The organism is Aureibaculum luteum, from assembly GCF_003449015.1.
Classification (GTDB): domain Bacteria; phylum Bacteroidota; class Bacteroidia; order Flavobacteriales; family Flavobacteriaceae; genus Aureibaculum; species Aureibaculum luteum.
Map to the genome: position 1 here is coordinate 1 of NZ_QRGD01000010.1, position 115,343 is coordinate 115,343.

Genomic DNA, 115,343 nt, shown 5'->3' on the forward strand with positions numbered 1-115,343 from the left:
ATGACCTTACTCCACTCTTTTGTTCTTTCTGTTTCTATACTTAAATTTATAACTATATTTATAAATGCTAACTTAAGATATACGTATTCCAAGATCAAATCCTAATAAAAAAACACTTATTTTCTTAAGCTGCATGTTGCTGAAGAACCACATAAGGTGTTCCTCTTTTTACAACTGCAAAAGCTCTAGCTATTAGTTTATTTCTAACATTATTTATGGCTAACATTTTATCTTTTCCTTCTGCCAATTTTCTTTTATAATACAGTCTTAATTCGGTGTCATGTTGTATTGCTGATACACTTGCCATACTCAGCAAACTTTTCATTTTTCTATCTCCTAAATAATGACATTGTTTTCTGCGATGTATACTAGTACCTGAGCGATGCTCAAATGGTGCTGTACCACAATAGCTAGAAAAGGCTCGCCAACTAGCAAATCGAGTGAAATTTCCTGTGTGATAAATTAGTTGACATGCAACTACTAAACCAACACCTTTAAGACTGGATAGTAATTCGTAATTCTTGTTCATAGAATCATCTGCTGTGATTATCTCTTTAATTCTATCTTCTATACCTTTTACTTGCTTAGATAAGTAATCTATACTGCGTTTTAAGCTAATACATCCAAAATCTGTTGTTGGACTTGACAATAGTACTTTCATCTCTTTTAAAGTGCCTTTAAGTCCTGCATTGTTTCTTACTAATTGATCTCTTAAAGCTAGTAATCTGCCTAACTCTAAATGAGACATACTCTTTACTGTACTTGGCTGTAACTCTTCTCTGTAAAGCCATGCGTATCTTGCTATAAGTTTGGCGTCTAACTTATCTGTTTTCTCTTTTACAACTCCGCTGGAGCGTTTTATTTTTAATGGACTTTCTTCTACATAAACAATATCTTGACTATGTAAATAAAGTGCTAACTTTAAGGAGTAATAACCTGTATTCTCAAAACAGTAAAAAACCTTGCTTGTTTTTGTCTGTTTCAAAACCCATTTTAATAGTCTGTTATATCCTATTAAATCATTAACAAACTCTTTGTGGACTTGTGCTTGATAACAATAAGCATCAATTGTTTTTTTTGATACATCAATTCCTACTACTTCTTCGTAATTTTTCATATTTTTACAATTAGTGTGAATAAATATGTTGCGTTAACTACTTCCTTTATCGGGAGAATTGTCTCCTGGTATTCCAAATGGTTCTTGGCAACTTGATAGAAAGAGAGGACTCGTACGTGTAAGGGAGCGTTATTCTAAAACACGTTATAGTTCTCCTCTTTTTCTATCTAAAGATATTTATTACAAACTAAAGAAACACGTTGTAACCAATTTGAGAAACCAAATGAAACTGGATAAAAATCGGAAATTATTATTAATTCTAATAGTCGGAATTTTATGTTTCTATGGTTTTAAAAATTACGCTGAAAAAGTAAAAGACGAACATAGTATTGCTACCAGTATTTCTTCCAAATTTTTTGACTTTAATACGTTTGAATTGAAAGTGGACTCAAATCTGAACCTATCTGATTTTAAAGTTGTGAATCAAAATAGCGGAACGACAATTTTTGCGAATGGAAAAAACCGAAAAGGAATTGATAATGATTATGGACATCGATTATTTGAATTGTATTATAAAGACCGAAAACTATATGAATTTGGACACTTTTCAACAAATAATTGGTACACATTTGACTATACTCTGAATTTAAATAACCGAATCGAACCTGAATTGAAAATAATGAGAGGAAATAATGAATCTTATAATGACTTTTTTTACAAAAGGTTTGAATATAATGAAAGTTGAAAACTCGACAGAATTAGTTATTTAACTTTAGGAAAAGAAGTTTATAACGTTAAAGAAATTAGCGAATAAAAACTGGTTACAACAAAGTACTGTGGTAATAAAAAAGTAAAAATATAATAATCCCTCACTAAATTGCTACTATAGGCATCATCGCATATTAGTCCTGATTTTACTATTCCAAAAACTTATTTAATAGTTTATTACAAACTGCTTTTACTGCTAATTTTTGTTCTTTCCTATTACTACAATTCGCTCGTAAAAATCTCGGCAAGCTTTATTATATTTACAGGCATAAAACCGCACATAAATCATAAATCACAAAACTTTTGATTGCCGTATTCATTCCAAAATAAAAAACATTTAAAAAGCTAAATTTTCTTTTCTAGATATTGCTAGATTATTTAAAAAACAAGAAGTCATAATTGAATAAAGCCCGTCGTTAACAATGTCTATGAAATTATTGTCCAATTTTAAGACAAGACATAGATAATAACAAGAACAAAACAAACTATGGAGATTTTTTTTCCAAATCAAAGATATACAAGTAAAGGTGAACCTGATTTAGGGGTTGGTATTTTAAAAGAAGCCAGCAAAGAAAAAGTACAGATCTATTTTCCGTTGTCTAATGAAACACGATTATACGCAGTTGAAAGTGCCCCTTTACAACGCGTTGTTTTTAAAATTGGTGATACAATAATGGATGCAAAAGGGCAACCATTACTTATAGAAAATGTTGAAATAGTCAACAATCTATACATCTATTATGGCAAAGACAAAAAAATAACTGAGGCAGCACTTGGTGATGTGTCAGCAAATCACAGTGTCGATGACCGTCTTTTTTTGGGAGATGTAGACACGCCTCAAGCCTTTGCTTTACGCAGAGAAACATTAGAACACGAATATAAACGGAGATTATCGCCTGTACATGGATTTGTAGGCGGAAGAATTGATCTTATTCCACATCAATTGTATATTGCACATGAAGTGAGTTCAAGATATGCTCCTCGTGTCTTACTATCTGACCAAGTTGGGCTTGGTAAAACTATTGAAGCTTGCTTAATCCTTCATCGTTTATTATTAAGCGGACGCATTTCTAGAGTGCTCATACTTGTTCCTGAATCGTTAATACATCAATGGTTTGTTGAAGTTTTACGTCGATTTAATATGTGGTTTAATATTTTTGATGAAGAACGTTGTGCAGCACTTGATGACAATGCACCTGATGGTAATCCTTTTTTAGACAATCAACTTATTATTTGTAGTACTGAATTTTTAGCCGGTTCTGCCAAGCGAACGAAGCAAGCAATTTCTGCTAACTGGGATATGCTTGTGGTTGATGAAGCTCATAATCTGGAATGGTCTGTTAACAACATAAGCCCAGAGTATCGAATTGTAGAACTTTTGAGTAAAGTTGCAAAAGGGTTATTACTGCTTACGGCTACGCCAGAACAATTAGGCGTAGAAAGTCATTTTGCACGACTCCGATTACTTGATCCTAACAGATATGAAAACTATGATGATTTTATAAATGAATCTTCAAATCATAAAATCATTGCCTCTATTGTTGAAAAATTACATCTAGGAAAACCCCTTGAATCTAAGGATACTAAAATTTTAGAATCTCTTTTCTCAAAAGAAAGCATACAATTAGTACTTGATGGAAAAAATGAAGCCAAGGATAATCTTATTGAAAATCTACTAGATCAACATGGTCCAGGCAGAGTATTATTCCGAAATACTAGATCTGGAATGAGTGGCTTTCCAAAACGAAAGGCACATTTAATTCCCATAAAAGTAGTAAAAGACAAGGAGCTGTGGTTAGAACGTTTAAGCAATGAATTTGCTTATGAAATGACTCCAGATGAAACTGCAAATAATCAACAATTTTGGTTTGCCAAAGATCCACGTGTACAGTGGCTGTTAACCATTATAAAAGAGCTTTATCCTGCAAAAGTACTACTCATTTGTAAGCAGAAAGAAAAGGTGCTGGCTTTAGAAGAAATCTTAACAAAACGTGGAAATTTTAAAGTTGGTGTATTTCATGAAGATCTTACTATAGTGCAACGCGATAGAAATGCGGCATGGTTCTCAGAACCCGATGGTGCTCAAATACTGCTTTGTTCAGAAATAGGAAGTGAAGGACGAAATTTTCAATTTGCTCATCACCTCATCTTATTTAATTTGCCCTTGAATCCTGAATTGTTAGAACAGCGAATAGGACGCCTAGACAGGATTGGTCAAAAAAAAGATATTCATATTCATATTCCCTACCTTACCAATAGTCCACAACATATACTTGTACGATGGTTTCATGAAGGCCTGAATGCCTTTGAAAACAACATTGAAGGTGGAAATAAAATTTCTAAATTATTTAGTAAACGGCTACTTGAACTATCAAAACTAAACACTAAAACTGAACATAATTCAGCATTAGAAGCTTTGATTACGGAAACGTCAACTTTCCAAAAAGAGCTACAAAAAAGCTTAGCCGATGGCAGAGATAAATTACTAGAAATGAATTCTTTTCGCCCAAAAATAGCCACAAAACTAATCAAACAAATTCAAGCGGAAGACAACGATAAAAGTCTTGAAAATTATATGACAAAAGTCTTTAATCATTTCGATATTGAAATGGAAGACCTCGTTTCTCGAAGCTATTATTTAAAACCTACGTCTCTAATCACTGAAATTTTTCCGTCGATACCCATGGAAGGTATTGGCGTTACATTTGACAGAAAACATGCTCTTAGCAGAGAGGAAATCAGTTTTCTAAGTTGGGATCATCCCATGACCACCGATGTCATAGATATGGTGTTAAGTTCAGGTACAGGTAGTGCTAGCTATGGAGTTCTAAAGGGAAGCAAAAGCCCTGGTCTTCTACTTGAAATCATTTTTATTCTTGAAACACCAACACGACAAAACATAGCTGTAGACCGTTTTCTACCCAACACACCACTAAGAGTTGTTGTAGACCATGCGGGTAATGAGGTTACAGAGGAGTATCTTGTTGACGTATTAAACAAAAAATTAATACCTGGTCAAATAGACGCTTTACTGGATAATGAAGCCATCGTTGAAACACTATTGCCCAATATGATAGCAGTGGCTACAAAACTAGCTAAAGAGATGAGCAGCACAGCAATAGCAAATGGTTTAGATAGTATGAACTTAACGTTGAATCATGAAATTGACAGACTGAAACTATTACAAGAGAAAAACAATACTATAAGACCAGAAGAAATTCAAATAGCTTGCAATGACCAAATAGCTCTAACAACAATCATTAAAAACGCACGTGTAAGGATGGATGCTATTCAATTGATCAGAAAGGAGTAAAAACTACTACCGTTAATTTTTATGAAGTGATTCAAAATAAAATACCTGAAAGTTTAATTCAGAAATCATTTTTTTCTTTTATTTAAAACAATCGCAAAAGTTGCTGTGAATTTTCTAGTACGTGTTTTATTTGTTAATTTAGTAGCTTACACACAAATCATAACACAAACATTACTTCAACTAATAAATATTCCATATCACACTCATTATTAACTTTTTATGAAACACAATTTAAAATATTTTTTGTTTGTTCTTTTTCTAATTACAACACTTGTTTATCAAGGTTGTGAAAAAGCAACTCCAGATAATTGGAAATGGGAAACGATAACAACAAATGGAGAACCCACCGCGAGACATGAAGCTGGGTTTGTAGCTTACAAATCCAAATTATACTTAATGGGCGGTCGTAGAATCAATCCTACTTCAGAATTTGACCCGAGCACTAATACATGGACTGAAAAGTCACCTTCTCCAATTGAATTGCATCATTTTCAACCTGTAGTATATGGTGATGCTATTTATATTATTGGGGCAATGACCGGACAATGGCCAAATGAAAAGCCTGTGGACCGAATTATTATTTACTATCCTGAGCGTAATGAATATGTTTATGGTGATTCTATTCCAAAACATCGAAAACGAGGTGGTGCAGGTGCTGTTGTCTATAAAGACAAAATTTATCTTGTTGGTGGTATTATTAATGGACATATGAACGGTTTTAAACCTTGGTTTGATGAATACAATCCTAAAACTAAAGAATGGAAAACGTTGACAGACGCTCCTAATGCACGCGACCACTTTCAAACGGTAGTAACCAATGACAAACTGTATGCTTTTGCTGGCCGTACTACCTCAAGAATAACTAAAGAAGATTTTTCACTAACAGTGAACCATGGCAATACCTATAACTTTTTGACTCAAAAATGGGAACCCGTAACAAACGACACCGCAATACCCACTATGCGAGCAGGTAATTCTGCCCTTGCTTGGAATGGATCTATTGTTATTGCTGGTGGTGAAAGTATGGTACAAGAAGCAGCTCACAACCAAGTCGAAGCCTATAATACAAAAACAAAACTATGGAGTAAATGGCCGTCTTTAAATCAAGGACGACATGGCTCTGGACTTGCCGTTATTGGTGATTATGTATATACTGCTTCAGGATGTGGTAAACGTGGTGGAGAACCAGAACTGACAACCATTGAACGTTTACAATTACCTAACGGAAACGCTACACCATTAACTGAAATTGCAGATACCACACCTGTTTATCAACAATACAATACACTGACCATCCCTTTTGAAGGTCCTGAAACATCCGAAACCGATGCTATAAATCCCTTTCTAAATTATCGTTTAAGTGTTGAATTTCAACATGAAGATACCAAGCAAACGATACGCGGGTTTTACGCTGCAGATGGAGATGCTGCTGAAACGAGTGCTAATACTGGAAAAATATGGAAAGTTCGGTTTACGCCAAATAAAATTGGAAAATGGACGTACACTGCGAAACTTCATAAAGGAGATAGTATTGCGTTAACTGACGACTTAACCATTGGAGATCTTATACCAATGACGAATGCAAAAGGCGACTTTATAATTGTTACTTCTGATAAAGAAGGAGATGACTTTAGAGGAAAAGGAAGACTAGAAGCTCATAAAGGTTATTTTAAATTTCGTAACACAAATGATTATTGGTTAAAATTGGGTACTAATAGTCCTGAAAACTTATTGGGCTATGTAGATTTTGATGATACGTATCGCATGAAATCAGAAGCTAGAGAAGGAGAGGCCGCAGCAACTGAAAACATTCATAGATACGCTCCACATTTAAAAGACTGGAAAACAGGTGACCCTTCCTGGAAAAAGGGTAAAGGAAAATCTCTTGTTGGAGCAATTAACTATCTGTCATCAAAAGGAATGAATTCTGCTTATTTTTTAACATTAAACATTTTAGGCGATGGTAAAGATGTATGGCCTTATGTTACCCCAGATAATTTTACCCGTTTTGACGTTAGTAAACTAGAGCAATGGGAAATCATATTTCAACATATGCAATCTAATGGTATATTACTGCATATGGTTTTACAAGAAACCGAGAATGAAACCATGCTTGATCATGGAAATACCGGTCCATTACGCCAACTCTATTTTAGAGAACTCATTGCCCGTTATGGACATCATCTCGCTTTAGTTTGGAATTTAGGAGAAGAGAACGGTCCCGCATCTTGGTCACCTATTGGTCAAAATGATAAGCAACGAAAAGCAATGGCTACATTTTTAAAAGAAACAGACCCTTACCAACACCCCGTACTACTGCACACACATTCTGAAGATCCGTTAAGAGATGACATTCTCAATGACATACTTGGTTTTAAAGACTTAGATGGCCTATCCTTACAACAAGCAAAACGCGAAGAGGCAAGTACTGTTGTTGAAACATGGAGAAAAAAATCAAAAGCTGCCGGGCAAGATTGGCTTATTACGATGGATGAAATTGGTATGTGGCATACGGGTGCTCTAACAGATACTCAAGACGCTAATCATTTTTCATTGCGACATTATGCCCTTTGGGGAACACTGATGTCGGGTGCTGCTGGTGTTGAATGGTATTTTGGTGCAAAACAACCACAAAATGATTTAACTTCTGAAGATTGGAGACAAAGAAATCATCTTTGGGAAATAACCAACCATACAAAAGTATTTTTCAATACCTATTTACCTTATTGGGAAATGCAACCCAAGCATAATTTAATTAATTCAAAAGAGGCATATTGTTTAAGAAAAGTGAATGAAATATATGCGGTATACCTACCAAAATTAGGCAGATATACTATTGACATGAGTGAAGCCTCGGGTGATTTTCAAATACAATGGTATAATCCATTTACAGGCGGGCAATTACAAACAGGTTCTGTTAAAACAATTTCTGGAGGAGGAATACGCACTTTGGCAATACCTATAGAATTTTCTAATACTGAAAAAAATACTGATTGGGTAGTGCTTCTTAGAAAAAATATTGACATTAATCAAACATCTAAATAATTATGAATAGTCGTAGAAAATTCATTTATGATATCTCAAAAGGAATGGCTTTTGTAGCCTTAGCACAATCTGGAATTTCTTGTAAAACGAAAGAGGAACCGGCCTTTAGTGACCGCATGCTACCGGCACCCGTTGGTGGTGGTTTTGAAATGGAAAACTATTGGGTATGGGGTTCTTCCGTGATAAAAGGTGAAGATGGAAAATATCATATGTTTGCTTCTCGTTGGCCAAAAGATATTGGCTTTGGTAAATGGGTTACTAATTCTGAAATTGTTAGAGCTGTATCTGATACTCCAGTAGGTCCATATACCTTTCAAGAAGTTGTTTTACCAATACGAGGTAAAGATTATTTTGATGGTTTGGTTACACATAATCCTAGAATAATAAAATATGGTGACTATTACCTACTTTATTATTTTGGTACTACATACGATTTTGACATACCAGAAACCAATGTAAATATTTGGGGAGATGACAGAGCTCGTAAAGCATGGATGAACAAAAGAATTGGTATGGCTTATTCTAAATCAGTTTTAGGTCCATGGAGACGTATGGATCAACCGGTATTAGAACCGCGACCAGGAAAATGGGATGCCACGATAACATCAAATCCCGCTCCTGTAGTTAATGAAAAAACAGGTGAAATTCTTTTGATTTACAAATCATCCACAAATGGCCCAGAACCACCACTGCTATTGGGTGTTAGTAAAGCCGCTGGGATGCAAGGTCCTTATCTTAGAATTAAAGACGAACCTATATTTAATTTAGACACGAGTAAAACCAATGAAAATGATGTAGAAGATCCTTTTGTATGGTGGGCAGGTGATCATTATGAACTTATAATGAAAGATCGCTTTGGCCATATTTGTGGTGAAAAAGGTGGTGGAATACATGCCTTATCAAAGGATGGTATTCATTGGGAATTTGCTCCTAATCCATTAGCCTATAGTAAAACCATTTTATGGGATAATGGGAAGACTGTTTATCAAAACCATTTTGAAAGACCTTCATTATTAATTGAAGACGGTAAGCCAACGCACCTCTTTGCAGCAACGGGTATTGGCTCAAAAGAATGGACATTTGAAAAAACTTGGAATATGGTAATTCCCTTAAAATCATAAAAGTTAATCTTATTAGGTTATAATGCCATTTTACCCTAATACCGAACTCTATTTAAGCCGTAACAATTTTATGGCTCATACCAATAATTAAAAAACAATGACCACATTACCTGTTATAGCCTCTACCCTTTCCGCAAAAGCATTAGGCGAATTCACCATAGAACAATATGGATTACATAAAAATTTTAATTGTAAGTTATTTAGAACAGGGATGAATCACACGTATTTTCTTTCAGATAATGAGAGTAAATATGTTCTAAGAGTTTACAGCCATAATTGGAGATCAGAATCTGAAATCAATGAAGAACTAACGCTATTAAACGTATTAAATAAAAGTAATTTAAGTGTTTCAATTCCTATCCCCGATAAAAACGGTAGCCTTATTCAAGAAATTAAAGCTCCGGAAGGTATGCGGTATGCGGTTCTTTTTTCTTTTGCTAAAGGTGATAAAATTAGATTTATGAACGAGGAGACCTGCTACGCAATAGGTTCTCTAATGGCTAACATTCATAAAACCACTTTAAACAACACTATTGACCGTATTACCTATAACAAAAAGTCGCTTATAGAATTGCCTTATCACTACTTGAAGCAGTACTTTTCAGAGCGTTTACCTGAAATGGAATACATCAAAAAAATTGGAGCATCTTTTAAAAATAAAGATTTTGAAAATTCAAAAAAGGGAATTGTCCATTTGGATATATGGTATGATAATATGGCCATTACCAAAACTAAAGAAATTACAATCTTCGACTTTGATTTTTGCGGAAATGGATGGCAAATTTTGGATATTGCTTATTTCTGTAATCAGTTATTTAATATAGAATCTGACAAAAAAGTGTACGAAATAAAAATGCAACATTTTTTAGAAGGTTACCATAAAATAAATCCCTTATCAACTAATGAGCTTACATTAATTCCAAAAGCAGGGTTGGCTATATTCGTGTTTTATTTGGGTGTTCAAAGTCAAAGGTTTGATTGGTCAAATATTTTTCTCTCTGAAAATTACCTAAAAATGTATACAAACAGAATGAAATCATGGACGGAATATAACGACTCCAATAAAATAGTTTTAAATAATTCTTCGATTTAATTACAGGAAGTAATCTTTAAGGTATTGCGAAAGCACAACTATCCGCTTCATTTTCAGTTCTAATACTGCAATCAAAACTATCACAAATTAAAATTATGTAATTCTTAATCATAAAAAAAAACCACTTCAACTGAAGTGGCTTCTTATTGTAATTATTTACTATTGTATGTTACTGACAACAAATTAATTATCAATAGACCCCATAACACGTTTCATAAATGAATTTAGTGCTTCTTTTTTGGGAGTACCTTCTTTAATCATTTTATTTACTTCTAAAGCACCGTACATATTAGAGATAATTTCTCCTATAACATCAAGTTCTTCATCTTTTAATGAAGGTACCTCTGTTAAGTGCTCTAAAGTTTCAATAGTTTCGACTAAAAAGTCTTCATCATTGTCTTCAATGAATTGGGACAAATGTTTAATTACTGGTAACTTCATCTACTAATTCTTTTAACACATCTAACTTATTCGTTTGTGTTTGATTAACAAAAATGCCATTTTTAAAAGTAGCAAATGTTGGTAGATTATCTACCGTTGCTAATTTTCTAGATTCCGGAAATTTTTCAGCATCAGCTATTACAAAAGTAATATTTTCTAATTCAGAGGCCAATTTCTTAACCTTTGGTTTCATAATTCTGCAATTACCACACCATGTGGCAGAATACTGAACAACAACGGTTTCATTGTTGTTCACTATTTCTTGTAAGTTATCTTCACTTAACTCTTGAACCATAATTATATATTTTAAATTACAAACTCTAAATTTTAATAAATTTAAAATTTAGAGTTTGATATATTACTAATTAGTGAGAAGCTAAATATTCAGCAGTTCCTTTTGCATTTGCTTGCATAGCTTCTTTACCTTCTTCCCAGTTTGCAGGACAAACTTCACCTTTTTCTTGAACATGAGTTAAAGCGTCAACAATACGTAAGTATTCATTCACGTTTCTACCAATTGGCATATTGTTTATACTCTCGTGTTGTACAACACCATCTTCATCAATAACATATGTTGCTCTATAGGTTACGTTATCACCTTCAACCTGTACAGTACCTGTAGCTTCATCATACGTTTCATTGGTAATATCTAAAACACCTAAGATACTAGATAAATTACGGTTACTATCCGCTAATATTGGATAAGTAACACCTTCTATACCTCCATTATCTTTTGGTGTATTTAACCATGCAAAATGCACTTCTGGTGTATCACAAGATGCTCCAATTACAATTGTATTTCTCTTTTCAAATTCAGCCATAGCTCCTTGAAAAGCATGCAATTCAGTTGGACATACAAATGTGAAATCTTTAGGGTACCAAAACAACAACACTTTTTTGTTATTATTTTTTGCTTCTTCGAATACATTTACTTTAAATGTATCGCCCATTTCATTCATTGCGTCTACATTTAAATCTGGAAATTTTTTACCTACTAATGTCATTTTGTTTTATTGTTTTAAGCGTTATTTTCTAAGTACAAATATAACATGCAAAAAACTCAAATCATAGAGATGATTATGCAATTTTTTTATACGATTATAAGGATTATTTATGATGATGAGTGAATAGTCTTATTTAACTAAGAAGTATTGTTTAAGCGACTCAATCAGCAAATATAAATCGCGTAGAAAATCTGCTAGTCCCGAAGCTTCGGGATTCGTTAGTAGGCTAGATCTGGCAATATATTATATACGGATTACAACAGTTTTTTTTCAATATTCATAAGTAATTTGTTCATTCCATCCATAAATATTTAATTGTAATTCACTTTGCCCATCAATTTGAATTGGTGTTATGTCAAAGGAAACTGTTTTTTGAAAAACAGTTAGACATAACTCTTCATTGATTAATTTCATTTTGAGAGCTCGTTGTAATGGAAAAACAGTATAAAAAGCATCTACACTATATAAATTCTCTTCCCACAAATCCGGTCCACATCCGCTAGAACCGAACGTTATTTCTAAGCAATCATTTTTTAATTCGACATCAGTTATTTTATAATTTGAAGTATTAATCCCATTAAAATCGTCCTCCAAAATAATTTCAGATATGAAATTACAATTATCGTCAATCGTTGACTTATCATCTGAATTACAACTGAAAATTAATATACAAAATAAACCAATAAGAACAGTTTTATTCCTTACGTGTGGTTTGTTTTCTATCAGATGTAAAAAGGTTGAAAAGGTTGTGTCCAATGTCTTACAATACTTGTATAAATCCTACTTACTAGCAAACAACTTTACATCATCTTCAGACACCTCGGTATTACCCAAAATGATTAAACGTTCTACCACATTTCGCAATTCACGAATATTTCCGGTCCAATCGTATTCTTGTAGTTTTTTTATGGCCTTATCAGAAAATGATTTTTTAGCAGTTCCTTGTTCATTTGCAATTTTTTCAGCGAAGAAATTTATCAATAAAGGGATGTCTTCACGTCTGTCGTTTAAGGCAGGTACTTTAATTAATATCACAGCCAATCTATGATATAAATCTTCCCTGAAATTACCTTCAGATATTTCTTTTTTCAAATTTTTGTTAGTCGCTGCCACAACACGTACGTTGACTTTAATATCTCTATCACTACCTACTCTGCTAATTTTATTTTCTTGTAAAGCTCGCAACACTTTAGCTTGAGCTGACAGGCTCATATCACCAATTTCATCTAAGAAAATAGTACCACCATTTGCAGCTTCAAACTTACCTGCTCTGTCTTTATTTGCCCCAGTAAATGATCCTTTTACATGCCCAAACAATTCACTTTCTATCAACTCTGATGGAATTGCAGCACAGTTCACCTCTACCATAGGCGATTTAGAGCGTTCACTTTTTTCGTGCAACCAATGTGCAACCAACTCTTTTCCCGTACCGTTTGGCCCAGTAATTAGCACTCTAGCATCAGTAACGGCAACTTTTTCTATAATATCTTTTATATGTGAAATAGCATCGCTATTACCCACCATTTCATAATTTTTACTGACCTTTTTCTTTAGTTTTTTATTTTCTACAACTAAACTCTTCTTATCTAAGGCATTACGTACCGCATTCAACAATCTATTTAAATCAGGTGGTTTAGAAATATAATCAAATGCTCCCAAACGCATCGTTTGTACTGCGGTATCTAAATCACCGTGCCCAGAAATCATCAACATTGGTATTTCTGGTTTTATTTTTTGTGTTTTTTCCAAAACTTCTACCCCATCCATTTTTGGCATTTTAATATCACATAACACCAAATCATAATCATTATTTTTGATCATTTCCATACCTACAAGACCATCTTCAGCCTCTTCAACTTCGTAGGTCGCGTTTTCTTCAGAAATAATCTTTTTTAATACTCTGCGGATCGCCGCTTCATCTTCAATAACTAATATTTTTGGCATTTTATTTAGGATTTTTGGTCGGAAGACCAACGTTTATTATTTTATTATTTAAATGCAATTATTGTTCCATCTTTTATTTTACAGCATCTGTATTGTAAATATGCACATCTCTTTGTGGAAATGGAATGGTAATATTATTTTCCCTGAACAACCTATCAATTTCAAATCTGATATCACTTTTTGGAATACGCACATTAAAACTGTCATTAATTGAAAAAGCAACTCTAAAATCTAAAGAACTATCTCCAAAATTCATAAATAAAACTTTTGGTTCTGGCTCATTTAATACTGCAGGGTTGGTTTTTACTGCTTTTAGAAGTAAAGACTCAACCAATTTAACATCACTACCGTAAGCAACACCAACATCTACTACTTCTCTTGTTTCGATACCATTTGCAGTCCAATTATACAAACTATTGGTCAGATATAAATGATTTGGGATCACTAATACTTTATTATCCACAGTAACCGCTCTCGTGGTTCTTAGTTTAATTTCTTCTACTCTACCCACTTTTCCGTCCAATTCAATAATATCACCCACATGCACAGATTGATCTACCAATATAAATACTCCAGAAATTATATCTTGAAATAAGGTTTGTAATGCCAACCCAATACCAATTAATAAAGCCGCCGAAGCCGTAAAAAGTGCGGTTACATTTACACCAATATTATCGAACGTTATGATTAAAATGATTAAATAAATAAACCAGCGTCCAAAAGAAAATAACGAAACAAATTTTACTTGATCTTGTTTCGGTAGTTTTCGAGTCACTAATTTCCGTATCCATTTTAAAACAAATGATGTAGCAATAAGAGCAATTATTACAATTAACAACCCCTTATAGGTAATAGCTATTGAGTCAGAAAATCTAATTGGTCTATTTAGAAGGTTAATTAAATCGTACATAAATTAAATTGATGCTGTTAATATTTAAGCCATTTATACAACTCCTTATATGTAGGTTTCTTACCATACATTAAAATACCCACTCTATAAATTTTAGCTGCAAATAGTACAGTAATATAAAATGTTCCAAACAATATTAAAACCGACAATAATTGTTGCCAAATAGGTACCCCAAAAGGAATACGCATTAACATAACTACAGGCGATGTGAACGGAATGTAAGAAAAAACTTGTGATACCATACCATGTGGATTTTCAATTACCGTAAAAAAACCGACATAAATAGCCAACATTAACGGCATAATTATGGGCATCATAAATTGTTGAGTATCCGTTTCATTATCTACAGCGGCACCAATGGCAGCATATAGCGAAGCATATAATAAATAACCTCCAATAAAAAATAAAATAAACATTATAATAAGGTTAGCCAACGGCATATTATTTATCTCTTGAAATATAGTTGTAAACATTTGTTGAGCCTCATCATTTTGCGATGCCTGTTTTATCAGCTCTTCCTGTTGTTGTGCCATTGGGCCTTGAGACGTTTCCACTCCGAAAAATGCAGAAACTCCAATCATTAATGCCGAACCAATTATTATCCAAACTGTAAATTGAGTTAGACCCGCCAAAGTAGTTCCGAATATTTTACCTAATAATAATTTTATTGGTTTTACAGAGGAAATAATAATTTCTATAATTCTACTCGTTTTTTCTTCAATAACACTCCTCATAATCATGTTTCCATAAATAATGATAAACATAAATAATAAATAACCTGCAGCCCCTCCAAAAATCAACTTCATGTAGTTACCTACTTTGGATGTTTTTTGGCCATCAAAGGTTTCTAAGTTAGCTCTTACTTTAATTTTTAATTTACTTACAAGAACTGGGTCTAAGCCTGATTCTTTTAGTTTTATAGCTCGAGCTTCCTCTTCAATTTTATCTTCAATAGTATTCATTACACCTACCGAAGGCGATTCTTCTGAATAAAATTTAATTTTATCGGCAATAGCATCTACATTTTCAGCCGGTGGAATATATAACAACCCATAATTTTCAGCTTTTCTTACTAATTGCTTGGCATCTTCTAAATTTAAGCCTGTTAAAATATCATATTTTGTATGCTCAGAATTTTCAAACTTATTGGCAAATAAATTACTTTCATCTAATACTGAAATGGTTTTTACTCCGTCATTATTCAATTGCGTTAAAAAGCCAATTAAAGCAAAAATACCCACCATAATTAGCGGACTTAAAAATGTCATGATGATAAATGACTTATTTTTGACTTTATTAAGATATTCTCTTTTTGTAATTAGAGATAAATGATTCATATTAATAATTTTGAACAGTTTGAATAAAAATATCGTTTACACTTGGAATTACCTCAACAAAATGAGTAAGTTCACCTTTAGAAGTCAAATGCTGTATGAGTTGATTTGCAGGTAATTTATCGTCAATTTTAATATTGAATTGCAACTCATCGTTTAAGCTTTTAAAAGTAGCGTCAGTCAATTCGAAGTTTTCTTTTAAATTTTGAATTGCTTCAGCTTTGTTATCCGCAATTAGGCCTACTTGATAAATATTCTTTTTAAATTGACGTTTTATATCTGTTAATTTTCCTTCTAAAACTTTATTAGACTTATGAATTAAAGCAATATCATCACATAGTTCTTCAACAGATTCCATTCTATGTGTAGAAAAAATTACTGTAGCTCCTTCTTCTCTTAACTTTAAAATTTCATCTTTAATAAGGTTCGCATTAATAGGATCAAAACCACTAAAAGGTTCATCAAATATTAATAATTTTGGCTGATGAAGTACAGTTACTATAAACTGTATTTTTTGAGCCATCCCTTTAGATAGTTCTTGAATTTTCTTATTCCACCAATCGCCAATTTCAAATTTATCAAACCAATATTTTAATCTTGCCTTGGCTTCTGATTCTGACAATCCTTTTAATTGTGCCAAATAAAGGGCCTGCTCCCCTACTTTCATCGATTTATATAATCCGCGTTCTTCTGGCAGATAACCAATATCCTTAATATGATCTGGTTTTAAAGGTTCACCATCCAAAGTTATCAACCCTTCATCAGGCATGGTAATTTGATTGATAATTCTAATTAATGTTGTTTTACCGGCTCCGTTTGGACCTAAAAGTCCAAAAATGCTTCCCTTAGAAACATTTATTGAAACATTGTTTAAAGCCTTGTAATCGCCGTAATTTTTAACTACATTTTCAGCAACGAGAATATCACTCATATTTTAATTTTATTTTTCAAAGATATTGATTTGACGTTGTTAACTGCCAATTGTTACTTAGTAATTTAAATATATTACTAAGATTAAAGATACTAATTCTCTGTGGTAAGTTGTTTATCTATAATCCTATCGAAATAATCCTTCATAAAAGCCTTACAAGCTTCTTCAATTTCGTCCATTTCTGGTGTTCTATTTTCAATAAGATTATCAACTAATCCCTTATCATTTTTACTAAAAAAACCAGTTGCTTTCTCTCCATCAAAAGTACAGATTAAATTACCTCGTTGCAATTGATATTGCGTACCGTTATAATTCATTGCGTAAGGTTCAATTTGAGGTTCGCTTATTAAACTTCTTCCCCAACTTCTGAATGGTTTATCATAACCTATAGCATCTAACACTGTAGGATAAATATCTATTTGCTGAGCCAATTTTGTATCTACACCAACAAAAGTGCTGTCTGGTTTATAGATTAAAATAGGCACAGCACCTCTATTGATAATTTTGTAATATTCATCCTTGTAAAAGGATTGATTGGTATGATCTGCCGTTAGGATAAAAATAGTATTTTTAAACCAAGGTTCTTTTTTAGCAGCTTCGAAAAACTTTTTAAATGCATAATCGGTATACCCTACAACTTGATGCATGGGTATATCTCCTTTAGGAAATTTGTCTTTATATTTTACTGGTGGTAGAAATGGTTCATGTGAAGTAAGCGTAAAAAGTGAAGCAAAAAACGGCTCCTTTTTAGTGTCTAAAACGTCTTTGGTGAACTGCATAAACTCCTCATCCCAAATACCCCAAAAGCCATCATCGTCTTCATCATTTGCATATTCTGTCATCCCATAATAATGGTCAAAACCTAAAATATTACCAAAACCTAAAAACCCCATAGACCCATTAGGTGCCCCATGAAAAAAAGAAGTATCATAATTACGTTCTTTCAATGTTGACACTAACGATTCAATTTTCTGATTGGCGTATGGTGAAGAGGTAAACGCGTGTTCAAAAGATGGAATACCTGCTATTACTGATGACATACCATGAATGGATTTTCTTCCATTTGCAAAAGCATTTGTAAAAATAAGACTGTGGTCCGCTAAAGAATCTAAAAAAGGGGTATAACTTTTAAAATTTGCAATCTTCGTATCCTTATTAAAGGCTTGCCAATATTCACGTCCATAACTTTCTACAATAAACACAACAATGTTAGGTGAAGTTTTCGGATTGTTTTTATACTGTTTTACGGGTTTAAAATACTTATCAACAGCGTTAGGATCTACCTGATATTTCACTTTCTTTATGTTAATTGTATTAAACGTTCTTATAAAAGCAAATGGAGAATTTAATACAAAATCGGCTTGTTGTAGTTTAGTTACATGCCTACTCGCATCTACTAAATTTATTGGTCGAGTACTTTTCTTAAAATCGCCACCACGAATGGCTCCTATCATCAATATCACCAAAAAAACAAATACTATTGTTGAGAATAAAAAATAACTCAGGTTATTTTTCTGATACGTTTTTTTATTTAATTTCACTTTATTATAAAGGAAAATCCACAGGGCCGCAGCTATAAAAAACAACAGGTATACATGCCAATAATTAGCTAAAAATCGAAAAAACATACTCGATTTATTCGATTCATTTTCCAACGTTTCAAAAACAGCCTTCGTTGTTCTACTGAAGGTAAACCTATAATATATAAAGTCTATAAAGTTAATAGCATATGCTACTAGATTAAAGGTGAAATAAATAAAAAATAATAATTTTTGATACCATTTTTTAGTGTTTACTTTTAACGGTAACAACGATAGCACTATAAACAATGCATTTACATATAATATGGCTGCGGTATCAAATGCAAGACCATAATATGACAATCTAAAAAAATCAAAAACGGTATCAATTCCTAATAAATCACTATTGTAAAAATAGAATAAAACCCTAGCAATGAAATAAAAAAAATAGGCGAGTAATAACCTATAAAACATTATTTTATATTCATTCTTTCTTAAATAACTAATCATATATAAATAAGGTGTAGACTTCAAAAATACAACTTATTGCATAAATTACTATTATTTTTAAATTTACAATTTTATTATGCGTGCATAGTATTTTTTTGTTATATTTGTAATATGCAAAAAGAAACGACGATCGATCACGCCTTAAGAGCAACCTGGCAAGCAGTTGCAAAAATGTACAATGAGCAGGCGGCAAAACACGGTAGTACAATGTCTACAGCATTTGTATTGTTAAATATAGATTATGAAAATGGAACACCTTCTACGGCACTCGGTCCTTTAATGGGCATGGAACCTACTAGTTTGTCTAGAATATTAAAAACAATGGAAGACAAAGGTGCCATTTTTAGAGAAAAACATCCTGAAGACGGCAGGAGTGTACTTATAAAATTGACTGACTACGGTAAGGAAATGCGGAAAGTTTCTAGAGCGTCAGTCATCGCTTTTAACGAAAAGGTTAAAGAGGAATTAGATGAAGAAAAGTTAAATAACTTTTTTGAAGTAACTGAAAAAATAAATCAATTAATAGCAGAGCGTGTAATTTTCAATGAAAATAAACGTAAAGCGATTTAAAATAGTTAACAAATGAACAAAAGGCATATTAAAAAAGTAGCTGTTATTGGTTCTGGTATAATGGGATCTGGTATTGCATGTCATTTTGCCAATATTGGCGTAGATGTATTATTGTTAGACATTGTTCCTAGAGAACTAAACGACAAAGAAAAAGCTAAAGGGTTGACTTTAGAAGATAAAGTCGTTAGAAACAGATTGGTTAATGATGCTTTAACTGCATCCTTAAAATCTAAACCTTCTCCTATTTATAGTCAATCTTTTGCAAGTCGAATTACTACTGGTAATTTAGAAGACGACATTGCTAAAGTTGCAGATGTAGATTGGATTATGGAAGTTGTCGTTGAAAGACTAGATATCAAGAAAATGGTATTCGAAAACTTAGAAAAATATAGAACTCCAGGAACATTAATTACATCTAACACTTCTGGTATTCCTATTAAATTTATGAGTGATGGACGTAGTGAAGATTTCCAGAAGCATTTCTGTGGAACCCACTTCTTTAATCCCGCTCGTTACTTAAAATTATTCGAAATAATTCCTGGGCCAAAAACAGAAGCTTCTGTTTTAGAGTTTTTAAATGAATATGGCGAAAAATTCCTAGGAAAGACATCTGTAGTTGCAAAAGACACGCCTGCTTTTATTGGAAACAGAGTTGGTATATTCAGTATCCAAAGTTTATTTCACGCGGTTAAAGAGTTAGATTTAACCATAGAAGAAGTAGATAAATTATCAGGACCAGTAATTGGTCGCCCTAAGTCTGCAACTTTTAGAACTGTTGATGTTGTTGGATTAGATACTTTAGTTCACGTGGCAAACGGAATTAGAGAAAACTGTCCTAAAGACGAACGTTTAGAGCTTTTTAAATTACCTGATTTCATTAACAAAATGATGGAAAAAAAATGGTTAGGAAGCAAAACAGGACAAGGGTTTTATAAAAAAACGGTTTCAGCTGAAGGACAAAAAGAAATTTTGTCACTCGACTTAAACACCTTAGAATATCGTTCTGCAAAACGAGCAAAATTTGCAACTTTAGAATTAACGAAAACGATTGATAAAGTAGTAGACCGTTTTAAAGTATTAGTAAAAGGTAAAGATAAGGCCGGTGAGTTTTACAGAAAAAGCTTTACTGCATTATTTGCCTATGTATCTAATAGAATTCCAGAAATTTCAGATGAGCTATATAAGATTGATGATGCTATGAAAGCTGGTTTTGGATGGGAACATGGTCCTTTCCAAATTTGGGATGCTATTGGCGTAGAAAAAGGAATCGAATTAATGAAAGCTGAAGGTTTAGCCCCAGCTGCATGGGTTAATGAGATGATTACTTCTGGTAACACGTCTTTTTATACAATAAAAGAAGGTTCTTCATATTTTTATGATATTCCAACAAAAACACAAACTAAAATCCCTGGTCAAGATAGTTTCATTATCCTAGACAATATTAGAAAAACAAACGAAGTGTTTAAAAACTCAGGTGTTGTTGTTGAAGATTTAGGAGATGGAATTCTTAACGTAGAATTCCAATCTAAAATGAACACTATTGGTGGAGATGTACTTGCAGGATTAAATAAAGCTATTGACTTAGCTGAAAAAGATTTTGCTGGATTAGTGGTTGGTAACCAAGCAGCAAACTTCTCAGTTGGTGCAAATATTGGAATGATTTTCATGATGGCTGCAGAGCAAGAATATGATGAGCTTAATATGGCTATCAAATATTTCCAAGATACCATGATGCGTATGCGTTATTCTTCAATACCAACTATTTCTGCTCCACATGGAATGGCTTTAGGTGGTGGTTGTGAATTGTCATTACATGCTGATAAAGTAGTAGCAGCAGCAGAAACGTATATGGGACTTGTAGAGTTTGGTGTAGGTGTTATTCCCGGCGGTGGTGGTTCAAAAGAAATGGCATTAAGAGCATCAGACCTATTTCATAAAGGAGATGTACAGTTAAACGTTCTTCAAGAACATTTCTTAACTATTGGTATGGCAAAAGTATCTACTTCTGCTTATGAAGCTTTTGACACTAACCTTTTACAAAAAGGTAAAGATATTGTTGTTGTAAATAAAGACCGTCAAATAGCTGTAGCAAAACAACACGCAAAATTAATGGCAGATATGGGCTACACACAACCTGTTCGAAGAACAGATGTTAAAGTACTCGGTAAACAAGCCTTAGGTATGTTCCTTGTAGGTACAGATGCTATGGAAGATAGCAACTACATTAGTGAGCATGATCATAAAATTGCAAACAAGTTAGCTTACGTAATGGCAGGTGGAGATCTATCTGAGCCAACTCTAGTGAGTGAGCAGTATTTATTAGATTTAGAACGTGAAGCTTTCTTAAGTTTATGTACAGAACGTAAAACTTTAGAACGTATTCAACACATGTTAACCAAAGGAAAACCTTTAAGAAACTAAGAACTATGGAAACAGCATATATAGTAAAAGCATATAGAACAGCAGTTGGTAAAGCACCAAAAGGCGTGTTCCGTTTTAAAAGAACTGATGAATTGGCTGCAGAAACCATCAAATACATGATGAAAGAACTGCCTAATTTAGACAAGAAACGCATTGACGACGTTATTGTTGGTAATGCAATGCCAGAAGGTGCACAAGGATTAAATATGGCACGATTTATTTCTTTAATTGGATTGGATAGTGTAGATGTGCCGGGTGTAACCGTAAATCGTTTTTGTGCTTCTGGTGTTGAAACAATAGGCATTGCCACAGCAAAAATTCAAGCTGGTATGGCAGATTGTATTATCGCTGGTGGAGCTGAAAGTATGAGTTCAGTGCCTATGACAGGCTTTAAACCAGAATTAAACTACGATACAGTAAAAGCAGGTCACGAAGATTATTATTGGGGAATGGGAAATACTGCAGAAGCGGTGGCCAAACAATTTAAAGTTTCTCGTGAAGACCAAGATGAATTTGCTTATAATTCACATATGAAAGCATTACGAGCTCAAGCTGAAAATCGTTTTCAAGATCAAATTGTTCCTATCGAAGTAGAGCAAACCTATATTGATGCAAACGGAAAAAAAGCAACGAAATCCTATACAGTCACTAAAGATGAAGGACCTCGTGCTGGAACAAGTAAGGAAGTTTTAGCTAAACTTAGACCCGTATTTGCTGCCGGTGGAAGTGTTACAGCTGGTAACTCATCACAAATGAGTGATGGAGCTGCTTTTGTAATGATTATGAGTGAAGACATGGTTAAAGAACTCGGTTTAGAACCTATTGCTAGAATGGTAAACTATGCAGCAGCAGGTGTTGAGCCTCGTATTATGGGAATTGGCCCAGTAAAAGCAATTCCAAAAGCATTAAAACAAGCAGGTTTAAAACAATCAGATTTAGAGTTAATTGAATTGAACGAAGCATTTGCTTCGCAATCAATAGCGGTAATTAGAGAGTTAAGTCTTAATCCAGATATTATTAATGTAAATGGTGGTGCAATTGCACTCGGACACCCATTAGGGTGTACAGGAGCAAAATTATCTGTGCAATTGTTTGATGAGATGCGTAAACGCGATATGAAAGGTAAATATGGTGCAGTAACCATGTGTGTTGGTACAGGTCAAGGTGCTTGTGGAATTTTTGAATTTTTAAACTAATCAAAGAACTTAATAAAATACTATAAAATGGCAGATTTAGAAAAAGACATCCTTCGTGGAGGTCAATTCTTAGTAAAAGAAACAAAATGTGAAGACGTTTTTACTCCTGAAGATTTTTCAGAAGAGCAAACAATGATGAAAGAATCAGTAATGGAATTTAATGATCGTGAAATCATTCCTCATAAACCTCGTTTTGAAGCCAAAGATTTTGCTTTAACGGAAGAAGTAATGCGTAAAGCTGGAGATATGGGATTTTTAAGCGTATCGGTACCCGAAGCTTATGGTGGAATGGGAATGGGATTTGTTTCTACTGTATTAACGTGTGATTATATCTCAAGTGGTACAGGTTCATTTAGTACTGCTTTTGGTGCCCATACAGGTATTGGAACACTGCCAATTACACTTTACGGTACAGAAGAGCAAAAACAAAAATACGTACCAAAATTAGCAACTGGAGAATGGTTTGGAGCGTATTGTTTAACAGAACCAGGAGCGGGATCTGATGCTAACTCTGGTAAAACAACTGCTACACTTTCTGCCGATGGTAAAACATACAAAATTAACGGTCAAAAAATGTGGATTTCAAATGCAGGTTTCTGTAGTTTGATGATTGTTTTTGCTCGTATTGAAGACGATAAAAATATTACAGGCTTCATTGTTGAATTCGATAGAAACAACCCGAATGGAATTACCATGGGTGAAGAGGAGCATAAACTTGGTATTAGAGCTTCCTCAACACGTCAAGTATTTTTTAACGATACTGTTGTTCCTGCGGATAACATGTTAGCTGGTCGTGGAGAAGGTTTTAAAATTGCCATGAACGCTTTAAATGTTGGACGTATTAAATTGGCTGCAGCTTGTTTAGATTCTCAAAGACGAATTTTAAGCATTGCCGTAAATTATGCTAATGAGCGTAAACAATTTAAAACCCCTATTGCTGATTTTGGAGCTATTAAAACAAAATTAGCAGAAATGGCAGCTAGTACTTATGCTGGTGAATCTGCGACCTATAGAGCTGCAAAAAATATTGAAGACAGAATTACGCTACGTGAAGCTTCAGGGAATACACATCAAGAAGCAGAACTTAAAGGTGTTGAAGAATATGCAATTGAATGTTCCATCCTAAAGGTGGCCGTATCAGAAGATGTTCAAAATGCTGCAGATGAGGGTATTCAAATTTTTGGCGGAATGGGATTCTCTGAAGAAACTCCGATGGAGTCGGCTTGGAGAGACGCTCGTATTGCAAGAATTTACGAAGGAACCAATGAGATTAATAGAATGCTTTGTGTTGGTATGTTAGTTAAAAAGGCAATGAAAGGTCATGTAGATTTATTAGGACCTGCTCAAAAAGTTCAAGAAGAATTAATGGGTATTCCTTCTTTTGAAACTCCTGATTATTCTGAATTATTTTCAGAGGAAAAAGAAATGATCAAAAAGCTTAAAAAGACGTTTTTAATGGTGGCTGGTGGTGCTGTTCAAAAGTATGGACAAAACCTTGAAGATCATCAACAATTATTAATTGCAGCAGCCGATATTTTGATTGAAATCTATATGGCCGAATCTGCTATTTTAAGAACTGAAAAAAATGTTAAACGTACTAGCGAAAAAGAGCAATCTGCACAAATCGCTATGGCAAAATTATATTTATATCACGCTGTAGATATCGTAGAAGAAAAAGGTAAAGAAAGTATTATTTCTTTTGCTGAAGGCGATGAACAACGTATGATGTTGATGGGACTTAAACGTTTCACGAAATACGCTAACTATCCAGATATTGTTGATTTACGTATTGAAATAGCTGAGAAAGTTAAAGCAGAAAACAAGTATTGTTTTTAAAAGTACTATACTCAAATAATTTTTTATTATAGTGGATGAAACCGTTTTCTAAATACCTTTTTTATTTTTGGTATTGAAAACGGTTTTTATTTGAAGGGAATTAATAATCATTTACTAATAATTCACCCAAGTGTCATCTTGAACGTCCCGACTGACAAGGTAATATTTAATATTTAATTTTATGGATATTACTCAAAACTGGAAGGCAATAAGAACTCATTTTAACGATAGTTTCAAATCGAATTTACATGTATCAATAGCCTCCGTAAATTCCAATAATCTTCCTACAGTTACTCCTGTTGGGACTCTATTTTTAAATGGTGATCAAACCGGATTTTATTTTGAAAAATACATATCAAAACTACCAGAAAACGCTAAATTCAACAATAATATTTGCGTATTGGCTGTAAATAGTAATAAATGGTTTTGGATAAAATCATTATACAAGTTAAAATTTAATAACTATCCTGCACTTAAATTATATGGCAAGCTTGGCACAAAAAGAAAAGCCTCTGAAATTGAAATCAGCAGATTAAAAAAAAGAATGAAATCTACAAATAGTCTTAAAGGCAATAAATACCTTTGGGGAGATATGGTACATGTTAGAGAAATTAACTTTACCAACGTTGAAAAAATTAATATTGGCAAAATGACTGCCCATTTTTAAACTCCAAATTGAGTTAAGTGATGGTCTAAATGTTTATAATATAAATTATTCCACTCATTTTTGGTTAATTTTCCAAAAGAGAGATTTTCTTTACCATCAAAATGAAGTTCACCCAACTTCTGTGTTTTTTTTATATAATCGATCAAGCGTCCTTTTTCTTTTTCAAAATCTTTATCCACTTTCATTATAAACATAGGTGCTGTTCTAGAATTTCGTTTGTAGGGAGCATCTCCAGTTACAATTTTCTTGGCAAATAACTTGATCATAAATCTTGAAAAAGCATTTGGTTTTGGATGCGTATTTTCATAAACCAATTCATAGGCTACGTTGCAATGAGCAAACATTTGAGCTACCGTCATTGATCCCCATTCTGCTTTGGATTCTGGTGTTAAATTAGTAATGCGATCAATAACTCGATCTGAAACCTCTTGGGTAAAAATATTTGGAAACGTCATCTTTTAAGATCTTTATTTGTTAACTACAATCCAAATGTAGTCATTTTGCTCAGTAACCGACCATATAGAAATGTCATTTTTTAAATGTAGATATAATAATTATATTCGCATAACTAATCCAAACTCAATATAATGTCTAAAATCAACTTGCTCTACCTTATCGCTATTCTTTTATCATTTGGAATACATGCCCAAGATGAAAAGTCTAAAAAATGGGATGTTTCAAATCCCGAAGGCGATTGGAATTTCAAAGAGGTCAAATTAAATACAGATGAAGGCACTTGGATGAATGTAGATGTGAGTCCTGACGGAAAAACGATTGTCTTTGACCTTTTAGGTGATATTTATAAGATGCCTGTTACCGGAGGAAAAGCAACACTATTAAGACAAGGTTTGGCTTTTGAAATACAACCACAGTTCAGTCCTGATGGTAAAAAGATTCTATTTACAAGTGATGCTGGTGGTGGTGATAATATTTGGACAATGAACACAGATGGTTCGGATGCCAAACAAATCACAAAAGAAAGCTTTAGATTGTTGAATAATGCTACTTGGATGCCTGATGGTGATTTTATTATCGCTAGAAAACATTTTACGTCTGGCAGATCTTTAGGTGCAGGAGAAATGTGGATGTATCATATAACTGGAGGTTCTGGAACTCAATTAACAAAAAGAAAAAATGACCAACAAGATGTAAACGAGCCCACAGTATCACCTGATGGTAAGTATTTATATTATAGCGAAGATGTATATCCCGGCGGAGCTTTTAATTATAACAAAGATCCTAACAGTCAGATTTATGTCATAAAAAGATACAGTTTTGAAGATGCCAGTATAGAAACAATAACGGGTGGACCGGGTGGAGCTGCACGTCCTCAAATATCACCAGATGGTAAAAAATTAGCGTTTGTAAAACGCGTTAGAACGAAAACAGTACTCTATATTCATAATTTAGAAACGGGTGAAGAATTTCCTGTGTACGACAACTTAAACAAAGACCAGCAGGAGGCTTGGGCAGTATTTGGAGTGTACACTCGCTTTAGTTGGATGCCTAACAATATTGAATTGGTATTTTGGTCAGGTGGTAAAATCAATAAACTAAACATTGAAACTTTAGCAGTAAGCAACATTCCTTTTGAAGCAGAAGCCACTATCAAAATTGCGAAAGCAGTGGAGTTTGATAATCCTGCGTTTACAGATAGTTTTACAGCAAAAGCAATTAGAAACACAGTGACTTCTCCTGATGGGAAATCAATAGCTTTTAATGCTCTGGGACATATCTACACTAAAAAATTACCAAATGGCACACCAAAGCGATTAACTAAAGGAAATGACATTGAAGCAGAACCTCAATTTTCTCCAAACGGAAAAGAAATTGTGTATGTAACTTGGAACGATGAAAATTACGGTGCCATTTATACAGTATCATCCAAAGGAGGTAAATCAACTAAAATAACTAGTGAAAAAGGTATTTTCAGAATGCCTTCTTTCAGTAATGACGGCAACAAAATTGTCTATGTAAAAGAAGGAGGTAATAATGAGCAAGGCAGAACATATTCGAAAAAATCAGGTATTTACACCGTAAACGAAGATGGTTCCGACAATAAATGGCTAAAAGTAAGTGGTGAATATCCAAAATTTTCGGTATCAAATCAACATATTATCTATCAAACAGGTGGAACCTATTTTGGAAATTTAACCAAATCCTTAAAAAGTATTGATTTAAATGGACAACAAGAAAAAACATTAATCACCTCTAAATATGCAAACAGACTAGTACCAAGCCCAGATAACAAATGGCTTGCTTTCAGCAATTTACACAACGTATACTTGGCACCAATGCCAACAACAGGCCAAACATTAGATTTAGATAATAAAACGAAAGCGGTTCCTGTTTCGCAAATTTCAAAAGATGCAGGCACTAATTTACATTGGTCTGGTGATAGTAAAACGGTACACTTTACGTTGGGTGAAGAATATTATAGCAATAAAATTAATGAGCGATTTACATTTCTTAAAAATTCTCCTGATAGCATTGCTCCACCCAACGATAAGGGACTCAAAATAAACCTAGTTACTAAAATGGATAAACCTAAGGGTAAAATAGCATTTACAAATGCTAGAATTATTACTATGGAAGGTAAAGAGGTTATTGAGAATGGAACCATCGTTATTGAAGAAAATAAAATTATCGCTATTGGCAAAACGTCAGACATAACTATAGATTCGAACACTAGAGTTTATGATGTTGCCGGTAAAACAATTATGCCGGGAATGGTTGATGCCCATGCACACATCGGTGGATTCAGGTATGGTCTAAATGCTCAAAAACATTGGCAATTCTATGCCAATTTAGCTTATGGTGTAACTACCTCTCATGATCCTTCGGCAAACACAGAGACTGTATTTACATTGGCCGAAATGATTAAAAGCGGTGAAATGGTTGGGCCTCGCCTCTACTCTACCGGATTTATTTTATATGGTGCTGATGGTGATTTTAAAGCCGTTGTTAATAGCTTAGATGATGCTCGATCTTCAATCAGAAGAACCAAAGCTTTTGGAGCTCTATCTGTGAAGAGTTATAACCAACCAAGACGTGAACAACGTCAACAAATTTTACAAGCGGCTCGTGAAGAGGGCATTTTTGTGGTTCCAGAAGGTGGCTCTACTTTTTATCATAATATGACCATGATTATGGATGGACATACGGGTATTGAACACAACATTCCGATTGCCCCAGTTTATAAAGATGTCATAACACTTTGGAGTAATAGTAACACAGGGTATACCCCAACACTTATTGTAAATTACGCTGGTATGAGTGGTGAATATTATTGGTATCAAACTACCAATGTATGGGAGAATGAAAAATTATTAAAATATACCCCTAGAAGTATTGTTGATGCCAGATCTAGACATAGAACAATGGTGCCTATGGAAGAATATGAAAATGGACATATATTAACCTCAAAAACTGCGAAAGCACTTTCTGACGTTGGAGTAAAAGTAAATTTAGGTGCTCACGGACAGTTACAAGGCTTAGGTGCTCATTGGGAATTATGGATGTTACAACAGGGTGGTATGACCAACCATGAAGCCTTACAAGCTGCAACTATTAATGGAGCTGAATATTTAGGAATAGGCAATGATGTTGGCTCTCTAAAAGTAGGTAAACTCGCAGATTTAATTGTACTAGATAATAATCCTCTAGAAGATATTCAAAATTCAAATAGTGTAAAATACACTATGGTAAATGGTAGATTATATGATACCGAAACCATGAACGAAATTGGAAATACAATAAAAAATAGGACTAAATTCTATTGGGAAAACAACAATTACAACCAAGCTTTTCCTTGGCATGAAGAAGCTCAAAGTTTTACGCAACCAGGTTGTGGATGTGTAGTGGGGCATAATTAAAAAAGATAGACTTTTGTATATAAATTTCAATTTACTCGTTACTTCGATTGTTTTCTTTGAAATGATAGCGTAAAACACTCCGGAATCGGTGGAAGTATAGAGAAGCAGTTCTCGATACAACGCTCTAAATATATACTAAAAAAATAATTACAAAAGCGTCACTCGAACGGACGGAAATTACGTTGTTAAAATTCGCATCACTTCGAGTGTTTTCTTTGTAGTCCCGAGACTTCGGGAGCGTAAAGAAATTGTATCGAGAAGCATAGGTACATAAGCTTCAGAAGTATTCAGAAATGAAAATTCTTACTTATTCCTCACATAAATCAACTTAAACCTTTTATTACCTTGATCACGTTGTTCAATTTCAAATTGCGTAAGCGACTTGAATAATGGTGTTAACTTATCAAAACCAAAATTACGAGCATCAAAGTTAGGTTGCTTTTTGATAATTAGTGAGCCTACATCACCTAAAAATGCCCAACCATCATCATCTGCAGCATCTGAAACAGACTGTCTTAATAAGCGAATTGTTTTGGATGTTATTTTATCTAAACTTGGTTTCTTTACTTCTGGCTTACCATCTTGCTGCTCCGTAAACGTTTCTAAAATTTCTAAATAAATAAATTTATCACAAGCTACAATAAACGGATCTGGCGTTTTCTTTTCGCCAATACCAATAACTTGCATACCAGATTCTCTTAATCGTGTTGCCAACTTCGTAAAATCACTATCCGAGGAGACCAAACAAAATCCATCAATGTTTTTGGAATATAAAATATCCATCGCATCAATAATCATGGCTGAATCTGTGGCATTTTTACCGGTAGTATATCCGTATTGTTGTATTGGATTAATGGCATTTTCTAATAGGACATTTTTCCATTTGTTCAAATGTGGTTTCGTCCAATCTCCATAAATACGTTTAATTGTAGGAGTTCCGTATTTGGTAATCTCTTCCATCATCTCCTTTATGTACTTCGACGGAATATTATCACCGTCTATAAGTACTGCTAATTTTATATCTTTAATCATACCTGTAAATATACTAAAATAACTTAGGTTAATAAAGCATATAAAGCTTGAATATCAACAGTATAATTCATTTTTTGTTAAATTATAAATGTTAAATTTTGTAGATTGCAGTAAATCAAATAATTATTACTTTTAACTAAATCAAACGTTTTATTCATGATAAATTCTAAATCGACAGTTTTAACCACTTTATTATTTCTAATACTAACAACCTTTTTAGTAGCTCAAGATAAACATCATTATCAAACAGACTTTTCACCTGAAGATTTTAATAAAAGAAGAACTCAAATATTTGCCACAATTGGAAACAATGCTTTTGCTTTAATACAAGGTTCTGCTGGTGTTCCTGGATTTAGCGTTTACAGACAATCTAATACGTTTTATTATTTAAGCGGATTAGAAACTGCTCATGCCTATTTATTGCTTAATGGAAAGCATAAAACATCAACCCTTTATTTACCACATAGAGATGAAGGTAGAGAAAAAGGGGAAGGAAAAGTACTATCTGCTGAAGATGCAGAATTGGTCAAAGAATTAACTGGTGTAGATAAGGTTCGTGGACTCGAATTTTTATCAAGTGATATTGTTAGTACCGGATTAATTAAACCACCCGGATTGGTATTATACACACCCTTAAGTCCTGCTGAAACAGGTAATGATAGTCGTGATGAGATTTTATATGCCCAAGCTAGAACCGCTTCTGATCCTTGGGATGAACAACCATCGCGAGAAGCTAGATTTACGCAAAAAATAAAAGAACGTTTTCCACAAGTTGAAATACAAGACCTTTCTCCAATTTTAGATGCTATGCGACTCATAAAAAGTCCTAAAGAAATTGACCTTATTAGAAAAGCAACCCAAATAGCTGGACTTGGTATTATTGAAGCCATGAAATCGACAAAACCAGGTATTTACGAATACCAACTAGATGCCGCCGCAAAATATATTTATTACTTAAATGGAGCCAGAGGTGATGGTTATGCATCCATAATTGGAGGTGGAACCAATGCTTATTTTGGTCACTACTTTCACAAGAAAGATGTACTTAATGATGGTGATTTAGTACTTATGGATTATGCCCCTGACTATCGGTATTACACCAGTGATGTAACCAGAATTTGGCCTGTAAATGGTAAATTCAACAAAGCTCAAACAGCTTTATACGAATTTATTGTAGCTTACCGTGACGCTCTTTTCAAATACATAAAACCAGGAATAACTTCAAATGAAGTACTTACAAAGGCCGCTGAAGATATGAAGAAATACATTGTGGGTAAAAAATTCGTAAAGCCTTCTCATTTAAAAGCTGTACAAGAAGGACTTGTATTTCGTGGTCATTTCCAACACCCTGTTGGTATGGCTGTTCATGATGTTAGCAGAGTAAGAGGCGTTGAACTTAAACCTGGTATGGTTTTTACTATAGACCCTATGATTTGGTTACGAGACGAACAATTGTATATACGAATTGAAGATGTTGCCGTGGTTACTGAAAAAGGTGTTGAAAACATGAGTGGTTTTGTTCCTTCAAGCATAAGCGATGTTGAAAAAACTATTAAAGGAAAAGGGCTGACTGAATTTAGACCAGCAACAGTATTGCCATTAAAAGAATAGACTTAACATCAACAACCTATAGAAGACCTTTAAATATGAAAAAATCTATACTAAGAAATGTAGTTGTACTTTGTGTATTTGCAATAACAATTATAAATTCATCAGCTTATGCATTTATTGACAACTATCCTAAAAACCCAAAAATTGATGTTACCAATTATGCATTTAACATTAAACTGTCGGATACTACTGACGAAATAATTTGCGTAGTTACTATTGATGTAAACTACCTCGCGGATGGTATAGCATATCTTCGGCTCGACTTAATAAATGCCTCAACCAAATTAGATAATAAAGGTATGACAGTGAGCAGCATTATTTCGGATGGAAACGAAATTACATACACTCATAAAAATGACGAAATTTTAATTGAGTTTCCTGAAAAATCGTACAAAAATCAAACCAGTCAGTATACTGTTTCTTATAAAGGTATACCTGCCACAGGACTTAAAATAGCCGATAACAAGTACGGAGATCGTACATTTTTTAGTGATAATTGGCCAAATAAAGGTCGTAACTGGCTTGCTATGGTAGATCATCCCTATGACAAGGCCAAGTGTGAATTTATAGTCACAGCTCCTAATCATTATCAGGTAGTTTCTAACGGCTTAAAAGTTGAAGAAACAGATTTACAAAACGGAATGCGTCTTACCCATTGGAAACAATCAGTGCCCATTGCTTCTTGGTTGTATGTTCTTGGAGTAGCCAAATTTGCCATCCAATATGTTGATAAATTTGATGGGAAATCTATTGAAACATGGGTGTATCCCCAAGACCGTGATGCTGGATTTTATGATTTTGCCCAACCCACAAAAAAAGTGTTAGAATTTTATAGCTCCTATATTGGTCCTTTTTCTTACGAAAGATTGGCTAATATTCAATCAAACAGCGTAAGTGGCGGTATGGAAGCCGCATCTGCAATCTTATATAGTGAAAAATCCGTTAAAGGAGATCGAAATGAACGATGGCGAAATGTAGTTATACATGAAATTGCACATCAGTGGTTTGGTAATGCTGTTACTGAATATGACTGGGATGAAGTTTGGCTTAGCGAAGGTTTTGCCACTTATTTCACGTTACTCTTTATAGAGCATGAATACGGTAGAGATGCCTTTACAAATGGTCTAATTGACAGTAAAAAACGGGTAGACACCTTCTATGAGAAGAATCCTGAATACACTATTATACATGATAACCTCAAGGATATGAAAGAGGTAACCAGCTCTCAAACCTATCAAAAAGGGAGTTGGATTTTACACATGCTACGTGGTAAAGTAGGTACCGATGTTTTTTGGAAAGGTATACGTGCGTACTATAAAAAATATAAGGACCTAAATACTACCACCGCTGATTTTCAGAAAGAAATGGAAATTGTTTCTGGACAAGACTTATCTCAATTTTTTGAGCAATGGTTATACAAACCAGGTACGTTAAAATATGAAGGTGATTGGAAATATGATACAAAGAAAAAAAAGCTTAGAATCCGTCTTAATCAAGTACAAAAAGATGGTAGTCTTTTTAAAATGCCTCTTGAAATAAGTATTTATTATCGTGATAAGCAAAAACCTAGTATAGAAACACTACAGGTAAATGAGAAAACAAATACTTTTTTTATTGATACAGACATTGAGCCTGAAAACATAATGCTAGACCCCAATATGTGGGTACTGATGGATTCTGAATTTAAAAAAGCTAAATGAGTTAATGATTATAGCATTCGTGTTACTTTATAGCGATATAGTAGTTTAAATTTGTTACTAACAGAAAACTAGAATTATGCAAACTAAAATAATAACACTAATGGTCTTGGTCTTTTTTATAACCATTTCATGTAAAAATGAGAAAAAAACAAACCAGACAAATGATTCAATAGATTCGTTAACAGAAACTACTACATCAGTTGAAGAGATAACCCCAGATGCTTTAACGGTTACGCTATATGCTAAAAGTAATAGCAATGTAACAGGAGAAATTGTATTCATTCAAGAGAACGACAAGGTAACAATGACAGCTAGTTTACTAGGATTAACTCCTGGTGAACATGCCATTCATCTCCATGAAAAAGCAGATTGTAGTTCAGATGATGCTACCTCAACAGGTGGTCATTGGAACCCTGAAAACAAAGAGCATGGTAAGTGGGACGATGAAAGCGGATATCACCGAGGTGACATAGGTAATTTAACCGCAGATGCAGACGGAAATGCTACGCTCACCTTTGAAACTGACCAATGGGCCATTGGAGGTTCTGATGAAAACAAAAATATTATCGGTAGAGGTATTATAGTGCATGCAAAAGCTGATGATTTTGCAACACAACCTACTGGTGCGGCTGGCGGAAGAGTAGCCTGTGGAGAAATTAAATAATAGTATCTCAATTTATAAATCTTTAAAACCGTTTTTAAACGGTTTTTTTAGTATTTTTCAACTTTAAAACACCTAAATGACCTTCGAGGAATCTATAATTCTATTTCAAAAAAAAGACGTAAAGGCTTTTGAGTACCTCTATAATAATTATAAAAAGAGTTTGTTGGGCGTTATTTTCACCATTGTAAAAAACGATACCATCGCTGAAGAAATACTACAAGACGTTTTTATAAAAGCATGGAATAGTGCAGATTCTTACAATTCAAGTAAAGGCAGATTTTTTACTTGGATGTTGAATATTTCTAGAAATGCTGCCATTGACAAAACCCGATCTAAAAACTTTAAAAACAGTAAAAAAAACCAAAGTGTCGATAAATTCGTAGATGTTATAGAGACCTATGATAATCTTGACACTACTACAAATAGTATTGGCATAAAAAAGTTTGTTGATAAACTGGCAGAAAAATGTAAAGAGGTAATTAACCTTCTCTATTTTAAAGGATATACGCAGAAAGAAGTGTCAGAAACTCTAAAAATGCCAATTGGCACAGTTAAAACTAGGAATAGGAATTGTATTAATGAATTAAGAAACATCGTGTTAAATTAGTAATGGAAGAAAAAGAATACATAGCATCAGGAATTTTAGAGCTTTACGTGGCTGGTGTACTTTCTGAACAAGAAAATCAGGAGGTTTTTGCTATGGTTCAAAAACATGCTGAAATTGCTAAAGAAGTTTCTGAGATTGAAGCCGCCATTTTAAAATTAACAGCAGCAACTGCACCCGTTTCCAATTCATCATTTACATCTATTAAAGAAAAAATAAGTTCTTCAAATACTGCGAAACCCAACGTTATTCCATTGGCTAGAAAAGCTACTAATTGGGCAACGTATACGGGTTGGGCAGCTGCCGTAATATTAACAGGTGGTTTAATGTGGACTATGGTACAAAATAACAACCTAAATACACAATTACAATCTGCTGAGCTTGAAAGACAACAGTTAGAAGAACAAATTTTTAAAGCGAACACGAGTCTTGCAGAAACAAAAAAATTAAATACTACACTTAGAGATAAAGATATATTAGCCGTTCCATTGAGCGGACAAGCAGTATCACCTGATTCTTATGCAAAAGTGTATTGGGATAAAAACGAAAACCAAGTATATGTTGATGTTCAAGGTTTACCTAAACCACCAGCAGGTAAAGTATATCAAGTTTGGTCATTAAAATTAGACCCACTTACACCAACAAGTATTGGTATATTAGATCAGTTTAATGATGACGAAAATAAAGTATTTACACTGGCTAATAGTAACGACTCTGAAGCTTTTGGTATTACTTTAGAACCTGAAGGCGGTAGTGAAAGCCCTACTTTAGAACAATTGTATACATTAGGTGCAGTTAGTGCCCCATAAAACAATTAATTCACTTACTTTTTAACCTTATTATAATTCTACGAAATTTGTATATTGCATACATAACGTAACTAAATGCAATACGTTTGTTCAACTTAAGTTTGTCTTTTAATAGAGGTTAATATTGCTAAATGGAAACATATATAATTGAAAAAAATAGCCTCTTAAAAACAAAAGCCTTTAATTATTGGTTGATTACATTTATTATGGCTTTGATAATAATTATTCCAAGAATTGTATTTTCAAATAGAAAACCGATTCAATTTGACAAAAGTTTCACTTATATTGTTGGATTTTATTTTATTTCTGGAATGATAATTTTATTAATTAATATATTTAAAATTAAGAAAGTTGGATTTTTTAAATTTGATAAACAAAATATATCTATTAAAAAAAATGAACTAAAACGAGTGATTAAATTAGAAACAATAAAGAAATTATCTATTTATAGAATTCAGGGAAACATTTACCATCTTAAAATTGAAAATATAAGGCTAAATATCGTTTTAGGAAAAACAGAATTGATCGAACTAAAAAATACTTGCAAGGAGTTGAATATCAACTTACAGTTTGAAAGATTCCTAGATAGATTACTAGGCTTATTAAAGACATAACATTGCACAACAACAGTAATCGTTGCACAAGCTCAAAAAAGAACATTTTAGAGGAATAGTTGACTTCATTTCCGCTGTTTTAAGAAAGACTATATTTTGAGTACTGACTTTATTTGATTATTTTTTGTGAGGTTATACCTGCTTACTTTGTTCCTCAGATAGTCGATATAATGAGCTAAAACAGTAGCTAGTGATTTAGCATCACTTTTTACAATTTTACTAGTGAATTTTAGATATTTCTTTAAGTTATAAGCAATTGCAGACAGGTGCATGACCTTGTTAACTTGTTTTATACCGATGGTATTTATTTTTCTGAGTCCCATAAATTGTGTTAGCGTTCCAAATACAGGCTCGACCGTACTCTGTCTTTTGCTTTTCATATAACGACCCCGTTTACTATTAACCCTTTTTTTGTTACGCTCATACTCTTCTCTAAAATAGGTTACTGAAAACTTCTTCTCTTGTGCTGTTTTACCTACGCATTGCTCTTTTATAGGACAGTATCTACAGATTTTTGAGGATATTCTATATTCCTTTTTCTTGGTGTGGGTTCTGTAATCATTAAATACTTTTTTAAAGGGGACAATTTCGCCTTGTGGACATAGATAATGGTCTTGCTCTTTATTATAGCTAAAACCATCTGGACCGCCTTTATAGGTGCCATGAGGAGGTATGTAACTTGTTAAACCTGTCTCTTCTAAAAAAGCATAATTTTCTCCATCACTATAGCCTGTGTCCGCTACACAATTTCGCCACAGTAAACCTTGTTTGTGCAATCGTTTTTTTAGTCTTTGCACAATGTCCTGTAGGTATTGATTGTCTTTCTTGTCTGCCATATAGGCTCTAATATCTGTGATTACATGATGAGCCGTATCTACACTTAGTTGGCTCATGTAGTTCAGCTTTCTTGCCTTACCTGGCTTTACGCTTATTTTTGCATCTGGATCCGTTGGACTGTAATGGGTTTTGTTAGAGGTATATTTACTGCCTTTATTACTAGCCCCTGGTCGTTGGTCTTGATCTTTTGACCATTTTTTGTTCCGTCCCTTTATGGCTGTCAATTCTTGTTTATTGGCAGTTATGGTCTTTTGTGATTTGGTCGCTTTATTTACTTTAGCCTTCCGTATGGGTTTCTCCCTATCCATCGAACTGATATGACGAATGTTTCGTAGATAATCTTCCAATTCTGATTCGGGTACTTTCAATTCTAAACTGTCCATAGAAGCATTTGCCTTAACTGGTGCGGAATCTATCGCTTGAGTATGACCACTTACCATCCCCTTTTCCACACACATGGATAAAACCTTTGTAAAGACCTGTTCAAAAACTTCTTCCGGATATAATTGACGCGTCCGACTTATTGTACTGTGCCATGGTAATTCTTCATCAATATCATAACCTAAAAAATATAAAATATCCAAACGTAAACTACAATGGGAAATCAATTTACGGTCACTAATAATATTCTCTAAATAACCAACCAAACACAACTTGAAAAATACGGTAGGATCGATACTCTTTTGCCCACTATCACCATAGTAAGGTCGCGTCAAAACATATAGAAAATGTAAGTCCAATACTTGTTTTAATCTCCTGTAAAAATTCTCCTTCGGAATCCGATCACTCATTCGAAATTCAGTGAACAATTTTTCTTGATATTCTTTTTTACCTTGCATAATACAAGATACAAAATATTACTATCTTGTGCAACAGGCACAACATATAAAATCAATACGAATTTTGGTGCTTAACCGAAAGTTTAGAGCTCAAAACCAAGTCTGCCAAATAGAATATTACGCGACTGCGAAATGATCTGTGTTCGCTTTAATGCCCCTTCTTGTTTTGGTCATGCATTGTTTCACTTAGAGAAGAATCAAAATACCTCCCCTTTTTGCAATAATAATACAAGTTATCACTTAACATTTCATAAATACTTCTAGATTTTGCAAAAATAGTACATGCACTAAAAAAGCTAATGTCGTAATCTTGTAGTGTATTTTTATTCAACCATTTAAATACACAAACTATTTTGTATTAATCAATTAATTATATTCATTATGAAAACAACAATTAAAAAAACAACCAAATTATTCTTAATGCTAATTATTGCACTTACTTTTTCATGTTCAGCAGAAGATGGAGCCATTGGTCCAGCAGGAGCAAATGGTGCTGATGGTATTGATGGAATTGATGGAAATGCCAATGTTACATCTGTCCTTTTTGAAAGCTTCGTTCTTGTTATTGGTGATAATAATTTTGCCGTTCCAGAATTAACACAAGAAATATATGATACAGGGTTTGTGTATTCTTACGCACGTAATCCTGCAGCTAGTGTTTGGGAAGAAATACCAATTTCAAATAATGGAAGTATTCAGTTAGAGACAGTAATTTCTGTAGGTAATGTCAAATTAAAATCGACATTTAATCAAACTGCGGATATTCGATTTGTACTTGTAGCCAGTAATTAATTAGAAAGTTATTGTAAATAGGAATACGATGACTCACATCAATGTATTCCTATTGAAATTTTCTTGCAAAAAAAATTGAAAACTTTGTACTATAGGTAATTATTTGGCGTAATTAATGGTATTCCAAATGGTCCTAAAGCAACCTAAGAAAGACAAGAGGACTGATACGTATAATGGAACTATAATTCAAAATAACGTGGTACAACAAAGTACTGTGGTAAAAAACAAGTAAAACTTCATTAATTTTTCAATAAAGTACTTCTGTAATTCTGGTCGTTAGCCACTCTTGATTTAGTAATGATATAAGCCTGTTTTAAAAGTTTATTGCAAACCGCTATTAAAATTAACTTTTCAAACTACATTTTCACCGCATTTACTACCCAAATTTTCCATTTGCTTTATTGCCATTTTATTTATACATTTGAAAGGATGTCGCTAAATAACCCCCCTACTCCATCACATTTGAAGTGCTGTTTGCTTTAGCTTCATAATTCAAGAAAAACATAGTTGTAACTAAATTCAATATAACTATAATATGGTTATACATATGTTCTACGCAAGCTGAAATCACTTATATGGAAACACAAACTCTCGAAAATAAACTGACGGAAATTCGGGATACTTTAATTGAGCTTGAAAGACTAAAAACCGACATTAGATTTATATCAAATAAGGAAACCGAATATTTTAACAAAATAGTAGAAAAATCAGCTTTTTTCTATCGAATTTATAGAAATTCAATTAAGCTATTTGTGATTGATATTTGTAAATTAATGAACCCAAATGAAGATTTTAGTTTATTAAAAACCTTAAATTTTATCCAATCAAATCGAAAAAGAATAGAATGGAAAAGAGAATTAAAATCGGATAGGATAAATGAACTTATTTTTAAAATTGAGATTCTGAACTCTGAACATTTAGAAAGTTTTAAAAATTTGAGAGATAAACATTACGCTCATAATGACTAGTTTAGCCCCTTATAAGTTCGGAGTGTTCTTTTAAATTTCATAATACTACATTTGAGATATGAAATATAAGAAATGGACTTTGAATCAGAAGTTAGAAATATTAACAAGATCTGAAGAAATACTTATGACTGAATTAAAAAAAGGACCGGATTTAGGAAAATTACAAATGGTCAGAGATATAACTTTAGGAAAAAAGCCTGCGTAGAACACCGTGTATAATTAATTACTTGTTCACTGCCTATTTACGAATCCCGAAGCGTCGGGACTCGCGGATTTTCTATCTGGTTTGTATTTGCTAAATTAGTTACTTATCCACGCAACTAACCAAGAACTGAGTTGAAAAACAAACTTTTTATTCATTAAATATATACACTATCTTACTAGGCTCAAAATATGATTATTTCGTACTTTAATACACGAAAGTCCACACACAAATACATTGGCATTAATAAAACAAGATGAAACTATTTTATTTAGCACTCTTATTAATTCTATTTTTTTCCTGCATTGAAAAGAAGACCATCCCTGATAAAAAAGAAGTTAAAGTAACAGACCAAGAAATTGTAGTTAAAGAATTTCAAACCATTATTGATTCTGCCAATGTCAAAGGAGCAATTTTAATTTATGATTTTGAAAAAAACAAGTACTATTCAAATGATTTCCAATGGGCTCAAAAAGGAAACTTACCAGCTTCTACCTTCAAAATAACCAATTCAATTATAGCACTTGAAATAGGGATAGTTGAAAACGATAGTACACTTTTTAAATGGAACGGAGAAAATAGAAGGCTTAAGGCTTGGGAACAGGATTTGACCTTTACAAATGCTTTTCGTTTATCGTGTGTTCCTTGCTATCAAGAGATAGCACGAAAAATTGGAGTAAAAAAAATGAAGGAATATCTAGACAAACTTGAATACAGAAATATGATAGTTGACGCTACCAACATTGACCTATTCTGGTTAGAAGGAGCATCTCGAATTAATCAATTTCAGCAAATAGACTTTTTAAAGCGGTTTTATAAATCTGAATTACCAATTTCTGAACGTACTGAACAGATCATGAAAAGAATGATGGTAATTGAAAAAAAGGATGCGTACAAACTTAGTGGAAAAACAGGTTGGTCAATCAGTAATGGAAACAATAATGGCTGGTTTGTGGGGTATATCGAATCTCAAAATAAAACTTATTTTTTCGCCACAAATGTTGAACCGAAAGAACAATTTGATATGAATAGGTTTCCAATGATTAGAAAAAATGTGACCTATAAAGCATTTGAACAATTGAGAATAATTAAATAAATGCTCTGGTACGATAAATAATTTATCGCTAGTTCTAGACTATTCATAAAAATTATTTCCAATTTTCTATTTCATTTTTATTTCCTAAATTGGAAGCTTAATGGGTAATTAACCAACTAGGCTTTAAAACAATCGTAATGACGAATAAACGTGAGAATTCAATTGAAATTAGCAAAACCGAATTTCGTAAAATAGGTTATGAACTCATTGATACAATTTCTGACTTTTTTGATGATATTTCAGAAAAACCCATCACAACAAGTAAGTCTCCAAAAGAATTACAAAAAAAATTAGGTATTTTATCATTACCAGAAAATGGATTGCCAGCAGAAGAATTACTATCGAAAGCTTCTAAATTACTCTTTGAAAATTCATTATTTAATGGTCATCCAAAATTTTTTGGATTTATAACCTCATCGGCAGCACCTATTGGAGCCTTGGCCGATTTGTTAGCCTCTTCAGTTAATGCAAATGTTGGCGGACAAATACTGAGTCCGATGGCGACAGAAATAGAAAAACAGACCATAAAATGGTTGGCAGAGTTTATAGGAGTCTCACCTAATTATGGAGGCATATTAGTCAGTGGAGGAAACATGGCAAATTTCACTGCCTTTTTAGCTGCAAGAACGGCTAAATCACCTAAAACCATAAAAGAAAATGGACTTTCTAGCAGTTCTAAAATGTTAATTTCCTATTGTTCAAAAGCTACGCATACTTGGATTGACAAAGCTGCTATTTTATTTGGACATGGCTCAAATTCTATCCGATGGATTCCAACGGATACCGCTAATAAAATGAATATAGAAATCTTAGAGCAAACTATAAAAGAAGATGTAAAACAAGGACATCAACCATTTATGGTTGTAGGTACTGCTGGAGACGTAAGTACTGGTGTTGTAGATAACCTCGAAGCCATTGCTTCAACATGTAAAACGCACAATTTATGGTTTCATATAGATGGTGCCTATGGTATTCCAGCTGCTGTTATTCCTGAATTAAAAGATTTATTTGTAGGGATTAAAGAAGCCGATTCTATCGCATTAGACCCTCACAAATGGCTTTATAGTGCTTTAGAAGCGGGTTGTACTTTGGTAAAAAACCCACAGCATCTTATAGACACCTATAGCTCGCATCCTGAATATTATAATTTCAGCTTAACGGAAGAAGGTGGTTCTTTAAACTACTTTGAATATGGACTGCAGAACTCTCGTGGTTTTAGGGCTTTAAAAGTATGGCTGGCGTTACAACAAATTGGAAGTAATGGTTATGTAAAATTGATCAAAGAAGATATAGCATTGTCCAAATACTTCTATGAACTGGCAAATAAACATACAGAATTAGAACCCGTAACTCAAAATTTAAGTATTGCAACGTTTAGGTATGTACCTAAAAACTATCAAGAACAAGGTGAAAAAAGAGAGGCCTATTTAAACACTTTAAATGAAGAATTAGTGAACAGTGTGCAAAACGGAGGTGAACTATTTTTATCAAACGCAATTGTAGAAAACAAATACTGCTTACGTACCTGTATCGTAAACTTTAGAACTACAAAAAAGGATATAGAAGATAGTATAGAAATAATAGTAAAAGAAGGAAGAAAATTAAACAATTTAATGCAGGATATGTAAATATAATTTCTTCTTTATTTATAGAAAATAATTATGTCAATGAATTACTTTCTAACCTTACCACTAAAGACACTTACCTTAGAGTTAAAAGGGTTTCCAGAAGCCCTTCTCAATAGGGAAACTTGACCTGAATGCCAGATAGCATCTTCAATGGGACCACTAATGTTAATCCAAAAAGAGTGTTCAGAAGTACCATAATCATTTTCAAAAATAATCTTAAAATCATCTAATGATTCCGCTTCTAATAAAATAGTACTCGCTTTTTTAAAGTTTAATAAGGTTGCACTTCTAAGTTCATCAAAACTTAAAGAATCTTTTTCTTTTTTACCATTGGGTGTTTTGGTAGTTGCATTTACAATCATTTTGGACAATTCATAAATATGACGAACCGTTTCTGCACTTGTCCGCCCTTCTTCACTTGCTTTATAATCTAAATCTTTAGGACGTAAACCTTCTGTTGCCCAATAATATCTAAACCCTAAACCATCAATCATTCTTGCTGCGACAGTTGTAGCCGTATATTTTTCAGGATGGGGAGGAACTACAGCATAAGGTATGTCTGTTTTCATATTCTGAGCATTAATAGATGAAATTGTTAAAAGGAGTACGATATATAAAAATGATTTCATGCGTTTTTATTTATTGTTTTATAATTGTCATCCCATAGCGTCGAGACTGTTCGCTATTAATAATTTCATTATGACTTAACGTTTTATACATACTCGTTTCATTATTAAATTATTAATTTTGTTGTTTTTAAAAGTAATATAAATATTGAAAATGGAAGCCCATTTTGGGTAGTTAATAAAAAATGATTCACACCAACCTTTTCAAACAACTATAAACGAGTGTGTTGGTAACAAAATAATATTGATGAATACTACTTTAGATGTTTTAATTATTGGTGCAGGACCAATTGGGATTGCCTGTGCGTTAGAAGCGAAGAAAAAGAATTTAACCTACCTTATCGTTGAAAAAGGGGTTTTGGTCAACTCGTTATACAACTACCCTACCAATATGACTTTTTTTTCTACGTCTGAAAAGTTAGAAATTGACGATATTCCTTTTATAAGCAGTAATGCTAAACCAAATAAAAAAGAGGCGTTAGAATACTATCGTCGCATTGTTTCTTCCAATAAGCTTAATGTAAATTTATTTGAAAAAGTTGAAATGGTAGAAACAAAAATTAATTTATATAATGTAACTACTGATAAAAATAAATACCAAGCGAAACAAATTATTATTTCAACTGGCTTTTATGACATTCCTAATTATTTAAATGTTCCTGGAGAGGATTTACCAAAGGTTTTTCATTATTATGACGATCCTCATTATTTTTCAGAACAAGATGTTGTCATTGTCGGAGCTAGTAATTCTGCTGTAGATGCCGCTCTAGAAATTTATAGAAAAGGCGGTAGAGTTACCATGATAATTCGAGGGGAAAATATTGGAGACCGGGTAAAATATTGGGTAAAACCAGATATTGTAAATAGAATTGAAGAAGGAAGTATTAAAGCATACTACCATTCAGAAATTAAAGAAATTTTAAAGGATAAAGTAGTTATATCAACGAAAGAAGGTAAAGAAATATCCTTAAAAAATGATTTTGTAGTTGCTTTAACCGGCTACCAACCTAATTTTGATTTTTTAAAGAATATAGGAATTCAACTATCCACTGATGGATTGAAAAAGCCAGCTTACAATCCAGAGACAATGGAGAGTAATTTAAAAGGAATCTATTTAGCTGGAGTTATATGTGGTGGAAAAGAAACCCATAAATGGTTTATTGAAAACTCTCGCATACATGCAAAAATGATTATAAAAGATATAATTGCTAAACAGTCTTAATTTTGTAAAGACTTTATGTACACTAAAAATGGCTAAACTACCAGAAATTTATTTTAAGAAGGATATTGAATGGAGAGCATGGTTGGAAGAAAACCATACTACTGTTGGCGGTGTGTATCTTATTTTTTATAAAGTGGAAAGTGACATGCCTAGTATGCGTTGGGAAGAGGCCGTTAAAGTTGCCCTATGTTTTGGTTGGATAGACTCTACTGTTAAAAAAATAGATAATGAACGTAGAAGGCAATATTTCTGTCCAAGAAATGCTAAAAGTGTTTGGAGTAAACTCAACAAAAATCACATTATAGAGCTTATTGAAAATGACTTAATGCATCAGAGTGGCTTAACAAAAATAGATGTAGCCAAGAAAAATGGCTCATGGATAGCATTGGATGATGTTGAAAATTTAATTGTACCAGAAGAATTACAAAATGCCTTTGATAAAAATAATTTAGCTTTTGAAAATTACACCAATTTTGCACCCAGTTACAAAAAGAGCTATTTGTATTGGTTAAATCAAGCAAAACGACCTCAAACAAGAATGAATCGGATTGAGCAAATTATTCAATTTTGTGAGAAAAATATAAAATCTAGAGCTACTTGGTGACCCTATAAAAACACATTGCTTGAATTAGCATAAGACTTGTCAAACTCTTGTTGATTTAGATTTAATGCTATCTTATGCTCTTTAAAATAAGAAACTAATTTCTCGGTAGGCATATTACCCGTTAACTCGTCTTTTGCCATAGGACAACCTCCATATCCTTTTATAGCACTATCAAAACGATTACAACCAGAAGAAAATGCAGCATGTACTTTTTCTTTCCATGTGCTAGGCGTTGTATGTAAATGAGCACCAAATTCTATATTAGAATGCATCGGAATCAGATTAGTAAAAAGATACTCTATGATATCTGGTGTTGAACTTCCAATAGTATCTGACAAGGAAATTATTTTAACTCCCATAGCGGCCATTTTTTGTGTCCAATCGGCTACGATATCAACATTCCAAGGATCTCCATAAGGATTACCAAACCCCATGGATAAATAAGCTACCACTTCTTTGTTCGATTTATCTGCAATATTTAAGATTTCCTTTAAAATAACAATAGATTCTGCTATAGTTTTACCGGTATTACGCATTTGGAAGTTTTCCGAAATAGAAAAAGGATAGCCTAGATAATCTATTTCCTCAAATTGAGAAGCATCATTTGCCCCTCGTATATTGGCAACAATTGATAATAATTTACTTTTTGTAGTATTTAAGTCAAGCATAGAAAGTACCTCAGCAGTATCTCGCATTTGCGGAATTGCCTTAGGTGAAACAAAGCTACCAAAATCAATAGTATCAAAGCCAACCTTTAATAGTTGATTGATATACGCCGCCTTTGTTTCTGTGGGTATAAACAACTTTATACCTTGCATGGCGTCTCTTGGACATTCTATGATTTTTAATAGACTCATTGAAAATCAAAGATACAATTTGATATAACTATTTTAAGAAAATAAAATAAAAATTGCTATTCCAACAAAAACAATGATTTGCAACCATTTTAAAAACCTACCCATATTTTTATTTTGATTGAGGCCTTTAGCTATTTGTCCTGAAAGTATTGCAATTACGGAAAAAACAATCAGAGAAACTGCCATAAAAATAAAGCCTAAAATAAAAAACTGTATTACGGTACTCAGCTCTTTACTGAATAAGAATGAAGGAAAAAAAGCCAAAAAGAAAATAGAAACTTTCGGATTCAGTACATTCATAATAAACCCTCGTTTAAATAATTGGAACATGCTTTTTTCGACTTTAACGTCTGTAGTCAAATTAATATTTGATGAACTTTTGTAAACTTTATAGGCCAAAAACATCAAGTAACTTGCACCAAATATCTTAAGTGCTAAAAATAAATTTTCATTGTCTTTGATGATGGTAGATACACCTAATGCCACTAATGTAGTATGAATAATGCAGCCAGAGATTAAACCAAAAACAGTTGCTAAACCATATTTTACACCATCGGCAATACTTGTAATTAATACATAAATATTATCAGGACCCGGGGCAATTGCTAATAATGCTGTTGCTGCTATAAATGAAAGTATGATGTCCAATTGATGTACTAAATTGTTGGTTAATAGTTATTGTTATTTCAGGTACTTGCTAAATTAAGCAAAAAAAAATCCTGCCGAAGCAGGATTTTAATATTCTTATAGTGCTGTATCAACTATAAAGTTGCAGCGTATTCAATAAGGTCAACAATTTTAGTTGAATACCCCATTTCGTTATCATACCAAGAAACAACTTTTACGAAGTTATCATTTAAAGCAATACCTGCTTTAGCATCAAAGATTGAAGTACGAGTATCTCCAACAAAATCTTGAGAAACAACCATATCTTCAGTATATCCTAAAACACCTTTCATTGGTCCACTTTCTGAAGCAGCTTTCATAGCAGCACAAATTTGTGCATATGTAGCTGGCTTCTCTAACTTCACAGTTAAATCTACAACAGAAACATCCATAGTAGGAATTCTAAAAGCCATACCAGTTAATTTACCATCCATTGCAGGAATTACTTTACCTACAGCTTTTGCAGCTCCTGTAGAAGAAGGAATTACGTTACCAATAGCAGAACGTCCACCTCTCCAGTCTTTCATAGAAGGACCATCAACAGTTTTTTGAGTTGCAGTTGCAGCATGTACAGTTGTCATTAAACCTTCAACAATACCGAAGTTATCATTTAAAACTTTAGTTATTGGAGCTAAACAGTTAGTTGTACAAGATGCGTTAGAAAATATTTTTTGATCTGCTTTTAATTCTGTATTGTTTACACCCATTACAAACATTGGTGTATGATCTTTAGATGGAGCAGACAATACTACTTTTTTAGCACCAGCTTCTAAGTGTTTTCCTGCAGTTTCTTCAGTTAAGAAAAATCCTGTAGATTCAATTACATATTCTGCACCAACTTCATCCCATTTTAAATCTGCTGGGTTTCTTTCTGCTGTAATTCTAATTTCGTTTCCGTTTACAATTAATTTACCGTTTTTTACATCAACAGTTCCATCAAAAGCTCCATGAACAGAATCGTATTTTAACATGTAAGCTAAATAATCTACATCTAATAAATCATTTATTGCTACTACTTGTACACCTTTTCTATTTACTGCAGATCTAAATGCTAATCTACCTATTCTTCCAAATCCGTTAATTCCTATTTTAATCATAATTCTTGTTTTTTTATACTGATAGTATATCAGATATTCTTAATAATTCTCTATTTATATCATGAGAGCTAATTATAGCTTCCTCAATGTCTGTTGTTACAATTTTATTGTTTAAAAATCCTACCATTGCATTAGACTGTCCGTCTAATAAACTTTCTACAGCTTTAACTCCTAATTTACTAGCTAAAACTCTATCAAAACATGTTGGACTTCCACCACGTTGCATGTGACCTAAAACAGAAACTCTCGCTTCATATTCTGGTAAGTTTTTAGTAACATATTCTGCCAATTCAAATACATTTTTGCCTGTTTTATCTCCTTCAGAAACTACTACAATGCTCGAAGATTTTCCTCTGCTTTTACTTTTCTTTAACGATTCTAATAATCTATCTAATCCTAAATCTTCTTCTGGCAACAAAATTTCTTCAGCTCCTGCTCCAACACCAGCATTTAAAGCAATAAAACCAGCATCACGCCCCATAACTTCAACAAAAAACAGTCTGTTATGTGAACTTGCAGTATCTCTAATCTTATCAATACACTCTACGACTGTATTTAATGCCGTATCATATCCTATTGTTGATGAAGTACCTGCGATATCATTGTCGATAGTTCCAGGAATACCAATAAATGGAATACCATATTCTTTTCCAAACACAATACCTCCATTAAATGTACCATCACCACCTATGAGTATCAAAGCATCTACTTTTGCTTTTTTTACTTGTTCGTACGCCTTTGCTCTTCCTTCTTTTGTTCTAAACTCTGCAGAACGAGCCGATTTCAGTATTGTACCGCCTTTACTAATAATATTTTTTACACTTCTTGCTGTGAGTTCTACGAAATCACCTTCAATCATTCCTTGATATCCTCTATAGAAACCAACACATTCAATATTATAATAAGAACAGGCTCTCGCTACAGCTCTAATGGCCGCATTCATTCCTGGGGCATCGCCTCCAGACGTCATTACACCTATTTTTTTTATATTTCCCTTCATTTTTACACTTATTTTAAAGCAGTGTAAAACTAAGAATAATTAAGGTAATTTATAGACTTTTTAGAACATTTATACGAAATCGTTATCGTTAGAAGTTGTAACACCTACGGCCTCACATTTTATTTAAATCACTAAATACGTGTATTTTATGACATTAACAGAAAAGTCATTTAATTTTTAACTTTGCTGGGAATAGAATCTTTTTTTCTTGCCCCTATATTGATTAATTTCTTTTCGGCTTTTAAACTATCTTTAACTTTTTTCTTTTGCTTACCTCTATCACTTCTTTGAAGTAACTTATCAACCAATTCTTTTGTATTGTCATAATCCACTCGCCATGATAAACCAATACCATGTGTATAACCTTCTACATCAGTAACATCATATTCAATGTCATTTTGTCGAGTATATGCTTTTGCTCTTAATGTACCTTCCTCATTTAATGGTAGTTCAACCTCAACTTCTCCTACAATATTATTCTGTTGTGTATTCGTACTAACCGGAACTCCAACTTTACCATTAACAATAAGCCTATCTGCAATTGTACTTGAAAAAGAAACCCCTAATTGATCACTTAAATCGTATGACCTTACATCATTTTTACTTGCAATATCATAGGTTACACCCAATTCAAATTTATCACCTTTTGACTTTAATATACCTGAAAGCACCTTCGCTATTTTCTCTGACAAATTACCAGTTAAAGCTGCATTTCCATCAAAATTTAAATTACCATCACTTAAAGGCATAAAAGAATTAGCCATTAATAAAGAGAAAAATTGAGTCATTTTTGCATCTTCGTTACTTAGTTTAAAATCTAATTCTGAATTTATACTTGAATTTTGGTTGACTAATTCTAGGTCAAAATCAATTTCAGAATTTAACAATTGCCCTGTAATTTTCGCTATCAGATTCACATCTATTTTCCTATTGGAACTTTGGTCTATATTATCTAATAAAACAGAAGGGTTGGCTTTTGTTTTATATATCGCTGTTATGTCTATAAAAGCATCAAACGGATTGCCATTCCAAATTACCTTTCCATTGGGTTGTACTATAAAGTCTTTATTCACAATATTTCTAAATTCATAAATTCCTTCAGAAATAATATAAGTTCCACTCATCTCAAATTTACCATTGGTATTTATTTCTATGCCTAAATATCCATTACCACTACCCCTTAAAATACTACCTGTATTTTTATCAATAACAATCTCTGCAATAGCATTATCTCTAACTTCTAAATCAAAATTTAGATTTAATCCTTTTAGTTTGTCAAAAATTACTTCTTCGCGTTTGTTTTTATCGACCCCATTTTCCGCTAAGGTTACAAAATTAATTAGACCAGAATCTCCAATAGTTGAAACATCGCTTAACGGAACAATAAACTCTGTACCAGGCATTGTTGCTCCTTCTACATTAATAGTTAACTGATCTGTGTATCCTTTAATACTGGCAGTTCCATCCATAAAGGCAGTTCCGTAATATTGTACATCTTCGTCTTCAACTGTATTTAAAACCAATAAATTATCAGTATCAATATTTAAATTTAAATACCATTTTTTGAACTTATAATGAATGATACTACCATATAAACTACCGGTAGTATTCTTATCTATATCAGTAATTGTTGTTGGTAAAAATTTAAAGGTTCTGTTACTTAATTCTACTTTAGAATTATTGGCAATATCAAAATCAACATTTAAATAGGGTATTTTAAGTCCTGCATTATCCAACGTTAATAGGCCATTAAAATCAGGGTTTTCAAGCAAACCAGAAACGGTTCCGTTACCTTTAACCTTACCTCTTATATTGGTTAATACGTCTTTCCCTAAATCGCTAAAAGAATTTATGTTAAACTCGTAAAAATTATAATTGGCAAGAATTGTAGGCTGCTCTACTGAAAAATCAATTTCACCATCAGCAACAAAAACATCAAATCGGTCATTGGTTAATCTTGCTGCAACATGATATTGATCAATGGAGTTGTCTCCTTGTGCGGTAATAAAAAGATTACCTTGTTTTATATCATTTATATAAAAGTCATTAATGGAAACATTGGCCAACGGAAAAGACTCTCCGTTCATTTGTTTGTAATTAACCTTCCCGTTTACCAAACCTTTCATAATAAAGCCATCTATATATGGCGTTATGCCATTTAGATCAACATTTTTTAAATTCAACGTTAGGTCTTTATTGCTTTTACCATTAATAATACCGGCCATATCAATAATTTGATCTTCATGAGAAACCGTAAACTTATCGAAAGCAAAGGTGTTAAACCCCTTGTCAAATACAATTTTATTTTGATTGTTGTTCGTTGGGTTTATGGCCCAGTTGTTTTCTTTAAAAACAATATTAGATTTTTTTAAACCTACAACCGATTTATTATTTTCATTTATAGTATGATAGAAACTTAAATCGTACTTTTCCTTTAAATCTTTACCTCCAACAAAATCTGTTCTAAAAAACAGCGTGTCATTCAACGTTACATTTACCAAGTTAACATCTGCAACATTATAATATTTGGTTTTTATTTCATCGACACTTAATAGCGTGTTATAAATTGGGTTTTTATTATCAATTTGTAATCTAATGTTTTCAATAAGATTGTCATAGGCGTCAATGTGTGGCGATTTTACAGTCAATTCGAACTGGTCTGAATCAGAACTAATTACCCCTTTAATAGTTGAATTAGCCCCTATTTTCACCTCAGGAAAGAATACATCAACAATTTTATTGTAAATTTTAAAATTGAAGTCGACAAATTGCCCTTTCGTTACAACGGCAGGTGTATAATTAGCATAAATACCAGCAAATGAATTTGTTGCTAGTTTTCCTATTTCATTATATTTAAAGATCCCTTTTATTTTACCTTCTATTATATCAGTGGAGTTAATAGTTACAACCCTTATACTATCCTGAAATTCTGACGCAACTTTAAAATCAGTAAAAAAGTAATTATCATTTTGATTGGTATAGGAAGCATTAGAAAAATTTATTTCACCTGCAATATTATCTAACGAATTTCCTCGTAATTTTATATCTATTTTTCCTTTAAGGATTGCCATGGAGTCTCTTTTAAATAGATTGAGTTTATTAAAATCTGAATACACCACATCTGCAACGAAATCAAAATCATATACTTTTTTTGACAAATCTGCCAAACCTGTAAAACTCATTTGTAGGTTTTCATCTTTAGAGACTAAACTTCCATTAAAATGTTTGTTTTTGAAGACACCGTTAATATCAATATCATTATAGGTATACCCCTTGTATTGATGTTTAAAAATATTACCATTTATGGAAGTATTAATATGATCTAATGTAAAGCCTTTACCTTTTATATCTGCAATAAGTGATAATTTACCTACAAGGCTATCTTGTATTATTTTTCCAAATTCTAAGTCTACAAATTCAATTTCACCAATATATTTAGCATTATTTATGTCATTGATATCCGTCATTTTTAAATTGGTAATAATTTTACCCAAATCTGTTTTAACGATAACATCGGCATTCATTAAAGTAGTAGTTATGAATGATTGACCAGTAACACTAAACCTTCCCAATTTACCAACTGCTGGTGGTAAATTTTGACCTAAAAGATTAGGTAATATTATCTTTAAATTTTCGTAGTTCGATGTAAGCTCATTAATATTAGCGGTTAATGAAAAACCATTTTCTTTATTTATCGCATTTTCAAAATGAAAATGCCCATTTATAATAGAATTTCTATTTGATACCAACTCAAAATTAGTAAGCTTAAAATCGTTTAAAGTTCCTTTTAAATTGGTAGTAAAATTAACCTTATCATTTAATCCAATTTCACTATAAAACTTATTCAAATCAATTAGTGACACTTCCCCTTTAGTAACTGCAGCATCGATTTGTACTTTATTATTAAAATCTGCCAAATCTTCTCGCTTATAATTAAAAGTAAAATCAGCATTGACAGTAGAGTTCTCCGTTTCCAAATACGTGGAATCAAAGGTCATTTTTGTTTTGGTATAAACAAAATTTGACGTCAACTGTTTCACTTCAATTCCATGATTTTCCACCAAAGAAATCCTTCTCACGTTTGCATAAACTTTAGGTCCTTCAATTTTAAAATCATCTACAATCCCTATAATATTCTTATAATACACAATAGCATCCTCTTGTTTATTTTTATCAAATAAATAAAAATTAGCATTGTCAATATTTAACTTGGAAGAAGTCAATAAAAAGGGTGTTGATGAAGGTTCTGAATCCTTACTATCAAACTTATCAATAAAAACGGATAAGTTATCTTGTTCTTCACCACTATAGGTCTTCATATGCATATAAAGGCCTGAAACATCAACTTCACCAAACTCAAGTTTATTATCTAAAATATTTTTATAACTAAAAACTGATGTAGAAATTTCATTTACATAAATTAACGTATCATTATGATGATCGTCAATTTGAACCCCTTTTAATTTAACATTGCCCAAATAAGATAAATCTACTTTTTGAACAACGATATTGGTGTTATACGTTTTATTTAAACTGTTTGTAACAATTTTGGCAAGTTTAGTTTGTACTATAGGCAGTGAGAGTAGAACAACAGATACGACCACTAATAATAATAAAATTAATAGTGTTCTTACAATTATTTTTTTTGCTCTTTTGATAGTTTTAATTGTTATAAATTTGCCGTGCTAAAATTACACAATTTACAGGTACAAATTTTATGCCTTAAATACATAAATTTGTCTTAATTATTCATATTATGTATTTAGTTTCAAAACTCATAAGGTTCAGACGCAAAATAGCATGCTCTCTTACTCTAATTAAGGAGTATAAATAAAAATAATAAGGTTAACTTGAAAACAAATAATTCAACATATATTTTAGCGATAGAATCATCTTGCGATGACACAGGGGTGGCTATCTTACACAACGACAAAGTATTGTGTAATGTTGTGGCTAATCAAGAAATTCATTCACAATATGGTGGCGTGGTTCCTGAATTGGCCTCAAGAGCACATCAGCAAAATATTGTACCTGTTGTTGCTCAGGCCCTGAAGCAAGCTGGAATTGATAAAAAACAATTGAATGCTATCGCGTTTACAAAAGGCCCAGGTTTAATGGGCTCTTTATTAGTGGGTAGTTCTTTTGCCAAGTCCATGGCTTTAGCTTTAAACATACCACTAATAGGGGTCAACCATATGCAAGCTCATATTTTGGCTCATTTTATAAATGATGATAGTCAACAAAAACCGCCTTTTCCATTTTTATGTTTAACGATAAGTGGTGGACATACGCAAATTGTTAAAATAACAGATCATTTTACGATGGAAGTTATTGGAGAAACCATTGATGATGCTGTTGGTGAAGCTTTCGATAAATCTGCTAAAATTTTAGGCTTGCCTTATCCAGGTGGACCATTGGTAGACAAACATGCTCAATTAGGAAATCCGAATGCTTATATTTTCACAAAACCAAAAACTAAAAATTCACTCGATTTTAGTTTTAGTGGATTAAAAACTGCTATTCTTTATTTTATTCAAAAACAAGTCAAAGAAAACCCTAATTTCATCGAAGAAAACCTAAATGATATCTGTGCTTCTATACAATTTACTATTACGACTATATTAATGGATAAATTGAAAAAAGCCGTGAAACAGACAGGCATTAAACATATTGCTATTGCCGGAGGAGTTTCTGCAAATTCTGAAATACGAAAAGTCTTAAAGAAAGCTGAAAACAAATATAATTGGACCACCTATATACCTAAATTTGAATACACCATGGATAATGCGGCTATGATTGGAATAGTGGGGTATTATAAATATTTAGATGAGCAGTTTGATGATTTGGGAATTACCGCAAGTGCGAGAATGAAGTTTTAGTATTTAAAGTTATGGTATCTTAAATACTATTCCGTCATTTTATTAAAATCCAAAGCTTTATCAATCCAATATTCTAAATCGGATTCTAGATCAAAACCACTTGGAGTTATAAAAATATAGCCTTTCATGGGTCTTCCTGTAAAGTCCATGGGTAGACAAACGTCTTTTTTTATTTCTTCTTCATAAGCTGGCATTCCTATTTTTACCATTAACAAACTGTCGCCATATTTTTTATCGATATGGATTCCACATGTCATTTTTTCATTGACCATAAAAATCAGTCCACCCATCATTTTTTTACTGTAAAATGGAACTTTTTTTGATTTAATGATTTCATTAATTCGCTCCCCTAATTGTATATCGTATGGCATTTATTAATTGTTTTCGCTTTACAAATTACAATTATTATTGGATTATACTATGAATAAAAAAATCCCAAATTCTAACAATTAGAATTTGGGATTTTATATTTTTTAAAATGTTTATTACTATCCAAGCATTGCTTCGGCAATTTTCTTGTAAACACCTTGTTTTAGTTTATCTCTAATCTCAGAAAAGGCTATTATTGTCGCTTTTACATCTTCTAATGTATGAGCTGCAGTTGGAATCATTCTTAATAAAATCATTCCTTTAGGAATTACAGGGTACACCACAATAGAACAGAAAATACCATGATTTTCTCTTAAATCATTTACCATAGCCATAGCTTCTGGTATATCACCTTCTAAAAATACGGGTGTTACACACGTATTTGTGTTACCAATATCAAATCCATTTTCTTTTAAACCTGATTGTAACGCATTTACATTTTCCCAAAGTTTTTCTTTCAACTCTGGCATAGTACGTAACATATCCAAACGTTTTAATGCACCTTTAACCATAACCATAGGTAATGATTTTGCAAACATTTGCGAACGCATATTGTATTTTAAGTACTGAATAATATCTTTATCAGCAGCGAAAAAGGCTCCAATACCAGCCATAGATTTTGCGAAAGTCGCAAAATAGACATCAATACCATCTTGAACACCTTGCTCAACTCCTGCTCCTCTTCCTCCTTCACCTAAGGTTCCGAATCCGTGAGCATCATCGACTAAAAATCTGAAATTATATTTTTCCTTTAGAGCAACAATTTCTTTCAATTTACCTTGTTCGCCTCGCATACCAAAAACACCTTCTGATATGACTAAAATTCCACCACCGTTTTCAGTAGCCATTTTAGTTGCTCTTTTTAAGTTTTTTTCTAAACTCTCTACATCATTATGTTTGTAAACAAAACGTTTACCAGCATGTAAACGCACACCATCAATAATACAGGCATGTGTATCCATGTCATAAACAATAACATCATGTTTTGTAACTAAAGCATCTATCGCAGATACCATTCCTTGGTAACCGAAATTAACTAAATATGCAGCTTCCTTATGAACAAACTCCGCACATTCTTGTTCTAATTGCTCATGAAAGTGGGTATGTCCAGACATCATTCTGGCACCCATTGGGTATGCCATACCATGTTCAGCAGCAGCAGCAGCATCAGCTTTTATCACCTCTGGATGATTAGCTAAACCTAAGTAATCATTTATACTCCAAGTGATCACTTTTTTACCGTTAAAACCCATTCTGTTTGAAATAGGTCCTTCTAACTTTGGAAACACATAATATCCTTCCGCTTGCTCGGCCCATTTACCTAAAGGCCCTTTATCGTTAATTATTCTTTCAAATAAATCTTTCATCTCGAATCTCTAATTTAATTTTGCAAAGTAACGTATTTTTTAACGTATTTTGAACTACCTCGCAACTCTTTTTTAACAAGTTACTAATTTTAAATGAATTATATAAAAAAAGGCTTCAATATTGAAGCCTTTTTGAAACTTTAAATCACCTATTTTATAAATTCAATTTCTGAATGTGCAAATTTTTCTGTATCAAAAAACCCTTGTTCTTGCATCCAATCATCACTATAAATTTTACTCATATATCTTGAACCGTGATCGGGAAAGATAACAACGACCTTGCTATTTTCATCAAATTCACCTTTTTTCGCTAATTGAAATACAGCTTGCATCGCGGCTCCACTTGTATAACCAGCAAAAACACCTTCTGATAATGCAATTTCTCTAGCTCTATGGGCACTATCTTCATCACTTACTTTTTCAAATTTGTCAATGATATCAAAATCTGTTGCAGTAGGTATCAAATTCTTACCTAAACCTTCAATACGATATGGATAACTCTCTTTCGTATCTAATTCTCCCGTTTCATGGAATTTTTTCAATACAGAACCATAAGCATCTACACCAATAATTTTAATATTAGGGTTTTGCTCTTTTAAATATCTTGAAGTTCCAGAAATTGTACCACCTGTGCCACTAGCGGCGACTAAATGAGTTATTTTACCATCAGTTTGTTCCCATATTTCAGGTCCAGTAGAATTATAATGTGCATCAGTATTTAACTGATTAAAATATTGGTTGATATAAACTGAATCTGCTATTTCTGAATGCAATTTTTTTGCAACATTATAATAAGAACGAGGATCATCAGCACTAACATGAGCTGGGCAAACATATACCTTTGCTCCCATGGCCTTTAACATGTCAATTTTATCGCTTGATGACTTTGATGTTACTGCTAAAATACAATCGTAGCCTTTTATTCTACTTACCATTGCAATACTAAAACCAGTATTACCTGATGTAGTCTCAATTATTGTTGTGCCTTTTTTAATTAAACCTTCTTTTTCAGCTTGTTCAATAATATGATGGGCAATTCTATCTTTTGTTGAATGACCTGGGTTATAACCTTCAAACTTTGTATAGAACTCACCTTCTAATTCGTCGGTAATTTTATTTAATTTAATCATTGGTGTATTACCAATAAGCTCTAAAATGTTCTGGTTAATACCTAATTTATGACTCATAAAAAATCAATTCTAATTACTATTAACTAACGGGCAAATTTAGTCCTTTTTTTTAAATCACTTTTAAAATATGGTTAAAAAACGCCATTTTAACAGATAAAAAGCTGATAATTAATTTTTTACATTATCATTTTTACAATTAAATTATGCAATTACAACGGATTTATTTCAATAGTAAACTCTAAATTTAACATCAACCTAATTGGATATGTTACATAAATTACCCTCTGTTTAATATAATAAGTAGTGGTACAAGGTTACTTTGGACGTTGGTAATCCAATCGCTTTTTTAATTGAGGTATTGCATAGCCATCTAAACCGTTTATTGCTGCCACTTTACCTAAAGTTAGGTTAATAAAACCATCATTTTCCAACATTTCATCTTGTATATGCAAATCAATTATTTCACCGATAACTAAAATAATACCATTACACTTTATTTCATATTCTTCAACAAACTTCATGGCTAATTTTACTGGAGCACTTTCAACAAAAGGAGCCGAAAAATCATTTAAGTATTCTGGTTTTAAATCTGTCTTTTCAAACTCTGATATGAGCTTATCATATTTTGCAGAAGTATGGTGAGCATCTTCTATAACCTCTTCATTAATATGATTGATGGTATACACTCCCGTCGACTTAATATTTTCATAAGTGTTTCTTGCAACTGTTGCTGGTCTAAAAAACACACCTAACAATGGTGGATGAGACCCCATGTGGGTTACCGAACTAAACACAGCTAGGTTTTCTAAATTATCTACCGATTTTGTACCAATTAAATTAGCCGATTTATAACCTGTACAGCTATTTATGAGATTAATTCTATACAAATGATGCAAACTATCAAGATCAGTTTTACTGAAATAGGCCATTACAACTTCTTAAAATTATTTATTTTCACTCCCTGTGATTTTAAATCGAACATTAAGTTATACAAACCAAAAAAAGTTCTGTTTATATAGATAAAATGTTTAGATCCTCTATTTCCATTCATTTTTCTCAATTCAGTACTCTTAGAATAACGTTCTCCTAATTGTCCTATCTTTTCGAAAAAATCAGGATTTGAAAAATCAAAAACTTCTTGATGCAGTGGCTGCGTAAATAAGCTTAACATTTCATGAAACATTTTCGTAAAAAATTCAACTTCCTCTTTAGAATCATCTTCTCGTAAGATTTCTAATTCATATAGCTTATCCTTAAAAAGGGCAGGATTATTAATATTATCTTCTTCAGCCAGTTCAAAATAAGGAATATAAAATTCTTCTGGAATTTCTTTTATACATCCAAAATCAATGACAATTAGCTTTCCTTCTTTATTAATTAAAAAGTTACCTGGATGTGGATCTGCATGTACTTTTTTCAATTTATGAATTTGGAACATGTAAAAATCCCAAAGAGCTTGTCCTAATTGATTTGCCATTTCTTGATTGGTATTATGAGCTACAAATTCAGACAAATGTTCTCCGTGCATCCAATCCATTGTAATAATTCTCTCCGAAGAAAGTTCTTTGTAATATCTAGGAAAAAGTAAATTAGGAATGTGCTTTGCTGCATTTACCATGGCTATACTTTGTTCTACCTCTAAAATATAATCGGTTTCTTCAATCAACTTATCTTCTACTTCCTTAAAATATTTACCAGAATCTTTACCTTTTATATTAAACATGCTCATAGCGATAGGTTTAACCATAGCTAAATCTGAACTAATACTCTGAGCAACACCAGGATACTGTATTTTTACCGCCAACTCCTTTTTGTCTTTTTCTGCCTTATGCACTTGACCAATACTTGCCGCATTAACTGAAGTTGAATTAAAAACATCAAAGATTTCATTAGGATGTTTACCAAAATACTGCTTAAATGTTTTTATGACTAAAGGAGGTGATAAGGGCGGTACCGAAAATTGAGCTAGGGAGAATTTTTCCACATACGCATTGGGCAAAATATTCTTTTCCATACTCAACATTTGAGCCACCTTTAAAGCACTTCCTTTTAACTGTTTTAGTCCATCATATATATCGTTCGCATTATTTTTATTTAATCTTTCTTTGGCTTCTACTTCTGTATTAATAATTTTATCTCCATAATACTTAAGGTAATTAACACCAACCTTAGCTCCAGTCTTTACTAGTTTTGAGGCACGTTGTATTTTTGAAGTTGGAATACTGTCTATCGTTTTCATCTGTTAACTTTAAGTTTTTATTAAATCCTTGAGAGCATAAATTACCATAGTTGATATTGAACAATTATAGTTTCATCTTTTCTTTGTACAAAAATTTACCTAAATCGATAATACTTTTAATTGGTTGTGTATCTATTAAATCAAAGCTTGTATTAACCGCTTTTTCTATAAATACATCCGTTTTTTCAAAGTTTTTAGAAGTGTCATCTATCCAAAACTTTATGGTAACTATTAATTGTAACCAAGCAGATTCTTTTAACGTTTTTTGCTGAAATTTCATCAACCTCTCTTCTTTCATATCGACCATTTCAATTTTTAAACTATCAATATAATCTGTAAATGCTTTTTTTAATTCTGAAAGTTTAGAAATGCTTTTCAATTTGTTTCCATCAACTTTCAAAGCTTGTAAAACATAGCTTCGGTTTGCCGTAAGGTTTTCGAAGAATGTGAAATAAAAACTCAATAGCTTATCTCTTGATTCATATGAGGCATACTCTTCGCTTTTATGCAATGCAATAAGCGTATTCTCAAAAAACGCTTTAAAAATACTTTTCTCTAGGGCTTCAAAAGTACCGTAGAAATTATAAAAAAGAGCTTCATCAAAATTGTTATGTTTTGCAAAAGCATAAACGGTCTTTGGTTGTTCGTTATGCTCTAATACATAGTCCATATAAAAAGACATCAGATCATTTTCGGTAATATTTTTCTTTTTTGCCATGACTTTTAATTTAGATTGTAAAGATACTGATTGTTTAACTTTAATAGCAATTAATTAAACAAAATATTTTGTTAAATAAAAAAAGTGCTCAATTAAGGCACTTTTTTTTATGTATACTTTCAAAGTGATTATTCGTTAATCCCCTCCATTTCAAGAATAAATCCATAATCTCTTGCGGTGTCTTTTAATGCATTAAATCGCCCTGAAGCTCCTCCATGACCAGATTCCATATCGGTATGCATCACTAATAAATTATCATCTGTTTTATTGGCTCTTAATTTAGCCAACCATTTTGCAGGTTCGTAATACTGAACTTGACTATCATGTAAACCCGTAGTGATTAACATATTTGGATATTCTTTTTTCTCAACATTATCATAAGGCGAATAAGACAACATATAATTGTAATACTCTTTTTCATTCGGGTTCCCCCATTCGTCATACTCAAATGTAGTAAGTGGAATAGTTTCATCTAACATGGTAGTAACAACATCCACAAAAGGCACTGCGGCAACTATTCCATTGTATAATTCTGGATTCATATTAATAATACCTCCCATTAACAGCCCTCCTGCTGATCCACCCATGGCATATAAATGATCTGCTGACGTATAATTCTCTTCAATTAAATATTTAGAGCAATCTATAAAATCAGTAAACGTATTCATCTTATTAAATAGCTTACCATCTTCATACCATTGTCTTCCTAAATATTGGCTTCCACGAATATGAGCCAATGCAAAAACAAATCCTCTATCTAGTAAACTTAAACGTGTCGTGCTAAATCCATCTGGAATCGTTGCTCCATAAGAACCATAAGCATACAAAAGTAACGGCGTATCTTTGTTAAGCTCGGTATCTTTTCTATACACCATTGAAACGGCTACTTTCTTACCATCTCTGGCGGTAACCCAAACTCTTTTGCTTGTATAGTTATTCTTATCAAACTTACCTCCCAATACCTCTTGTTCTTTCTTAATTTCTTTCGTCTTATCTTTCATGTTATAATCTATAACAGAAGCCGGAGTTGTAAAAGAATTATAACTATAACGGAGAGTATCTGTATCAAATTCTGGATTACTACTAACATTTACCGAATACGTTTCTTCATTAAATGGTAAATATTCATCAGCTGTTCCATCCCATCGTTTGATACGAATCTTATTCAATCCATTAGAACGCTCTTCCAAAACTAGATAATCTTTAAAAATTGAAATGTCTTCTAACAAAACATCATCTCTATGTGGAATAACATCTACCCAATTATCAGAACTCGTCTTTTCAATTGGTGTTTTCATTAATTTAAAATTTGATGCCTTGTCCTTATTCGTATAGATGTAAAAATAATTTTGATAATGAGAAATATGATATTCCAACCCTTTTACTCTTGGCTGTACCATTTTGAATTTATCATTAGGCTTATCTGCAGACAAAACCTGATATTCAGTGGTTAATGTACTACTTGACCCAATAGCTATAAATTGATTTGATTTGCTTTTAAAAACATAAGTACTGTATGTATCATCAGCTTCGAAAAATATTTCAATATCAGTTGATGCATCTGTACCTAATACATGCTTAAAAATTCGTTCTGCTCTTAAAGTAGTTGGGTTTTTCTTCGTATAAAAAACAGTTTTATTATCGTTGGCCCAAACTGAAGAGCCAGATGTACTTTCTATTTTTTCAGGATAAATTTCACCAGTCTCTAAATTTTTAAACTGTAAAACATATTGACGACGACTAATGGTGTCAACAGCAAAAGCTGCTAATTTATTATTTGGACTCACATTTAATCCGCCCAAACTATAATATTCATGACCTTCTGCAAGTTTATTAACATCAAACAACAACTCTTCTTCAGCATCTAATGTTGCCTTTTTACGAGCATATATTGGGTATTGACCATCTTTAATATAACGGGTAATGTAGAAATAACCATTATCTTTATAAGGTACTGATTCGTCATCCTCTTTAATTCTAGATTTCATCTCTTGAAATAAATCATCTGTAAATTTCTCAGTATGACCCATTTTTTTATCAAAATAGTCATTTTCAGCATTTAGATAATCTAAAACCTTCTGCGTATGCTCATCAGAAGTTTTTGAATTTTTCTGCTCATCAGATAATCGCATCCAATAATAATTATCTATTCTAGTATCACCATGAGTCTCCATTTCTTTCGGAACAACATCTGCAATAGGTGGTTTTATATCTTCTGTTTGCATCTTATCTTTTTTGCATGAAGTGGCAAAAGTAAGTGAAAGTATCGTTAAAAGAAAGGCTATTTTTTTCATTTTATGTCTTTTATTATTTTGGTCTAAATTAGTAAATTTGCAATTAACCAGTTAAACAAAGAATATGTTTGGAGATTTACAAGGAATGATGGGCAAACTAAAAGAAACCCAACAAAAAATTGAGGATACAAAAAAACGATTAGATACTGTTTTTGTTGAGGGCTCAGCGAAGCAAGGAAAAATTAAAATAACAGTGTCAGCCAATAGAGTGGTGAAAAATATTGCTATTGATAGTGGTCTTTTAGAGGACAAAGAAGAATTGGAAGATTATTTGATCATTGCCATGAATGATGCCTTAAAAAAAGCAAATACCATTAATGATGCAGAATTAGCTGCAGCTGCAAAAGACGGGATGCCTAATATTCCTGGTTTAGACATGTTCAAATAGTCCAGAATTAGGAAATTGAGTATGGTCAATACTATTTTAGTTTCATTTTAAGTACATGATTATTTTGTAAACGAAGCAGTAAATGCAACTTTTCAAATTGGAATCTACTCAATTATTTAGATTTGATTGTTAAGCATAGGCTCTTCATGTTATATTGTTTTTTATTTTAATTCGGATAAATTTGTCCGAATTAAAAATCTGCCGTACATTTGCTTCAAATAAAATAACAATATGTTTTCTAAAGCCTGTGAATACGGAATTAAAGCATCAATCTACATTGCCTTACAATCGTTGCAAGACAAGCGTGTGAGCCTTAAAGAAATTGCAGAAGAAATTAATTCCCCTGTTGCCTTTACAGCTAAAATACTGCATCAATTGGCGAAAAACGATATTTTAGATTCCGTTAAAGGTCCCGCTGGTGGTTTTCAAATTGAAAAAGATAATGTTGAGAAATTGAAATTAAGTCATGTTGTTTTTGCAATAGACGGAGATTCCATCTATTCGGGTTGTGGTTTAGGTTTGGAAAAATGTAATGAAAAGCAACCCTGCCCTTTACACGACAAATTCGTAATAATACGTAACGAACTTAAACAAATGCTAGAAGAAACTAGTCTGCTTGACTTAACTTCAGGTTTAGATTTAGGCATTACATTTTTAAAACGATAAAAAAAATTACATTTAATTAAGATAAAAAGGTAATAATATCATATTAAACAATAATTATGGAAAAAACAATTGGTCAAATAGTAGCAGAAGATTATAGAATTGCACAAGTATTCAAAAATCATGGTATTGACTTTTGTTGTAAAGGAGATAGAAGTGTTGAAGAAGTTGCACAAAAAAATAATGTAGATGCTTCCTTACTTTATAAAGAAATAGATGCGATTCAAAATCAAAATACAAATGAAAGTATTGATTTTAAATCATGGTCTTTAGACTTATTGGCTGATTATATTGAGAAAAAACATCACCGTTATGTAGAAGAAAAAATACCTGTTTTAAAACAGTACTTAACCAAATTATGTAAAGTACATGGCGGTCGCCATCCTGAGTTGTTTGAAATTACTGAACATTTTAATGCATCAGCAGGTGAATTAACCGCACATATGAAAAAGGAGGAGTTGATTCTTTTCCCTATCATCCGGAAAATGATAGACGCTAAACATAAAGGCACAGAAATGTCTAAACCTCATTTCGGAACAGTCGAAAACCCAATAGAAATGATGATGAATGAACATGAAAATGAAGGAGACCGATTTAGAGAAATTGACCGTTTAAGCAACAGTTATACTCCGCCTGCTGATGCATGTAATACCTATCAGGTAACATTTTCCTTATTAAAAGAATTTCAAGATGATTTACATCAACATATTCATCTTGAAAATAACATACTTTTCCCAAAAGCTATCGTATTAGAAAAAGAAATAGCCTTTCAAAACTAGTTGAACTCTAGTTTCATTAGACTCTGTTTTATAACTATTAGAATGGAAGAATCGAGATGAATGAACTCATACATCTCGATTCTTTATCTTTAATCCCATAAATATGACATCGAAAAAACCATTGAAAAGAGTAAAAGAACTACAATTTTTAAGTAGAGAGCATCATCATACGCTTTTACTATCATGGAAAATTAGAACTGGATTCCAAAAAGGTGTCAATATTTCGATAATAAAACAATATGTAGATTGGTTTTACAATCATCATATAAAACAACATTTCAACATGGAAGAACTCCATATTTTTCCCATTCTTGGTGATCAACATGAATTAGTTAAAAAAGCAATTTCAGAACACAAAAGATTAAAAATATTATTTACCACACAAGTAGATATTGAAAAGTCGCTAAGTCTGCTTGAGGAAGAACTAGAGCAGCATGTTCGATTTGAAGAACGCATTTTATTCAAACAAATACAAGAAATAGCAACAGATCAACAACTAAAAATGATTGATGCCATCCATACCGAAGAAGTTTTTATTGATAATACCTCAAACGAATTTTGGAAATAATTAGATATATTACCAACCATTTTAAGCATACCCAACATTCCGCGATTAGATTTTTTCAATTCGACTTACTAATGATATGAAGGCAAAACGCAGGCTATATTAATTTTTAAAAGCATAGTGTCTAAACCTTTTATTAAAGCTTGTTGCATAACTTTTGAATCCTCAGCATGACATTGCAAACATGCACCTACGAGTAAAATATTTCGTTGTTCTTTTAAATTAAAAGGTCTAAAATCTGTTCGGGTAGAAACTATTTTAGCTTTAGGTTCTTTCAAAAAAGGAATCCAAGCATCTTCTGGTAAATTATCATTTTCATTTAAGGCATATTCAGGAGTAAATTGCCAGTTTCCTGAACTATTATCGGTATTATAAACTAGCGTTCCTTTTCCATAACCAATAGCCTCAGAATTTGCATGACAAGATTTACAATCGCGGACTTTCTTTGCAATGGTATGTGGTGCATTTGGGGCATATAGCCTATGGAAAGTGTTTAAGTCATTGGTGTCTTTACTATAACTTTGGTTATCTATGGTTAACACCATTCCAGGTATAGCAGGTTCTATTTTCAAGTCATCTCCATCAAATCTCACCCCCATGGATGGTTGGCTAGTACCAAATTCAAAAACATGTTCCACCCACTGACCTATAACTTCTTTTTTTGCTAATAAATCATATCCCATTTTATCATTTTCATCAAAACTACTATGACATCCAATGCATTTAGGTGCCCATTGCGAATGACAAGTAGAGCAATTTACATTTTTGTGAGCTGCATCTCTTGAACATATTTCAGATTGCTTTTTTATTTCATGTAGTTCTCCATCCTTTTTACTTATTAAATAGGCATTATTACCTTCCATATACGTATTCACCAAAGGATTATTATCCTTCGCAGTTACTAAAATTTGCTTATCTGTATGTTTATAATCTCGATGCATCCACACCAATTTAGATTCTCTATCTAAATCTTTATAACTTGTTGTATTCGGTTTAGAATCAAAATGACAATCAGAACATTGTATTTTTACAGCTTTTTCTTGATGCAAATATGTTTTTCCATCTCCCATAACCTCGTGACTACTGTGACAATCTATGCATAAAAGTCCTTTAGTGTGATGTACGTCTTCACTTTTTCGGGTATAAATTCTACCGTCTTCAAAAGTTTTATACTCATCTTTGTCCGTAATATCTTTCTGTTCTAAAAGAGTTTCGTGCCAGCCTTGAAAGTTGGTAGAAATTCTACTACTTCTGCTATGGCAACCAAAACAATGCTCGTTAGTCATAAAAATATCCGTAGAAGGATGCATTTTTGGTAAGTTCTCCTTATTTGAATTTAAATAGGTTTCTAAACTTGTTGTAGCCTCTTTAGAGTAGTTCAAATGGCAAGCATTACAACCTCCTCCTCTACTCAATTGTGTAATTTTTCCGAATTCCTTTTTAGCTGCACCTAAATGACAATTAGCACATAAATCTCTTAAATGTTTATCTGCCGCAGAGTATTCAATCTCTTTAATATGATATAAACTATCAAGCGAATCAGATTCACCAAAAATAAATTTATCTACGGCGATTAGTCCGCTATTGGTAGTCATCAAAGAGTGATTTATTTTGTACAATTCATCTGTATGACATTTACCACATGTAGCATCTGCATCTGCTAAATTTCCGGGAATTAGCACCATATTCTGATGTGATTCATCTTTAGTGTTAACATTAGGATTTCCTAAATGACAACTAACACAACCTATTGATTCGGGATTATGAAATTTAGAAAATCCTTTTACTTGAATATGACAGTTCAAGCAACTTTCCTTTGACACATTAATTGAAAAATATTCTTGATTTGAAAAATTTGTTAAATATTCAAAATCATTTACTTTTAGCAATACAAAACCAATTACCAAAAATGATAAGAGAATAATGACTGTGTATTTTTTATGAAAAGGTTTCATTATAAAACAAAACTACAACTATTTACCTTCAAATTATTAAAAATTAAATAAACATACATTTACCATTATGTAACTTATGTTACACAATTTAAACACTTTAGATGATAAAAGTCATCTATTCTATAACTTCAGTCACTTAACTTTACCACTAATATATATAACACTAATATATTTTAAACTTAATATGAATACTTCAAGAAGAAAATTTATAAAAGTAGGTGCCCTTGGAATAGGAAGTGCAATGGTAGCAACTTCAGCCATAAATGTCTTTGGATCTAATAAAAATGCAAATAAATTTATCGCTAAAAGTATTCCAGTAAATTTAAAAAGAACTGCTACCTATTGTGAGGTCTGTTTTTGGAAATGTGCAGCTTGGGTCCATTCTGATGGTGATAGTCATATCCAAAAAATAATTGGGAATGATGATGACCCACATTGTAACGGACGATTATGTCCTAGAGGTACAGGTGGCGTTGGTATGTATAATGATGAAGACCGGCTTAAAACTCCTTTAATTAGAACTACTATTAATGGAGAAGAAACCTTTAGAGAAGCCTCTTGGGATGAAGCCTTAGACTTAATCGCAAACAAATTTAAAGGCATAAAAGAAAAATACGGAGCTGAAGCTTTAGGGTTACTTAAACATGGTTGTCCAGGTTGGCATTTTGAACATTTGTTTAAATCTTATGGATCCGATACCATTGCTGAACCTGCTTTTGCACAGTGTAGAGGTCCAAGAGAAACAGCTTTTTCGTTAACCTTTGGTTCTTGGGTAGGTTCACCTGAACCAACGGATATCAGAGACACCAAATGCTTAGTGCTAATTGGTTCACATATAGGTGAAAATATGCACAACACTCAAGTTCAAGAAATGTCTGAAGCTATAGATAATGGAGCTACAATTATCACTGTTGACCCACGTTTTTCAACTGCTGCAAGTAAATCAAAACATTGGTTAGCTATTAAGCCAGCAACTGATATTGCTTTATTACTTGCTTGGATGAATGTATTAATAGAAGAAGGACTATATGACAAAGCTTATGTGGAAAAATACGCTTTAGGATTTGATGAGTTAAAAGAACACGTTCATCAATTTACACCCGAATGGGCATACGGTATTACCACTATAAAACCAGAAGTAATTAGAAAAACAGCTAGGGAGATGGCACATGCTGCACCTGCTGTTATTATACACCCAGGAAGACACGTAGTTTGGTATGGAGATGACACGCAACGTGAAAGAGCCATTGCTATTTTAAATGGTTTACTCGGTTCTTGGGGGCGTAGAGGTGGATTCTATTTCAAAGAAAAAATTTCAATTCCTAATTTCCCACATCCCGCATATCCACATCCAAAATGGGATTGGAAAGACATTGGAGAGAATTATCCATTAGCTCAAATGGGGCTTACAAATGAAATCATTAGATCTTCAATACCTAGTGAAAATCCAAAATACCCAGTTAAAGCATGGATGGTAGCTGGAACAAATTTAATTAAATCTATTCCTGACACTAAACAATTAGAAGCAGCAATAGATGCATTAGAATTTATGGTAGTAATAGATACTATGCCAATGGATATTACAGGATACGCTGATGTAATACTACCTGAATGCACCTATTTAGAACGTGCTGATATTGTACGCTCAGCAACCAATAGAGAACCTTCAATTGCGGTTAGATTTCCTGCAGTAAAACCTAAATACAAAACGAAGCCTGGAGCTTGGATTGCAAGAGAAATCGGAATACGCTTAGGATTAAAAGACTATTATCAATACGATGATTTCAATGAGGTTATTGATTGGCAACTGAAAGAGTTAGGAACTTCAAGAGAAGAAATGGAAAAGATTGGCGTAAAAAAATACCCTCGTAAATCGGGGCCAATGTATTTAAATGAAGATGAAGTTCATGAATTTGGTACGGCAAGTGGTAAAATTGAATTCTATTCTCAAGAATTAAAAGATTTAGGATTTGACCCATTACCAAAATATACTCCACATCCTGAACCACCACAAGGTTTTTATCGTTTAAATTATGGAAGATCTCCAATGCATACTTTTAGTAGAACTTCTAACAATCCTAATTTAACCGATTTAAAAGATGAAAATAACCTTTGGGTAAACCCAAAAGTTGCTAGAATTGTAGGACTAAAAACCGGACAACGCGTTTGGTTAAGTAATCAAGATGATATTATTTCAACTTTTTCCATAAAAGTAAGAATAACTGAAAGAGTACGTTGGGATTCAGTGTATTTGGTACACGGTTTTGGTAACGATAATAAAAAATTAAGTAGATCATATGGTAAAGGTATAGATGATACCCAAATGATATCAAAAATATTTGTCGATCCGATTATGGGAGGAACAGGTATGAGAGGAAATTTTGTGAAAATACTTATTGAAAATCCACATAAAGCTATAGAAGTATGAGATATGCAATGGTAATTGACACTTTAAAGTGTGTAGGTTGCAGTGATTGTGTTGTTGCTTGTCAAACTGAAAATGATGTACCCATTGGGTATTGCAGAGATTGGATAACTGAAACAGTAAATGGCACCTACCCAAATGTTGATTTAGAATTTAAATCCGAACGCTGTAATCACTGTGACAATCCACCTTGTGTTAGATGCTGCCCAACAGGTGCTAGTCATGTTGTTGAAGGCGGTATTGTTTTGGTAACCTCAAACGAATGCATTGGCTGTGGAGCTTGTATAGAATCTTGCCCCTATGACGCTAGGTACCAACACCCTGATGGCTATGTTGATAAATGTACTTTTTGTCATCATAGGTTAGAAAAAGGCCAACTTCCCGCCTGTGTTGAAGTATGCCCCACAAAGTGCATGTATTTTGGCGATTTAGACAATCCGAATAGTGAAGTTTCAAAATTACTAAAAAACAGGAAACATAAAACACTTGCCCCTGAGGCAGGTACTAAACCTCATATTTTTTATTTGATCTAACAGCCACAACTATGGAAGAAGAATTATTTTCGAGCGGAAGAAACATACCTCATATAGATCCAACTCTAGAAGTTTGGCATTGGCCAATATCCATTTACCTATTTTTAGGTGGATTGGCGGCAGGCTTATTGTTCTTTGCTGGAGCTGTCACTATTTTGGACAAAGAAAAAGAGTATCCTACTGCCGTAAAATATGCCTCTATTATATCCCCTGTGGCATTAAGTTTGGGTTTACTAGCACTTGTTTATGATTTAACACATCCTCTTTACACTTGGCAACTATATACTACTATACGGTTAGAATCGCCAATGTCTTGGGGGGCATGGGTTTTGTTAATAGTTACGCCACTTTCATTTTTATGGGTAATAAGTTACTTCTCTGAAATTTTCCCTAAATGGAAATTAAGACTAGGAATTCTTAAAAAACTGGAGTCTTTTACCAAAAAAAACAGAAAAAAAATGGCATATGCCTTGATTCCGTTATCTATAATTTTAGGCGTGTACACCGGTATATTACTTTCTGCATTTAATGCAAGACCGTTATGGAACAATGCTATTTTAGGACCACTTTTTTTAACTTCAGGATTATCTACTGGAGCGGCAACCATACTATTATTAGCCAAAACGCATAAAGAAAAAAACTTATTTAGCAGAATTGATTTAGTGTTGATTGTTATCGAACTTGGACTAATTGTTCATATGCTTATGGGAATGTATGCCGGCTCAGAAGTACAACTTGAAGCAATGCAATTATTGGTTGGCGGTGAATTCACTTTAATGTTTTTCGGCTTTGTAATTATACTCGGATTATTAGTTCCCGCAATTTTAGAATTAACTGAAATTCTCGGTTATAAAGTACCTGTTAGTATACCTGCCATATTAATTTTAATTGGTGGATTGGTACTCAGATTTGTAATGGTTGAAGCTGGACAAATAACTCGATATTTATATTAAAAATCACAAATATGAAAATTCAAAATAAACATACGTATTGGAACCCTTACTTCGGAGGTTTTTTACTAGGTCTATTAATACTTTTTACTTTTTACATTACAGGGAGAGGCCTTGGAGCAAGTGGAGCTATGAAAAGTAGTGTTGTAAGCATTGTAGATACTGTTTCACCTGAACATGCCAAAAATAATGCTTACTACAGTAAGTTTATTGAAGAAGATAAATCTTCGCTAAACAATTGGTTAGTGCTAGAAACTTTGGGCATCTTAATAGGTGCATTTGTATCTGGTGGTTTAGCTGGAAGAATTAGCTTAAAAGTACAACACTCACCTAAAATTACAAGTAAAAGACGTTTAATTTTCGCCTTAATTGGTGGTGTGCTATTTGGGCTAGGAGCTCAAATTGCACGAGGTTGTACAAGTGGAGCTGCCCTTAGCGGTATGGCCGTATTATCAACTGGAGGTTTCGTAACCATGTTAGCCATATTCGGTACTGGTTATTTAGTTGCTTATTTTTTTAGAAAAAATTGGATTTAAAATATAAAACAAAAAACTATGGGACCATTAATTCCTAACGATCTTATTCCTTTTGAATGGAATCTTGTAATTGCAATTATTATTGGTATTGCATTTGGCTACATTTTAGAATCCTCCGGATTTTCTTCTTCACGAAAACTAGCAGGTGTATTTTATGGTTATGATTTTGCAGTGCTAAAAGTGTTCTTTACTGCAGCATTAGTTTCTGTAATCGGTATTTTTTATATGGATTATTTAGGCTATGTTGATTTTTCAATGCTTTATGTTCACCCGTTCTACCTATGGGGAGCCTTAATTGGCGGTGCCATAATGGGTGTAGGATTTGTAGCAGGAGGCTTTTGCCCAGGAACAAGTCTATGTGCCGTTGCAATTGGTAAAATAGACGCTATGATTTATGTAATTGGTATTATGATTGGTGTGTTTATCTTTTCTGAATTTTATTCTTTTTTTGAACCCATTTACGATGGTTATTTTTACGGTAACATTACCTTAACGGAATCTTTAAACATATCACCATATTGGTTTATCTTATTTTTTACAATTTTTGGAATAATTGCTTTTGCACTCTCAGATATGGTTAGAAAAAAAGTAAAAAAAGTATTTTATTGATTAAAATTATTAATTATGATTAATAGAAATTTAGTAAAGGCATTACGCTATAGATACGTTTTACTTGCCGTAGGATTAATTCTACTAGCTGGAGGTCTAGTATTGTTGCCTAAACAAGAAAAACATAAAGGAATTACATCTGCCGAATTACTCAGTAATGCTATATCTCCTGAAAGATATATGTCTACTGATGAGATTGCACATAAAATTGTAAATCAAGATCCTTCTATTTTACTGATAGATGTTAGAGATTCTTTAAATTACCAAAAATATAGTTTACCCAATGCACTTAACATCCCTCTTCCTAAATTATTGGATGATAACTCAATGACATTTTTAAATCAAGATCAATATGAAGTTGTCTTCTTCTCAAATGATAATTTTGATGCAGACAAAGCATGGATAATTTCCAACCGCCTTGGTTTCAAAAACATACATGTTTTAAAAGGTGGATTAAACAGTTGGTTTAAAACAATTATAAATCCAACCATGCCTGAAGAAAACATGCCTGCAAATGCCTTTGAACAATACCGTTTTAGAAAAGCTGCAAGTATGTATTTTGGAGTAGTTTATCCTGAATCCGTGATACAACAATCTACAGAACAAAAAAAGGTTCCAAAGAAAGTAATAACAGTTAAAAAAAAGAAAAAAAGCACACCCGAAGGTGGTTGTTAAAACATTGATAAAATGCTATAAGTATGAAAGAATTAGAAAAAACCAAACGAATATCTATTGCGGCAGTATTTAGTATTTTATTAGTAATAATAGCCTTATTATCGTATAAAAAACCAAAAAATCTCTACACAATCACAACTAAGACTGCCTTAGAAATGCTATTGGACAAAAATATAGCAGTCAACGTAGATATTTTAAATGATACTACTATTGTACCCATTGACATTAGAAGCCAATATGATTATGAAAAAGGATATATTCAAAATGCTATTCACATGGAGGCAGCAGAAGTATTAAGCAATGAGAACATTGAAATTTTAGAAAAAATTAAAGCGAATAATAAAATGGCCGTTCTTTACGGAAACAACCCTGAAGGGGTTATTGCACCTTACGCTGTATTAATACAAATGGGATATAATAATTTAAAAATTTTAAAGGTAGAAAATAGTTATCATCAGAATCAATTAATTACCAAAAATGTTGACCTAGAAAAGTCTATAATCGATATTCCTAAATTTATAAAAGGGTCTGCTAAAAATGCAAATATAAAACCAAAATCTAATACGCACAAAGCACCAAAAAAAGTAATAACTATTAAAAAATCTAAAAAAAACAAACCCGAAGGTGGTTGTTAAAAAGTTACAATAATGGCATTACTTTGGTCTAAAAATTATTAATCAGAAAGCTATTCAGCTCTGTTATTTATAACCTCAACAATATCTATATTTTTATATTTAGGTACGAGTGCAAGATAGTCAATAGCCAACCGAGCCTTCTGCCTATCTAACCTACCTTTTAAAAAAGAACGCTGTAAAATATCTTCAATTAAAAAATCTATTGCTTTACTTTCCGGATGATATTCGTTTTTTAATGATAATTTAAATAAGCTCGCCGTTGTATTATACCAAAAAGCTTTCCAACCACTTCTGTATTCTTTTATCAATTCAAAAGTAGTTAAACCTGTCTGCCTATGAATTAATTTTATAAGTATTCGGCCCTCTGTACGGGTCATTTTTTTTAGTTTATCCGTAAACTCTTCTTCCATAAACTTCTGCATCTTTTTAATATGCTTTCTACGTTTCGAGTTCGATTTTATTTTTTTCAATTGTTCATTGAGCTGAAGTAATCTTTCCGCTGCTAATTTTGCAAATGGATACGCATTATTTACTTTTTTCCAATACCAATAATAATAGCGTTGTTCTTTTGTTGAATTAAATTTTAATTTACTTAACACCATCACATCATCTAAAGTAAACATGATAGAGTCTCCTTCAATCAATATTTTATCATCAATTATAGTATCTCTACTTACATTTTGAGCCGATGCTAAAAAAGTGGAACTTAAAAACAATAGGATACAAATATGTTTCATCTAAATAAAATTTAACTAACCAATTTTAAACCAGTTAGTATCAGTCTGTTTTAAATAAATACCCATCAAAGGCATTCATTGTGAAAATTGCAATAAAATCCTTGCAAAATTACTAGTTTCAAACGATAGGATTTAAAATATAAACGTTAATTTTGAGATAAATTATTTAAAAAGTATAAACAAAATAACGATTATGGCGAAAAAGAGTATCCTCACAAAAAACTCAATGACTTTTTTAGAAAAGTATTTAAATAATGCAGCTCCAACAGGTTATGAATGGGATGGACAAAAAATATGGATGGAATATTTAAAGCCTTATGTTGATGAATTTATTACTGATACTTATGGTACGGCCGTTGGTGTTATCAATCCAAAAGCGAAATATAAAGTAGTTATTGAAGGACATGCCGATGAAATTTCATGGTATGTAAATTACATCTCAGACAATGGTTTAATATATGTTGTAAGAAATGGCGGATCTGACCATCAGATTGCACCGAGTAAAATTGTAAACATTCATACAAAAAAAGGTATCGTAAAAGGTGTTTTTGGATGGCCTGCAATTCATACACGAAGCAAGGCTAAAGAAGAAGCTCCTAAACCTAGTAATATTTTTATTGATTGTGGTTGTAAAACCAAAGAAGAAGTTGAAAAGCTAGGCGTACATATTGGTTGTGTAATAACATATCCTGACCAATTTCACATTCTAAATAAAGACAATTTCGTTTGTAGAGCTTTAGACAACAGAATGGGTGGATTTATGATTGCAGAAGTTGCAAGATTATTAAAAGAACATAAGAAGGAATTACCTTTTGGATTGTACATCGTAAACTCGGTTCAAGAAGAAATTGGCTTACGTGGTGCTCAAATGATTGCCGAAAGAATTCAACCGAATGCAGCAATTGTAACTGACGTTACACATGATACTACAACACCAATGATTGAGCAAAAAGTACAAGGTCATTGCGAAACTGGTAAAGGACCTGTAATTGCCTACGCACCTGCAGTACAGCAAAAATTACGCGATTTAATTACAGAAACGGCTGAAAAGAACAAGATACCTTTTCAACGTGCTGCCTTATCTCGTGCTACAGGAACAGATACCGATGCTTTTGCATATAGCAATAGTGGCGTAGCTAGTGCTCTTATTTCACTACCTTTACGTTACATGCATACAACTGTTGAAATGGTTCATAGAGATGATGTTGAAAATGTCATCAAATTAATATACGAATCGTTATTACAAATTAAAGATGGGGAAACCTTCAGTTATTTTGACTAGATAAATCAAGCATTTAATTAACATATAACAAAGGCTACATCATTATTTTTTTGATGTAGCCTTTATAGATAACACAAATAAGTAAATGAAAAATTCCATTGCAGAAAGAGTTTTCGATTTTATAAAAGTATTTCCACCGTTTAGTTTACTGAGTAATGAAAAGTTAAAAATTATTTCGGAAGAAGTTAAAATCATATACCTCGAAAAAGGGAAAACTGTTTTTAAGGAAAATGATATGTTTCACGATTGTTTTTATATCGTGAGAAATGGTGCAGTTGGGTTATTTAGAACCAAACAAAACCAAAAAGAAATGATTGATATTTGTGATGGTGGAGATATATTTGGATTAAGAGCTCTTTTAGCTCAAGAAAATTACACCCTTGAAGCTTCCGCCAATGAAGAAGCAATTATTTATGGAATTCCAATTGATGTATTTCAAAGTGCGTCTGAAAACAGTAAAAAAATAAATAAGTATTTAATTACAACATTTGCCTCAAACGCTTTTGCCCCTTATACTAGAGAACAGAGTGATGAAATTTTCGATGATTATATACCTAAAGACAACTATGATATCGAAAACTTACAAGCCGCTAAATACACAAAAAAAACAATTTCATGTTCTCCAGAAACCTCAGTAAAAAATGCTGCAATCAAAATGAGCAAACATGGAATTGGATGTATTGTGATTGTAAATAAAGAAAACTTTCCTATTGGAATAATTACAAATAGTGATTTAAAAAATAACATAGCGACTGGAAAATTTTCCATTGATATTCCGGTTAAAGAGATTATGTCTAGTCCAGTAAAATCATGTAAAAAAAACATTACGGTTACAGAGGCACAACTTCAATTTATAAAGTTTAATATAGAACATTTGTGTGTTACCAAAGACGGTACGAATCATTCTCCTTTAATAGGTATTTTAACACATCATGATATCGTGTTATCTATTGGTAATAATCCATCAGTGTTATTAAAAGAAATAAAAAGGGCTAAAAGAACAAAAAGTTTAAGAAGTGTTAGAGGAAAAGCTCATAAGTTATTACAGTCTTATCTGGATCAAAACATACCGTTAAGACATATCGTAAAAATTATTTCTGAAATAAATGACGCAATTACATATCGCGTCATAGAAAACGCTATCATTAAAATGCACACTGCTCCACCGGTTGGATTTGCATATATGGCATTGGGTAGTCAAGGAAGAAAGGAACAATTGCTATACTCAGACCAGGATAGTGCTTTAATTTTTGAAGATGTGCCTGAAAACCTTTCTGAAGAAACTAAAGCGTATTTTTTAAAATTATCGGGACATATTACCAAAGCATTACATAAGATTGGTTACGAATATTGTCCTGCAGAAATGATGGCTAGTAATCCGGAATGGTGCTTATCTCGTTCGGAGTGGAAAGAACAATTTAGAAGTTGGATATTACATCCAGATGAAAAAGCCATTCTTTTGTCTTCTATATTTTTCGATTTTACTAGAATTTATGGTGATCAATCCATGATTGATGATTTATCTAATAGCATTTTCGAATCTTTAGACCAATCATCAATGTTACTATCGTTATTAGCCAAAGACATATTGTTAAGTCCACCTCCTCTTGGTTTTTTCAAACAATTGGTTTTAGAAAAAAACGGTGAATATGAAGATTTTTTCAATGTAAAAAGAAGGGCATTAATGCCTCTAATAGATGCCGCCCGTTTATTAATATTAACGCATAATGTGAAAGAAATTAATAATACCGCTTTACGTTTTGAAAAGCTCAGTGAATTAGAACCTGAAAACAAAGAACTTTATGATTCGTGTTCTTACGCCTTTAAAGCCTTATTAAAATTTAAAACTAAACAAGGATTGATTAATAATGATTCTGGTAAGTTCATTAATTTAGAAACATTAAGTAAAGATGAAAAATTAAAACTTAAACGTTGTTTTAAACCTATTAGAGAAATTCAAGAGTTGTTAAAGTTTCGTTTTAAGGTAATCAGCTGATTTAAATGTTTTTTTTTCTCTAGAAAAAGGTACTATTTCATTCATTTTATCATTTTAAATCTGTCCTATGCAATTTAAAAAAGTTCAGAACTGAGCATAAAATGATTAATTTGTACTTAAATTAAAAAAGTTCAATTCTATTCAGTTAATTTGATACAATGTTTAACAATATATTTAAAAGTAAAAAAAATTATCCTGAGTTTTTTAGAACCTATTTAGATAGTTTTAAAAAAAGTAAAAATCTACCCCTATCTGAAACTAGATTTATTGTTTTTGACACGGAAACTACAGGGTTTGATAAAAATGAGGATAGAATTCTATCTATTGGAGCTGTTTCAGTGGTAAACAATATGATAAATGTTGTTGATAATTTTGAATTGTATATCCATCAAGAGATTTTCAAATCAGAATCTGTAAAAATCCATGGTTTATTAAAAAAAGGGAATATAGAAAAAGTTACTGAAGCAGAAGCTATAGAACTTTTTATAGAATTTATAAAAAATGATGTCTTAGTAGGGCATCATGTTGGTTTTGATATAAACATGGTTGACCAAATGCTTCTCAGAAATAACTTAGGAAAACTAAAAAATGAATGTTTAGACACAGGGCTACTTTTTAAACAATCAAAACATATTGTCTATCAACAAAATTTAAAAAATTATACATTAGATGATTTGTGTGAAGAATTAAAAATTGAAAAGGTTGATAGGCATACAGCCACAGGAGATGCCCTAATTACCGCAATCGCTTTCCAAAAAATAGTAGCGAGACTCGATAAAAAAAACAATTTAAAATTAAAAGATTTACTTTAGTTGTTCAATTTATTGTAATTCATATCACGTAACATTTCTTAAATGAATACTAATTATAAAGTTAACGTCAATAAAACCTTTGAGTTTGACATTACAAAAGCAGCTGTATTATCACTAGATGCCGTTGAAGTTGGTGAAGGTAAATACCATTTATTGCAAAACCACCAACCCTATCATATAGAAATTTTAAATTCTGATTTCAACAAGAAAAAGTATATCATAAAAGTAAATAATAACACGTTTGAATTAGATATTAATGATGATTTAGACAAGCTAATCAACGAAATGGGCTTTGCAACCAGCTCAAAAAAAACTGTAGATTCTATTAAGGCACCAATGCCAGGTTTAATTTTAGAAATAAATGTTAAAGAAGGTCAAAACGTGAAAGAAAATGATCCTTTATTAATACTCGAGGCCATGAAAATGGAAAATGTGATCACATCACCTCACGATGGAATAATTAAAACAATTACCGCTATTAAAGGTAATACAGTTGAAAAAGGAAGTGTTTTAATTGAGTTTGCTCCATAAAATATCTTTAACAAAGACATAATTCAAAAGCTTGTTTTCAAATCAACAAAAACTATAAAATACACAAAGGGCGATTAAAATTTATATCAATGAAAAAAATACTAATAGCCAATAGAGGAGAAATTGCCATCAGAATAATGCGTACAGCAAAAAAAATGGGTATTAAAACGGTTGCCATCTATTCAACTGCTGATAGAAACGCACCTCATGTTAAGTTTGCTGATGAAGCCATTTGTGTTGGCGAGCCACCATCCAACGAATCATATCTTCGAGGTGACAGAATTATTGAAGTTGCCAAAACAGTTAATGTAGATGCGATTCATCCCGGTTATGGTTTTTTAAGTGAAAATGCTGACTTTGCAGAATTGTGCGAAAAAAATAATATCATTTTTATCGGTCCAAAATCTAAATCAATTAAAATGATGGGCGATAAATTAGCGGCTAAAGCTGCGGTAAAAAATTACAATATTCCGATGGTTCCAGGAATAGAAAAAGCGGTGTCTGACCTTAAAGAAGCTATTGAAATTGCCAAAAAAATTGGATTCCCAATTCTAATAAAAGCCTCTGCAGGTGGCGGTGGAAAAGGTATGCGAGTAGTTGAACACGAAGAAGAATTAGAGTCTCAAATGCATCGTGCCATTAGCGAAGCTACCTCTGCTTTTGGAAATGGTGCAGTTTTTATTGAAAAATACATCAGTTCTCCTAAACACATAGAGATTCAAATATTAGCAGACAGTCATGGGAATATTGCCCAGATGTTTGAACGTGAATGTAGCATACAACGCCGTCATCAAAAAGTGATCGAAGAGGCTCCATCACCTGCTTTAACCCCTGAACTTCGCGAAAAAATGGGACAAGCAGCTATCAATGTCGCCAAGGCTTGTGATTATTTAGGTGCAGGTACGGTAGAATTTTTGTTAGATACCGATCATAATTTCTACTTTTTGGAAATGAATACCAGATTGCAAGTAGAGCATCCGGTAACGGAATTCATAACTGATTTAGACTTGGTCGAATTGCAAATACGTATTGCACAAGGTGAGGAATTACCTTTTAAACAAAAAGACCTTAAAATTAAGGGACATGCTATAGAATTAAGAATTTATGCAGAAGATCCTTTAACTAATTTTTTACCTAGTGTAGGTAAATTAGAGATTTACAACGAACCTGTAGGTAAAAATATTAGGGTGGATAGTGGTTTTGAGCAAGGAATGGACATCCCCATTTATTATGATCCCATGTTGGCAAAATTAATTACGTACGGAAGTACCAGAGAAGAAGCCATTGATTTAATGTTAGAAGCTATTGAAGATTATCACATTGAAGGCGTGCAAACCACACTTTCTTTCGGAAAATTTGCCTGTAAAAATGAAGCTTTCCGTACTGGAAATTATGACACACATTTTGTAGAGAAATACTATTCACCTGAGTCTCTAATGAAAAGTTTAGAAGTGGATGCTAATATTGCTGCAATAATAGCCGTTAAAAAATATTTAGAAGATCAAAAAACATTGAGATTACCAAACTAACAATTATGGATCCGAAAGCAAAAAAGTTAGAAGAAAAAATCGCAAAAGCCCATTTAGGTGGTGGTCAACAAAGAATTGACAAACAGCATCACAAGAATAAATTAACAGCCAGAGAACGCATAACCTATCTGTTAGACGAAGGCTCATTTGAAGAAATGGGTTTGCTTGTAACTCATAGAACGACCGATTTCGACATGGAAAAACAGCAGTTTTTAGGTGATGGTGTAATAACTGGCTATGGCACAATTGAAGGACGATTAATTTACATTTTCGCTCAAGACTTTACTGTTTTTGGAGGTTCTTTATCTGAAACACACGCCGAAAAAATATGTAAAATAATGGATGCTGCTATAAAAGTTGGCGTGCCTTGTATTGGTTTAAATGATTCTGGTGGTGCCAGAATTCAAGAAGGAGTTCGTTCATTAGGTGGTTATGCAGATATATTTTATAGAAATGTACAAGCCTCTGGTGTCATTCCTCAAATTTCTGCTATTATGGGACCATGTGCAGGGGGAGCAGTTTATTCACCCGCAATGACAGACTTCACCTTAATGGTGGAAAACACAAGTTATATGTTTGTTACCGGACCTAACGTGGTAAAAACGGTAACTAATGAAGAAGTTACGGCTGAAGAATTAGGTGGAGCAACAACTCATTCTACAAAATCTGGCGTAACGCACATTACCTCAGCAAATGATATTACTTGTCTTGATGATATTAAAAAACTATTGAGCTATCTACCTCAAAACAATACGAAAACCACTAAAAGATTACCTTTTACTTTAAAAGATGAAACTAGAGAAATACTAGAAGCAATAGTGCCTGATAACGCCAATAAACCCTATGACATGCATCACGTCATTTCTGGTATAATTGATAATGATTCCTTTTATGAAATTCATAAAGACTATGCAGAAAACATCATCGTTGGCTTTGCTCGTTTAGGCGGAAGAAGTATTGGTATTATTGCAAATCAACCTTTATTTTTAGCAGGTGTATTAGATGTAAATAGCTCTAAAAAAGCAGCACGTTTTACTCGTTTTTGCGATTGTTTTAACATTCCTTTATTGGTGCTCGTAGACGTTCCTGGGTTTTTACCGGGTACAGACCAAGAATGGAATGGTATTATTACCAATGGTGCAAAATTATTATATGCATTAAGTGAAGCTACCGTACCTAGAGTTACGTTAATCACAAGAAAAGCTTATGGAGGAGCTTACGATGTGATGAATTCGAAACACATTGGTGCAGATATGAATTTTGCCTGGCCAAGTGCTGAAATTGCAGTTATGGGAGCTAAAGGTGCTAGTGAAATTATTTTTAAGAAAGAAATTCACGCAGCAGAAAACCCAGCAGAAAAATTAGCTGAGAAAGAATCTGAATATGCAGAAAAGTTTGCCAATCCTTACCGAGCTGCTGAACGCGGTTTTATCGATGAAGTGATTCAACCAAAAACAACGCGTAGAAAATTACTTAAAGCATTTAGTATGCTCGAAGATAAAGAGGTTATTAAACCAAATAGAAAGCACGGAAATATACCTTTGTAAATAAGTTTAAGGAGATCTGAAATGACTCTAATATATTCTTTTGTCAGTTCACATGATGCTCCGTAAAAGTTTTTTTTATGAATTGAAACGTTGTGCATCGTATCGAGAAACTGTTCTCGATACACCACGCCCAAAAGCGTGGCACTCGAACTGACATAGATCTTCAGATCAAACACTACCCTTCCAACACTTCATGCAAATTTTCCCAATCTTGCATTAAGGTATTTATTTTATCTTTTTTAGCTTGATATTTTTTAAAGAAATCAGGTTGACCAGTAACTTTTTCATATTGTGCTTCATCAGCTAATTTTTTATCTATTTGAGCCACCTCTCTTTCTAAATCTGCAATTTCAGTCTCAATTTTAGATAGTTTATTTAAAGTTCTTTTTACCTCTTTCTCTTTTTCATAATCATCTTTAGAGTCATTGGCTGAAGTTTTAGCAACTTTTGCAACCTTAGTTCTCTTTTCAACTTCACGTAAATTCTCTAGGTTATGTTCCTCTAAATAATAATCAATATCACCTAAGTATTCTCTAATTTTACTGTCTTTAAACTCAAAAACTGTTTTGGTTAACCCTTGTAAGAAATCTCTATCGTGAGATACAATTATCAAGGTACCTTCAAAATTAAAAAGAGCTTGCTTCAATACATTTTTTGAAGCAATATCTAAGTGATTGGTAGGCTCATCCATCACCAATACATTAAATGGAGAAAGTAACATTTTACATAAAGCCAAACGGTTACGCTCACCCCCCGAAAGTACTTTCACTTTCTTTTCTACATCATCACCTCCAAACAAAAAACCTCCTAACATATCTCGCACTTTCACACGATTACCATCATTAGAAGCATCTTCCATGGTTTGCAAAACTGTTTTTTCACCATCAAGATATTCCGCTTGGTTTTGAGCAAAATACCCAATCTGTACGTTATGCCCTAATTTCAAATCGCCTTCATAAGGAATCTCACCAACAATCATCTTAGCCAAAGTAGATTTCCCTTGACCGTTTTGACCTACAAAAGCAATCTTACTATTCCGTTCTATTAATAAATTTACATTGTTCAACACTTGGTTATCCCCATAGTTCTTAGCTACATTTTTAGCTTCAACAACTATTTTCCCTGGCTGAACAGACATTGGAAAACGTACTTTCATTACCGAATTATCATCAGCATCAACTTCAATTCGTTCAACTTTATTCAGTTTTTTAATTAAAGATTGAGCCATAGTCGCTTTACTGGCTTTTGCTCTAAACTTTTCAATGAGTTGTTCTGTACGTTGTATTTCTTTTTCTTGATTCTTTTGTGTCTGTAATTGCTTTTCTTTTAACTCTTTACGCTGCACCAAATATTTAGAATACGGATATTTATAATCATAAATCTTACCCATTGAAATTTCAATGGTACGATTGGTCACATTGTCCAAAAACATCTTATCATGCGATACTAACATAATAGCACCTGGATAACTACTTAAAAACTCTTCTAACCAAATAATAGATTCAATATCTAAGTGATTGGTAGGCTCATCCAGTAATAAGATATCATTATTTTGTAATAATAACTTCGCCAATTCAATCCGCATACGCCATCCACCAGAAAAAGTATCGGTTAACTTATTAAAATCTTCACGTTTAAAACCTAGACCTTGTAAAATTTTCTCGGTTTCTCCTTGATAATTATATCCGCCAATCAATTCAAAACGATGTGTTAAATCACTTAAATCGACCATTATTTGATGATAACCCTCACTTTCATAATCGGTTCTTTCTACCAAAGCTACATTTACTTCTTCAAGTTTTTTTTCAACTTCTTTAATTTCAGTAAATGCCTGATATGCTTCCTCTAAGACTGATCTACCTTGTATAAAGTCAATATCCTGCTTTAGAAAACCAATCCGTAGATTCTTTTCCAACGCCAATGTGCCTTTATCAAATTCTTGTTCTTTAGAAATAATCTTCAACAGCGTAGATTTCCCTGCTCCGTTTTTACCAACTAGTCCTACTCTATCTCCACCTACTAACTTAAAAGTTATACCTGAAAACAAATCTTCTCCTGCAAAGGAAACAGTAATATTATGTGCGTTAAGCATCTTTTGTTACAATTATGAATTTATATTATTTTACATTTGCAAAAGTATCATTTATTTTCACAATACATATGTTTAAAAAAGGAACAAAAATTTATAGCATTTTTAATAATAAATGTCCCAAATGTAATGAAGGTGCATTTTTTGAAGATAATAACCCTTTACATTTAAAAAAGGTACTAAAAATGAATGAGCATTGCCCAAATTGTAATTTTAAATACGAAATTGAGCCCTCTTTTTTCTTTGGTGCAATGTATGTCTCTTATGGACTTACCGTAGCGTGTGCTATCATTACTTTTATTATTCTGCACCTTACGGGTCTAGATTTAATGACTATTTTTATAACAATTTTCGTACTACTCGTACTTTTCACGCCTTTTACCTTACGATTCGCAAGATTAATTTATGCTAATATTTTTATCCATTATGATAAAAATTATAAAACAATAAAAAAGCCTAAGTAAATGAATACTTAGACTTTTAAAGACTGTTAATATATTTTTATAGAATTAAACTGCTGTTTATAGTTCTCTAAATTTTCGAAAGAGTTGAGAACGTCGAGTGATTCATTATTTACGACCCAATTTCTTAATTTATCAGATCCATTAATAATATCTATCGGCTTACGTGTATAGTCGTACTCGTAAGGTGGCTGTTTCCATTCAAAATCATCCCCTAAATAATGATATAGTTCTCGCATTAAGAATTGTCCAACACGCCAAGGTTGAAAGGTGTTTTTGTCAGTAATATGAATTTGAAACCCACCACAAACTTTATCCGCTTGCTTTTGAAAAGTTGGTAAAAAAGTAATAGGTCTTAAGGCAACTCCTTTTAATTTTGATTCTTTTAAACTATTTGACAAGTGATTTTTATAAAAAGAATACGGTTCAATTTTTGGATGCCCAACAATCTCCAAAGACTGCGTCGTTCCACGACCTTCACTAAGCATTGTTCCTTCAAAAAGAACTGTTGCTGGAAAAGTAAATGCACTTGTTGCACGCGGTAAATTAGGAGACGGTAAAAGCCATGGCAATTGTGTATCTTCAAAAAACATTTCTCTTTCCCAGTTATTCATTTTTATAACAGAAACATTGGCTTTCTTTTTCACCCAAAATTCCTGATGCATTAGAGCTACTTCACCAATCGTCATTCCGTGTCTTACAGGAATTGGATGTCTACCAATGAAAGATTCATATTCCATATCTAGTATATTTCCTTCAAGATCAACCCCATTAATAGGATTGGGTCTATCTAGAATAATAATTTCGATATCTTTATCTGCACATTTTTCCAAAAGATAGGTTAAGGTATAAATGTAGGTGTACATTCTACAACCAACATCTTGTAAATCAACAAACAAATGATCAATCCCTTCTAACATTTCATCAGAAGGTATTCTCGTTTCTGAATACAATGAGTATACAGGAATATTGAAATAAGAATGAATAAAGTGATCGGTTTCAATCATATTATCTTGAACATCTGTAGAAAAACCATGCTGTGGACCAAATAATTTTATAAACCTTGAATCAAAAATTTCTTTAAAAGCAACTGCGGCTGGTGTATATTCTGAATCTATTGAAGCATTATGGCATAATAGAGCCACATTACCTTTATATTTTTGTTGAAGGGTTTTATCCTTGATTAAAACATCAAGACCTGTTTGTACTTTCATTATAATTTGGGGTTAAATTTTATTTACAATTAAAAATATGCGTATTTAAAGTCATCTAAGATAATCTTTAAATACGCATAAAATTTATTTAATTATTAATTTTAAATAGCCGGATCAGCTGGCGTATTTGGGTTATTTTCTCTTTCCGTAGTTGGATAAGGGTAAAAATTCCTATTCCTTTCGTTAGTCGTATTTGCTGCCGTAGGAACAGCAAAATCTGGATGAAACCTTCTACTATCTTCGAATCGCATACCACTTAAAAACATCTCAATACTTCTATTTTTATAAATTTCTTCTAAAATATCCGACTGACTTGCTGTATTACCAGACCATGCTGCAAGATTTGCATTAACCCCTAAAGGATCATTGCTTTTTTGCCGTACCAAATTTAACTGGGTAACTGCATCTGTTAATAGGTTTTGACGTGCATAAGCTTCTGCCTTATTTAACATCATTTCACCTGGAAGATAAATTGGAATAGGTGATGTACTAGACCCAAAAAACCCAAGCATCTCACTTAGTGGTTGTCCACCTGCATCAGCGTTTGCATTACCAGCATCAGCCCCCAAATAAAAACTGGTACGACCATCATTGGCTTCTGGAATATATGCTCCTAGTAAACCGAAATTTGATTGTGGATTTAAATCAGCAGAATTTACCGTTCTATTCCAGATTGGATTTTGATTATTAGCGTCATAAACCCATATAGAACTAATAGAACTGCTTGAATTTATTACCGCATCAGCTGCAGCTATTGCTTCGGTATAGTTTCCCGCAATTAATTGATATCTTGACAAAAATGCATTCACCGTTTTTTCTAAATCCAAATCAGCCCAAAGTACAGTAGATTTAAAATCGTCTGATATTGGTGAATCTGACATGCCATCACGTGCTTCTTTTAATAAAGAAATACATTCCGCTAAAACAGAAGTTCTATCACTAAACGGAGCAGCTCCATCTGCTTGGTTGTCTATTGGAGCCTGTTCAAACATTTGAATCATATTACCTAAACACATTGCCTTAAATAAATTTCCATAAGCAATTAATCCACTTCGTGTTCCATCAGTTAACTCAACACTACTAGTACCTTCTATTAATGATTCTGCCATACCTTTAGCCCTTAGAAGGTTCACCCACGGATTTGTAATACCTCCACTTTCTCCCGGCAACTCTGCACCACCTTTTGCTAATTCATTAATATTTAAAAAAGTGTTCGTTACACCTAGTTCTCTGGTTGTAATTCCAGGAGCTTCAATGACCTGTCTCAATGCGGTTGTAGAATAATATTGTCTTATCCCAATACCTAAAGCAAAAAGCCCTTCTTTAGTTCCTAATACAACCTCTTCCGTTGGATTATTTGGATTTTCAAATTCAGTTTCGCATCCAGTAAATAAGCAACTGGTTATAAGCAAAACAACTATAAATTTATATGTATTTAAATTTTTCATTTTTTTTTATTTTTAAACTTAAAATGTTGCTGTTAAACCTAATTTAATTACTCTCGGAATTGGTGTTAATCCCATAATTCCTCCTCTAGAGCCGTTACTTTGAGCATCCATATTTACCTCAGGGTCATACCCTGAATAATTATCAAAAGACAACAAATTACGTCCAGTTAACGTAAATTTCACATTATTAACACCTTTTAAAGGATTCTTCAATGAATATGCTACCGACAATTCTCTTAATTTTATATAAGAACCATCTTCAATATAAGACTCTGCAATGCCAAATTTAGCAGCACCGGTTCCTCGTACTAATTCACCTGTCAATTCTTTACCTGTCTCAGCACCTCCACCAAAACGATAATTCATCCTAGTATCCCAACTTAATACATCTACACCTTGAACCGCATCAAACTGCATTCTAAAAGAAAAGTTTTTGTATGTAAATTCATTAATTAAAGAGGCTATAAAATCAGGATTGGGATCTCCAATAACCTTACTTAAATTCGCCCCACTTGGTTGGCCTGACGCATCTCTTTCCGCTATAGGATTTCCATTTGCATCCGTAGAACCTTTTTCTCTTTGTGGAATTCCGGCAGCTGTTAACAACAAACTTCCATCGTCATTTCTTGCATAGTAACCTTGATAAAACACACCCAATGGTTGGCCATTCTTAGCGACTGAAAATCCAAAATTTCCAATAGCAAATTGTTCTCCTTCAATATTATTTACTTCATTTTTATTCGTAGAAAAGGTTCCAGTAACCGACCAAGTAAAATCAGATTTTTGTACTGGAGTAGCAGTAACTAAAGCTTCAAAACCCTTATTTTTCATTGTTCCAATATTTTCAATTCTAGAACCTGCTCCTGTAGATGGAGATAATGTTCTCGCTAACAAAAGGTCTTCTATATCTTGTGAATAATAAGTAAGTTCTATACCCAATCTGTTTTTAAACAAACTCACATCAACTCCAAATTCCAATTCTGTTTGTCTTTCAGGTTTTAAATCTGGATTTCCAAGTTGAGTCGGAGCAATTAAACCAGAGCTACCATCAATACTTGTAGCAGCATAATTTGATAATCGATCAAAAGGCCCAATAGCCGTTAGATTACCAGCTTGTCCCCAAGCTGCTCTTACTTTAAAGTTGTTGACAGTACTTCCTAAGCTATTTTTCCAAAAATCTTCTTCAGATAGTAAATAGGACATACTCGCTTTTGGATACAGTTGATTTTTTTCATCAGCACCAAATACGGAAGACCCATCTAATCTTATAGCCCCAGTAACAAATAATTTATTATCAAAACCAAAAGTTTGCTGTACAAAACCACCCCAAAATGACCTTTCACTCCTACTTTCATTAGTTGAAATAGTAGCAGCTCCGTTAGTAGTTTTCACACCTAATGCCAAACCAGTAGCTGATATTGCCCTTACATCAGTATTATCAGCTTGCCAAGAAAAACCAGCTGTTGTTGTCGACTCAAAAAGATCACTAACATCTGTTATAAAGCTTGCATTTAAATCACTATTTATTTGCTTAGTACTTATAGTTGAAGTACTCGCTCTACCTAAAGTTACGGTATTTGTTCCGATAGGCACATAAGTTGTACCTGTTGATTCTGCATTGTCATACCCCAGCGTGTAATTAATATTTAACCCATCTACTGGTTTTAAATTAATTTGCAAATCACTAATTATCCTATTATTTTTTTGTTTAAAATCAAAAGTATCTATATACTCGAAAATATTAGGGTAAAAAGTCATGTTTGGATAATTACCATCTGCGTCTTTATTAGGATCTATTTTGTTATCCGTAAACAAAATAGTAGACAATACTCCAGCTCCATAACCCCCATTTGGCATGTCATTGCTGTTACTAGTAGAAAAGTAAGTCCCTATAGAAGCTGAAGCCCAATCATTAATTTCTTGATTAATTCTTATTCTTCCTCCTATTCTTTCATAGTCGGTACTTTTCATGATCCCCTCATTATTTAAGTAAGAAAATGAAGTGAAATAGTTTGTTTTTTCATTTCCACCTGAAACGGATACATAATTATCAGTTCCCATTGAATTTTGAAAAACCATATCTTGGTAATCGTATCTTGTTACTGGAACGGTAGTTAAATCCGTAATATCACTAGATGCCCAATCTAAAGGCACTTCGTTAAAATCACGTTTCTTTCTTAAAGAATTGCTATTTACACTTGTTGACAATGTAATTACGGGTTCACCACTTTTACCTTTTTTAGTAAAAATCTGTACAACACCATTACTTGCTCTTGAACCATAAATTGCTGCTGCAGCCGCTCCTTTTATAACTTCTATTCTATCAATATCTTGAGGACTAATATCTGACAACCTATTTTGAACAATACTCGTTACATTTAAAACATTAGTAGAATTGTTGTTAACAATAACACCATCGATAATATAAAGAGGATCAGAACTTCCGTTTACAGTACTAGCACTTCTCAGACGTACACTGATACCTGCTGCAGGATCTCCAGAATTCTGAGATACTTGAATACCTGCTAGTTTTCCAGAAAGTGCTCCAGTAACATCTAATGAGGCCGATTCTGCTATTTCTAAACCACTTACACTAGAAATTACGTTACCAATTTGCTTTTTAGCCGTTAACGCACCAACACCAGTTATTACAACCTCGTCCAAACCGAGAATATCTGCCCCCAAAACAGCATCAATTGTAATTTCTGTCTGTGATTCATACGTAAATGACATTTCTTTGGTTGAAAAACCAATGGATCTAAAGACAAGTATATTGTTACCTGTCTTTACATTAGCTTCTAGGGTATAATTACCTGAGAAATCGGTAACAGCTCCTTTGCTAGTGTTTTTAATTTGAACAGTGACTCCTGGAATTGTTTCACCAAAATCATCTGTTACTGTACCTGTAATAGTTACTGATTGTGCAACTATAAATTGCACAAAAAACAACATCAGGAATGTTGAAAATAAATACGTTTTTTTTTTCATTTTGAGTTAGTATTTAATATTAGTTACATCAAATATATAAAACAATACTCGAACACCATTTATATTAACATAAAAAAAACCTGAGTATATTTACTCAGGTTTTTAACGTATTAAAACTCTAAATTAATTCTTTTATAGGCCAATAACTAATGTGGCAGTTACCTTTCCATTATCAATATCTAATTCAGCTGGATTTGAAAATTGTGTAAACCCATACACACCTGTATTGGTAGATTTTTGATATGCTAAATCTAATTTAACATTACCTCTAAAATTAAACCCAGTACCTAAAGAGAAACCTCTAACATTATCTGTATCTATAGCATCGGAATAAGGGCTTTGTTTATAAAAATAACCACCTCTTAAACTCATTATTTTACCAACACGCCACTCTCCACCTATTCTTAACTCTGAAGTATTTTGTAAATCATTTCTAAAACTCTCATTTACATCTACAAATTCATTGTTTGGTTTCAATTTCGTTTTTGAATAATTTTTAAAGGTATAATCTAAACTTATCAATCCTTCTTTTCCAAAAAGGTAAGCAATACTACCCGTTACTTTCGCTGGAGTCACTAAATCATATTCAAAAACATTTACATCAGAATACTCCCTATACAGTCTTGAATCGTTACTTACCAGAATTTCTAAATCATCACTATACTCTTCAGTTAAATTATACCAAGTTGGAGTTTGAAAGGCAAAACCTAATCTTAACTCTTGAGTGGGTTTTGCAATAAAACCAATATTTAAACCAATACCTTGACCGTAGGTATATAACTCTTGTAACAGTGAAGCGTCCAATAAATTACCATTACCGTCATTATTTGACTCCTCAAATAGTCCATTTTGAAAATGTTCCAATTTATGAGAAACTAGCGATAGACCTATACTAAATTTATCATTGAACTCAGCTGCCATAGAAAGGGTAAACTTTTCATTTTGCCCTGAATTACTATTTCCAAAAAATTGACCATCTACATTTTCATAATAAATATCGTTAGCTGGATTGGCATCATCATTCAAATAAGGATCTCCGTTATATTCTGAAATAGAACTAGCTCCATTTATGTTATAACCATTTTCAAAATCTTTGACTAAGGAATAATTAAATCCAATAGCAAATTTTGACCAATTGGAGCGTCCTGATGTATCAAAAACCAATACTGCACCTGCTTGAGTCATATTAAAATAACTATCAGAATTATCAGTAGAAGTACCATAATAACTACTTAATACATCTGTATTTCTTAATCCTAAGGTAATTGATCCTTGAGACCTTGTAAAAACAGTTAAACCTGCCGGGTTAATATCTCCGGCTGACATATCACCACCTAAACTTCCAAACGCTCCACTCATCCCATTAAACCTCGCTGTACCATTAACATCCTCATCAGAAAACATAACAGCTCCATCAAAATTACTAATTACTTGAGCGTTGATTACTAAGGAGGATAGTAATCCTCCTATTAAAAATAGAATTTTTTTCATAATAATTTTATTGATTTTTTATTGACGCCTTGAGCTACTTCTTGATGATGAAGATGAAGATCTAGAAGTTGAACTACTTCTGGATGCACTGCTACTTCTTGAAGGTGAACTACTTCTCGAAACACTACTACTTCGTGAAGGTGAACTACTTCTTGAAACATTAGAACTTCTTGACGGACTACTACTTCTTGTTACTCTACTCGGAGAAGAGGTTCTTGACCTTGTAACTGTTCTTGGGCTACTTGCAGCCGTTCTATTTGTTGTACTACGACTAACCGTTCTTACCCGTCTAGGTGCTGTTACACTTCTATTAGTAGGACTTACAGTTCTTCTGTTTACTTGAGATGAACTTCTTCTAATCGTTGAACTTTGACTTCTTACTGCCGAAGATCTTGGTGTGTTTCCACGTCTAACTGTGCTAGAACGATTTGTACTTCCTGAACTTCTTTGAACACCTGAATTGTTTCTTGGTGTAGTTGTTCTTCTAATTGTAGAGCTATTGCTTCTAGGCGAAGTAGATGTATTACGTCTTACACTAGAGTTTGTTCTAGGATTAGTAGATGTGTTTCTTCTAACCGTTGAATTACTTCTAGAATTTACTGAACTTCTTCTGCTTACCCCCTCGGTACTTCTTGTTGCCACTGTTCTTCTTGTGGTTGCTCCATTAATACGTCTGGTTGCGTCACTAGCTACAGAAGACCTTCTACTATAAGAACTTCTATTACTTAACCTACTGGTGTTATTAGCATATCTTCTTCCGTAAGTGTAGTTATTTCCGTAATAACGGTTTCCATAATAGGAGTTATAATACCCATTACCATAGCCATATCCATAATAAGGTCTGTACCTGTAAGGATTATAAAAAGGTGAATAAATTCCACCATAGCCATAATAAGAATTATAGTAACCTCCATAGCCACCATTACCATAGTATAAATTGTTGTAACCTCCATAATATCCTTCATTACCGAAACCATATCCGTAACCACCATAGTACCCATATCTATAAGGATTATAAAAACCATTCCATCCAAAACCAGTATTAATGGTTACTGATACATTATCTGAATATTCCCAAGGCGAACCCCCTTCATTATAATCTCCATCCTCATAATATTCAATATCATCTTCATATCCATAATCATCAATATCAGTAATAATGTCATCTTGCGATATTTCATCATACCTTTCTGCTTCTCTTCTAAAGTAGTCTTGATATTTATTACTTTCAGGACGAGCCTCCTCAACTACAACACGAGTTTCAGTATTACCAGTCGCATATATTCCGTCTTCATCATAAGTAGTACCTTGATAAGTACCACACGATGTTAAGCCCATTAATATCAATCCTGTTAAAGAAAAATACGTAACTTTTCTGCTGATGTTATTTTTTATTTTCATATTGAGTAAATTTAATGGTATTAAATTACAAAATATATTTAGTTTTGTACTAATTAATTTTGTGTTAACTATATCACAATATTTATGCCAAAACACAATACATGAGTAAAAACTTAACGAAACGTAGCGAAGATTATTCTAAATGGTACAACGAATTAGTTGTTAAAGCTGATTTAGCGGAAATGTCTGGAGTTAGAGGATGTATGGTAATAAAACCATATGGCTATGCTATTTGGGAAAAAATGCAAGCCGAATTAGATAGAATGTTTAAAGAAACAGGCCATGAAAATGCTTATTTCCCCCTTTTTATACCTAAATCTTATTTTAGCAAAGAAGCCAGCCATGTTGATGGTTTTGCAAAAGAATGTGCCGTTGTAACACATTATAGATTAAAAAATGCAGAAGATGGCAGTGGTATTGTAGTTGACGAGGATGCTAAACTAGAAGAGGAATTAATTGTAAGGCCTACTTCTGAAACTATTATTTGGGATACCTATAGAAAATGGGTGCAATCGTACAGAGATTTACCAATTTTAGTTAATCAATGGGCTAATGTTGTCCGTTGGGAAATGAGAACACGTCTATTTTTACGTACATCTGAATTTTTATGGCAAGAAGGTCATACTGCACATGCTACAAAACAAGAAGCTCTCGCCGAAGCAAAACAAATGCAAGGTGTTTATGCTGATTTTGCAGAAAACTTTATGGCAATGCCTGTTATAAAAGGCACAAAAACCGAAAGCGAACGTTTTGCTGGGGCCCTAGAAACCTATACTATAGAAGCTTTAATGCAAGATGGCAAGGCATTACAAGCTGGAACGTCTCATTTTTTAGGTCAGAATTTTGCAAAGGCATTTGATGTTAAATTTACTTCTAAAGAAGGGAAGTTAGAATATGTGTGGGCAACTTCTTGGGGGGTATCTACTCGTTTGATGGGGGCTTTAGTAATGACACACTCTGACGATAAAGGATTGGTATTACCACCTAACTTAGCTCCAATACAAGTTGTTATAGTACCTATATACAAAGGAGAAGAACAACTTGAGATGATTTCAGTTAAAGCTAAACAAATTATGGCTGAACTCAAGTCAAAAGGTATTTCTGTTAAATTCGATGATAGAGACACCTATAAACCAGGATGGAAATTTGCACAGTATGAATTGAAAGGAGTTCCTCTTAGAATTGCAATGGGACCAAGAGACATGGAAAATGGTACTGTGGAATTGGCCAGAAGAGATACACTAACCAAAGAAACTGTAAATCAAGATGTTTTGGTTGCCACTATTGAAGAGTTATTGGTTAAAATTCAAGAAAGTTTATTTGATAAAGCTAAAGATTACAGAAATAGTCATATCACTGAAGTTGATAATTTTGAAGATTTTAAAACAGTATTAAATGGTAAAGGAGGTTTTATATCTGCTCATTGGGATGGGACTTCTGAGACTGAAAATAAAATAAAGGACTTAACAAAAGCTACAATTCGTTGTATTCCAAATGAATCTATCGAAGAAGAGGGAGTTTGTGTATTTAGCGGTAAGCCCTCAACAAAAAGAGTTCTTTTTGCTAAAGCCTATTAATTTAAGAACTAATAAACAGAATTTATAAAACAACACTGAATTTGTTAAAGTTTACTATTTGAACCCCAAATTCAGTGTGTTTTTAATTTTTTTTCAAAAAAAATACTACTTTTTTCAAAAAGGACTTGCAGAGTTCAAAAATTGTATTATTTTTGCACTCGCTTTGCAAGATAACAAAGCACAATGGTCCGTTCGTCTAGGGGTTAGGACGCCAGGTTTTCATCCTGGTAACAGGGGTTCGATTCCCCTACGGACTACAAAATGTTTAATCATGGATAAAATGATTGATTAGACAACTTATCAAGTATTGATGAGATAACAATTAAAAAAAAGTCAAATGGCAAATCACAAGTCAGCGTTAAAGAGAATTAGAAATAGTGAGACTAAACGCTTAAGAAATAAGTTTCAGCATAAAACCACAAGAAATGCTATAAAAGCTTTACGTGAGATTGAAAAGAAAGCTGATGCCCAAAAGCAATTGAATTCAGTTCTTGCTATGGTAGACAAATTAGCTAAAAAGAGCATTATTCATAATAATAAAGCTGCTAATTTAAAATCTAAACTTACTAAGCACGTTGCTGCTTTATAATTTTCTTACAAATTAAAACACATAAAGACTGTCTTACTAGACGGTCTTTTTTGTTTAAAAAGGGTTTATCTTTTTGAGATGAAGAAAATTTTTATACTCTTAATTTACATGATAACCCAACTTTCATATTAAGTATTACAAGTCACTAAATTATTTCAGAGGTCATATCGTACTTCATTCATCAATGACTTTTCTTCTTCTAATAAATTACATCTTTAGTTCGTAACACTTCTTACAATAACCTAGTTTATAATATTAAGTTCTAAAAACAGTAAAGATGTAACTGTTTTGATAATAAATAGTACATAAAAAAATAGGAGTTTTTAATTCTTAGTTGTTCTATACTAAAAGGAACAAAAATGGAAAAGAACAACGAAGAAGAATTAACTTATGTATTATTTGGAGCAGAAGCAATTCAAATCTATAACATATCTTTGAGCATGCTACTATCGTCTGTGCATTTAGTATACAAAGTATGTGCATATAGCGATGTAAAGAGTTTTGTCAATGAGAGTAAAAAATGGGATGACTTTACGGAAATAACAAAAAGCGATTATATAACTCTAAAAAAAAAATTAGTAGACAAACCTTTAAGCGATGATAATCATAGAAAGACCAAAAAAAAAGGTAAGGCTTCTTTTTTTAATTTTTTCAAATAAATAAACACTTACCATTCATAGGTTCTATCGGCATCAAGTCGAATAAAAATAAAGAGTAAAATAGTAAATCCCCATAAAGAAGAACCTCCATAACTAAAAAACGGCAACGGAATACCAATTGTAGGAACTAGCCCTATAACCATTCCTACATTTATCATAAAGTGAAAAAAGAATATGGTTGCTATAGAATAACCAAATACCCTACTAAACTTTAGTTTTTGCCTTTCAGCTACACGTATTATTCGTAATATAAAGGCTATAAATATAATTATTACAGCACTCGTGCCAATAAACCCCCATTCCTCACCAACTGTACTAAAAATATAATCTGTATGTTGCTCAGGCACAAAATTACCTTGAGTTCTATCTCCTTCTAAAAAACCCTTACCTGTTAAGCCCCCAGAACCAATTGTAATCATTGATTGATTCGTATTGTACCCTATCCCTCTTGGATCAACTTCTTTACCTAAAACTATACTAAATCGATCTCTATGGCGTTGTCCAAATACATTATTAAAAATGTAATCAACACTGAACATAAATAGCCCTACAATTAGAAATAGAACAATAACCTTAGGCCACTCTCTATTTAACTGAAATTTATTTATGTTAATCAAGTATAAAATCATCAAAGTTAGCAATGAAATAATAATTATAAGGGCAGTTATAAATCCAAAGTATAGTGTAGATAAAAACAAAATCATTAACATAAAACCAATTCCTAAATAAACACCAGGAAGTCCTTCTCTGTACATTACAAAAAACAAAGTAAAATATATTATACCTGATCCTGGGTCTGGCTGTAACGCAATTAATACCGCTGGTATGGATAGAATTAAAAAGGCTCTAATTTGAGTTTTAAAATTACTAAGATCTCTATTCGGCTCATTTAAAAAATTAGCCAAAGCTAGTATGGTAGCCACCTTTGCAAACTCAGATGGTTGCAAACTAACCCCTCCAAAATTATACCAGGAAGTAGCTCCATTAATAGTATTCCCAAATAGGAATAAACCCGCCAAGCTCAGCATTGAAATAACATAAAAAACACCGGCAAAACGTTCGTAAAATTTGGCATCTATGGATATTATTATAACAATTAGCACGCCGCTTAAGCCAATCCACCGCAATTGTTTTCCATATAACGTAGTAACGTCAAAAACACTTTGACTAGTATCTGTAACAGAGGCCGCATAAATATTTATCCAACCCAAAAATACGAGCACTATAAAAAATAATACTAATACCCAGTCTACACCAGCAAATATGTTATTCTGCCTTTTCCTCAAGTTCTTTTTTTAATTTTTCTTTAATTTCTTTTTCTAATTGTTCTGTTAAAAGTTGCTTATCATATTCTTCTCTAAGACTACCTTCAAACATCTTTTTTTCATATGCTTTAAGGCTAACTTCTCCTTTAAGATATTTTTCAATCATCAATGATGCCATAGGCCCTGCCCACCTTGACCCCCAATAACCGTTTTCAACAAAAACGGCAATGGCTATTTTAGGATTGTCTTTTGGAGCAAAAGCTATAAAAATGGAATGATCTTGACCATGTGGGTTTTCCGCTGTACCTGTTTTTCCGCAAATTTCAATACCATCTACCTTAGAATACCTAGCCGTGCCTTTCTCAACTACGTCATACATACCCTCTACTACAGGTATAAAATACTTTGGATCAATAGTGGTCTTTTTAGGGTTAATAAACTTATCGATTTGTATCGGTTTATTATCAATTTTTTTTATGATATGAGGAGTAAAATAATAACCTCTATTTGCGACTGCGGCAGTCATATTAGCCAATTGAATTGGGGTAGTTAAAATTTCACCTTGCCCAATGGCGTTAGAAATGGTAGTTGAAGCTCCCCAATTAAAAGTAGGATAATATTTATCGTACAGTTTTTCATCAGGTACAACACCTCTACGCCCAGTAAACAAATCATTATGTAAAAAATCACCCAATCCAAAACTCTTCACATGCTCACTCCACCTTTTCATGCCTTCTGAAGATGTAGGGTATTTTTCAATAATTTTTTTATACGTACTCGCAAAATAGGCATTACAAGACTGATGAATCCCACTGTTTAGATCATTTACAGTTCCAGAAGAACAGTGACATTTCATAAAACCTCTTCGTCCATAACGGTATCCATGATAACAAGTAACACGTGACTCAGGTGTAATAACCTCTTCTTGAAGTCCTATTAAAGCAGTTAATATTTTAAAAGGAGAACCTGGAGGGTATTCAGCTAACAATGCTCTGTCAAACATAGGTTTTTCATGACTGTCACTATCTAATTTATTGTAATTCTTAGATCGTTCTCTACCTACTAAAAGATTAGGGTCATAGGTAGGTGCCGAAACTAAAGCCAAAATTTCTCCTGTTGAAGGTTCAATTGCAACAATACCACCTCTTTTATTTGCCATAAGGTCTTCGGCATACTTTTGAAGTTTAATGTCAATGGTAATATTAACATCTTTACCTACTATTGCTAACGTATCATACTCGCCTCCTTTGTAAGGGCCAATTACTTTATTAAAACGATCTTTTTGAATAAATTTCACCCCTTTAACACCTCTTAACGCTTCCTCGTATTCTTTCTCAACACCATTCTTACCTATTAGCTCTCCTTGTTGATAGTTTTTGTTATTTAAATCAGCAGTTGTCACTTCAGATATATAACCCAACACATTAGCTGCGGACTGTATAGGATATTGTCTTAAGGATCGTTTTTGAATGTAAAAACCCTTGTATTTGTACATTTTTTCTTGTAAGTAGGCGTAATCGCCTTTTGAAAGTTGAGCTACAAATACCGATGGTAATCTAGGGGAGTGTTTTTTTGCTTTTTTATATTTTCCTACAAAGTCCTCTTTATCGATTTTTAATAATTTGCAGAACTCCAAGGTATCTAATGGCTTTACATCACGCGGTACAATCATAACATCATACGACGGTTGGTTGGCTACAATTAAAACACCGTTTCTATCATAAATAAAGCCTCTTTCGGGATAGTCGTATTTCGGCGTTACGGCAGAATTATTAAGTGGTGAGCCCTTATACTTAGAATCTAGTACCTGAATATAGAATAACCTGATAATAAATAACAAACCCACCAATAATATAGAAAAATATGCAATATATTTTTTCTCCATTACTATTTGTTTTTATTTAATAATAATAAACTAAATATTATTAAAATAATTGTAAAAATACTTGTTAAAATTGTTCTGGAAAGAATGGTTAGTATTTCTGCAAATTTAAAATATTCTAAACTAAAGAGTACTAAATGATGTGTTAAAGTTATAATGGCAATAAAGCTTAACAATTTTAAAAATGGAAGTTTAATAATTTTAAATACGGGAAAGTCTATTTCAGATTTTCTCGTTAAAGCCTTTATTAATGGCAATCTTATATATGCAATACAGACTGTTGCAGCAGCGTTGACCCCACCAGAATCTAAAAAAAAGTCAATACTCAAGCCTAAGAGGAAGCTTAAAACTAACAATAAACCTCTATCTTTTTTCAACGGAAAAACAATCACAAATAAAATATATAAAAATGGATTTATATACCCCAAAAAGTTAATGTTGTTTAGTATGATTACTTGAACAAGTATCAAAACAATAAATAATAAACTATTTTTAACTATTTCGTTCATTAATCTAATCCTTGTAGTAAGTTTTCTATTTCCTCTTTATCATAACTTGTTATAATATTTACAGGCCCAATGGCACTCATATCATTAAACAACTTGACATTAACTTCCTTATACGTATTATTCTCTTTATTAAAGTTTAAAATAGTGCCCACTGGAATTCCTTCAGGAAAAATAGTTGATTTACCTCCAGTAATAATGGTATCTCCAACTTTAATATTTGCCTGAATGGCTATATCTTTTATTTGAAGTACATTATAATCTTTTCCATTCCAAGCCAATGATCCATAATGAAAACTATTTAATAATTTCACATTGATATTGGAAGTTTCATTTAAAATAGATAAGACCGTAGTGTATTTTTTTGATGTAGAATTGGTTATTCCAATAACTCCCCTACTGTTTACGACGCCCTGATCAGGTTTAATACCCTGATCCATACCAGCATCAATCATGAGGAAATTAAATTTTCTATTGTACTGATTTCTAATTACTTTAGCTGAAGTATAGCTGTATTTTTGAAAATATTTAACTGAATCTACAACCGTAACTAATTTTGAGGTACTATCTCTGGGTATTTTTGACAATAGATTTTTCAATCGAACATTTTCTTCGAGAAGTTGCTCGTTATACTCTTTTAAGCTTGTATACTCTTTAAAAGAATTAACTTTCTTGTAAACACCTCCAGTTATAGCATTCGCTGAATTTACAAATTTACTATTATGATAAGAATGACTTTGCATTGTAAATGTAAAAGCTATAATTTCTAGCAACAAGAAGAGTAAAAAGTACTTGTTTTTTAGTATAAAACTAATTATTTGTTGCATATTATAACATAGTGTCAAGTAAAAGCCAAAACCTACGTATAATACAATACGTCTTTTGCACCATCCCTTTGTTAAAAAATAATTTCATAGCTAAGGCTCTGCAATAAAATTTTGCCTAGGTGCGGCATAAAACCTGCGGTTGCCATATGTGTCATTTCAGCTTTTACTTGACACTAAACATTACTATTTCATCAATACCATTTGGTATTTCTCTAAGTCTTTCAACGCAATACCAGTACCTCTAACTACAGCTCTCAAAGGGTCTTCTGCAACATATACAGGCAAATCTGTTTTACGTGATAGTCTTTTGTCTAAGCCTCTTAGCATAGAACCACCACCCGCTAAATAAATACCAGTATTATAAATATCAGCTGCCAATTCTGGTGGCGTCTGAGATAAAGTTTCCATTACTGCATCTTCAATTCTAAGAATAGATTTATCTAATGCTTTGGCAATTTCTCTATATGATATTTTTATTTGTTTTGGTTTTCCGCTCAATAAATCTCTACCCTGAACTAAAATATCTTCTGGTGGATTATCTAATTCTTCCGTAGCAGCTCCAACAACAATTTTGATGTTTTCAGCAGTAGCTTCACCAACATACAAGTTATGTTGTGTACGCATGTAATATGCTATATCATTGGTAAATACATCACCCGCAACTTTTATTGATTTATCACAAACAATACCTCCTAAAGCAATTACTGCAATTTCAGTAGTACCACCACCTATATCAATAATCATATTTCCTTTAGGCTGCATAATATCTATCCCAATACCAACTGCAGCTGCCATTGGTTCATGAATTAGATAAATATCCTTAGCATTCATATGTTCGGCTGAATCTCTAACTGCCCTCTTTTCAACTTCTGTTATACCCGATGGGATACATATTACCATGCGTAGTGATGGAGGAAAGAAAAAACGTTTTTTAATTGAAGGAATTTGCTTTATAAATTCCTTTATCATTTGTTCTGAAGCTTCAAAATCAGCTATTACACCGTCTTTTAAGGGTCGGATAGTTTTAATATTCTCATGCGTTTTACCTTGCATAAGATTGGCTTTTTTGCCAATAGCAATAATTTTGCCAGTAGTTCTATCCTTTGCTACAATTGACGGGCTATCAATAACCACTTTACCATTATGAATGATAAGCGTATTGGCAGTTCCTAAATCAATCGCAACATCTTCAGTCAGGAAGTCAAAAAATCCCATAGAGTTATTTAGTTTGGATTATTTAATTTTTGCGAATTGCCAAAGTTAATAAAATTAAAGGAATGTAAACGAAAGTTCGCCCCAAATTTAAATAAAAACTTTCTTCAAAGCCTCAAAGCTTAAAACGGGGTCATAAAGGAAGGCATCTCATTTAAGTAAACCATAGATCAAATCTTAATTATTTAATTTTTAATAGAACCAAATTAACCTAGTTTATGGAATTAAAAAACCTATTTTACTAATAATTAAAAGTTTAGTTATCAGTAAAATAGGTAATTAATCAAACCGAAAAATTCTATCAACTAAATATTTTTCGTTAGTGTTTGAAATGTCTAGTTCCTGTAAATACCATCGGCATACTTTGACTATTACAATAATCTATAGATAATTTATCTTTTATTGATCCTCCTGGCTGAATAACAGCATTTATTCCCGCATTTTTAGCAATTTCTACGCAATCAGGGAAAGGAAAAAACGCATCACTCGCCATCACAGCATTATTCAAATCAAATTCAAAATGTTTTGCTTTTACAATGGCCTGATTCAAAGCATCAACCCTAGAGGTTTGTCCTGTACCACTCGCAAAAAGCTGTTTGTTTTTCACTAAAACGATAGTATTTGATTTGGTATGTTTACAAATTTTAGAAGCAAAAATTAAATCATCAATTTCTTGCTCAGAAGGGTTAGCAACTGTTACCACTTCTAAATCTTCAGTTGAATCTGTCTTATTATTTCTATCTTGAACTAAAACTCCATTTAAGCATGTTCTTACCGAAGTTTTAGATAGTTCTACATCTTTTAAAATAAGAAGTATTCTATTTTTTTTACCCTTTAAAATTGCTAAAGCTTCATCACTAAAAGAAGGAGCAATAACCACTTCACAAAACAAACTATGAATTTGTTCCGCTGTTGCTTTGTCTATTTCCATATTAGCAATTAAAACTCCACCAAAAGCAGAAACAGGATCGCCAGCTAAGGCATCTCTATAAGCTTCTGAAAGGGTATCGCGTTGTGCAAAACCACATGCATTATTATGTTTTAAAATGGCAAAAGTTGGAGCTTCATTTTTGAATTCATTCATTAAATTAACAGCTGCATCAACATCTAACAAGTTATTATAACTCAACTCTTTTCCATGTAATTTCGTAAACATGGCATCAAAATCTCCAAAGAAAAAACCTTTTTGATGCGGGTTTTCTCCATAACGTAACACCTGACCGTTGGTTTCACTAATCTTAAGAACTACCTCTTCTTCATTTGCATTAAAATAATTAAAAATAGCAGTATCGTAATGTGAAGAAACATTAAAAGACTTACCGGCAAAGCTCTTACGTTGTTCAATCGTTGTTTCACCGTTTTGAGATGATATAATTTCTAAAAATTCATCATATTGCTCCATTGAAGAAACACAAATTACATCTTTAAAGTTCTTGGCTGCGGCTCTAATCAAAGAAATACCACCAATATCAATTTTTTCTATAATCTCTTGTTCAGGAGCTCCAGAAACAACTGTTTTTTCAAATGGGTATAAATCTACAATTACAATATCCAATTCAGGAATTTCAAACTCTGCTAATTGAGCAACGTCACTCTCATTTTCACGTCGAGACAATATGCCTCCAAAAACTTTAGGGTGTAATGTTTTAACTCGACCACCTAAAATGGAAGGATATGAAGTCAAATCCTCTACGGGTTCAACTTGAATACCCAATTCGTTGATGAATTTCTCAGTACCGCCTGTTGAATAAATAGTTATACCTAATTCATTTAACTTCTGAACTATAGGCTCTAATCCATCTTTATGAAATACTGATATTAATGCTGATTTTGCTTTTTTTGAAGAACTCATTTTTTCCTGTTATAATTTTCCCCAAAGCTACTAAAACACAATTGCTTCTGCACCAAAAAATTTTGGTGATTTATTAACAGGTGTTAATAGTTTTTTATGAAGTATAAAAATGCATTGATTTTGATGATTTCAAATTATAGATAAATCACTAAAAACAGAAGTCTACCAACAAAAAACATTATCAATACTGAATTAGTTCTATTGATATGAACGCCTATTCATTTTACACTCATTACATCGATAAAACTTATAATTTACTTACACAGTCACAAACAAACTCCAACAACTCCTCATCGTCTTTAGTAAACGGATTTGCAACATGCGAGTCAATATCAATTTGACCAATATTTTTACCATTTATAAAAATTGGAATTACAATTTCTGATTTTACTTTAAATCCACAAGAGATGTAATTATCTTGTTCAGCAACATCTTGTACCACAAAGTTTTTATTGCTTACTGCAACTTGCCCACAAATCCCTTTCCCAAAAGGAATAATGGTATGCTCCGTTGGTTCACCAGCATATTGAGCTAATTTCAATTCCTCTTTATCACCATTCTTAAAGTAGAAACCAACCCAATCATAATAACTAATAGTTTCCTTTAAAAAATCACAAATTCTTTGTAGCTTATTTCCGTATGCTAGATTGCTATTTGAAATATCTTCAATATTCTGTTTCAAAGTTTTTATATCCATAAGATTAATTATATTTGACTGACGCAAAAATAACCCACTTTAGTTTGAAAAAAAGAAAAACAATTATAAGATTTTTAATAAAGTTTTTTGTTACTTATTTTTTATTGGTAGGTATTTATTCTATTTATCTAAATCAAACGCAACAAAAAGGAGATGTTTTTTCTTGCTCACCTATAACAAAAACGGTTGCTAAACATGCTCAACAATTTGGTGAATTTTTTGGTTACCCGGTCCATATAGAACAACATGAGTCAGAATTATCGATGAAGTTTTTTATAGGAGATGCCTATGTTGCTAGAGTGGTAGAAGGTTGTAATGCCATAAGTGTAATCATTCTCTTCTTAACTTTTATTATAGCATTTTCAGGTAGCTTAAAAGCTACAATTATTTACGCTATTGTTGGGATTTTCTTTTTATATATAGTTAATGTAGCTCGGGTTTTTATCTTAAGTTTGTTAATGTATAAATATCCTGAGTATCAAGATATATTGCATAACCTATTGTTTCCAGCTATTATTTATGGTGCTGTATTTTTACTGTGGATCATTTGGGTAAAACGTTTTTCTTATTTAAAAAAGTCTAAGAATGAATAGAGCTGTTAAATACATTCTTGTTTTTTTACTTTTTACAATGCTCGTTTTAGTAAGAGCATTTCAAAAGCATTTGTTCTACGACCCCTTTATTCATTATTTTGCTAGTGACTTCTTAGCCAAACCGATACCAGAATACGACACTGTTAAATTATTTACAAGTCTATTTATGAGATACCTCATAAACACATTAATTTCTCTAGCAATTATTTATGTTATTTTTCGCAAAAAAGGATTAGTCAAATTTTCTATAAAATTTTATATAGCCGCATTTATTTTCTTAGGAACTTTTTATTTTATTCTACTTAAAATGGAAATGTTAGATGGCTATTTACTTACTTTTTATGTTAGACGGTTTTTAGTTCACCCTATTTTTGTTCTCATTCTTGTACCTGCATTTTATTATCAGCAAAAACTCGTTAGACAATCTAAAAAAATGTAATTTTAACGTTTAGTTTCCGACTAACAAAACTCATTAAATTTATTCCAAAATGACGGAATCAAAAGCGGTTTATATTCCTCCTTGTAAACATCCTAGAATTGTAATAATTGGTGCTGGTTTTGCCGGTATTCATTTAGCAAAAGCATTAAAAAATAAGCCCTTCCAAATAGTACTTATCGATAAAAACAACTTTCATCAATTTCAGCCTTTGTTGTATCAAGTAGCAACCAGTGGTTTGGAACCAGATTCAATTGTTTTTCCAATTCGTAAAATTTTTAGAAATTATAAGCACTTTGTTTTTAGAATGACTGATGTGCTTAACATTAATTCCAAAAATAAAAGTATAACCACGGATATAGGGATTATAAATTACGATCATTTAGTATTAGCTTCTGGTAGTACTAATAATTTTTATGGTTTAAAAGATGTTGAATCGAATAGTATTGGACTTAAAACCATACAAGAATCTTTAGATATTCGAAGTAATATTTTACAAAATATAGAAAAAGCAAATCAATCTAACGACGACGAAACAAGAAAGCTAAATACCGCTATTGTTATCATTGGTGCTGGTCCAGCTGGTGTAGAAACTGCAGGTGCTTTTGCCGAATTTAAAAAATTTATTTACCCTAAAGATTATCCTGAGTTACGTAATTTTCCATTGCAAATTCATGTTGTAGAGGCCGGTAAAAGAGTACTTTCTGCAATGAGTGACAAATCTTCTAAAGACTCTTTAAAAGATTTACAAAAAATGCAAGTGAATGTGCATTTAGATACGGCCATTAAATCATATGATGGTAAAACCGTTCAATTATCTTCTGGTGAAACCATACTGTCATCCAATTTAATTTGGACTGCTGGTGTAAAAGGACAATTCCCTGACGGTATTGATTCGGAAATTATCACACCAGGTAACCGTATTGAAGTTGACTTATTTAACAAAGTTAAAGGCCATGATTCTATTTTTGCGATTGGTGATGTTGCCGCAATGCAAACGGAAGATTATCCTAGAGGGCATCCTATGGTTGCTCCTACTGCCATTCAACAAGGTCAACATTTGGCTAAGAATTTACAATTAGAAGAGGGGAATTGGAAGCCTTTCAACTATTTAGATAAAGGGTCGTTAGCTACTATCGGAAAAAGAAAAGCAGTAGCCGATTTTGGAAAATTACACTTTCGTGGAAAATTTGCTTGGTTTATATGGTCAACGGTCCATTTAATTTCTATCAGTGGATTTAAAAATAAACTTCGTGTAGGTTTAAATTGGGTAAATAATTATGTATCCTATGATAAAGGAAATCGGTTGATTATAAGAAAGTATAAGCCGAAATCTTAAATTCACTTTACAATTATTACAATATAAATCCGTTATTTAATATTAACATTTATTTCAAACATTAACTGTTTAGATTTTATACTTTTGCATTTCAACTGCGAAGTAAGGGCATTTGATTTAAAATGGAAAGTACCCATCTATTTGAAATATTTTAATTCATAGATTTGGTTCTAAATTACTAAAATGAAGAAAAATATTCTTAAAATATCAGCATTGTTTATGGCAGTTATTTTACTGTTTTCAACGCTTTCTTTCACCGTTCACAAACATATTTGTGCTGGTGAAGTGTCTGATATTGCACTTTTCGGAAATCTGGAGAGTTGCAACATGCATGATAACAATACAGATAATAACCTTACCTCTTTTGTAAAAGAATCCTGCTGTCAAGATAATGCTCAATTTATAAAAGGTTCAAATGCTGAATTAAAAACTTCTAAAACTTCACAGGATGATTTTACCGTTTTAACATCAGTATTTTTATATACGTACTTCAATTCTTATGAGTCAATAGATAAGAATTCAAACGATTTTAAAGATTACTTCCCTCCTATAGTCATAAAAGACATTCCGGTACTTTACGAATCTTTCCTCATCTGATTCATTTAATTAAACTCTTGTTTAGATGCTGTTAAACACAACATCTTTATTACAATTAATTTAATTAAATGAAAATTTCGAATGAAAATTATACTTAAAATAGTATTCATTTTAATTCCTATTATGTTGCAATCACAAACAACTATTAAAGGAATGGCAATGATAAAAAACAGCCAAGGTAAAACAGAAGGTTTACCAGGAGCAACCATTTACTGGTTAGATACCGAAATTGGTACAACTACAAATGATAAAGGATGGTTTACCTTAAAATACAAACCAGAATACACAAATCTAGTCTTTAGTTTTGTAGGTTATAAAACAGATACCGTTACCATAAACGAGCTTAAAGAAATCCATCATTTTATGATTGAAGAAAATGGGTTGGATGAAATTATAATACAAGCTGAAAAAGAAAACACTTCAGTTTCTTATTTACAATCGGCTAACATTATCACCATTAATGAAGGTGAATTACTAAAAGCAGCCTGTTGCAATTTATCAGAAAGTTTTGAAACTAACCCTTCTATCGATGTTAATTTTTCGGATGCTTTAACAGGCACAAAACAAATTAGGATGTTAGGTTTGACAAGCCCATATATTTTAATTGCTCAAGAAAATATTCCATCTGTTAGAGGAGCATCACAAGCATATGGACTAACCTTTACACCGGGAACATGGATAGAAAGTATTCAAATTACCAAAGGAGCAGGCTCTGTAGTAAATGGTTATGAAAGTATTGCTGGTCAAATAAACACTGAATTAAGAAAACCTTTGAACGACGACAAGTTATTTGTAAATGCTTATGGTTCGCTAGATGGAAGATTAGAATTGAACACTCATTTTAGTCAAAAAGTTTCTAATAAATGGAATACAAGTTTATTTGTACACGGTAACCTACGTGATAAGAAAATGGATGTAAATGATGATAACTTTCTTGACTCACCACTCGCTAATCAGATAAATGTGATGAACCGTTGGCAATATACGGATGCTGTAAACGGCTTTGTTAGCTTTATTAATTTCAGGTATTTAAAGGACGATAAGCAAACGGGAGAAATTGATTTTATTCCAGAAATGCATAAATTAACCACTATTAAATATGGTTCAGAAATAAACACAGAACGTTTTGATGCTTCTGCCAAGTTAGGTTATGTTTTTCCTGAAACGCCTTATAATAGTATGGGCTTTCAAGTCGCATATAGCCAACATCAACAAGATTCATATTTTGGTCTGAATCAATACAACATTAATCACAAAAGTGTTTATTCTAATTTACTATTCAGTTCAATTTTAGGAAGTACATTACATAAATATAAAACCGGCATCAGTTTCACACACGATTCTTATGACGAATTTGTTAATACAACTGATTTTGGGAGATCTGAAAATTCTGTTGGCGGTTTTTTTGAATATAGTTATGACAATTTAGATGACTTTAGCTTAATTGCAGGTTTACGTTTAGATGTTCACAATCTGTTGGGTACATTTATTACTCCTAGATTACATATGAGATATGCTCCATGGGAAAAAGGCGTTTTACGTTCCTCAATTGGTCGTGGTAAAAGAAGTGCTAATATTTTCGCAGAAAATCAGCAACTTTTTGGATCGTCTAGAGTCATGAGTATTTTGAATTCAAACGGTAAAATTTATGGTTTAAATCCAGAAATTGCTTGGAATTATGGAGTTAGTTTTTTACAAGGATTTAATTTACTTGATAAAAATGGTACCATAACGGTTGACTACTACAGTACACAATTTCAAAATCAAGTAGTTGTTGATGTAGATGAAAGCCCACAAGAAGCTTTGTTTTATAACCTTGATGGAAACTCACATGCCAATAATTTACAAATAGAATTTAATTATGAATTAGCAAAGCATTTAAATTTACGCTTAGCATATAAGTACTATGATGTAAAAACGTATTATCTTAAAGGAAGTTTAGAAAGTCCGTTACAAGCTAAAAATAGATTTTTCGCCAATATTGGCTATGAAACCAATCTCAATGCAAAAGGTGGCAACTGGCGATTCGACTACACATTCAATTGGATTGGTCAACAAAGACTCCCTTATACTGCCAGCAACCCAGTTCAATATCAACTGGCTGAAAACTCGCCCAGTTACAGTCTAATGAATGCTCAAATAGCCAAAGTATTCTCAAAAAACTTTGAAGTCTATGTCGGTGGAGAGAATTTAGCAAATTATAAACAAGAAAATCCTATATTAGCCTCGGAAAATCCATTTGGAGCTTACTTTGACAGTAGTATTATATATGCTCCAATTTCAAGAGGAATGTATTATGCTGGATTACGTTATACTTTAAATTAAAAAATAAAATACTTATAAAAGAATTATAATATGAAAAAATTAATTTTAATACTGGTAGCAATAATGGCAATTTCAGTTTCAGCTGAGGCTCAATCTAAAACCTCAAAAGTAACTTTTGAAGTTGATGGGGTTTGCGAAATGTGTAAAGAACGTATTGAGAAAGCAGCAATTTTAACAAAAGGTGTTAAGTTTGCAACTTGGAACATCCAAAAAAAAGAGTTGTATTGTATTTACAACAATAAGAAAACAACACTTACAAAGATTAAACAAGCTATTGCAGATGTTGGCCATGATACAAAAGAAATAAAAGCCACAGATGAAGTTTACGACGGTATTGACGAATGTTGTAAGTACAGAACTCTAGAAACACATTAGGCCTCACCCGAAACCACAAAAAAATGTAGTTTCGTCCTCTCCGAAGGAGAGGTATAACCGAGGATACAATTAACTATTAGAAACGGTATTCAAAGGAAAGGTAAAAAAAGAATTATTAACTTTAACTAAAATAATAACAATGAAGAAACTAATTTTAATGTTAGCCGTTGTAACGGTTGTAAGTATTGCGTTTACATCTTGTAAAAGTGATAAAAAAGAAGATGTAAAAACGGAAGAAAAAGTTGATGTAGCTTCCAACGAAGTTTACCAATGCCCAATGAATTGTGAAGACGGTAAAAGCTATACAGAAGCTGGAAGCTGTCCTGTTTGCAATATGGCCTTAAAGTCTAAAACAGTTGACATGGATGGTGACAGCCATAAAGAACATGCTGATGAGGATGAAGATGATCATAACGACAGTGAAGAAGATGGAGATAAGGAAGCTTAAAATTTAAGTATAAAGACTAAGTAAACTAAAAAACGCCACAAGTTGTGGCGTTTTTTTAGTTTACCATTTTTACCGAATTGATATTTCCATATTCATCATGTTCCTGAACTGGATTATTTGGATCAATTACCCATTTACCGTCCACAATATATTTATAATGGTATTTGCCGCCTTTTAGCGTTAATGTGCACTTCCAAACGCCATCATCCTCTTTTTTCATTGACACTTCTTTCTTGTTCCAATCGTTAAAAGAACCCGTTAAAAAAATATTCGTTGCGTTTTTATAACCTATTAATTCAAATGTAACTTCTTTTTTGATCGTTAAAATAGAATTGAAAGTATGGTGTTCATTATATTCTTTATGTGCATTTTTAGGATCTTCCATCCAATTTCCATCTACAATAAATTTATATTGATAGGTATCTGGTTTTAATTGTAACGAGATTTTCCAACCACCTTTTACTTTCTTCATTTTTAAGAGGTTCTTGTTCCATCGGTTAAAAGTGCCTGATACTATTACTTTTTCAGCATTATCATATCCTTCTAAGAAAAAGTGAACGTTACCTTCCTCTTTAGAAGGAAACGAATGCATTGTCAAATTATAAACCTTATGCCATATATAACTCTTTTCAGATTCTGTAATATTGTAAAATGATTTATCTGGTTCCGCCCAATATTCATTATTAATTAAATATTTAAATTCCCAAAAATACTTTTCATCAAAATCTGTTATACTTTTTGTTAATTGATAGGTATAACCTCCTGTTTTTAGCATCTTCCACTCCTCTCTTGACCAATCATTAAATTGACCTGACACCGCTACTTTAAATATATCTAAATTAGAGGCATCTACACGTTTTGAAGTATTGTCTTTAGTGAATTTTTCATAATCTCTAACATCAAAATTAAAAATAACACTATCATTTTCAATGCTATATGTTGGCATATGTTGCCCTATAACAGTAGCTGAAAAGCACATGAAAATTATGATTAAGTAGTATTTAATGTTCATTTTATTTATAAAAAATAGTCTTAACAAAGTACAATTGCTTCTTTTTATAATTTAATATCATTCTACGTGTTACGATAAATTCATACCCCAAAACACCATCTAATTCAGTTCCATAAGCAACATTCATGTTTTTAAGATTGGTAACAATAGTTTTCATTGGGCCACAATAGATAGTACTTGACAATTTTACTTTATGCAATTTACCTGCCAAAACGTTCTTTTTTCGTTTACCCGCTCCGACAACAACCATTTGCTTAGGTGTTTTAAAATTTTTCATTACTTTTTTAGAAACTGATTTATCGAGTAAATTCATTTCGGCACCAGTATCTAAACCAAATCTCAATTTTTGATTATTCACATAAGAATCTAAAACTACGGTATGTTTTCTTAATGAGAAATTAAGGGTATCTGTTATTTTTTCTAAATAAGGTAGTTTGTCTACTTTATCACCGTCGTAATTAATTTTAGATAAGGTAATCTGTTTTAAATAAAAATCTATAAAAATTTCATAATCTCTAAGTACATCATAACCTATAACACCAAAAAGTTGCATTTTTTTTGTTTTCTCAATATGAGATAAATCCAAGATATGAGATTTCACATTATCAATACTAAAATCTTTGACTAGTATTTTTTTCAACCATTTAATTTTCACCTCATCAATTTCACTGCTAACACCTGAGTGCATTAAGTCCGTCGGTTTGCTATTTGTACCATCAAAATGAACATTATTTAGTAATAATTTCTCGGCACCTGTATCTATAATAAAATTTCCTTTTCTATTAAATATTTCAGCTTCAATTACTATTAAACGATCATAAAGCTTAAATGGAATACGGACTGTGTTTTCTCCGATATACTCTGCCTTAGGAAATTGCAATGTAGTTGTACCTTTTTCTTTGTCATCAGCAAATAAAATTGTTGAACAACATAAAAATATACAGATACAAAGTCGAAAAGCTTTCATTGGAATATAAATTTACGTAATATAAATAAGACGCCACATTTTATATAATGTTACACTTTAACAAATTTCTAATTCTTACACATACATCGTAATCTATAGAATTAAGAAATATATACTGATAGTTACATAGTATTCATAAATACTACTCAATTAACATCAATAACGATGTAAAAAAACACCTACAAGAAATGATATCTTGTAGGTGTTTTTAAAATTATTTGTGTACGAGGCTTTCGACTACATCATGCCTGGCATACCACCACCCATTGGAGGCATTCCTCCAGCTGGACCTTCTTCTTTAATATCAACCAAAGCACATTCAGTAGTTAGTATCATACCTGCAACTGATGCTGCATTTTCTAAAGCAATACGTGTTACTTTCGTAGGATCTATAATTCCTGCTTTAAGCATATCGACATATTCTCCAGTTTTTGCATTAAAACCAAAATCTTTCTTACCTTCTAAAACTTTTGCAACAACAACAGAACCTTCGCTACCTGCATTTTCAACAATAATACGTAATGGCTCTTCTATCGCTCTAGCAATAATTTGAACTCCAGTAGTTTCGTCTAAATTTTCTGTAGTTAACTTTTCAAGTACTTTTTTACTTCTTAACAAAGCAACTCCACCACCTGTAACAATACCTTCTTCAACAGCAGCTCTAGTAGCATGCAAAGCATCATCTACTCTATCTTTTTTCTCTTTCATTTCTACTTCAGAAGCAGCACCAACATACAATACAGCAACACCCCCAGCTAACTTAGCCAAACGCTCTTGTAGTTTTTCTTTATCGTAATCAGAAGTTGTAGTTTCTATTTGTGATTTAATTTGATTTACTCTAGCCGTAATATCTTTTTTAGCACCAGCACCATTAACAACAGTAGTATTATCTTTGTCAATAGTAACTCTCTCTGCAGTACCTAACATATCTAACGTTGCATTTTCTAAGGTAAATCCTCTTTCTTCTGCAATTACAGTACCTCCTGTAAGAATAGCTAAATCTTCTAACATCGCTTTACGTCTATCTCCAAATCCTGGAGCTTTAACTGCAGCAATTTTTAAAGATCCACGTAATTTATTAACTACTAAAGTCGCTAAGGCTTCACCTTCTACATCTTCAGCAATAATCAATAAAGGTTTACCTGATTGAGCAACTGGCTCTAAAACAGGTAATAAATCTTTCATTGAAGATATTTTCTTATCATATAATAAGATATATGGATTCTCCAAATCAGTTATCATTTTCTCTGAATCAGTAACAAAATAAGGAGATAAATAACCTCTATCAAACTGCATACCTTCTACGGTATCAACATAAGTATCTGTTCCTTTCGCTTCTTCTACAGTAATTACACCTTCTTTACCAACTTTTTGAAAAGCTTCTGCAATTAAATCACCAATAGTTTCGTCATTATTTGCTGAAATAGACGCTACTTGTTTAATCTTATCGATATTATTACCAACTACTTGAGATTGTTTTTGTAAATCTTTAACAATAGCTTGAACGGCTTTGTCTATACCTTTTTTCAAATCTAAAGGATTAGCACCTGCCGCCACATTCTTTAAGCCTTCTTTTACTATCGCTTGAGCTAAAACAGTTGCAGTTGTTGTACCGTCACCCGCTTGATCGTTAGTTTTAGAAGCAACTTCTTTAACCATTTGAGCTCCCATATTCTCAAGAGGATCTGTTAACTCAATTTCTTTTGCAACAGTTACACCATCTTTTGTTATTTGAGGTCCACCAAAAGCTTTACCAATTACTACGTTACGTCCTTTAGGACCCAATGTTACTTTTACTGCATTTGCTAATGCATCTACACCACGTTTTAAGCCGTCGCGAGATTCGATGTCAAATTTTATATCTTTTGCCATTTTATTTTTGATTTTAAGTCCCAGTGCCCAAACGGACATTTCCCTTCAAGGGAAATTTACTGGAACTATATATTATTATTAATTATTTATTTTAATTGCCGCCACCAATAGGTAGTTATAGAATTGCGAAAATATCGCTCTCTCTCATAATTAAGTAATCACCACCATCTAATTTTAATTCTGTACCAGCATATTTACCATATAATACAGTATCTCCAACTTTAACTGTGGTAGGTTCATCTTTAGTTCCTTTACCTACGGCTAAAACTTTACCCTGTTGTGGTTTTTCTTTAGCTGAATCTGGAATATAAAGTCCAGAAGCTGTTTTAGTTTCAGCAGCCATTGGCTCAATTACTACTCTGTCCGCAAGAGGTTTGATTTTTATTTTACTCATTTCTTTAAAATTTTTTAGTTAATTCAATCGAATGTTACTATGGCTAAAAATATGCCAATTATTAAAATATGACAGATAGTCATTATCCTAATATAATTGTAATCTTAAGAGGTAATATGATTAAACAAAAAAATGCCAACGTGACACTTACGTTAGCATTTTATATGTTAAAATTAAAAATTTCTTAATTTGATGTTGAATCTTGTAAAGTTGCTGGTTGCTCTACACTTACAGGAGCTGTCTGCTCAATAGGATTTCTATCATTTAAGGTTTCTTCAATTTGCGATTTAGTATCAATTGTATTTCTTGGAATAGCAAAGTTTGATAATAAAATCAATGCAAATAAAGCTATGGCCAATGTCCAAGTACTTTTATCTAAAAAGTTAGTTGTGTTTTGAACACCACCTAAAGTTTGTGTTCCTTGTCCACCTAATGAAGAAGATAACCCTCCACCTTTAGGATTTTGAACCATAATAATAAGTATTAGTAAGACTGCTACAATAACAATCAGAACTAGAAATAGTGTATAAGTCATTTTTTATGAATTATTTTTTTGTAAAAATTTTATTGCCTTAATTCGGTCTGCAAAGAAACTACTTTTTTCTGGATATTTCAAACTTAATATTTTAAAAGCTTGTATCGCATTATCATACTTTTTTT

At 32.5% G+C, this 115,343-nt stretch carries 100 protein-coding genes and 1 tRNA gene (1 of these 101 running past the window's edge); 54 read left to right on the forward strand and 47 right to left on the reverse strand.

What is annotated here, in order from left to right; translation table 11 throughout:
- Positions 1-124 precede the first annotated feature (124 nt).
- A complete protein-coding gene (locus tag D3P13_RS18700; RefSeq protein WP_117884571.1) occupies positions 125-1,117 on the reverse strand; it encodes an IS110 family RNA-guided transposase in 993 nt (330 codons plus the stop codon).
- Between the two features lie 58 nt (positions 1,118-1,175).
- Here D3P13_RS18700 and D3P13_RS18705 point away from each other — a divergent pair, with 58 nt between their 5' ends.
- The 5 genes from D3P13_RS18705 (at position 1,176) to D3P13_RS18725 (ending at position 10,397) form a co-directional block, all read left to right on the forward strand.
- Complete coding sequence (locus D3P13_RS18705) at positions 1,176-1,802, forward strand: hypothetical protein (protein ID WP_117884573.1); 627 nt, start codon at positions 1,176-1,178, stop codon at positions 1,800-1,802.
- A gap of 510 nt (positions 1,803-2,312) precedes the next feature.
- Positions 2,313-5,138 (forward strand): RNA polymerase-associated protein RapA, encoded by a 2,826-nt coding sequence (gene rapA, locus D3P13_RS18710; RefSeq protein WP_117884575.1) that lies wholly within the window; start codon positions 2,313-2,315, stop codon positions 5,136-5,138.
- Positions 5,139-5,357: 219 nt separating this feature from the next.
- On the forward strand, positions 5,358-8,183 hold the full coding sequence (locus tag D3P13_RS18715; protein ID WP_117884577.1) for a Kelch repeat-containing protein: 2,826 nt from the start codon (positions 5,358-5,360) through the stop codon (positions 8,181-8,183).
- Positions 8,184-8,185: 2 nt separating this feature from the next.
- Positions 8,186-9,304 carry a glycoside hydrolase family protein gene (locus D3P13_RS18720; protein WP_198680066.1) on the forward strand — a complete coding sequence of 373 codons (1,119 nt, stop codon included), beginning with the start codon at positions 8,186-8,188 and terminating at the stop codon, positions 9,302-9,304.
- 97 nt (positions 9,305-9,401) lie between these two features.
- Entirely contained in the window at positions 9,402-10,397 is a 996-nt protein-coding gene (locus D3P13_RS18725; RefSeq protein ID WP_117884579.1) for a phosphotransferase, read from the forward strand.
- A gap of 183 nt (positions 10,398-10,580) precedes the next feature.
- On the opposite strand, the gene D3P13_RS18730 is transcribed toward D3P13_RS18725, so the two are convergent.
- The 9 genes from D3P13_RS18730 to D3P13_RS18770 all read right to left on the reverse strand — a co-directional run bounded on the left by D3P13_RS18730 (position 10,581) and on the right by D3P13_RS18770 (position 18,991).
- A complete protein-coding gene (locus tag D3P13_RS18730; protein WP_117884581.1) occupies positions 10,581-10,838 on the reverse strand; it encodes a DUF6952 family protein in 258 nt (85 codons plus the stop codon).
- Positions 10,819-11,133: a thioredoxin family protein gene (locus D3P13_RS18735; RefSeq protein ID WP_117884583.1), complete on the reverse strand. Its 315-nt coding sequence runs from the start codon at positions 11,131-11,133 to the stop codon at positions 10,819-10,821. The genes D3P13_RS18730 and D3P13_RS18735 overlap by 20 nt, the downstream gene beginning before the upstream one ends.
- Before the next feature lie 70 nt (positions 11,134-11,203).
- On the reverse strand, positions 11,204-11,842 hold the full coding sequence (locus D3P13_RS18740; protein ID WP_117884585.1) for a peroxiredoxin: 639 nt from the start codon (positions 11,840-11,842) through the stop codon (positions 11,204-11,206).
- Positions 11,843-12,112: 270 nt separating this feature from the next.
- Entirely contained in the window at positions 12,113-12,598 is a 486-nt protein-coding gene (locus D3P13_RS18745; RefSeq protein WP_117884587.1) for a hypothetical protein, read from the reverse strand.
- 24 nt (positions 12,599-12,622) lie between these two features.
- Positions 12,623-13,786: a sigma-54-dependent transcriptional regulator gene (locus tag D3P13_RS18750; RefSeq protein WP_117884589.1), complete on the reverse strand. Its 1,164-nt coding sequence runs from the start codon at positions 13,784-13,786 to the stop codon at positions 12,623-12,625.
- Positions 13,787-13,859: 73 nt separating this feature from the next.
- The gene (locus D3P13_RS18755) at positions 13,860-14,696 is read right to left on the reverse strand and encodes a mechanosensitive ion channel family protein (RefSeq protein ID WP_117884591.1); all 837 of its coding nucleotides are present in this window, start codon (positions 14,694-14,696) and stop codon (positions 13,860-13,862) included.
- A 17-nt stretch (positions 14,697-14,713) separates the two neighbouring features.
- Positions 14,714-16,033, reverse strand: a complete 1,320-nt coding sequence (locus D3P13_RS18760) for an ABC transporter permease (protein ID WP_117884593.1) — start codon at positions 16,031-16,033, stop codon at positions 14,714-14,716.
- 1 nt (position 16,034) lies between these two features.
- Positions 16,035-16,961: an ABC transporter ATP-binding protein gene (locus tag D3P13_RS18765; RefSeq protein WP_117884596.1), complete on the reverse strand. Its 927-nt coding sequence runs from the start codon at positions 16,959-16,961 to the stop codon at positions 16,035-16,037.
- 92 nt (positions 16,962-17,053) lie between these two features.
- Complete coding sequence (locus D3P13_RS18770) at positions 17,054-18,991, reverse strand: LTA synthase family protein (protein ID WP_117884598.1); 1,938 nt, start codon at positions 18,989-18,991, stop codon at positions 17,054-17,056.
- A 111-nt stretch (positions 18,992-19,102) separates the two neighbouring features.
- On the opposite strand from D3P13_RS18770, the gene D3P13_RS18775 reads away from it, so the two are divergent.
- The 5 genes from D3P13_RS18775 to D3P13_RS18795 all read left to right on the forward strand — a co-directional run bounded on the left by D3P13_RS18775 (position 19,103) and on the right by D3P13_RS18795 (position 25,681).
- Positions 19,103-19,561 carry a MarR family winged helix-turn-helix transcriptional regulator gene (locus D3P13_RS18775; protein WP_117884600.1) on the forward strand — a complete coding sequence of 153 codons (459 nt, stop codon included), beginning with the start codon at positions 19,103-19,105 and terminating at the stop codon, positions 19,559-19,561.
- Between the two features lie 12 nt (positions 19,562-19,573).
- On the forward strand, positions 19,574-21,982 hold the full coding sequence (locus D3P13_RS18780; RefSeq protein WP_117884602.1) for a 3-hydroxyacyl-CoA dehydrogenase/enoyl-CoA hydratase family protein: 2,409 nt from the start codon (positions 19,574-19,576) through the stop codon (positions 21,980-21,982).
- 5 nt (positions 21,983-21,987) lie between these two features.
- Positions 21,988-23,178, forward strand: a complete 1,191-nt coding sequence (locus tag D3P13_RS18785) for an acetyl-CoA C-acyltransferase (protein WP_117884604.1) — start codon at positions 21,988-21,990, stop codon at positions 23,176-23,178.
- A gap of 27 nt (positions 23,179-23,205) precedes the next feature.
- Entirely contained in the window at positions 23,206-25,014 is a 1,809-nt protein-coding gene (locus D3P13_RS18790; RefSeq protein WP_117884606.1) for an acyl-CoA dehydrogenase family protein, read from the forward strand.
- Between the two features lie 181 nt (positions 25,015-25,195).
- Entirely contained in the window at positions 25,196-25,681 is a 486-nt protein-coding gene (locus D3P13_RS18795; protein WP_117884608.1) for a pyridoxamine 5'-phosphate oxidase family protein, read from the forward strand.
- Here the strand turns inward: D3P13_RS18795 and D3P13_RS18800 are convergent.
- Positions 25,678-26,136, reverse strand: coding sequence for a DUF1569 domain-containing protein (locus tag D3P13_RS18800; protein WP_117884610.1), 459 nt, complete (start codon positions 26,134-26,136; stop codon positions 25,678-25,680). The two genes, D3P13_RS18795 and D3P13_RS18800, sit on opposite strands and share 4 nt — an antisense overlap.
- A gap of 132 nt (positions 26,137-26,268) precedes the next feature.
- Here D3P13_RS18800 and D3P13_RS18805 point away from each other — a divergent pair, with 132 nt between their 5' ends.
- Positions 26,269-29,556 carry an amidohydrolase family protein gene (locus D3P13_RS18805; protein ID WP_117884612.1) on the forward strand — a complete coding sequence of 1,096 codons (3,288 nt, stop codon included), beginning with the start codon at positions 26,269-26,271 and terminating at the stop codon, positions 29,554-29,556.
- Between the two features lie 303 nt (positions 29,557-29,859).
- Here the strand turns inward: D3P13_RS18805 and D3P13_RS18810 are convergent, their stop codons facing one another.
- Entirely contained in the window at positions 29,860-30,588 is a 729-nt protein-coding gene (locus D3P13_RS18810; protein ID WP_117884615.1) for an NYN domain-containing protein, read from the reverse strand.
- 156 nt (positions 30,589-30,744) lie between these two features.
- Here D3P13_RS18810 and D3P13_RS18815 point away from each other — a divergent pair, with 156 nt between their 5' ends.
- The 6 genes from D3P13_RS18815 to D3P13_RS18840 all read left to right on the forward strand — a co-directional run bounded on the left by D3P13_RS18815 (position 30,745) and on the right by D3P13_RS18840 (position 36,590).
- Entirely contained in the window at positions 30,745-32,199 is a 1,455-nt protein-coding gene (locus D3P13_RS18815) for an aminopeptidase P family protein (RefSeq protein ID WP_117884617.1), read from the forward strand.
- A gap of 35 nt (positions 32,200-32,234) precedes the next feature.
- Positions 32,235-33,899, forward strand: coding sequence for a M1 family metallopeptidase (locus D3P13_RS18820; RefSeq protein WP_117884619.1), 1,665 nt, complete (start codon positions 32,235-32,237; stop codon positions 33,897-33,899).
- Between the two features lie 76 nt (positions 33,900-33,975).
- The gene (locus tag D3P13_RS18825) at positions 33,976-34,563 is read left to right on the forward strand and encodes a superoxide dismutase family protein (protein WP_117884621.1); all 588 of its coding nucleotides are present in this window, start codon (positions 33,976-33,978) and stop codon (positions 34,561-34,563) included.
- A gap of 76 nt (positions 34,564-34,639) precedes the next feature.
- On the forward strand, positions 34,640-35,170 hold the full coding sequence (locus tag D3P13_RS18830; protein WP_117884623.1) for an RNA polymerase sigma factor: 531 nt from the start codon (positions 34,640-34,642) through the stop codon (positions 35,168-35,170).
- 2 nt (positions 35,171-35,172) lie between these two features.
- On the forward strand, positions 35,173-35,976 hold the full coding sequence (locus tag D3P13_RS18835) for an anti-sigma factor (protein WP_117884625.1): 804 nt from the start codon (positions 35,173-35,175) through the stop codon (positions 35,974-35,976).
- A 131-nt stretch (positions 35,977-36,107) separates the two neighbouring features.
- The gene (locus D3P13_RS18840) at positions 36,108-36,590 is read left to right on the forward strand and encodes a hypothetical protein (RefSeq protein ID WP_117884627.1); all 483 of its coding nucleotides are present in this window, start codon (positions 36,108-36,110) and stop codon (positions 36,588-36,590) included.
- 89 nt (positions 36,591-36,679) lie between these two features.
- Here the strand turns inward: D3P13_RS18840 and D3P13_RS18845 are convergent, their stop codons facing one another.
- A complete protein-coding gene (locus tag D3P13_RS18845) occupies positions 36,680-38,266 on the reverse strand; it encodes an IS1182 family transposase (protein ID WP_117884629.1) in 1,587 nt (528 codons plus the stop codon).
- Positions 38,267-38,647: 381 nt separating this feature from the next.
- On the opposite strand from D3P13_RS18845, the gene D3P13_RS18850 reads away from it, so the two are divergent.
- From D3P13_RS18850 to D3P13_RS18865, 5 genes are all read left to right on the forward strand, one after another.
- Positions 38,648-39,058, forward strand: a complete 411-nt coding sequence (locus D3P13_RS18850; RefSeq protein WP_117884631.1) for a hypothetical protein — start codon at positions 38,648-38,650, stop codon at positions 39,056-39,058.
- 575 nt (positions 39,059-39,633) lie between these two features.
- Entirely contained in the window at positions 39,634-40,026 is a 393-nt protein-coding gene (locus D3P13_RS18855) for an AbiU2 domain-containing protein (protein ID WP_117884633.1), read from the forward strand.
- 58 nt (positions 40,027-40,084) lie between these two features.
- The gene (locus D3P13_RS22270; protein WP_157972967.1) at positions 40,085-40,231 is read left to right on the forward strand and encodes a hypothetical protein; all 147 of its coding nucleotides are present in this window, start codon (positions 40,085-40,087) and stop codon (positions 40,229-40,231) included.
- Positions 40,232-40,484: 253 nt separating this feature from the next.
- Positions 40,485-41,324, forward strand: a complete 840-nt coding sequence (gene blaOXA, locus D3P13_RS18860; RefSeq protein WP_117884635.1) for a class D beta-lactamase — start codon at positions 40,485-40,487, stop codon at positions 41,322-41,324.
- A 137-nt stretch (positions 41,325-41,461) separates the two neighbouring features.
- On the forward strand, positions 41,462-42,952 hold the full coding sequence (locus D3P13_RS18865; protein WP_117884638.1) for a pyridoxal phosphate-dependent decarboxylase family protein: 1,491 nt from the start codon (positions 41,462-41,464) through the stop codon (positions 42,950-42,952).
- Between the two features lie 44 nt (positions 42,953-42,996).
- On the opposite strand, the gene D3P13_RS18870 is transcribed toward D3P13_RS18865, so the two are convergent.
- Positions 42,997-43,581: a DinB family protein gene (locus D3P13_RS18870; protein ID WP_117884640.1), complete on the reverse strand. Its 585-nt coding sequence runs from the start codon at positions 43,579-43,581 to the stop codon at positions 42,997-42,999.
- A 244-nt stretch (positions 43,582-43,825) separates the two neighbouring features.
- Here D3P13_RS18870 and D3P13_RS18875 point away from each other — a divergent pair, with 244 nt between their 5' ends.
- Together D3P13_RS18875 and D3P13_RS18880 are read left to right on the forward strand one after the other, a co-directional pair.
- On the forward strand, positions 43,826-44,800 hold the full coding sequence (locus tag D3P13_RS18875) for a YpdA family putative bacillithiol disulfide reductase (RefSeq protein WP_117884642.1): 975 nt from the start codon (positions 43,826-43,828) through the stop codon (positions 44,798-44,800).
- Positions 44,801-44,828: 28 nt separating this feature from the next.
- Positions 44,829-45,404 (forward strand): YdeI/OmpD-associated family protein, encoded by a 576-nt coding sequence (locus D3P13_RS18880; protein ID WP_117884644.1) that lies wholly within the window; start codon positions 44,829-44,831, stop codon positions 45,402-45,404.
- A 2-nt stretch (positions 45,405-45,406) separates the two neighbouring features.
- Here D3P13_RS18880 and D3P13_RS18885 read toward each other — a convergent pair whose 3' ends face one another.
- The 5 genes from D3P13_RS18885 to D3P13_RS18905 form a co-directional block, all read right to left on the reverse strand.
- On the reverse strand, positions 45,407-46,261 hold the full coding sequence (locus tag D3P13_RS18885) for a hydroxymethylglutaryl-CoA lyase (protein ID WP_117884646.1): 855 nt from the start codon (positions 46,259-46,261) through the stop codon (positions 45,407-45,409).
- 33 nt (positions 46,262-46,294) lie between these two features.
- On the reverse strand, positions 46,295-46,909 hold the full coding sequence (locus D3P13_RS18890) for a LysE family translocator (protein ID WP_117884648.1): 615 nt from the start codon (positions 46,907-46,909) through the stop codon (positions 46,295-46,297).
- Between the two features lie 113 nt (positions 46,910-47,022).
- Entirely contained in the window at positions 47,023-48,024 is a 1,002-nt protein-coding gene (gap, locus tag D3P13_RS18895; RefSeq protein ID WP_117884650.1) for a type I glyceraldehyde-3-phosphate dehydrogenase, read from the reverse strand.
- 13 nt (positions 48,025-48,037) lie between these two features.
- Positions 48,038-49,024 carry a 6-phosphofructokinase gene (gene pfkA, locus D3P13_RS18900; protein ID WP_117884652.1) on the reverse strand — a complete coding sequence of 329 codons (987 nt, stop codon included), beginning with the start codon at positions 49,022-49,024 and terminating at the stop codon, positions 48,038-48,040.
- Between the two features lie 170 nt (positions 49,025-49,194).
- Positions 49,195-53,628: a translocation/assembly module TamB domain-containing protein gene (locus D3P13_RS18905; RefSeq protein WP_117884654.1), complete on the reverse strand. Its 4,434-nt coding sequence runs from the start codon at positions 53,626-53,628 to the stop codon at positions 49,195-49,197.
- 246 nt (positions 53,629-53,874) lie between these two features.
- Here D3P13_RS18905 and tsaD point away from each other — a divergent pair, with 246 nt between their 5' ends.
- Positions 53,875-54,903, forward strand: a complete 1,029-nt coding sequence (gene tsaD / locus D3P13_RS18910) for a tRNA (adenosine(37)-N6)-threonylcarbamoyltransferase complex transferase subunit TsaD (protein ID WP_117884656.1) — start codon at positions 53,875-53,877, stop codon at positions 54,901-54,903.
- Between the two features lie 26 nt (positions 54,904-54,929).
- Here tsaD and D3P13_RS18915 read toward each other — a convergent pair whose 3' ends face one another.
- The 7 genes from D3P13_RS18915 to D3P13_RS18945 all read right to left on the reverse strand — a co-directional run bounded on the left by D3P13_RS18915 (position 54,930) and on the right by D3P13_RS18945 (position 63,020).
- Positions 54,930-55,274, reverse strand: a complete 345-nt coding sequence (locus D3P13_RS18915; RefSeq protein ID WP_117884658.1) for a TfoX/Sxy family protein — start codon at positions 55,272-55,274, stop codon at positions 54,930-54,932.
- Positions 55,275-55,391: 117 nt separating this feature from the next.
- Complete coding sequence (locus D3P13_RS18920) at positions 55,392-56,639, reverse strand: aminotransferase class I/II-fold pyridoxal phosphate-dependent enzyme (protein WP_117884660.1); 1,248 nt, start codon at positions 56,637-56,639, stop codon at positions 55,392-55,394.
- Positions 56,640-56,788: 149 nt separating this feature from the next.
- A complete protein-coding gene (locus tag D3P13_RS18925) occupies positions 56,789-57,826 on the reverse strand; it encodes a PLP-dependent cysteine synthase family protein (protein WP_117884662.1) in 1,038 nt (345 codons plus the stop codon).
- A gap of 257 nt (positions 57,827-58,083) precedes the next feature.
- Positions 58,084-58,698 carry a flavin reductase family protein gene (locus D3P13_RS18930; protein WP_117884664.1) on the reverse strand — a complete coding sequence of 205 codons (615 nt, stop codon included), beginning with the start codon at positions 58,696-58,698 and terminating at the stop codon, positions 58,084-58,086.
- Positions 58,698-60,008: an ABC1 kinase family protein gene (locus D3P13_RS18935; RefSeq protein WP_117884667.1), complete on the reverse strand. Its 1,311-nt coding sequence runs from the start codon at positions 60,006-60,008 to the stop codon at positions 58,698-58,700. The genes D3P13_RS18930 and D3P13_RS18935 overlap by 1 nt, the downstream gene beginning before the upstream one ends.
- A gap of 64 nt (positions 60,009-60,072) precedes the next feature.
- Positions 60,073-60,726, reverse strand: coding sequence for a TetR family transcriptional regulator C-terminal domain-containing protein (locus D3P13_RS18940; RefSeq protein ID WP_117884669.1), 654 nt, complete (start codon positions 60,724-60,726; stop codon positions 60,073-60,075).
- 128 nt (positions 60,727-60,854) lie between these two features.
- Positions 60,855-63,020, reverse strand: coding sequence for a S9 family peptidase (locus D3P13_RS18945; RefSeq protein WP_232829245.1), 2,166 nt, complete (start codon positions 63,018-63,020; stop codon positions 60,855-60,857).
- 64 nt (positions 63,021-63,084) lie between these two features.
- Here D3P13_RS18945 and D3P13_RS18950 point away from each other — a divergent pair, with 64 nt between their 5' ends.
- From D3P13_RS18950 to D3P13_RS18965, 4 genes are all read left to right on the forward strand, one after another.
- Positions 63,085-63,408, forward strand: coding sequence for a YbaB/EbfC family nucleoid-associated protein (locus tag D3P13_RS18950; RefSeq protein ID WP_117884671.1), 324 nt, complete (start codon positions 63,085-63,087; stop codon positions 63,406-63,408).
- A gap of 231 nt (positions 63,409-63,639) precedes the next feature.
- Positions 63,640-64,074 carry an RrF2 family transcriptional regulator gene (locus D3P13_RS18955; protein WP_117884673.1) on the forward strand — a complete coding sequence of 145 codons (435 nt, stop codon included), beginning with the start codon at positions 63,640-63,642 and terminating at the stop codon, positions 64,072-64,074.
- A 56-nt stretch (positions 64,075-64,130) separates the two neighbouring features.
- Positions 64,131-64,850: an iron-sulfur cluster repair di-iron protein gene (ric, locus tag D3P13_RS18960; protein WP_394336478.1), complete on the forward strand. Its 720-nt coding sequence runs from the start codon at positions 64,131-64,133 to the stop codon at positions 64,848-64,850.
- 103 nt (positions 64,851-64,953) lie between these two features.
- Complete coding sequence (locus D3P13_RS18965) at positions 64,954-65,418, forward strand: hemerythrin domain-containing protein (protein WP_117884677.1); 465 nt, start codon at positions 64,954-64,956, stop codon at positions 65,416-65,418.
- A 68-nt stretch (positions 65,419-65,486) separates the two neighbouring features.
- On the opposite strand, the gene D3P13_RS18970 is transcribed toward D3P13_RS18965, so the two are convergent.
- Positions 65,487-67,370: a hypothetical protein gene (locus D3P13_RS18970; RefSeq protein ID WP_117884679.1), complete on the reverse strand. Its 1,884-nt coding sequence runs from the start codon at positions 67,368-67,370 to the stop codon at positions 65,487-65,489.
- Between the two features lie 184 nt (positions 67,371-67,554).
- Between D3P13_RS18970 and D3P13_RS18975 the strand changes: the two genes are divergently transcribed.
- From D3P13_RS18975 to D3P13_RS19005, 7 genes are read left to right on the forward strand one after another with little or no spacing between them, the layout of a single operon-like run.
- Positions 67,555-69,798: a molybdopterin-containing oxidoreductase family protein gene (locus D3P13_RS18975; RefSeq protein WP_117884681.1), complete on the forward strand. Its 2,244-nt coding sequence runs from the start codon at positions 67,555-67,557 to the stop codon at positions 69,796-69,798.
- Positions 69,795-70,328: a 4Fe-4S dicluster domain-containing protein gene (locus D3P13_RS18980; protein ID WP_117884683.1), complete on the forward strand. Its 534-nt coding sequence runs from the start codon at positions 69,795-69,797 to the stop codon at positions 70,326-70,328. Before D3P13_RS18975 ends, D3P13_RS18980 begins: the two co-directional genes overlap by 4 nt.
- Positions 70,329-70,339: 11 nt before the next feature.
- Positions 70,340-71,281 carry an NrfD/PsrC family molybdoenzyme membrane anchor subunit gene (gene nrfD / locus D3P13_RS18985; RefSeq protein ID WP_117884685.1) on the forward strand — a complete coding sequence of 314 codons (942 nt, stop codon included), beginning with the start codon at positions 70,340-70,342 and terminating at the stop codon, positions 71,279-71,281.
- Between the two features lie 11 nt (positions 71,282-71,292).
- Positions 71,293-71,814, forward strand: coding sequence for a YeeE/YedE thiosulfate transporter family protein (locus tag D3P13_RS18990; RefSeq protein WP_117884688.1), 522 nt, complete (start codon positions 71,293-71,295; stop codon positions 71,812-71,814).
- An 18-nt stretch (positions 71,815-71,832) separates the two neighbouring features.
- Positions 71,833-72,423 carry a YeeE/YedE thiosulfate transporter family protein gene (locus D3P13_RS18995; RefSeq protein WP_117884690.1) on the forward strand — a complete coding sequence of 197 codons (591 nt, stop codon included), beginning with the start codon at positions 71,833-71,835 and terminating at the stop codon, positions 72,421-72,423.
- Between the two features lie 15 nt (positions 72,424-72,438).
- A complete protein-coding gene (locus tag D3P13_RS19000; RefSeq protein ID WP_117884691.1) occupies positions 72,439-73,098 on the forward strand; it encodes a rhodanese-like domain-containing protein in 660 nt (219 codons plus the stop codon).
- Between the two features lie 23 nt (positions 73,099-73,121).
- Entirely contained in the window at positions 73,122-73,733 is a 612-nt protein-coding gene (locus D3P13_RS19005; RefSeq protein WP_117884693.1) for a rhodanese-like domain-containing protein, read from the forward strand.
- Between the two features lie 50 nt (positions 73,734-73,783).
- Here D3P13_RS19005 and D3P13_RS19010 read toward each other — a convergent pair whose 3' ends face one another.
- Positions 73,784-74,470 carry a DUF4294 domain-containing protein gene (locus D3P13_RS19010; protein WP_117884696.1) on the reverse strand — a complete coding sequence of 229 codons (687 nt, stop codon included), beginning with the start codon at positions 74,468-74,470 and terminating at the stop codon, positions 73,784-73,786.
- Between the two features lie 193 nt (positions 74,471-74,663).
- Here D3P13_RS19010 and D3P13_RS19015 point away from each other — a divergent pair, with 193 nt between their 5' ends.
- The 6 genes from D3P13_RS19015 (at position 74,664) to D3P13_RS19040 (ending at position 82,167) form a co-directional block, all read left to right on the forward strand.
- A complete protein-coding gene (locus D3P13_RS19015) occupies positions 74,664-75,752 on the forward strand; it encodes a M42 family metallopeptidase (protein WP_117884698.1) in 1,089 nt (362 codons plus the stop codon).
- An 85-nt stretch (positions 75,753-75,837) separates the two neighbouring features.
- On the forward strand, positions 75,838-77,748 hold the full coding sequence (locus D3P13_RS19020) for a DUF294 nucleotidyltransferase-like domain-containing protein (RefSeq protein ID WP_117884700.1): 1,911 nt from the start codon (positions 75,838-75,840) through the stop codon (positions 77,746-77,748).
- 158 nt (positions 77,749-77,906) lie between these two features.
- Positions 77,907-78,560 (forward strand): 3'-5' exonuclease, encoded by a 654-nt coding sequence (locus D3P13_RS19025; protein WP_117884702.1) that lies wholly within the window; start codon positions 77,907-77,909, stop codon positions 78,558-78,560.
- Between the two features lie 42 nt (positions 78,561-78,602).
- Positions 78,603-79,091 carry an acetyl-CoA carboxylase biotin carboxyl carrier protein subunit gene (locus tag D3P13_RS19030; RefSeq protein ID WP_117884704.1) on the forward strand — a complete coding sequence of 163 codons (489 nt, stop codon included), beginning with the start codon at positions 78,603-78,605 and terminating at the stop codon, positions 79,089-79,091.
- Between the two features lie 89 nt (positions 79,092-79,180).
- On the forward strand, positions 79,181-80,620 hold the full coding sequence (gene accC / locus D3P13_RS19035) for an acetyl-CoA carboxylase biotin carboxylase subunit (RefSeq protein WP_117884706.1): 1,440 nt from the start codon (positions 79,181-79,183) through the stop codon (positions 80,618-80,620).
- Positions 80,621-80,625: 5 nt separating this feature from the next.
- Positions 80,626-82,167, forward strand: a complete 1,542-nt coding sequence (locus D3P13_RS19040; RefSeq protein ID WP_117884709.1) for an acyl-CoA carboxylase subunit beta — start codon at positions 80,626-80,628, stop codon at positions 82,165-82,167.
- A gap of 175 nt (positions 82,168-82,342) precedes the next feature.
- Here D3P13_RS19040 and D3P13_RS19045 read toward each other — a convergent pair whose 3' ends face one another.
- Positions 82,343-84,259: an ABC-F family ATP-binding cassette domain-containing protein gene (locus D3P13_RS19045; RefSeq protein WP_117884711.1), complete on the reverse strand. Its 1,917-nt coding sequence runs from the start codon at positions 84,257-84,259 to the stop codon at positions 82,343-82,345.
- A 14-nt stretch (positions 84,260-84,273) separates the two neighbouring features.
- On the opposite strand from D3P13_RS19045, the gene D3P13_RS19050 reads away from it, so the two are divergent.
- Positions 84,274-84,720, forward strand: a complete 447-nt coding sequence (locus D3P13_RS19050) for a DUF983 domain-containing protein (protein ID WP_232829246.1) — start codon at positions 84,274-84,276, stop codon at positions 84,718-84,720.
- 26 nt (positions 84,721-84,746) lie between these two features.
- Here D3P13_RS19050 and D3P13_RS19055 read toward each other — a convergent pair whose 3' ends face one another.
- From D3P13_RS19055 to D3P13_RS19075, 5 genes are all read right to left on the reverse strand, one after another.
- Positions 84,747-85,931, reverse strand: a complete 1,185-nt coding sequence (locus D3P13_RS19055; RefSeq protein ID WP_117884715.1) for a DUF1343 domain-containing protein — start codon at positions 85,929-85,931, stop codon at positions 84,747-84,749.
- 101 nt (positions 85,932-86,032) lie between these two features.
- Complete coding sequence (locus D3P13_RS19060) at positions 86,033-87,379, reverse strand: RagB/SusD family nutrient uptake outer membrane protein (protein ID WP_117884718.1); 1,347 nt, start codon at positions 87,377-87,379, stop codon at positions 86,033-86,035.
- Positions 87,380-87,397: 18 nt separating this feature from the next.
- Entirely contained in the window at positions 87,398-90,367 is a 2,970-nt protein-coding gene (locus D3P13_RS19065) for a SusC/RagA family TonB-linked outer membrane protein (protein WP_117884720.1), read from the reverse strand.
- 132 nt (positions 90,368-90,499) lie between these two features.
- On the reverse strand, positions 90,500-91,858 hold the full coding sequence (locus D3P13_RS19070; RefSeq protein WP_117884722.1) for an OmpP1/FadL family transporter: 1,359 nt from the start codon (positions 91,856-91,858) through the stop codon (positions 90,500-90,502).
- Positions 91,859-91,876: 18 nt separating this feature from the next.
- Entirely contained in the window at positions 91,877-93,259 is a 1,383-nt protein-coding gene (locus D3P13_RS19075) for a hypothetical protein (protein ID WP_117884724.1), read from the reverse strand.
- A 101-nt stretch (positions 93,260-93,360) separates the two neighbouring features.
- On the opposite strand from D3P13_RS19075, the gene proS reads away from it, so the two are divergent.
- From proS to D3P13_RS19095, 4 genes are all read left to right on the forward strand, one after another.
- On the forward strand, positions 93,361-94,836 hold the full coding sequence (gene proS, locus D3P13_RS19080) for a proline--tRNA ligase (protein WP_117884726.1): 1,476 nt from the start codon (positions 93,361-93,363) through the stop codon (positions 94,834-94,836).
- Positions 94,837-95,021: 185 nt separating this feature from the next.
- A tRNA-Glu gene (locus D3P13_RS19085) sits at positions 95,022-95,093 on the forward strand.
- Positions 95,094-95,173: 80 nt separating this feature from the next.
- Positions 95,174-95,425, forward strand: coding sequence for a 30S ribosomal protein S20 (gene rpsT, locus D3P13_RS19090; protein ID WP_117884728.1), 252 nt, complete (start codon positions 95,174-95,176; stop codon positions 95,423-95,425).
- A 359-nt stretch (positions 95,426-95,784) separates the two neighbouring features.
- Positions 95,785-96,084 carry a hypothetical protein gene (locus D3P13_RS19095; protein WP_117884730.1) on the forward strand — a complete coding sequence of 100 codons (300 nt, stop codon included), beginning with the start codon at positions 95,785-95,787 and terminating at the stop codon, positions 96,082-96,084.
- 8 nt (positions 96,085-96,092) lie between these two features.
- On the opposite strand, the gene rodA is transcribed toward D3P13_RS19095, so the two are convergent.
- The 7 genes from rodA to D3P13_RS19130 form a co-directional block, all read right to left on the reverse strand.
- On the reverse strand, positions 96,093-97,370 hold the full coding sequence (gene rodA, locus D3P13_RS19100; RefSeq protein ID WP_117884732.1) for a rod shape-determining protein RodA: 1,278 nt from the start codon (positions 97,368-97,370) through the stop codon (positions 96,093-96,095).
- Positions 97,351-99,234 (reverse strand): penicillin-binding protein 2, encoded by a 1,884-nt coding sequence (mrdA, locus tag D3P13_RS19105; RefSeq protein ID WP_117884734.1) that lies wholly within the window; start codon positions 99,232-99,234, stop codon positions 97,351-97,353. Before mrdA ends, rodA begins: the two co-directional genes overlap by 20 nt.
- A 2-nt stretch (positions 99,235-99,236) precedes the next feature.
- On the reverse strand, positions 99,237-99,740 hold the full coding sequence (gene mreD, locus D3P13_RS19110) for a rod shape-determining protein MreD (protein ID WP_117884736.1): 504 nt from the start codon (positions 99,738-99,740) through the stop codon (positions 99,237-99,239).
- Positions 99,740-100,564 (reverse strand): rod shape-determining protein MreC, encoded by an 825-nt coding sequence (mreC, locus tag D3P13_RS19115; protein WP_117884738.1) that lies wholly within the window; start codon positions 100,562-100,564, stop codon positions 99,740-99,742. Before mreC ends, mreD begins: the two co-directional genes overlap by 1 nt.
- Positions 100,565-100,747: 183 nt before the next feature.
- Positions 100,748-101,779 (reverse strand): rod shape-determining protein, encoded by a 1,032-nt coding sequence (locus D3P13_RS19120; RefSeq protein WP_117884740.1) that lies wholly within the window; start codon positions 101,777-101,779, stop codon positions 100,748-100,750.
- A gap of 316 nt (positions 101,780-102,095) precedes the next feature.
- Positions 102,096-103,628, reverse strand: a complete 1,533-nt coding sequence (purH, locus tag D3P13_RS19125) for a bifunctional phosphoribosylaminoimidazolecarboxamide formyltransferase/IMP cyclohydrolase (RefSeq protein ID WP_117884742.1) — start codon at positions 103,626-103,628, stop codon at positions 102,096-102,098.
- Positions 103,629-103,875: 247 nt separating this feature from the next.
- Positions 103,876-104,325, reverse strand: a complete 450-nt coding sequence (locus D3P13_RS19130; RefSeq protein ID WP_117884744.1) for a GAF domain-containing protein — start codon at positions 104,323-104,325, stop codon at positions 103,876-103,878.
- A 44-nt stretch (positions 104,326-104,369) separates the two neighbouring features.
- On the opposite strand from D3P13_RS19130, the gene xrtF reads away from it, so the two are divergent.
- From xrtF to D3P13_RS19165, 7 genes are all read left to right on the forward strand, one after another.
- Positions 104,370-104,918, forward strand: a complete 549-nt coding sequence (xrtF, locus tag D3P13_RS19135; protein WP_117884747.1) for an exosortase family protein XrtF — start codon at positions 104,370-104,372, stop codon at positions 104,916-104,918.
- Positions 104,911-105,357, forward strand: a complete 447-nt coding sequence (locus D3P13_RS19140; protein ID WP_117884749.1) for an exosortase F system-associated membrane protein — start codon at positions 104,911-104,913, stop codon at positions 105,355-105,357. Before xrtF ends, D3P13_RS19140 begins: the two co-directional genes overlap by 8 nt.
- A gap of 49 nt (positions 105,358-105,406) precedes the next feature.
- Positions 105,407-106,693 carry an NAD(P)/FAD-dependent oxidoreductase gene (locus D3P13_RS19145; RefSeq protein ID WP_117884750.1) on the forward strand — a complete coding sequence of 429 codons (1,287 nt, stop codon included), beginning with the start codon at positions 105,407-105,409 and terminating at the stop codon, positions 106,691-106,693.
- Between the two features lie 183 nt (positions 106,694-106,876).
- Positions 106,877-107,290: an HYC_CC_PP family protein gene (locus D3P13_RS19150; RefSeq protein WP_117884753.1), complete on the forward strand. Its 414-nt coding sequence runs from the start codon at positions 106,877-106,879 to the stop codon at positions 107,288-107,290.
- Between the two features lie 81 nt (positions 107,291-107,371).
- Positions 107,372-109,615 carry a TonB-dependent receptor gene (locus tag D3P13_RS19155; protein ID WP_117884755.1) on the forward strand — a complete coding sequence of 748 codons (2,244 nt, stop codon included), beginning with the start codon at positions 107,372-107,374 and terminating at the stop codon, positions 109,613-109,615.
- A gap of 30 nt (positions 109,616-109,645) precedes the next feature.
- Positions 109,646-109,990 (forward strand): heavy-metal-associated domain-containing protein, encoded by a 345-nt coding sequence (locus D3P13_RS19160; protein WP_117884757.1) that lies wholly within the window; start codon positions 109,646-109,648, stop codon positions 109,988-109,990.
- 139 nt (positions 109,991-110,129) lie between these two features.
- Positions 110,130-110,438 (forward strand): heavy metal-binding domain-containing protein, encoded by a 309-nt coding sequence (locus D3P13_RS19165; RefSeq protein WP_117884759.1) that lies wholly within the window; start codon positions 110,130-110,132, stop codon positions 110,436-110,438.
- A gap of 55 nt (positions 110,439-110,493) precedes the next feature.
- On the opposite strand, the gene D3P13_RS19170 is transcribed toward D3P13_RS19165, so the two are convergent.
- The 6 genes from D3P13_RS19170 to D3P13_RS19195 all read right to left on the reverse strand — a co-directional run.
- A complete protein-coding gene (locus D3P13_RS19170; protein WP_117884761.1) occupies positions 110,494-111,450 on the reverse strand; it encodes a hypothetical protein in 957 nt (318 codons plus the stop codon).
- Between the two features lies 1 nt (position 111,451).
- Positions 111,452-112,417: a pepsin/retropepsin-like aspartic protease family protein gene (locus D3P13_RS19175; protein WP_117884763.1), complete on the reverse strand. Its 966-nt coding sequence runs from the start codon at positions 112,415-112,417 to the stop codon at positions 111,452-111,454.
- A 237-nt stretch (positions 112,418-112,654) separates the two neighbouring features.
- Positions 112,655-114,289 (reverse strand): chaperonin GroEL, encoded by a 1,635-nt coding sequence (groL, locus tag D3P13_RS19180; RefSeq protein ID WP_117884853.1) that lies wholly within the window; start codon positions 114,287-114,289, stop codon positions 112,655-112,657.
- Positions 114,290-114,404: 115 nt separating this feature from the next.
- Positions 114,405-114,683 carry a co-chaperone GroES gene (locus tag D3P13_RS19185; RefSeq protein WP_117884765.1) on the reverse strand — a complete coding sequence of 93 codons (279 nt, stop codon included), beginning with the start codon at positions 114,681-114,683 and terminating at the stop codon, positions 114,405-114,407.
- A gap of 184 nt (positions 114,684-114,867) precedes the next feature.
- Positions 114,868-115,218, reverse strand: coding sequence for a preprotein translocase subunit SecG (secG, locus tag D3P13_RS19190; protein ID WP_117884768.1), 351 nt, complete (start codon positions 115,216-115,218; stop codon positions 114,868-114,870).
- A gap of 3 nt (positions 115,219-115,221) precedes the next feature.
- A protein-coding gene (locus D3P13_RS19195; protein WP_117884770.1) for a hypothetical protein crosses the window boundary here: on the reverse strand, positions 115,222-115,343 show its final stretch. It continues 673 nt past the right edge of the window; the window shows 122 of its 795 coding nt (coding positions 674-795); its start codon lies off the right edge, out of view — the gene reads right to left on this strand; the stop codon is at positions 115,222-115,224.

Excerpts from the sequence above, each read along its gene's own strand:
- D3P13_RS18925 (WP_117884662.1), bottom strand. The coding sequence starts at position 57,826 with ATGAGTCATAAATTAGGTATTAACCAGAACATTTTAGAGCTTATTGGT.
- D3P13_RS18915 (WP_117884658.1), bottom strand. The coding sequence starts at position 55,274 with ATGCCATACGATATACAATTAGGGGAGCGAATTAATGAAATCATTAAA.
- D3P13_RS18870 (WP_117884640.1), bottom strand. The coding sequence starts at position 43,581 with ATGAAATCATTTTTATATATCGTACTCCTTTTAACAATTTCATCTATT.
- D3P13_RS18835 (WP_117884625.1), top strand. The coding sequence starts at position 35,173 with ATGGAAGAAAAAGAATACATAGCATCAGGAATTTTAGAGCTTTACGTG.
- D3P13_RS18820 (WP_117884619.1), top strand. The coding sequence starts at position 32,235 with ATGAAAAAATCTATACTAAGAAATGTAGTTGTACTTTGTGTATTTGCA.
- D3P13_RS19055 (WP_117884715.1), bottom strand. The coding sequence starts at position 85,931 with ATGAAAGTACAAACAGGTCTTGATGTTTTAATCAAGGATAAAACCCTT.
- D3P13_RS18875 (WP_117884642.1), top strand. The coding sequence starts at position 43,826 with ATGAATACTACTTTAGATGTTTTAATTATTGGTGCAGGACCAATTGGG.
- proS (WP_117884726.1), top strand. The coding sequence starts at position 93,361 with ATGAGTAAAAACTTAACGAAACGTAGCGAAGATTATTCTAAATGGTAC.
- D3P13_RS19000 (WP_117884691.1), top strand. The coding sequence starts at position 72,439 with ATGATTAATAGAAATTTAGTAAAGGCATTACGCTATAGATACGTTTTA.
- secG (WP_117884768.1), bottom strand. The coding sequence starts at position 115,218 with ATGACTTATACACTATTTCTAGTTCTGATTGTTATTGTAGCAGTCTTA.
- D3P13_RS19170 (WP_117884761.1), bottom strand. The coding sequence starts at position 111,450 with ATGAACATTAAATACTACTTAATCATAATTTTCATGTGCTTTTCAGCT.
- pfkA (WP_117884652.1), bottom strand. The coding sequence starts at position 49,024 with ATGAAGGGAAATATAAAAAAAATAGGTGTAATGACGTCTGGAGGCGAT.
- D3P13_RS18880 (WP_117884644.1), top strand. The coding sequence starts at position 44,829 with ATGGCTAAACTACCAGAAATTTATTTTAAGAAGGATATTGAATGGAGA.
- D3P13_RS18990 (WP_117884688.1), top strand. The coding sequence starts at position 71,293 with ATGAAAATTCAAAATAAACATACGTATTGGAACCCTTACTTCGGAGGT.
- D3P13_RS19175 (WP_117884763.1), bottom strand. The coding sequence starts at position 112,417 with ATGAAAGCTTTTCGACTTTGTATCTGTATATTTTTATGTTGTTCAACA.
- D3P13_RS18995 (WP_117884690.1), top strand. The coding sequence starts at position 71,833 with ATGGGACCATTAATTCCTAACGATCTTATTCCTTTTGAATGGAATCTT.
- D3P13_RS19050 (WP_232829246.1), top strand. The coding sequence starts at position 84,274 with ATGAATTTATATTATTTTACATTTGCAAAAGTATCATTTATTTTCACA.
- D3P13_RS18730 (WP_117884581.1), bottom strand. The coding sequence starts at position 10,838 with ATGAAGTTACCAGTAATTAAACATTTGTCCCAATTCATTGAAGACAAT.
- D3P13_RS18810 (WP_117884615.1), bottom strand. The coding sequence starts at position 30,588 with ATGATTAAAGATATAAAATTAGCAGTACTTATAGACGGTGATAATATT.
- D3P13_RS18935 (WP_117884667.1), bottom strand. The coding sequence starts at position 60,008 with ATGAAAACGATAGACAGTATTCCAACTTCAAAAATACAACGTGCCTCA.
- D3P13_RS19045 (WP_117884711.1), bottom strand. The coding sequence starts at position 84,259 with ATGCTTAACGCACATAATATTACTGTTTCCTTTGCAGGAGAAGATTTG.
- D3P13_RS19095 (WP_117884730.1), top strand. The coding sequence starts at position 95,785 with ATGGAAAAGAACAACGAAGAAGAATTAACTTATGTATTATTTGGAGCA.
- rpsT (WP_117884728.1), top strand. The coding sequence starts at position 95,174 with ATGGCAAATCACAAGTCAGCGTTAAAGAGAATTAGAAATAGTGAGACT.
- D3P13_RS18920 (WP_117884660.1), bottom strand. The coding sequence starts at position 56,639 with ATGAAAGATTTATTTGAAAGAATAATTAACGATAAAGGGCCTTTAGGT.
- D3P13_RS18965 (WP_117884677.1), top strand. The coding sequence starts at position 64,954 with ATGACATCGAAAAAACCATTGAAAAGAGTAAAAGAACTACAATTTTTA.
- D3P13_RS18865 (WP_117884638.1), top strand. The coding sequence starts at position 41,462 with ATGACGAATAAACGTGAGAATTCAATTGAAATTAGCAAAACCGAATTT.
- D3P13_RS22270 (WP_157972967.1), top strand. The coding sequence starts at position 40,085 with ATGAAATATAAGAAATGGACTTTGAATCAGAAGTTAGAAATATTAACA.
- D3P13_RS18945 (WP_232829245.1), bottom strand. The coding sequence starts at position 63,020 with ATGAAAAAAATAGCCTTTCTTTTAACGATACTTTCACTTACTTTTGCC.
- D3P13_RS19025 (WP_117884702.1), top strand. The coding sequence starts at position 77,907 with ATGTTTAACAATATATTTAAAAGTAAAAAAAATTATCCTGAGTTTTTT.
- D3P13_RS19040 (WP_117884709.1), top strand. The coding sequence starts at position 80,626 with ATGGATCCGAAAGCAAAAAAGTTAGAAGAAAAAATCGCAAAAGCCCAT.
- D3P13_RS18805 (WP_117884612.1), top strand. The coding sequence starts at position 26,269 with ATGTCTAAAATCAACTTGCTCTACCTTATCGCTATTCTTTTATCATTT.
- D3P13_RS18850 (WP_117884631.1), top strand. The coding sequence starts at position 38,648 with ATGAAAACAACAATTAAAAAAACAACCAAATTATTCTTAATGCTAATT.
- purH (WP_117884742.1), bottom strand. The coding sequence starts at position 103,628 with ATGAGTTCTTCAAAAAAAGCAAAATCAGCATTAATATCAGTATTTCAT.
- D3P13_RS19010 (WP_117884696.1), bottom strand. The coding sequence starts at position 74,470 with ATGAAACATATTTGTATCCTATTGTTTTTAAGTTCCACTTTTTTAGCA.
- mreD (WP_117884736.1), bottom strand. The coding sequence starts at position 99,740 with ATGAACGAAATAGTTAAAAATAGTTTATTATTTATTGTTTTGATACTT.
- ric (WP_394336478.1), top strand. The coding sequence starts at position 64,131 with ATGGAAAAAACAATTGGTCAAATAGTAGCAGAAGATTATAGAATTGCA.
- D3P13_RS18725 (WP_117884579.1), top strand. The coding sequence starts at position 9,402 with ATGACCACATTACCTGTTATAGCCTCTACCCTTTCCGCAAAAGCATTA.
- D3P13_RS18770 (WP_117884598.1), bottom strand. The coding sequence starts at position 18,991 with ATGATTAGTTATTTAAGAAAGAATGAATATAAAATAATGTTTTATAGG.
- D3P13_RS19185 (WP_117884765.1), bottom strand. The coding sequence starts at position 114,683 with ATGAGTAAAATAAAAATCAAACCTCTTGCGGACAGAGTAGTAATTGAG.
- D3P13_RS18975 (WP_117884681.1), top strand. The coding sequence starts at position 67,555 with ATGAATACTTCAAGAAGAAAATTTATAAAAGTAGGTGCCCTTGGAATA.
- D3P13_RS18980 (WP_117884683.1), top strand. The coding sequence starts at position 69,795 with ATGAGATATGCAATGGTAATTGACACTTTAAAGTGTGTAGGTTGCAGT.
- D3P13_RS18955 (WP_117884673.1), top strand. The coding sequence starts at position 63,640 with ATGTTTTCTAAAGCCTGTGAATACGGAATTAAAGCATCAATCTACATT.
- D3P13_RS18755 (WP_117884591.1), bottom strand. The coding sequence starts at position 14,696 with ATGTACGATTTAATTAACCTTCTAAATAGACCAATTAGATTTTCTGAC.
- nrfD (WP_117884685.1), top strand. The coding sequence starts at position 70,340 with ATGGAAGAAGAATTATTTTCGAGCGGAAGAAACATACCTCATATAGAT.
- D3P13_RS18740 (WP_117884585.1), bottom strand. The coding sequence starts at position 11,842 with ATGACATTAGTAGGTAAAAAATTTCCAGATTTAAATGTAGACGCAATG.
- D3P13_RS18800 (WP_117884610.1), bottom strand. The coding sequence starts at position 26,136 with ATGACGTTTCCAAATATTTTTACCCAAGAGGTTTCAGATCGAGTTATT.
- D3P13_RS18760 (WP_117884593.1), bottom strand. The coding sequence starts at position 16,033 with ATGAATCATTTATCTCTAATTACAAAAAGAGAATATCTTAATAAAGTC.
- D3P13_RS18930 (WP_117884664.1), bottom strand. The coding sequence starts at position 58,698 with ATGGCCTATTTCAGTAAAACTGATCTTGATAGTTTGCATCATTTGTAT.
- D3P13_RS19065 (WP_117884720.1), bottom strand. The coding sequence starts at position 90,367 with ATGAAAAAAAAAACGTATTTATTTTCAACATTCCTGATGTTGTTTTTT.
- D3P13_RS19120 (WP_117884740.1), bottom strand. The coding sequence starts at position 101,779 with ATGGGATTTTTTGACTTCCTGACTGAAGATGTTGCGATTGATTTAGGA.
- D3P13_RS19015 (WP_117884698.1), top strand. The coding sequence starts at position 74,664 with ATGGCGAAAAAGAGTATCCTCACAAAAAACTCAATGACTTTTTTAGAA.
- D3P13_RS18950 (WP_117884671.1), top strand. The coding sequence starts at position 63,085 with ATGTTTGGAGATTTACAAGGAATGATGGGCAAACTAAAAGAAACCCAA.
- D3P13_RS18775 (WP_117884600.1), top strand. The coding sequence starts at position 19,103 with ATGCAAAAAGAAACGACGATCGATCACGCCTTAAGAGCAACCTGGCAA.
- D3P13_RS19070 (WP_117884722.1), bottom strand. The coding sequence starts at position 91,858 with ATGAAAAAAATTCTATTTTTAATAGGAGGATTACTATCCTCCTTAGTA.
- mreC (WP_117884738.1), bottom strand. The coding sequence starts at position 100,564 with ATGCAACAAATAATTAGTTTTATACTAAAAAACAAGTACTTTTTACTC.
- D3P13_RS18715 (WP_117884577.1), top strand. The coding sequence starts at position 5,358 with ATGAAACACAATTTAAAATATTTTTTGTTTGTTCTTTTTCTAATTACA.
- D3P13_RS18940 (WP_117884669.1), bottom strand. The coding sequence starts at position 60,726 with ATGGCAAAAAAGAAAAATATTACCGAAAATGATCTGATGTCTTTTTAT.
- D3P13_RS19005 (WP_117884693.1), top strand. The coding sequence starts at position 73,122 with ATGAAAGAATTAGAAAAAACCAAACGAATATCTATTGCGGCAGTATTT.
- D3P13_RS18765 (WP_117884596.1), bottom strand. The coding sequence starts at position 16,961 with ATGAGTGATATTCTCGTTGCTGAAAATGTAGTTAAAAATTACGGCGAT.
- D3P13_RS18795 (WP_117884608.1), top strand. The coding sequence starts at position 25,196 with ATGGATATTACTCAAAACTGGAAGGCAATAAGAACTCATTTTAACGAT.
- D3P13_RS18855 (WP_117884633.1), top strand. The coding sequence starts at position 39,634 with ATGGAAACACAAACTCTCGAAAATAAACTGACGGAAATTCGGGATACT.
- D3P13_RS19155 (WP_117884755.1), top strand. The coding sequence starts at position 107,372 with ATGAAAATTATACTTAAAATAGTATTCATTTTAATTCCTATTATGTTG.
- D3P13_RS18735 (WP_117884583.1), bottom strand. The coding sequence starts at position 11,133 with ATGGTTCAAGAGTTAAGTGAAGATAACTTACAAGAAATAGTGAACAAC.
- D3P13_RS18970 (WP_117884679.1), bottom strand. The coding sequence starts at position 67,370 with ATGAAACCTTTTCATAAAAAATACACAGTCATTATTCTCTTATCATTT.
- D3P13_RS19165 (WP_117884759.1), top strand. The coding sequence starts at position 110,130 with ATGAAGAAACTAATTTTAATGTTAGCCGTTGTAACGGTTGTAAGTATT.
- groL (WP_117884853.1), bottom strand. The coding sequence starts at position 114,289 with ATGGCAAAAGATATAAAATTTGACATCGAATCTCGCGACGGCTTAAAA.
- rapA (WP_117884575.1), top strand. The coding sequence starts at position 2,313 with ATGGAGATTTTTTTTCCAAATCAAAGATATACAAGTAAAGGTGAACCT.
- D3P13_RS18845 (WP_117884629.1), bottom strand. The coding sequence starts at position 38,266 with ATGCAAGGTAAAAAAGAATATCAAGAAAAATTGTTCACTGAATTTCGA.
- D3P13_RS19075 (WP_117884724.1), bottom strand. The coding sequence starts at position 93,259 with ATGAAAATAAAAAATAACATCAGCAGAAAAGTTACGTATTTTTCTTTA.
- D3P13_RS19150 (WP_117884753.1), top strand. The coding sequence starts at position 106,877 with ATGAAGAAAAATATTCTTAAAATATCAGCATTGTTTATGGCAGTTATT.
- D3P13_RS18840 (WP_117884627.1), top strand. The coding sequence starts at position 36,108 with ATGGAAACATATATAATTGAAAAAAATAGCCTCTTAAAAACAAAAGCC.
- D3P13_RS19020 (WP_117884700.1), top strand. The coding sequence starts at position 75,838 with ATGAAAAATTCCATTGCAGAAAGAGTTTTCGATTTTATAAAAGTATTT.
- D3P13_RS18830 (WP_117884623.1), top strand. The coding sequence starts at position 34,640 with ATGACCTTCGAGGAATCTATAATTCTATTTCAAAAAAAAGACGTAAAG.
- D3P13_RS19145 (WP_117884750.1), top strand. The coding sequence starts at position 105,407 with ATGACGGAATCAAAAGCGGTTTATATTCCTCCTTGTAAACATCCTAGA.
- D3P13_RS18700 (WP_117884571.1), bottom strand. The coding sequence starts at position 1,117 with ATGAAAAATTACGAAGAAGTAGTAGGAATTGATGTATCAAAAAAAACA.
- D3P13_RS18825 (WP_117884621.1), top strand. The coding sequence starts at position 33,976 with ATGCAAACTAAAATAATAACACTAATGGTCTTGGTCTTTTTTATAACC.
- D3P13_RS18815 (WP_117884617.1), top strand. The coding sequence starts at position 30,745 with ATGATAAATTCTAAATCGACAGTTTTAACCACTTTATTATTTCTAATA.
- D3P13_RS19030 (WP_117884704.1), top strand. The coding sequence starts at position 78,603 with ATGAATACTAATTATAAAGTTAACGTCAATAAAACCTTTGAGTTTGAC.
- blaOXA (WP_117884635.1), top strand. The coding sequence starts at position 40,485 with ATGAAACTATTTTATTTAGCACTCTTATTAATTCTATTTTTTTCCTGC.
- D3P13_RS19060 (WP_117884718.1), bottom strand. The coding sequence starts at position 87,379 with ATGAAAAATTTAAATACATATAAATTTATAGTTGTTTTGCTTATAACC.
- accC (WP_117884706.1), top strand. The coding sequence starts at position 79,181 with ATGAAAAAAATACTAATAGCCAATAGAGGAGAAATTGCCATCAGAATA.
- D3P13_RS18750 (WP_117884589.1), bottom strand. The coding sequence starts at position 13,786 with ATGCCAAAAATATTAGTTATTGAAGATGAAGCGGCGATCCGCAGAGTA.
- D3P13_RS19130 (WP_117884744.1), bottom strand. The coding sequence starts at position 104,325 with ATGGATATAAAAACTTTGAAACAGAATATTGAAGATATTTCAAATAGC.
- D3P13_RS19140 (WP_117884749.1), top strand. The coding sequence starts at position 104,911 with ATGAATAGAGCTGTTAAATACATTCTTGTTTTTTTACTTTTTACAATG.
- mrdA (WP_117884734.1), bottom strand. The coding sequence starts at position 99,234 with ATGGAGAAAAAATATATTGCATATTTTTCTATATTATTGGTGGGTTTG.
- D3P13_RS18790 (WP_117884606.1), top strand. The coding sequence starts at position 23,206 with ATGGCAGATTTAGAAAAAGACATCCTTCGTGGAGGTCAATTCTTAGTA.
- D3P13_RS19160 (WP_117884757.1), top strand. The coding sequence starts at position 109,646 with ATGAAAAAATTAATTTTAATACTGGTAGCAATAATGGCAATTTCAGTT.
- D3P13_RS18720 (WP_198680066.1), top strand. The coding sequence starts at position 8,186 with ATGAATAGTCGTAGAAAATTCATTTATGATATCTCAAAAGGAATGGCT.
- D3P13_RS18785 (WP_117884604.1), top strand. The coding sequence starts at position 21,988 with ATGGAAACAGCATATATAGTAAAAGCATATAGAACAGCAGTTGGTAAA.
- gap (WP_117884650.1), bottom strand. The coding sequence starts at position 48,024 with ATGATTAAAATAGGAATTAACGGATTTGGAAGAATAGGTAGATTAGCA.
- D3P13_RS18885 (WP_117884646.1), bottom strand. The coding sequence starts at position 46,261 with ATGAGTCTATTAAAAATCATAGAATGTCCAAGAGACGCCATGCAAGGT.
- D3P13_RS18780 (WP_117884602.1), top strand. The coding sequence starts at position 19,574 with ATGAACAAAAGGCATATTAAAAAAGTAGCTGTTATTGGTTCTGGTATA.